We start from the raw sequence: 112,899 nt of genomic DNA, 5'->3' as shown, positions 1-112,899 counted from the left end.
GTGTGCCCCCTGAGCACGAAGTTGCTTTATCATGTGAAAGTCCTCTCGGCTTTGCATGATGCTTTTCCTTTCAGGTTTCGTCACCTTCAAGAAAAGGTCATGCGGGTCGGGGGGACAACCTACGTTGCTGATTTAGAGACTTTTAGCAGTACTGCCGACAATGGCGGTGATCTCATTGGATTTGTCGTCGGTTTTAACCTGTCCCAGCACCACCTGATTGGCGGCGCTGAACGCTGACACCATGTGGATGGCGCCTTGCCGGCGCCCCTTGTCGTAGCTGCGCCGCAGGGTTTTACCGTCGATGGCAATCACTTCGCCTGCGGTGGCCACATGGCATTCTTTCATCCAAGTGGCAAAGCTCTTTTGCAACTGCGTGGCCGAGATCATGCCCATCACCCGGGAGATGGTATCGTGCACCGGCACCCCGTTCTCGAAGTCGCCATACTGGCGCAGCCAGTCGAGGTGATCGACACCGAAATCCTCGATTTCCTCCCATCCTTCGGCGCCGCCGATCACGGCCACGATAGTGAGGAAAAGGATGTCCGAGAGCTTGTGCTCCACTTTCCATTGCTGGCGTGGGTCACTGATGATGGAGAGGTGCTGCAAGAGGCCGAGTCCGTTCATGGCGATCATCTGTCGTTGAAAAGACAGCATAGGATCACAGCTGATATTGATCGTCAAAGCGATCCTTCCCAATCGAGATTTTTCTTCAAAAAGTGTGCGCTCCGCTGTACAACATGGCTGTTAGTGTTTAAATTTTTAACCCGCTGAAAGCCTTGTCCCATAAGGCTTTTTCATGATCTTGCCCTGTCCCAGCGAGCAACAGCGATTTGAACCATTTATTAGGCTACCCAATATTTAAGGTTACCTACTCTGAGCTGCTCACGTAGGGGTAGTGTTTTCTTCCTGTAGGGTTCCTTCACTCGTTAGGTTATAATTTCTGCAGTGCCGCTTGACTCGATACGCGACCCTTAGCGCCGCATACAACGGCAGTTTGTAATTCGTGGTTTTGTGGGTTACTTTTGCGCAGCAAAACCACAAAACCGCGAATTACAAACTGTCCAGCGCACGCAGTGCGCGAGTTGCTACGCTTTGTTAGCCATTTTCATGAAGCCTAGAGCCAACTTTAAGAGAAACAAAATATGGAAACGATATTAAGCTGCCAAGTAAAGTGGATAGCCATAAAGATGATACCAAACCAGCATTTTTGAATATTCCATACCATACACCCAATAAAATAGCAGCTAAAAGACTCTGATAAAGCGCATTTGCTCTGAGTATGGATGGGTATAAGAGCAAGGCCTCTGTTATTTCAGGTGAACTGATTTTCTTGAGATTCTTTTCTGCCAGCAAAGTGAAATAAAGACATTGCACCGCCGTATAAAAATACAAGGCTGATAACCCATATAAAGATACTGAGTTTTTAGTAAGCTCTATTTCTACAAAAGGTATTTTATATGTTTCAGATGGCATTAAACCAAAAACAAAAAAATGAGAGAATAGAGAAACAATTAGCCCTGCGTATAGCGTTCGCTGTGCTGTAGTTATTGATTCTTTGTAATTTGATGCATAAATTTCAAGATGATCCATGATTTGCTCTTGGCTAACGCCGCAGTTAAAGGGCCGAAAAAGCGAAGATTTTGAGGTCCCAGAGAGCGCAGCGAACATTTTTGAACGCTTTGTTAGCGATATACACTCTCGATATAACTTTTCAAGAATGCTGCCACTCTTTCCAAAGCAGATATATTCACTGAAACTGACTCCTTTTCAAATAAATATCGATAGTCAACAAAAGCATTCTGTATGGACTCTAGGTCATTCATTAATGAGGTATTATTTGTGTTTTCATATAACTCAATAAGTAGTTGGTGCAAATCGCTTGGTAATTTATTGAAAATTTCCAATAATGAATGACCTTTTATTCGCGTATTGATCTTCACTTCTTGAAACTCTGCGAATGGATTATCTCCGTGAAATTCTAGCTTAATAGTAACATCAAGAGACTTTATGAACAATTCAATTGAGAATGCCAAGTTAACCACATATGCGGCATAACGCCGCCCCTTTGGGATGTAGTTTGCCGCATCAAAAAACTGACTTGCCACCATATAAATAGAATGATCAAAACCACGATGCTCTATTTCTTTCATATCCATGGTTCTCAGTCCTAAATTTTTCCGCTAACGCCTCAAACACCGGGTTGGTGAAGTTGGCGGATTTTTTGGAACAAAAAAGGTGGCAGCTTTACCAAGTCCGAGTGCTTTGACTTGTTATACCTCACCTGACTCTACTTCTAAATCATCTTCCATTTTGCTAGTAGGTAGATTGTTATAAACAGTAAAATCAAACCCATCTTCAAATTTGTCTTTAGCTATCTTTAGTATCCTCACAGAATCATTTCCATTCCTAGAACGATTCCTCCAGTAACATTGATTATTTTTGTTCGCGCCATCAAGCAGAGTTTCTAATTGCTCTTTTGTGTAGTGATCCAAATCTTTATCCACATATCGATCAAAATACATATCAGCACGTTCAAAATCAGCGCTACTTATAAAACAGGCAATGCCAAAATCACGATATTCCGAATCTAGACCCAACTCTTGGCATACTGCCTTAAGTTTCTCCAAGTGTTTTTGATTCAAGAAATGACCATTATCACCATACTTTTTGTAATAATTATCCGTAATCCATTTTGTTAGTTTTTTAACATGATCTTCTGGTGAGTTCGATATGAAAAATGCGATACCAAAATATGAAAGATTATCCTTCAAGACAGGTTTAATTAATTCTTTAGCGGAATCTTCCAGAGAGTCGTAGACTACTCTCTCCATGGAAATGAACTCGATAAGTGCTTTAATAGCGTCAGAGTCTTTAGATATATTGGAATAGTATGCAGGCTCAGATTTTATGGCATCCACCATAGAATGCTTTTCCTTATCAAAGATTAGCTTCATGGCTCTGATATTGATTTCTCTATTCTCGATAGGCTTTTCATCTTCAGATCTAAAAGAGAATTTCCAAAGACCTTTAAAAATTTTGACCAGAGTGTCTTTATTTAAAGCCCTTAAGTATTTTGACTCTATGTACTTATTAAGTGCTATATCTGAGGGAAATAAATCTTTTACTTTTTCGAGATCTTCTAAGAATGTAGAAAGAATCTTCTGAGACATAAAGGGTGGTTTGCTCAACATAACCTCGATGCTGTTCCTAATATCACTTCGGATCATTTCTTGAGTTGGTTCGAATAATGTATCTTCATCACTAATTACAGGGTGTGCTGATAAATGACGGTGTTCTTGGATCAACATGATTTTATGGTTTGATGCTGTATCTAGGAGTTGGGTTCTCTGAAACACTTTTTTTATAAGCTCTTTCTCCCATTTTGGCGAATAGGGATCGTCTTTTTGTAAAGCTTCAATCTCGATTAGTATCTTTTCAGAAGTCTTATCGCTGTAGAGATCTCGCAACTCTTGGAGTTTGAAAATTATGTCGCAGACAACCACCGACCACAGCATTACAGTAGCTGACCTATAGCAACCGTTAGCGTAACTCTTATATACCTCATCGAAGTACTTCTGAGTCCTACGATCATATATTTTGCCTTTTTGAGACTCTAGTGAGAAAACCTTAACGTCCATTTATTCTCCTTGAGGTATAACGCCTGGGCTCAGCGGCCGATTTGGAGGCGGAACGCGCCGGAAAACCGGTCCGCTGCAGCCCCTGGTTATGCGCTTCATTCAGATCTATTTCGAGTGTTGTTTCTATTCGCGATTTCATTGTTCCATTGCGAAATTCTATAACTGCACTCTTCGTCGAATTCACCAAGAGCATGGCGAGTTTGGTAGATGGTCTCAACAATCTTTCTCAGGGAATCTTCAGAAAACTGGCAAAGCTCATGCTCCAGCCCGGCGTCTCCAACTTTGTACTTTACCTGAGTAAACCCTTCATCATCGGTGTACTCCCAGTTCGCATGAACGACTTTATTGCGCAAAATGCCACATTCTCTAAGTGACGAAATAAGCCCGGGATATTCAGGTATTTCCCAACCAAACCCTCGAATAAAGTCATCGTTGAATTTTTTGAAAAGATCCACTTTGGTTGAGTACATCATGGAATGAAGAACCAATAGACCTTTTTGATCGGATCTGTCTGAAAAAGTCTCGCAAAGTACACTATCCAATGATGCTTCTAGGCCATTGAATGCGACTACAATTTCACCAATCCAGGGGATAAAGTCTTCAATGAAGTCATAGCCATTTTCCGTATCCCCCAAGCCATCAAGGATATGTTGCCCAACCGGGGATTTTTTGACTCTCATTTTCGATCCCTCTGATTCCTATATCCCGCATAACAATTGTATATTGACCTGGCTCGATTTCACTCATCGGTCCAGTTTCCCTAAATAACCCTAATATGTTGATATTGAAATGGATGCATAGGTTATTTATATCCAGTGTGCTGTAAAGATCGGGACGGCTCAATAACTCCATCATCAGGCGCATTTACGTGCAAGGCTAAATTATAAGCTTATGATCTAAAATGGGTTTTATAAATCGTGATGGAGAAAACGAGACATCCGATGAGTGTAATCGAGACTGATACAGTATTTTCTGTCATTAACACTGTATAAGTTGTTAAAATTTTCGACGCTACCGCCCGTCGCTGATCCTGGCATAAGCGCATCCCTGCTTCCCCGTTTGGCTCTTATTGTTAACCGCCCGTGCTGCAAAAGGCAATGCAAAATAGTCCCTTTGCCTTGGGTGGTAGTGGGACTGTGATCAGCGAGACAGTTGCTCGGTATCCACCCTTGCAAGGCGCGCCGGCTGGCACAAACCGGCGCAAGGCAGGGATAAAGTGGGGAACGGGAGGGTGGTGGAGGTTAAGGCGGTGCTCTCTGATATCTAATCTTTAAAAATCAGGGGCGGGCGTCCAGCCCGGCGGCGCAGCCAGTCCACGCCCTGGCGCACGGAGGGGATCATAAAAATCCGGCGCTCCAGCCGGTACTTGCCCGGAAAGTTCAAAAACACCAGGGCGATCAGTATGGTCAGCAAGCCCTGCCCCGGTAATACCAGCATGGCGATGCCCATCAGCAGAAGCACCAGGCCCAGCAGGTTCTTCAGGAGCAGCAGCACCCAGCGGATCACCGGGTGCTGCTCGGCCCATGGCACCCGGTGGCGGTACTCGCCGGAAAAGTAATCCGCCGGGATCCGCAGCACCAGCCAGGGGATCACCAGCAGCGAGCCGATAAAGCACACCAGGCTGACAATGCCCAGTGTCCAGATCAGGGCCGGATTGCTGAAAATCTGAACCAATCTATCCACGGGATAACGCTGCTCGTTGAAGTGAAAGCCAATGCTTAAGTGATGTAATTATGATGGCAAAAGGCCATGCCAAACAACGACCTTGCCGGCGGTTATCCGGGGCGGCTGTTCAGCGGAGCCGCTTTTTGATGTTCCAGCCCTGTCCGGCTCGGGGTAGGATGTCCGGGGTCGGACAGCTTCCGTGCTTTGCGGTGCACCTTGGGGGACAACATGAATCACACCGGGCAGCCATTTCCGGGCGAGCCGGACGCCGGGATCGAACCGTATCCGGGAGGGTTGGAACATGAGCGCTGAACACCCCCTCTGGCACGATATCCAGCAGGGTGAAGGCAAAACCCTGGAGTTCAAGCGGCAGTTGCCCAAGGGCGAGCAGTTGGCCAAACCCTGCTGGTGGTGCAGGTTCACCGGGGCAGCCAGTTGCCTTACTACCTGAAACGCCAGGGGCGCGAAAAGGGCGTTTTTGTGCGGCTGGGCGCCACCAACCGCCAGGCCAGCCAGGAGATGATCCACGAGCTGGAACGCCAGCGCCTGCACCAGAGCTTCGACGAGCAGCCAGCCTGGGATAGCACCCTGGAACAACTGGACCTGGGCCCCTTGCAGCAGGCCTTCCGGCAGGTCGGTAAGCCGCTGGACAGGCAAAAGATGCATGGCCTTAAGCTGATCAAGACCGAGCAGGGCCGGGAGTACCCCACCCACGGGCTGATGATCCTGCTCGGCCGGTACGAACAGGTGGAAATCAAGTGCAGCCGGTTCAAGGGCACCGACATGACGGTGTTTCTGGACAAGAAGGAATACACCGGCGACCTGTTCGGCCAGTTGGCCCAGGCGGAAGGCTTTATCAAGAACCACCTGCACCTGAAAGCGGAAATCCTCGGCCTGCAGCGCACCGAAACCTACGAAATTCCCATTGCCGCCATCCGCGAAGCCCTGGTCAACGCCGTGGTGCACCGGGATTACAGCAATGCCGGCCGGGACATCAAACTGGGCATCTACGACGATGCCGTGAACATCGTGTCTCCCGGCGGCCTGCCCAATGGCCTGACGCTGGATGAAGCCCTGCAGGGCCGCTCGGAGCTCCGCAACAAGGTTATCGCCCGGGTTTTCAAGGAGCTGGGCTACATCGAACAGTGGGGCAGCGGCATCGCCCGTATCCGCGCCTTGTGCACCCAGGCGGGCAACCCGGAGCCCACTTTTGCCGAAACCGGCGATTTTTTTGATATCGAGTTTCACCGAAGCGTTTCACCCAAGCAGGTATCCGGTTCGGAGAAAAGTTCGGAGAACATGCCCCCGATTCTGGAACTGCTTGCGGCCAACCCGCAGAGCAGCGCCAAGGCATTGGCTGAAAAACTGGGCATCACCGCAAGAGCAGTGGAAAAACAGCTCGCCCGGCTCAAGCAGCAAGGCAGACTGGAGCGCATCGGCCCGGCCAAGGGCGGCCACTGGAAGGTGAAGGACTAGAACGCCATAAAGTTTAAAACTTAGGCAGAGACGCTTCTTGGGGCGCGGGCGGCACGCCCGCATGAGGGTTCGCGCTGCGCGCAAAGGCAGGCGGGCCGCCTGCGCTCCACCGGCAAGGTCAGCGCCCAGCCGATGCGGGAAACAGCTTCTTCGGTATCCACCATAAGAAGGCGACCGTGCCCAGCAGCTCGCTCAGGGACGGGAACGCGATGGCGACCACCGCCAGCAACGGCGGGCCATGGGTCAGTTGCCCATGGCCGCCATGGCCCAGCGGGCCGCCAGCCACAGGGCGGCCAGCCACAGCAGGATGATCACGGCCGCCGCCGTGTAGCTGATGGGCTTGTCGGCGGCCTGCCGGGCCCGGGCGCGGGCGGCCTCGAGCACCGCCGGGGGCGTGAGCCGCACCACCAGGGCCACGCCCAGCGGCACCAGCAGCAGGTCGTCGAGGTAGCCGAGCACCGGGATGAAGTCCGGGATCAGATCGATGGGGCTCAGCGCATAGGCGGCCACCAGCAGCGCCAGGGCCCGCACCGCCATCGGCATGCGCGGGTCGCGCGCGGCGAAATACACGGTCAGGGTGTGGGACTTCAGTTGCCTGGCCCGGTGTTTCAGGGAGTCGATCATCTTGCTGCCCCCTTCTTGCTCCGGTACATGGCGTCGTCGGCGTGGGCCATCAGCTCCTGCCCGGTGCCGCCGTGGTCCGGATACAGGGCCACGCCCAGGCTGGGCCGGATGTGCAGCACCGCTTCGGGCAGGCGGTAGGGGGCGGCCAGCGCCCGGCGGATCTTGTCGGCCACTTGTTCCACCGCCGCGGGGGGCGCCATGTCTTCCAGCAGCACCACGAATTCATCGCCGCCCAGCCGGGCCACGGTGTCCGATTCGCGCACGCAGCCGAGCAGCCGGCCCGCCACCTCCTGCAGCAGCCGGTCGCCGGCCAGGTGGCCGTAGTGGTCGTTCACCTGCTTGAACTTGTCGAGATCCAGGTACAGCAGCGCCAGCCGGCCCTGCTCCCGGTGCGCCCTTTTCAGCGCCGTCTGCAGGCGGTCCAGGAACAGGGCGCGGTTGGGCAGGTCGGTCAGCGGATCGAAGCGGGCCATGTGCTCCAGCCGCAGCAGCATGTGCTTGCGTTCCATCGCCGTGGCCAACTGCGCCGCCACAAACTGCAGCAGCTCCCGGTCCTGCTCGCCAAACGGCAGCTGGCCGGCCGGGCGCAGTACCAGCAGGGCGCCGAGGGTGCCCTCCGGCGACTTGATGGGCGCGGCCAGCCCGTTGTCTTCCGGGCCGGCGGCGGTGCCCCGCAGTTCGCCGGCGCCGAGCAGCAGGCTTTCGCCGCGGCGGATCACCGGCTCCGCCAGCAGGCGCGAGATCCGGGCTTGGCTTTCGGGCGACAGGGGTTCGGGCCGGGCCCGGTAGGGAAACTCCAGCCGGCCCGTTTCCGGGTGGCAAACGGCAACGATAAAATCGCTGGCGCCGAGCAGGTCGTCCACCACCTGGTGGATGCGCTTGAACAGCCGGTCCAGGTCCCCCAGGATGTTGGCGGCGTCGGCAATGGCGTAGATGGCGGCCTGGCGCGATTCGGCCAGCTTGCGCTGGGTAATGTCCCGGGCCACGGCAATGCGGAACTGGTGGGGCTCCGACCAGCGGGCGGACCACATGATATGGGCGGTGCTGCCGTCCTTGCGCACATAGCGGTTTTCAAAATGCGGCTTGGGCTGGCCGGCCATGATCTCGGTGACGGCGTTGCGCGTTCGGTCATGGTCGCCGGGATGGATAAAGTTGAACATGTTGCGGCCGATCATTTCCTCGGGCCGGTAGCCGAAGATCCGTTCGCCGGCGGCGCTGATGTAAAGAAAGTTGCCCTGGGTGTCCACGATGCAGATGGCATCGAGCAGCAGATCGGTCACGTTGCCGAGGGCGAGGTCGGGTAGCCTGTCCATATCAAAGGCCATCGCCTGGGGTTGCCGTTCGTGGCATGGAACTCCTCCGTTATTCCGGCAGCGGCGGCGGCGCTGCCGGATGTAGTGTGAACGGATTCCGGCGTTGGCACAAGCCCGCCCGGGCGGGGCTCAGGCCTGGTAGATCACATAGAGCTTTTCGCAGGCTTCCACCGTTTCCCACTCGCCCCGGAAGCCGGCGGGGATGATGAAGTCGTCGCCGGGGGCGAGCGTCAGGCGGTTGCCGGCCAGGTCGTGCAGTATCACCTTGCCCCGGAGCAGCTTGCAGTATTCGTGCTCGGTGTAGTTCACCCGCCAGCGGCCCGGCTCGCTGCCCCAGGTGCCCACGTGAAAGCGGTTGTCGGCGCTGCTGTAGTGGTTGGCCAGGGTCTGCACCGGGTTACCGGCGACCAGGGTATCGGGGTTGGGGGCCATGGTCTCGGCCGGCACCGGGTGGCGGCCCATGACGATCACATCCTCGAGGCTTTTGGACATAACGGCTCCTTGTTGTCGCTGTCGCTAAAGTGTTTAGTAAAATAAACGAGCGAAGGCGCAAAGGAAAGGGCGCCTACATATTGCTCTAGCCCTCGCCCAGGCCGGAGGCGTCCAGCAGCGCCTCGGCGCTCATCACCGGCTGGCCGTGGGCGCTGACCTGGCCGTTTTCCAGCACCAGCTCCGCCTGCAACTGCTCGCCCAGCTGCACCACGAAGGGGGTTTGCAGCAGCAGGGCTTTCATCTGCGGGGCGCTTTCCGCCAGTATTTGCTGTTGCTGCTCGGCGGAAAGGCCCGGGGACTCCTCGGCGATCATAAAGCTCAGCAACTGCTGGAAGGCGGCGTCGCTGGCCTGGGCGTGGGCGGCCAGGCGCAGTTGCCGGGGCAGTTGCTCCGGATCCAGGCTGCCGGTGCCGGTGTAGCGCAGGCTGGCGCGGGCGCTGGTGTCGTGGGGCTCGGCCAGCGACAGGCTGAACTCTTCTATGCCCAGCTCCGGCTGGTAGGCCAGCAGCCGCTCCAGCAGGGGCCGGATCTGCTGCCATTCGGCTTCCGCGTCCTGGCCGGGGTCGAACCGCTCCAGGCGTTGCAGCAGGGCCTGGTAGGGGGCCAGTTCCAGCCGGTTAAGGGCCAGGCGCAGGCGGCTGGGGCCCAGTTGCTGGGCGGGCAGGGTCACGCCGCCCAGGGAGATCTCGGTATGGTGGTTCAGGTGCTGCTGTTCCTGCTCGGTGCGGGTGCTGACAATCGCTTCCTGCAGGCCGAAGCGGGTGTGCTGGCTGCTGAACCTGAGCTGCTGCAGGGCCAGGGCGCTGTCGCCCAGCCAGAGGTAGCGGTCGGCCGCGGTGGCGTCCATGGTCAGGCTAAGCTGTTGCAGGCTCAGGCGCTCGGCCATGGACGGCAGGCCGAGGCTGAACTCGCCTATCCGGCCCTCCAGTTGCAGCCGCTGTTGCCGCGGCTGCCAGCGGGCCTCGAGCTGGCTGTCGGCCAGCGTCAGCTCCAGTCGCTCGTTGCCGCCGGGCTGGGCCATCTGGCCGCGGTAGTCGATGAGCCGCAGCGCAAGCTGGTGGCTGCCGTCCCACTGCTGTACGCCGGTCAGGGTCAGCAGGGGGGCCTGGCCCGGATAATTGGGCAGCCAGGCACGGGCCGCCTCCGGCAGGGGAGACTGGTGTTCCACCCTGGCCAGGCCGAAACCTTCGCTGCCCAGCCAGGGGCCGTGGGTTACCGGCAGGCTGCCCTGCAGGTGCAACTCGGGCGTGGGCTGCCATTCGGCCAGCAGGTCGTGCAGGGGATTGCCGGGCAGGGGGCGGTAGCTCAGGTCGTAGTGCAGGGTGCCGCCGCCAAGGCCCGCCTCGTAGTCCAGCCGGGTTACCCACAGCTCCTCGTGGGCGGCGGCCTGCTGCCGCCATTCGTCCGCCTGGGCCGCGATACGGGTGCCGATGTAATACTGGGTGCCGGCATACAGGCCGGCCGCCGCCACGGCCACGGCCACGGCCGCCACGGAAATCACTGCTCTCTTCATTATTGTCGTCTGCGCCCGGGGGGCGTCAGCTCCTGGTTGTTTTGGCTCCGTTTGGAATTAAGAAGAGTATCAAAAACCGGCAGTAGTGCCAGTACCTGGCCGGCTTTACCTTGGGGGGGAAGGGCTCCCGTTCCATATCTGGAACCCTTTGTTCCTGTTCCTGCGCCTTTGAAGTGTTAACGCAAACCATTATCATTGGCGAATTGGATGCTCGACGCGTCCCCTCTTTTCTCACCCAATTGATGTTGGAGATACCTTATGTCAGGAACCCTTGCCGCGCCCTCTTCCCGCCTGTTCAAGGCGGCCGCCCTGATGCTGGGTGCCCTGCTGTCCGGCCAGGCCCTGGCCGAGGCCCGCACCCTTGACACCCGCTTCGGCGAGCTGCGCATCGACGGCGAGCCGGCGCGGGTGGTGACCCTGTACGAAGGCGCCCTGGATACCAGCATCGCGGTGGGCGTGACTCCCCTGGGTGCGGTGGCCACCCGGGGCGGTGACGGCGTGGCCGGCTACCTGCAGGACAAGGCGGGCGAGGTCGCCATAGTGGGTACCGCCCGCGAGACCAACCTGGAGGCGGTGATCGCCCTGCAACCGGATCTGATCCTGGCTTCGTCCTCCCTGCCGGAAGAGCAGTACCGCCTGCTGTCGGCGGTGGCCCCGACCCTGGTGCCGGACATCGACATGTTCGAGGAGGGCGCCTGGAAGGAGGAAGCCCGCCTGTTCGCCAAAGCCCTGGACAAGGAAGCCGAGCTGGACGGCGTGCTGGCCGGGCTGGACCAGCGCACCGCGGCGCTGGCGGAGAAGTTCGGGCAGGCGGTGCCCGCCGACGGGCGCAAGGCCGCGCTGGCCCGCTGGATGCCCCAGGGCGCCATGATGATGTCTTCCCGGCTGTTTACCCCCGGCCTGCTGCAGGCGGTGGGCTTCGAGGTGCGGGACGGCGGCATCGTCAAGCCGGGCCTGCCCCACAGTTCGCCCCTGAGCCAGGAGAACCTGGCGCTGATGGACGGCGACTGGCTGTTTATGGCCACCCTGAACCACGACGGCCGCGAGGCCCTGGCCGCCGCCGAAACATCCCCCGCCTTTGCCCGCCTGAGCGTGGTGCGGCAGCAGCGGGTGTTCCCGGTCGACGGCCAGGTCTGGACCAGCGCCACCGGCCCCCTGGCGGCCCACGCCATCCTCGACGATGTTGAGCGCGTGCTCGAACACGCGGCGCGCTGACCTCCATGGTGGTTGTCGCCGCGTCCCGGCGCCCGCTGTTTGCGGTGATGCTGGCGGCGGGCCTGTTGTTGTTGCTGGTGTGCCTGGCCAGCCTGCTGCTCGGCGCCGGTCATATCGGCCCGGGCCAGGCCCTGGCCGTGCTGTTCGGGGGCGGCTCGGACGAGGCCCGCTTCGTGGTGGCCGAGCTGCGCGCGCCGCGCACCCTGGTCGGCCTGGTGGTGGGCATGGCGCTGGGCTGTGCCGGCGCCCTGATGCAGACCCTGGCCCGCAATCCCCTGGCCGAGCCCGGCCTGCTGGGGGTGAGCGCCGGCAGCGGCTTTGCCGTGACCCTGGCGCTGATGCTGGGAGCCAGCGCCGCCACCCTGACGGTGCACGTGGCGCAGCTGGGCGCCCTGGCCGGCTGCCTGCTGGTATTAAGCGCCGCCCGGCTGCAGGGGGTGGGCAACGATCCCATCCGCCTGGTGCTGGCCGGTGCCACCCTGTCCAGCCTGCTGCTGGCGCTCACCTCCCTGCTGCTGCTGTTCGACCAGCGCACCGCCGACGAAATCCGCTTCTGGGTCATCGGCAGCGTGGCCGGGCGCAGCCTGGATCATCTGTGGCAGATACTGCCCTCCCTGCTGCTGGCCCTGGTGCTCACCCTGGTGGTGGTGCGCCCGCTGGCGGCGCTGGCCCTGGGGGAGAACGTGGCCCGGGGCCTGGGCCACAAGCCGGGGCGGGTGCGCCTGCTGGCGGTGCTGATCGTGGCGCTGCTGGTGGGGTCGGCCACCGCCGTGGCCGGCCCCATCCTGTTCGTGGGCCTGGTGGTGCCCTTTGTGGCCCGGGCCCTGGCCGGGCCCGATATCCGCCGTACCCTCTGGCTCTGCCTGCCGGTCGGCCCCATTATCGTCATCGCCGCCGACACCCTGTCGCGGCTGCTGGTGGCGCCGGCGGAGCTGCCCATCGGCGTGCTCACCGCGCTGATCGGCGCCCCCGTGCTGCTGGCGGTGGTGCGCGGCCGGCGCCGGCCTTCTTTGTGATCGAGGTGTTCCATGACCCTGCCATCCCGGCCCCTGCCGCTCCATGATCACTGGCCGCTCCGCGGGCGGCTGGGCGGGCGCGAGTTCAGCCTGCTGCTGTCCCGCCGCGGCCTCTGGGTCAACCTGGTGCTGCTGGCGTTGCTGGCCGCCGCCGCCACGGCGGCGCTCGGCCTCGGCAACGTCAGCCTGAGCCCGGCCGAGGTCTGGGCCGCCCTCCGGGGCGAGGCGCCGCCCCTGCACCGGCTGGTGGTGCACGAACTGCGCCTGCAGCGGGTGCTGGCGGGCATGGCCACGGGCGCGGCCTTCGCCCTGGCGGGCTGCCTGATGCAGACCCTGGCGGGCAACCGTCTGGCCACGCCCGGCATTATCGGCATCGACAACGCGGCCACCGCCTTCGCGGTGGCCTCGGTGGTGGGGCTGGTGACTTCGCTGGCGCCGTCCGCCATGTCCTTGGTGGGCGCCGTGACCGCCACCGTGCTGGTGTTCGGCCTGGCGGGCGGCAGCGGCACCCGGGGCTATCGCTTTATCATCGTCGGGTTGGGGGTGGGCGCCATCGCCGGCGCCGTCACCCAGCTGATGCTGAGCCGGGTGGCCATCGACCAGGCCAACGTCGCCTTTCCCTGGACGGTGGGCAGCCTCAACGCCCGTTCCCCCGAGGCCACGGCCCTGCTCGGTGCCGGCCTGCTGCTGGGCCTGGTGCTGGCGCTGCGGCTGGCGCGGGCGCTGCAGGTGTTGCAGCTGTCCGAGCCGGTGGGCATCGGCCTGGGCCTCAATCTCAAACGGGTGCGCGGCCAGTGCCTGGCGCTGTCGGTGGGGCTCACCGGCCTGGCGGTGGCGGTGGCCGGCCCGGTGGGCCTGGTGTCACTGCTTGGCCCTGAAATCGCCCGCATGCTGTGCCGCCACCGGGGCGTGCCCCTGCTGGCCTCGGCCCTGGCCGGGGCGCTGCTGATGCTGCTGGCCGATCTGGCCGGGCGGCTGGTGCTGGCGCCGCTCGAAATCCCGGTCGGCATCGTCACCGCCGTGGTGGGCAGCCCCTATCTGTTGTGGATGTTGTTGAATCCTTCTTTCCGGAGTCGTCCTTGATGAATGCTGCCGTCCCCCTGCAAACCCTGCTTGGCCATGAACAGCAGGCCACCCTGTCGGCCCATGAGCTGGTGGTGGCCCATGATCGCCAGGTGATCATCGACGGCCTGGAGCTGCAACTGGCACCGGGCCAGGTCACCGCCATAGTGGGGCCCAACGGCTGCGGCAAGTCGACCCTGCTCGGCGCCCTGGCCCGGGTGCTGCGCCCGCGCGGCGGCAGCATCTTGCTGGACGGGGCCGACATCCATCGCCGGCCCAGCCGGGAGATCGCCCGCCGGCTGGCGCTGCTGCCCCAGCACACCTCGGCGCCCGAGGGCATGACGGTGCTGGATCTGGTGCGCTTCGGCCGCCAGCCCCACCAGGGCTGGCTCAGCCAGTGGTCGGAGGAAGACCAACACATAGTGGCCGAGGCGCTGGCGGCGGCGGATCTGGCGGGGCTGGAGCAGCGGGTGCTGGATCAGTTGTCCGGCGGCCAGCGGCAGCGGGCCTGGATTGCCATGGCCATCGCCCAGTCCACCCCGCTGCTGTTGCTGGACGAGCCCACCTCGGCGCTGGACCTGGGCCACCAGATAGAGGTGTTCGAGCTGATCCGCGCCCTGGCGGGCCGGGGCAAGACGGTCGCCATGGTGGTGCACGACCTGGCCAGCGCCTGCCGCTACGCGGATCAGCTGGTGGCCATGCGCGACGGCCGCATCATCGCCCACGGCCATCCCCGGGATATCCTCACCCCGGCCCTGGTGCGCGAGCTGTACGGGATAGAGTGCGACATCACCCAGGACCCGGCCAACGGCAGCCCCATGCTGGTCAATGTACGCCGGGCCCGCCGCTGAGCCGTTGCCGGTGGGGCGCAGGCGGCTCGCCTGCGCCCCAATCGTGCCTCAAGGTGGTGTGCACCACCCAAGCCATGACGGCACTACCCGGTAGGCTCTTACCCGAAAGCGCTGTTGGCTATCGCCGGCAAGCTTGCCTAGGCTTTTTGATGCACCCTTGGTGTGGGCATTGTTGAAATAACGAGAAAGGACGGTGGCATATGAAAATCCGATCTTTGATTGCGGGTTCCTGCCTGTTGGCGGCAACAGGAGCCCAGGCGCAGCAACTTTCTTCAACTTCACCTTATCTTTACGCACAGCCCGAGTTCTATGTGGGGCTGAATTACGCACTGGTCCAGTTCGACTTCGAGAACGACTTTATCGGCGAGTCGGCGGACTGGAATTCCGTCGGCATCAACCTGGGCTACCAGCCCTCGCCCTATCTGGCCCTCGAGGCCCGCTACGGCCGGGGCGTGGGAGACGACACCCATTTCGACGGCCTGGTCGAGACGGAGCTGAAACACTACTTCGGCGTTTACGCCCTGCCGCAGATCCCGATCCAGGACTTTATGTCGGTCTACGGGGTTTTGGGATGGACCAAGGCCAAGGCAGAGGCCTCCGCCCCCATCATCAGGGAAAAGGTATCCGACTCGGAAGACGATTTCAGTTATGGCATCGGCATGCGCTTCAAAGATAAACGGCATACCGGTGGTGTTGGTTTCTTTGTTGAATATTCCCGGCTGATCGACAAGAGCGATTTTGATATCGACTCCCTGATGCTGGGGCTGAGCTGGCATTTTTAAACGCCATCAAGCTCTTTCGGAAAATGGGGCCATGTGGCCCCATTTTGTCATTATTCCCCCATCGCCATCCTTATTCCTTGGGCCATTGATAGACCCCCCGGTTAAGGCCGTCGCGGATGGCCGAGATCACCTTGCTGGTGCGCAGGCTGGCGCCGGTGTAGCCGTCGAGGTCGGTCACCACCTGCTCCGGCTGGTAGAGGTCGACGATCTGGTGCAGCGGCTTGCCGGTCAGGTAGTCGGCCACCTGCCGGTACTGGCGGGTCACCGGATAGAGGGGGGCGTCTTCGGCCAGGGTCAGGTAGTCGATGCCGCCGTAGGCCAGGTGGCGGTATTCCAGGGCGGTCAACCGGCCGTCGCGCAGATCGAACTGCATTCCCACCTGCATTTCCCCCCGATCGAGAAAGCTGCCCCGGTAGCGGCCGTCCAGGTAGGTGCCGGGCGCGAGCCCGAGCAGCAGCCGGCCATCCGGTCGACCGGCAGCGGCGGCGGGGCTGGCCCGGGCCGGTGCCGCCGGTGGGGGCGGGGCGGCGTCTTCCAGCTCGCCTATCAGGTAGCCGGAAAGCAGCCGGGAGGCGGCCCCGCTGTGGGCCACCCCGGGCCGCTTGTTGTGCCAGCCTTCGCTGGCGTCCTTGCCGCACCAGGCCAGCACCACTTCCTCCCGGCTGGGATGGTCGGGAATATAGGCGGTGATGTCGTACACCTTGCCGTCGATGGCCTTCCAGCAGCTGTCGCGGCTGTTGTGGCGGGCCAGCTCTTCCCGGCTGATGGGCGCGGCGCGGGGCGGCTCGGTGGCGCCGGCCCGGGTGCCGCTCAGGCCATGGCTGATCACCAGGGTGGCGATGGCGGCGCCAAAGGCGACCAGGGCGGTGTAGGCTATCTTGTTGAGGTTCATAAAAAATCGAAGGCCTCCGTGTGGATGTGGGCGCGTGGCACTCCGGCCCCGGCAAGCAGCCGGAGCAGGTGGTGGATCATGGGCGGCGGGCCGCAAATCAGCAGCTCCCGCTCCCGGAAATCGGGGCACTGTTGCTCCAGAAAGTCGAGCGCGAGCGGGCCCCGCTCGGAAACATAGTGGGGTGCCAGGCGCAGGGACGAATGCCGGGCGGCGATATCGGCCAGCTCCTCCAGGTAGTAGGCACGCTCGGGGCGGTTGGCCAGGTAGCAGAGCACCACCTCTTCCTCTTTGCCGGGGCCGGCGTCCAGTTCCCGGGCGGCGGCCACGAAGGGGGTGATGCCGATGCCGCCTCCCAGCCAGAGCTGTTTCCGTCCGGGGTCGGCCTGCTCGAAAAAGGCGCCGTAGGGGCCTTCCAGCAGCACCCGGCTGCCCAGGGCGACGGACTGCAGCGCTCGGCTGGCATCCCCCAGGGCCTTGATGCCCAGCGTCAGCTCGGGGGCTCCCGGCGCCGAGGACAGGGTATAGGGATGCTCCTCGCCCCGGCCGGCGGCGAGGCCCTTATCCAGGGGGCTGAGGTAGACGAACTGACCGGCCCGGTGGCGGAGCGGGCGGCGCTCGGGGCGGAGGACGAGTTCCACCACGTCGGGCGCCAGGGATCTGACCTCGGTGATCCGGTAGGGTCTTCTCGCCAGCCAAGGCGAGAGTCCCTTGCGCCAGAGCAGGGCCAGGGCCGCCAGGGTGGCGAGCAGCCACCAGGGCCAGGGGCTGGCCAGCGGCGGCAGGGTATGGAGCAAGGCCAGCGCCAGGGTGGGGACGGACAGCAGGTGCAGCCGCTTCCAGTTCTGATAGTGGATGGGGCCGAAAAACTGGAAGGTGGGCGCCAGGAAGACCACCAACAGGAGCAGGGCCAGCCAGCCGGTCCAGGTGAGCCAGTCGGCCGGGGGCGGAAACAACAGGGTCACCGCCATGGCGAGGGACTGGGGCAGGGCGGCGAAGGCGAGCAGCAGCACGTGCAGCAGGATCAGCATAAAGGCGCCGAAGCCCAGCCGGCGGTGTAGCCGCCACAGCCGGGGCAGGCCGCCGAACCAGGCGTCCAGGGCGGGCAGGCGGACGCTGAGGGCGGCGGTCACCAGCATCATGGCCAGCCCCAGCATGCCGCTGAGCCGCCCCAGCAGGGTCAGGGCGCCACCCCAGCCGGGGCCATAACCGAGCCACAGCCGGGGCAGGGCAACGGCCAGGGGCAGCAGGATCAGGGCGAGGGCGAGGAGTTCGCCGGGGGCAAGACGCTGGCGCATGGTCGGGATATCCTGTCCGGTGGTGCCGTGGGGCGCGACAGGCGCCCAGGGGAGCCAGATATAACCATAGCATTTGCAAGGTAAAACAGGCTCAAGCGGGATTTAGGAAGGATGGCGTTTTGCTTGCTCTCTTGTCTCGCCAGGGTTATGTACCGGGGCTGCCAGCAAGCAGGGAGGAGGTTTGTGTATTACATTATGAAAAGTATGATATACAAACTGTATTGTGTATGACCGGTGATAGATAACCACATTTGTGTATCATTATTTTGGTTATATGATACAAAAACGAGTTGGTGTCTAATGTGTCAGACACCATGGGCTGGCCAAATTCATCTTAGGTTTACATATGACTCCTTATCAGCCAGATTCCCTGCCGTTAGAGGGGCTAGACTACGGCAAGCTGATCACCTCGGTGGGCAAGGCCAATGCGGCATTGGCGGAATACAGTGGCCTGTTGCAGGGGATAGTGAACCCTGCCGTTATGTTATCCCCATTGACCAATCAGGAAGCGGTGCTGTCATCCAAAATAGAAGGCACCCAGGCCACCATGGAGGAAGTGCTGGAACATGAGGCCGGGGAAGCGTTTGACGAACACAAAAATGCGGATATTCAAGAGATCCTGAACTATCGGCATGCCCTTATGGTGGCTCAAGGGTATCTGCAGGAAGGGCGCAGTATCACCCTTAATCTGTTACTGCAGCTTCACCAGATTCTGCTGGATAGCGTGCGAGGTCAGAGTAAGGAGCCGGGTAGCTTTCGTAAAGAGCAAAATTGGATTGGCTTTGCAGGTTGCTCCATGGAGCAGGCCAGCTTTGTGCCTCCTTCGCCACTACGATTGGCCGATCACCTGGATGCCTGGCAACACTATGTATCTGGCGATGATTTCGATGTGCTGGCGCAGGCGGCGATTATGCATGCGCAGTTTGAATTGTTACATCCATTCAAAGATGGTAACGGTCGTATTGGTCGCTTGCTCATACCGCTGTTCTTGTATGCCAAGGGCAGGTTGCCCAGCCCGATGTTTTATTTGTCTGGTTATTTGGAGTCGCACCGAGACGAGTATTATGCACGTCTTGGCAGGATATCAGCTGAAGGAGACTGGGATGGATGGATTGCTTTCTTTCTGGATGCGATCATTGAGCAGGCCGGTTCTAATGTAAAGCGGGTTCGCCAGATCATGGCATTATATGAAAGCACCAAAAAACAGGTGCTGGAGCTGACCCATTCTCAGCATACTTCTCGTCTGGTGGATACCCTGTTTGATCGTCCTATTTTCAGGGTTAGCGATTTTTGTGAGCGTTCCGGCATCAATCGTCAAACTCTGCATTACCTGTTGCGTGCGCTGCTACAACCTGCAGGGCCGCTCACTATCTTGCGCGAAGGTGCCGGCAGCCGTCCTTCCATCTATGCGTTTCCTGCACTGCTGAATATCTGTGAAGGCAAGGAAGTGCTACCCATGGTCAAGGAGTAAAAACGCCCGGCACCTTGCGGTGCCGGGCGTGTTCTTGGCGTTAACGGCGGCGTCTTAGCCGTTCAGGGCGGCCAGGTCCTGGTTGAGGGTGGCGCTGGGGCGCATCACCTTCTCCACCGCGGCCGGGTCGGCGTGGTAGTAGCCTTCCAGTCCGGCGGACTTGCCCTGCACCGCGTTCAGCTCTTCCACTATCTTGGCTTCGTGCTCGGCCAGGGCCTTGGCCAGGGGCGCGAAGTGGGCGGCAAGCGCCTCGTCGTCGGTCTGGGCGGCCAGCTGCTGGGCCCAGTACATGGCCAGATAGAAGTGGCTGCCACGGTTGTCCAGCTCGCCGGCGCGGCGGGACGGTGACTTGCCGTTGTCCAGCAGCAGCTCGGTGGCCTTGTCCAGGCACTTGGCCAGGATCTTGGCGCGCGCGTTGCCTTCCTTGATGCCCAGCTCTTCCAGCGACACCGCCAGGGCCAGGAATTCACCCAGGGAGTCCCAGCGCAGGTGGTTTTCTTCCATCAGCTGCTGCACGTGCTTGGGCGCGGAGCCGCCGGCACCGGTCTCGTACATGCCGCCGCCGGCCAGCATGGGCACGATGGACAGCATCTTGGCGGAAGTGCCCAGTTCCATGATCGGGAACAGGTCGGTCAGGTAGTCGCGCAGCACGTTGCCGGTGACGGAAATGGTGTCCTGGCCGCGCTTCATGCGCTCCATGGAGAAGCGGATGGCTTCGTTGTAGGACATGATGTGGATGTCCAGCCCGCTCAGGTCGTGCTCCTGCAGGTAGGCTTCCACCTTCTTGCGCAGCTCGTTGTCGTGGGCGCGCTCGGCGTCCAGCCAGAACACGGCCGGGGTATTGGAGTTGCGGGCGCGGTTGACGGCCAGCTTGACCCAGTCGCGGATGGCGGCGTCCTTGGTCTGGCAGGCGCGCCAGATGTCGCCCTTTTCCACCTGGTGCTGCATCAGCACCTGGCCGTTTTCATCCACCACGCGCATGGTGCCGTCTTCGGCCAGTTCGAAGGTCTTGTCGTGGGAGCCGTATTCCTCGGCCTTCATCGCCATCAGGCCCACGTTGGGCACCGAGCCCATGGTGCGCGGATCGAAGGCGCCGTTGGTCTTGCAGAAGTTGATCACTTCCTGGTAGATGCGGGCGTAGGTGCTCTCGGGCATCACCGCCTTGGTGTCTTTCTGCTTGCCGTCGCGGCCCCACATCTGGCCGGAGTTGCGGATCATGGCGGGCATGGAGGCGTCGACGATCACGTCGCTCGGCACGTGCAGGTTGGTGATGCCCTTGACGGAGTCCACCATCGCCATTTCCGGGCGGTGCTCGTAGCAGTCGTGGATGGCCTGCTCGATCTCGTCCTGGGTGGACTGGGGCAGGGTCTTGATCTTTTCCAGCACGCTGTTCATGCCGTTGTTGGGGTTGACGCCCAGCTCGTCGAACAGCTCGCCGTACTTCTCGAACACCTCGCGGTAGAACACCTTGACCGCGTGGCCGAACACGATGGGGTGGGACACCTTCATCATGGTGGCCTTGACGTGCAGGGACCACATCACGCCGGTTTCCTTGCAGTCCTGCAGGGTCTGCTCGAAGAAGTCGCACAGCTTTCTGCTGCTCATGAACATGCTGTCCAGCACTTCGCCTTCCTGCAGGGCCAGTTCTTTCTTCAGCTCGACCTTGCCGGCCTGGTTGACGAACTCGATGCGCACGGTTTGCGCCTTGTCCATGGTCACGGACTGTTCGCTGGAGAAGAAGTCACCGCCGTTCATGTAGTCGGCGTGGGAGCGGGAGGCCTTGCTCCAGGCGCCCATGGAATGGGGATACTTGCGGGCGAAGGCCTTGACCGCGGCCGGGGCGCGGCGGTCGGAGTTGCCCTGGCGCAGCACCGGGTTGACCGCGCTGCCGAGGATCTTGGAGTAGGCGTCGCGGATGGCTTTTTCTTCGTCGGTCTCGGGGGCCTCGGGGAAGTCGGGCACCGCATAACCCTGGGACTGCAGCTCCTTGATGCAGGCGCGCAGCTGGGGCACGGAGGCGCTGATGTTGGGCAGCTTGATGATGTTGGCGTGCGGATCCTGGGTCAGTTCACCCAGTTCGGCCAGGCCGTCGGCCACGCGTTGTTCCGGGCTCAGGCGCTCGGGAAAGGCGGCCAGGACGCGGCCGGCCAGGGAGATGTCGCTCAGGGTGACCTTGATGCCGGCGGCGCTGGTGAAGGTGCGCACGATCGGCAACAAGGAGTAGGTTGCCAGGGCCGGGGCTTCGTCGGTCAAGGTGTAGACGATGGTCGATTCTTTGGTTGTCATTATTTCGCTATTTCCCTGCTTGATAGGTGGGGGTACAACGGCTCGGCGCGGGCACCCACTTGTGGTGGGCGCCGGTCGCCGGCCAACGCCGCTGGATTGAATTTCCGGCAGGCATTGTATGACGTTCGCGCACAAGACTTAAGGGGGTTGCGCGAATTCTGTCGACTGGTTCGACTAATTGATGGTTGCCTAAGCAATGTCAGGGCATTTTTATGCACTTTTTGTAGGGGCATTATGGCCCTGCGGACCGGCGCCGGTGTCTTCCGTCGTGGCCAGGCAGGCCCGGTCCCGTCCTTCGGCCTTGGCCTGGTAGAGGGCGGCATCCGCCCGCTGCACCAGGGTTTCGATGCAATCCATCGGGCCGGCGGTGCCGATGCCGGCGCTCACCGTTACCCTGCCGGTGGCGGGAAAGGCATGGCGGCGGGTCGCCGCCAGCAGCCGTTCGGCCAGTTCCAGGGCCTGGCCGGCGTCGGTTTCCGGGCAGACGAGCATGAATTCCTCGCCGCCCCAGCGGCACAGTATGTCCGCTTCCCGCAGGTTGTTCCGCAGCAGCCTGGCGAAGTCGACCAGCACCTTGTCGCCGGTCAGGTGACCCTGGAGATCGTTGATGTGCTTGAAATGGTCCAGGTCGAGCATGATCACCGCCAGTGGCCGCCGGTAGCGCTGGGCCAGTTGCAGTTCCTTGTGGAAGATGTTGTTGAGGGCATGGCGGTTGGGCAGCCCGGTGAGCGGATCCGTTTGCGCCAGCACCTTCAGTTGCCGGTTGAGGCGGTTCAGCCGGCGCATCCAGAACAGGCTGGTGGCGAGCACGGCGGTGAGGGTACCGCCCAGGGCATAGACCAGGGTGTAGTCGGTCACCACCTGCGACACCATGTTCATGGCGGTGTGCCGCCCCATGATCTGCTGGCGCGCCTCGGGGGTCAGGGTGGCGATGCCCTTGTCGAGGATATCGCGCAGGGTCTGTTCCGACTTGAGCACCCCCATGCGCAGCCGGTTGTCGTAGCCCGGGATCTGGCCCGACACCTTGAGGTTGAACCAGCCTTCGTTCTTGATGGTATGGGCCGCCATGATCAGCGAGCGCAGGGTCATGTCCGCCTTGCGCTCCGACACCAGGCGCAGGGCCTCCCGCTCCGAGTCGGTGTAGATGATCTCGATATGGGGGAAGTCGCGGGCGAAAAACTCGGCCATGGCGGTGCCGTAGGGCAGGGCGATGGTCTTGCCGGTGAGGCTGGACACGTCCGAGATAAAGGGATGCTCCTCCCGGGTGATCAGCACGTTCGGATCTTCCAGCAGCGGCTCGGTGAAGATCAGCCACTGTTCCCGCTCGGGGGTCTGGTTGAGGAAGCTCAGCGCCAGGCAGTCGCCGGCCCGGGAGGCGATCAGGCTTTCCTCCCAGGTCTGGGTGGGGTGCAGCCGGACCTGCAGGCCGGTGTTGGCCGCGACCATGGCGATCAGGTCGGCGGCGATGCCCACATGCCGGCCGTGCTTGTCGATGGCCTCGAACGGCCACCAGTCCGGATCCACGCACAGGGAAACGCTGGGGTGGGCGTTGAGGTAGGCCCGTTCGGAGGCGCTCAGCTCGGCCGGGTGTTCGTTTGCCGGCGCCGGGAGCGACAGGGTACACAACAGTGCCCAGATAGAGATCCGAAAAAATCTCTTTTGGCGGCATTGCCTTCGTTGGCCGGGGGTGATTGAGGGTGAATCCATTCTTTTCCTCAACAATCAGTGGGTTGCCTCATCATCCTCGTTTCGGTGGCGCAGGGCAATGGCCGTAACCCCGGAAAACGGAGCTGTGACGTGATTTATCTGAGGTGGGACAAGGTTCTGCTTTGGGGTTCGTATTATCATCCCCCGCCTTGTCATGGTGCCGGACGGCAATAGGGCCGGGGGCCATGAAGGGAGGGAGGCAGGATGCGGAACTGGGGATGTTGTTCAGGGTGATCAAGACGGAGCCGATGAAAAGAGCCTGGTGGCCGTTCTGGCTGTGGCTGCTGTGCGTGTTCCTGATCCTGGTGTGGGGCCGGCCGCTGGTGCGGCACGAGTTCGAACGCAGCCTGGGGGAGAGCATGATGGCGCTGGCGGCGGGCACGGCACGCCAGCTGGCGCTCGGCCGGGAGCAGGTGGCGGAGCTGCTGCCCCTGGATTATGCTGCCTTGCGGCAGCATCCGCTGAACCGGGAATTCGAGCGGGATGCCCGCGAGCTGATGGCGCTGGCCGATATCCGTTACATCTATGTGGAAGTGGATCTGGGGCCGGCGGTGCCGTTCCGGGTGGAGCCGGGCGAGGAAAAGGTGTTCAATGCCGCCGCCGGCACCCCGCTCGATATCCTCTATCTGCTCGACGCCGTGACCGAGGAAGAGGCGGCGCGGCAGGAGCGCCCCTTCTCGGAGAAAGAGCGGTACGGCCTGCTCGGCGAGCGGAACCGGGTGCTGTTTGCCGGGCGCCAGCCCGGCTGGCTCGTCAGCGAGGATCGCTGGGGCAAGTACCTCACCGCCTATGCCCCCCTGTACCTGAGTGACGGCGATTTCCTGGGCATGCTGGGGGTGGACTACGACTACGGCAGCTACCGCCGGGCCCTGCTGCTGTACGAGTCGGTGCTGCTGCTGCCCCTGCTGCTGAGCGGTGGCGTGCTGCTGTTCCAGCTGTTCCAGTTGAAAAGCAGCATCAGGGCCGAGAAACAGGCCCGGGGCGAAGCCCTCCAGGCCTACAGGGATACCCTCACCGGCATCTGGAACCGGCGCGGGATCTGGCGGCTGCTGGAGCGGCAGTGGCGGCTGGCGCGGGCGCACCATCACGGCGTGACCCTGCTGCTGGTGGACGTGGATTATTTCAAGGAATACAACGACAACTACGGCCATCCGGCCGGTGACCGCATGTTGCGGGCGGTTGCCGGCATGCTGGCGGAGTTGGCCGGGGAATACCAGGGGGTGGTCGGGCGCTACGGCGGCGACGAGTTCATGCTGTTGTTCGCCAACCTGATCCCGGGGGAAGAGGACAAGCTGGGCCAGGAGATCCTGGTCCGCTGCCACACCCTGGCGATTCCCCACGCCTTTTCCCCCATCTCCGACCGCCAGACCCTGAGCGTGGGCGCCGTCACCCTGGCGCCCGGACAGGAGGTGGCGATGGACACCCTGGTCGAGCTGGTGGACCGGGCGCTTTACCAGGCCAAGCGCCATGGCCGCAACCGGGCCTGCTGCCACCAGGAGCCGAAACGGCGGGCCGGCTGAACGGCCCGCCGGGATCAGCGGTACAGCCAGTGGGCGATGCGCGGTACCAGCCGGGGCATGACCAGGTAAATCACCAGGGCGACGATGACGCCGGCGCTGATGGCGTGGCGGATGCCCCACAGGCCCAGGGGCGGCACCTGCTCGAACAGGGGCGACAGCACCGGCGGCACCACCATGGTCAGCACCCAGATCACCAGGCTGGTGACCAGCCATTGCTTCCAGCGGGTCGGCTGTTTGGGCGGCGGGTTGAGGGGCTGGAACCAGTTGTCGATGCCGGAGGAGATCTCCACCTGGTCCGGCAGCTCCAGATAGTGCTCCGCTTCCTCGATCAGGGCCTGGCGCTCCCGGGACTGCACCCAGGCCTCGGCCTCCGCCTGGCTGGCGAAGCGCACCGCGATATCGTACTGGGTATGGCCGCAGGTCGGCTTGAAGATATTGACGCCCTGGTGGCCGGAAAAGCCGGCGGCCACGTCTATGGTCTTTCTCAGCCAGTGCTCGTAGTCGCCCAGCGCCTGCGGGCGCACCCGGTGGCGGATCAGGACCGACACGCCGGCCGTCATGGTATGGGGTTGTTCCGTCATGCCGTGCTCCTTCATCAGGGTAATTCGGGCGCCTGCAATGGCTCGCCCTTGTACCCCTCGACCTTGCCGAAGCGTTCAGCGCCGGCGTTCCAGTCGGCCAGGGCTTGGGCGATGTCGTCCCTGCTGTGGCCGACGAAGTTCCACCAGATGTAGATGTCCTCGTCCAGCGGCTCGCCGCCCACCAGCAGCACCCGGGCGCCGGGGGCCAGGGTCAGGGTGACCTGTTCCCGGTGCAGGCCCAGGTAGGCCAGCTCGTTCTCCGCAAAGTTTTCTGCGCCAAGCGCCAGCTGGCCTTCCAGCACGAACAGGCCGTATTCGAACTCCGGGCGCAGGGGGAGGCTCAGCTCCGCCCCCCGGGGGCTGTGCAGATCCATGCCCAGCAGGGGCGAAAAGCTGAGGGTGGGGGCCTTGTGGCTCAGGTAGTCGCCCACCAGCAGGGTGAAGTCGACGCCGTCCTGGGACCAGGCGGGCAGCCTGGGGTAGTGATCGAAACGGGGCGGGGTGTCCTTGTCGGCCTCGGGCAGGGCAATCCACAGCTGGGCGGCGTGCAGCCGGCCCTGGCCGGGCACCGACTCCTCGGTGTGGGCGATGCCGTGGCCGGCGGTCATCAGGTTGACCTGGCCGGGGCGGATCACCTGCTGGTGGCCCAGGCTGTCCCGGTGCAGCACCTCGCCTTCCAGCATCCAGGTAAAGGTCTGCAGGCCGATGTGCGGATGGGGCCCCACCCGCATGCCGGGCTCGCCCGGGGCGAAGTCGGCGGGGCCGGCGTGATCGAGAAAACACCAGGCGCCGATCAGCCGCCGCTGTTTGGACGGGACGGCGCGGGCCACGGGGATGCCGCCCACGTCGGCGAGGCGCGGCGCGATGCGCTGTATCTGGCGCTCGCCCTCCACCAGCGGGCAGTCGCGGGAAGAGCCGAAGCTCGCCGACCATTGGATATTGCTCATGGAACCTCCGGAAAAGGGTTGGACAGGGTGCCTTGTCACCGCTCCGATAAGGTTAGCGCCTTATCGGGCCCATGACCGATTATGGCCGTGTCGCCGCGGCTAATACCAGTCGCCGTTGTCCCGGATCTCGCCAATCAGCGCCAGCAGCAGCGTCCGCACCGCCCGGGCCGCCACGCTCAGGGGCTTGTGGCGGGCATGGGCCAGGTAGATGCGGCGTTCTATTTCCGGCTCGGTGATCGGCAGCGAGGGCAGGGGCCGGGGCGCGTCGGCCACCCGCCGGGATAGCACCGAGTAGCCGGCACCGGCTTCGACCAGGGCCTTGATCTGGTCCAGGGCGTCCATTTCCAGCACCACCCGCAGCGGGTGGTGCAGCAGCAGGGCCGCGCTTTCCAGCTCTTCCCGCAGGCGGTGGGGGCGGCCCGGCAGGATCAGCGGCAGCGCCAGCAGCTCGGCCAGGGTCAGGCGGTCGCGCCCGGCGAAGCGGTCGTCGCCGGGCGGGAAGATCAGCCGCAGCCGCTCCCGGGCGACCTCCTCGGCGGCCAGGCCCGGGTGCCCCTCGCAGTCGAACAGCAGGCCGAGATCCAGCTTGTCGTCCTGCAGCCATTCCTGCATGTGGCCCGAGAGCCCTTCGGTCAGCCGCAGCTGTACCTCGGGCAACCGCTGGCGCACCTGCAGCGCCAGCGGCACGCTGAGCAGGGGCCCGAGCGAGGTGGGAATGCCGACCACCACGGGCCCGGAGGGGCTGGCCTCGATGCCGCGCACCTCGTCGCGCAGCCCGGCGGCCTCGGCCAGCAGCGCCTTGGCGCGCCGCACCAGGTGCCGGCCGCTGTCGGTGGGGCAGATGCCCCGGGCCGAGCGGACCAGCAGGGCGCAGCCGAACTCTTCCTCCAGCTCCCGCACATGCCGGCTCAGGGCCGGCTGGGCCACGTACAGCAATTCCGCCGCCCGGGAGAAGGAGCCCGATTCCACTATGGTCACGAAATAACGCAGTTGCCTCAAATCCATGGCGAGCCAGATCAAATTGTTAACTCTCGTATACCAATTATATCTTTTTAGTCTGGCGATAAATGCGACAAGCTGGGCAGAACAGGGACAGACAAGGAGAACGGCAATGCGACCCATGACATGGGAAGACCCCTTTTTACTGGATGAACAACTGACCGACGAGGAGCGGATGATCCGCGACGCGGCCCGGCAGTACTGCGAGGAGCGGCTGGCGCCCCGGGTGATCGCCGGCTACGCCGAGGAGAGTTTCGACCCCGAGATCCTGCGGGAAATGGGCGAGATGGGCCTGCTCGGCGCCACCCTGCCGGTGGAATACGGCTGCGCCGGCGCCAGCCACGTGGCCTACGGCCTGGTGGCCCGGGAAGTGGAGCGGATCGACTCCGGCTACCGCTCCGCCATGAGCGTGCAGTCCTCCCTGGTGATGCACCCCATCTTCACCTTCGGCAGCGAGGAGCAGAAGCAGCGCTTCCTGCCCCGGCTGGCGAGCGGCGAACTCATCGGCTGCTTCGGGCTGACCGAGCCGGACGCGGGCTCGGATCCGGGATCCATGCTGACCCGGGCCCGCCAGGTGGACGGCGGCTACCTGCTGAGCGGCCAGAAGATGTGGATCACCAACAGCCCCATCGCCGATCTGGCGATCGTCTGGGCCCGCTCCGACGCCCACGAGGGCAAAATCAAGGGCTTTATCGTGGAGCGCGGCACCCAGGGCTTCAGCGCGCCCACGATCAAGGGCAAGTTGTCGCTGCGGGCCTCGATCACCGGCGAGCTGGTGCTCGACGACGCCTTTGTGCCGGACGCCAACCTGCTGCCCGGGGCCAGCGGCCTGGGCGGGCCCTTCAGCTGCCTGAACAAGGCCCGCTACGGCATCGCTTGGGGGGTGATGGGCGCCGCCGAGTTCTGCTGGCAGGCGGCGCGCCGCTACACCCTGGACCGCAAGCAGTTCGGCCGCCCCCTGGCCGCGACCCAGCTGGTGCAGTTGAAGCTTGCCAACATGCAGACCGAGATCGCCCTGGGGCTGCAGGCCGCCCTGCGGGTGGGGCGCATGATGGACGAAAACAGCTGGTCGCCCGAGGTGGTGTCCTTAATCAAGCGCAACAACTGCGGCAAGGCGCTGGACATCGCCCGGGTGGCCCGGGACATGCACGGGGGCAACGGCATCTCGGAGGAGTTCCAGGTGATCCGCCACATGATCAACCTGGAAACGGTGAACACCTACGAGGGCACCCACGACATTCACGGCCTGATCCTGGGCCGGGCACAGACCGGACTGGCGGCGTTCTAGCGCCGGCGGCAAGGAGGCGTGATGAGCGCATTGCACGGACTGAAGGTACTGGACTTGAGCCGGGTGCTGGCGGGGCCCCTGGCCGGCCAGCTGCTGGCCGACCTGGGCGCCGAGGTGACCAAGGTGGAACGGCCGGGAGAGGGGGACGACACCCGCCGCTGGGGCCCGCCCTTTCTCGCCGACGAAGACGGCGCCGCCACCCCGGAGAGCGCCTATTACCTGAGCGCCAACCGGGGCAAGGCGTCGGTCACCATCGATCTCACCCGGCCCGAGGGCCAGGCGCTGGTGCGCCGGCTGGCGGCCGGCTCCGACGTGGTCATCGAAAACTTCAAGCGCGGCGGCCTGGCCCGCTACGGCCTGGACTACCCGGCCCTGAAGGCGCTCAACCCCCGGCTCGTTTACTGCTCCATCACCGGCTTCGGCCAGGACGGCCCCTACGCCGACCGGCCCGGCTACGATCTGCTGGTGCAGGGCATGAGCGGCCTGATGAGCATCACCGGCGAGGCGGACGGCGAGCCCATGAAGACGGGGGTGGCGATCACCGATCTGTGCACCGGCCTCTACGCCGCCCTGGCCATACTGGCGGCCCTGGCCCACCGGGAGCACAGTGGCGAGGGCCAGTACATCGACCTGGCGCTGCTCGACGTGGCCACCTCCCTGCTGTCCTACCAGGCCAACAACTACCTGGTCGGGGGCCGGGTGCCGGCGCGCATGGGCAACGCCCACCCGAGCATAGTGCCCTATCAGGTGTTCGCCACCGCCGACGGCCACCTGCTGCTGGCGGTGGGCAACGACGGCCAGTTCCGCGCCTTCTGCGAGGCGGCGGCCTGCCCCGGTCTGGCGAGCGACGAACGCTACGCCGGCAACCGGGGCCGGGTGGCGCACCGGGAGGAACTGATCGCCCGGCTGGCGCCAGTGTTGCGCGGCCGGACCACGGCCGACTGGCTGCACCGGCTGGAGGCGGCGGGCGTGCCCTGCGGCCCCATCAACACCGTCGACCAGGTGTTCGCCGATCCCCAGCTCCGCCACCGGGGCATGGTGCTGGAGCTGGACCACCCCCTCGCCCCGGGCCTGCGGCTGCTGGGCAACCCCATCCGCCTGTCCGGCACCCCGCTGGCCTGCCGGCGAGCGCCGCCCCGGCTCGGGGCCGACACCGGCCGGGTACTGGCGGAGCGGCTCGGCCTGGACGAGGCCGAAATCCGCCGCCTGCGGGCGGAGGCGGTGATTTGAGGCATGGCGCGGGCCGGGCAGGCCGGCCGCTGTTTTTGGGATTGAAACCGAGGTATTGCGATGAAAGTACTGGTAACCGTTAAACGGGTCGTCGATTACAACGTCAGGGTCCGGGTCAGGCCCGATCACAGGGGCGTGGAGCTGGCCAACGTCAAGATGGGCATGAACCCCTTCTGCGAGATCGCGGTGGAAGAGGCGGTGCGGCTCAAGGAGCAGGGCCTGGCCCGGGAAGTGGTGGTGGTGTCGGTGGGCCCGGCCCAGGCCCAGGAGCAGCTGCGCGCGGCCCTGGCGCTGGGCGCCGATCGGGCCCTGCTGGTGGAAACCGACGCCGAGCCCGGCGCCCTCGCCCTGGCCCGGCTGCTCAAGGCGGTGGTCGACCGGGAGCGGCCCGATCTGGTGCTGCTGGGCAAGCAGGCCATCGACTCCGACAACAACCAGACCGGCCAGATGCTCGCCGCCCTGGCCGGCCTGCCCCAGGGCACCTTCGCCTCGGCCCTGGCCTTCGCCGACGGCAAGGTGCGGGTGACCCGGGAGGTGGACGGCGGCCTGCAGACCCTGGAGCTGGCCCTGCCGGCGGTGATCACCACCGACCTGCGGCTCAACCAGCCGCGCTACGCCTCCCTGCCCAACATCATGAAGGCCAGGAGCAAGCCCCTGGAGGTGCTCGCCGCCGCCGGGCTCGGCGTCGAGCCGGCGTCCGGCCTGACCACCCTCAGGGTGGAGCCGCCGGCGCCGCGCCGGGCCGGAGTCCGGGTGGGCAGCGTGGCCGAGCTGGTCGACAAACTCAAACACGAAGCAAAGGTGATCTGATGGCTATTCTGGTTATTGCCGAACACAACCACCGCCGGCTGGGCGAGGCGACCCTCAACACCCTGGCGGCCGCCCGCCAACTGGGCGACGACCTCCAGGTGCTGGTGGCCGGGGCCGACTGCCGGGAGGCGGCCGCGGCCGCCGCCGGGATCCCGGGGGTGACCCGGGTGCTGCTGGCGGACGCCCCCTGGCACCGGCATCCGCTGCCCGAAAACCTGGCGCCGCTCGTCGCCGGGCTGGCCGGGGACTATTCCCACCTGCTGGCGCCGGCCAGCGCCAACGGCAAGAACCTGATGCCGCGGGTGGCGGCGCTGCTGGGGGTGGATCCCGTGTCCGACATCACCGCCGTGCTCGACGCCGACACCTATCAGAGACCCATCTATGCGGGCAACGCCATCGCCACCGTGCGCTCTAATGCCGCCGTCAAGGTGATCACGGTGCGCGCCTCGGCCTTCGAGCCGGTGGCGGCAGAGGGAGGCAAGGCCCCCATCACGGCCATCGACAGCCCCGCCGACAGCGGCCTGTCGCGGGTGATCGGCGAGGCGCTGAGCCGGTCCGAACGGCCGGAGCTGGGCGCGGCCCGGGTGGTGGTGGCGGGCGGGCGCGGCCTGCAGAGCCGCGACCATTTCGAGCTGCTGTATCGCCTGGCCGACAAGCTGGGGGCCGCGGTCGGCGCCTCCCGCGCGGCGGTGGACGCGGGCATGGTGGCCAACGATCTGCAGGTGGGCCAGACCGGCAAGATAGTGGCGCCCCGGCTGTATATCGCCGTGGGCATTTCCGGTGCCATCCAGCACCTGGCGGGCATGAAGGACTCGGGCGTGATCGTCGCCATCAACAAGGACGAGGAGGCGCCTATCTTCCAGGTGGCGGACTACGGCCTGGTGGGCGATCTGTTCGAGATCCTGCCCGAGCTGGAGCGGCTGCTGTAGGGGGCGGGTCAGGGAGAGCGGTATGCAACGGGAGTTTATGGAATTCGATGTGGTCGTGGTGGGGGCCGGGCCGGCGGGGCTGGCGGCGGCCTGCCGGCTGGCGCTGGACGCCAGGGCCGAGGGCCGCGCCATCAGCGTCTGCGTGGTGGAGAAGGGGGCCGAGGTGGGCGCCCATATCCTGTCGGGGGCGGTATTCGACAGCCGGGCGCTGGACGAGCTGTTCCCGGACTGGCGCGAGCGGGGGGCGCCGCTGCACACCCGGGTGGCGGAAGACGAGCTCTACCTGCTGCGCGACGCGCACCGGGCGCGGCGGCTGCCCGCCGCCCTGGTGCCGGAGTCCATGCACAACAGCGGGCACTATATCGTCAGCCTGGGCAACCTCTGCCGCTGGCTGGCGGAGCAGGCCCGGGCGCTGGGGGTGGAAGTCTATCCCGGCTTTGCCGCTGCCGAGGTGCTCTACCGGGAGGACGGCGCCGTGGCCGGCATCGTCACCGGCGACATGGGCCGGGGCCGGGACGGCGAGCCCGGGCCCGGCTTTATGCCGGGCATGGAGCTGCGCGCCCGCTATACCCTGTTCGCCGAGGGCTGCCGGGGCCATCTGGGCAAGCAGCTGATTGCCCGCTTCGGCCTGGACCGGGGCCGGGATCCCCAGCACTACGGCCTGGGGCTGAAGGAGCTGTGGGATCTGGACCCGGCCAAATACCGGCCCGGCCGGGTGATCCACGGCGCGGGCTGGCCGCTCGGCGGCGAGGCCGGCGGCGGCTTTTTCCTCTACCACGGCGAGGGCGGGCAGGCGGTGGTGGGCCTGATCGTCGACCTCGACTACCGCAATCCCTGGATGAGTCCCTTCGAGGAATTCCAGCGGCTCAAGACCCACCCGCTGCTGGCGGCGCAGCTGGAGGGCGGCCGGCGGGTGGCCTACGGCGCCCGGGCCATCGCCAAGGGCGGCTTCAATGCACTGGTGCAGATGACGATGCCGGGGGCCCTGCTGATCGGCTGCGACGCGGGCACCCTGGACGTGGCCCGCATCAAGGGCAGCCACACGGCGATGAAGTCGGGCCTGCTGGCGGCGGAAACGGTGGGGCGGGCGCTGGCGGAAGGTGACGAGGGTGGCCGGGAGCTGGTCGATTTCGAGCGCCGCTACCGGGACTCCTGGCTGTTCGACGAGCTGTACCGGGGCCGCAACGCCGGTCCGGCGCTGCGTCGGCTGGGGCCCTGGGCGGGCGGGGCCTTCAACTGGGCGGAGCAGAGGCTGTTCGGCGGTCGGCTGCCCTTTACCCTGCACTGCCGCCGGCACGACGCCGAGGGGCTGCAGCCGGCCGCCGCCAGCCGCAAAATCGACTATCCCAGACCGGACGGGGTGCTGTCCTTCGACAGGCTGTCGTCCGTCCACCTGGCCAACGTCGGTCACCGGGAGGATCAGCCCTGCCACCTGCGGTTGGCGGATCCCTCCCTGCCGGTGCGCGACAACCTGCCCCGGTACGCCGAGCCGGCCCAGCGCTACTGCCCCGCCGGCGTCTATGAAATCGTCGCCGGGCCCGCCGGCGAGCGGCTGCAGATCAACGGCCAGAACTGCCTGCACTGCAAGAGCTGCGACATCAAGGATCCGGCCGGCAACATCCACTGGACGGCGCCGGAAGGGGGCGGCGGCCCCCGTTATCCCAATATGTAGGGAGTTGGCACCGGCTTACTTGCCCGAGGTCAGGGTGCTGTAGCTGGTGATCAGGTTGCGGTAGTCGGGGATGTGGTTGGAGAACAGGGTGCCCAGCCCCTCGATGTCGTTGCGCCAGTCCCGGTGCAGCTCGCAGGCCACGCCGAACCAGGTCATCAGCTGGGCGCCGGCGGCGGTCATCCGATCCCAGGCGGCGTCGCGGGTCAGCGCGTTGAAGGTGCCCGAGGCGTCGGTCACCACGAACACTTCAAAGCCTTCCTCCAGCGCCGACAGGGCGGGGAAGGCCACGCACACCTCGGTAACCACACCGGCGATGATCAGTTGCTTCTTGCCGGTGGCCTTGACCGCGGCCACGAAGTCCTCGTTGTCCCAGGCGTTGATCTGCCCCGGGCGGGCGATATAGGGCGCGTCGGGGAAGGCTTCCTTCAGCTCGGGCACCAGGGGGCCGTTCGGACCCTGCTCGAAGCTGGTGGTGAGTATGGTCGGCAGCCCGAAGTACTTGGCCAGGTCGGCCAGGGCCAGCACGTTGTTCTTGAACCTGTCCGGCTCTATATCACGTACCAGGGACAGCAGGCCGGCCTGGTGATCGACCAGCAGCACGGCGGCGTTGTTTTTGTCCAGACGAACGTAGGGCTTGCTCATGGTTTTGCTCCTCGATGGTGGTGTGCCTGATGGCACTGTGGTCCGGCGGCGGCCCTTGCCGCCGCCGGGCGGGTTCAGCTCATGGCGCCGAAGCGGCCGCTGTTGAAGTCGTCGATGGCCTGGCGGATCTCGGCCTCGCTGGTCATCACGAAGGGGCCGTAGCCGACCACGGGGTCGCCCAGGGGTTCGCCGCTGAGCAGCAGCAGGGTCGCCTCGTCGTTGGCCTCCAGGCTGATCTGCTCGCCGTCGGGCTCGAACAGCACCAGTTGCGCCTCCCGGGCCAGGCTCTGGCCGTTGACCAGCACGGCGCCCTTCAGCACCACCAGGGCCGTGGTCCAGCCGGCGGGCAGGCTGAATTCCTGGTAGCCGTCCCGGTTCAGGCGCAGATCCCACACCTGCATGGGGCTGAAGGTCCGGGCGGGCCCCTGGCGGCCGGCGAAGTCACCGGCGATCAGCCGCAGCCGGCCGGCGCCGTCGTCCAGATCGATATCGGGAATGGCGGCGCTCGCGATGGCCTGATAGCCGGGTGGCGTCATCTTGTCCCTGGCGGGCAGGTTGACCCACAGCTGCACCATCTCCAGATCGCCGCCACTGCGGGTGAAGGCCTCGGAGTGGAACTCCTCGTGCAGTATGCCGGCCCCCGCCGTCATCCACTGCACGTCGCCGGGGCCGATGACGCCGCCCTTGCCGGTGGAGTCCCGGTGGGCGACCTCGCCTTGATAGACGATGGTGACGGTCTCGAAGCCCCGGTGCGGGTGTTCGCCCACCCCCCTGGGCCGCTCGGCCGCGGGAAAGTGGGCCGGCCCGGCGTAGTCCAGCAGCAGGAAGGGGCTCAGTTCGGCGCCATGGCTGTGGTAGGAAAACAGCGAGCGGACGGGGAAACCGTCGCCCACCCAGTGGGCGCGCGGCGCGCTGTAGATGCCGGCGATTCGTTTCATGGTGCTCTCCCGCAAATGGATGATGTAGGAAATTCTAGTCGTGGGACGAAAAAGCGGTAGAGGGTGGATTTGAGAATCAGTGTTCTATATAAGGAACGATAGGGCAGCGAAAGGAGGGAGAGGCCCATGCAGGATCTCAACGATCTTTATTACTTCGCCGCCGTGGTCGATCACGGCGGCTTCTCTCCGGCGGGGCGGGCCCTGGGGATCCCCAAGTCCAAGCTGAGCCGGCGCATCGCCCTGCTGGAAGAGCGGCTGGGGGCGCGGCTGCTGCAGCGCTCCACCCGCCACTTCTCGGTGACCGAGGTGGGGCAGCGCTTTTACGGGCACTGCAAGGCCATGCTGGTGGAGGCGGAAGCGGCCCGGGATCTGGTGGCCTCGACCCAGGCGGAGCCGAGGGGGGTGGTGCGCCTGAGCTGCCCCATCGCCCTGCTTCATGCCCATGTGGGCCAGATGCTGGCCGGTTTCATGGGGCGCTACCCCCAGGTGACCCTGCACCTGGACGCCACCAACCGGCGGGTCGATCTGGTGGGCGAGGCCATCGACGTGGCCATCCGGGTGCGGCCGCCGCCGCTGGAAGACTCCGAGCTGGTGCTGCGTACCCTGGCCGACCGGGCCCAGTGCCTGGTGGCCAGCCCGACGCTGCTGGCGGAGCGGGGCGAGCCGCGGGTACCGGCGGAGCTGGGCCGCTTGCCGAGCCTGGCCCTGGGCGCACCCCAGGAGCTGTACAGCTGGGAGCTGTACGGCCCGGACGAGGTCCAGGCCCAGATCCTGCACCGGCCCCGCTTCGTGACCACCGACATGCTCGCCCTGCGCGCGGCGGCCCTGGCCGGGGTGGGGGTGGTGCAGCTGCCGGTGATGATGGTGCGCGAGCCCCTGGCCGCCGGCGCCCTGGTCCGGCTGCTGCCGGCCTGGCAGCCGCGGCGGGAGATCATCCACGCGGTCTACCCTTCCCGCCGCTGCCTGCTGCCCTCGGTGCGGGCCCTGCTCGACCACCTGGCCGAGGGCTTCGCCGCCATGGACGAGGAGTGAGCCGGCCTGAAGCCGCCGGCGCTTTTTGCTGTTCTTCTGACAAAAATTCCCTTAGTGTCTGTTTTTATTGAATATGCTGAGTGCCGGCGGCACTATGCCGGTATCGAAACACAGTGGTGGTAAGGTGCAAGAAGCTCACTCGACTCAGGGACAAGTCAGGATCGCCATCGTGGAGGATGATGCCGATCAGCTCGATTACCTGCGCCTGTGCCTGGGCGCGGACTATCTGTGCAGCGGTTACCGGGATGCCTCCGCCTTTATCCGCTCGTTGGCCCAGTCGGTGCCGGATGTGCTGCTGCTGGACTGGAACCTGCCGGATATCAGCGGTATCGAGCTGTTGAGGCAGTTGCGTCGCCAGGGTCACCAGATACTGGCCATGGTGATCACGGCCAGGAACGACGAAACCAGCCTGGTGTCGGCCTTCGAGGCAGGGGCCAATGACTTTATCGGCAAGCCGGTGCGCCCTGGTGAGCTGAAGGCCCGGGTGCAGGCCCTGGCCCGGCGGGTGGTGCCGCCGGCAACCTCGGATCATTACCGGGTGGGAGCCTACCGGGTGGATTTGCAGGCCCGCAGCCTCTTTATCAACGACGAGGCCGTCCGCCTGACCAACCGGGAGTTCGATCTGGCCGTGCTCCTGCTGCAACGCATCGGGGAATTGCTGCATAGGGACGTGCTGCTGCGGTCGGTATGGGGGCTGGACGAGAGCATCGGCACCCGTACCCTGGACACTCATGTCTCCCGCCTGCGCAAGAAACTGGGCCTGAATGGCGATTTCGGCTTTCAGCTGCGCTCCGTCTATCAACTGGGCTACCGCCTGGAAAAGCAAAGCTGAGTTGCCTGCGTCCGGGCGCCGGCAACATTTGTTCACAGTCTTTTATGGTGCACTGCTCTACACTGCCGGCACATGTTGCCGGTTCAGTGGCAGGGAAGGGCATGAATAGCAAGAAAATCAGGGTCGCCATTGTCGAGGACGACCCCAATCAAATGGATTACATCATCCGCTGTCTGACCGATGACTACGAGGCCCTTCCCTTTGAGGATGCCGGTTCCTTTATGCGGTTGTATGCCCGACAGGCGCCGGATCTGCTGCTTCTGGACTGGATACTGCCCGGGATCAGCGGTATCGAACTGGTGACCCGCCTGCGCCTGCTGGGTAACCCCATCCCGATTATCATGCTGAGTGCCCGATGCGATGAAGACAGCCTGGTGGACGCCCTGGAAGCAGGGGCGAACGATTTTATGGTCAAACCGGTACGGCGCCGGGAGTTGAACGCAAGGCTGGGGGCCCTGTACCGAGCCGCGCTGGCCCTCAGCTCTGGCCGTTATCCTGAGCCGCGGGTCGGCAAAGGGCCAGGACACATTTGTTGACATTCTTTTTTCGAACTTGCTTATATAATCCCGGCTCCATCCTGCCTTAACGGAGCCATTCCCATGCTGAAAACCCTTGCCGCCGGCCTGATGCTGCTGGTTACCTCTATTCCCGCCCTGGCCCTGGAGCCGGCCCGGGGGCCGGTGTTGCTCAGGGTCTCCGGCGCCATTACCGAAACCAATACCACCGCGGGTGTCGCCGAATTCGATCGGACCATGCTGCTGGCGCTGGCCCAACGCGATACCCTCACCAAGACGCCCTGGTACGACGACGCGTCGACCTTCTCCGGCCCTCTGGTACGGGCGCTGCTGGAGGCGGTGGGGGCAGAAGGCAGCACCCTGCGGGTGATCGCCCTGAACGACTATCAGGCCGAGGTGCCGGTGCGGGATGTTCTCGACTACGAGGTCATACTGGCGATGAGCCGCGATGGCAAGACCCTGAGCGTGCGGGAGCATGGCCCCCTGTTTATCATTTATCCCTTCGATGAGCACCCGGCCTTGATGAACGAAAATATCCTGTCCCGCTCGGTGTGGCAGATCAAAGAGATCGTCGTCGAATAAATGCGCACCCTGCCCCTGCGAATCAAAGTTTCCGCCCTGGCGGCGCTGATCTGTTTCGTCACAGTCATGGTGATCGGCGGCGTGCTGGTGTGGAACCAGAACCAGTTCAAGTCCCGCTTGATCGAGGACGGCGTCTGGGCGGCCTATCAGCTGGATCGGGAACTTGCCAAGTTCAAGCTGGCGTTGACCGATCGGGAAAACCTGCCCGCCGACGATCTGGTGCTGCAATTCGACATCCTCTACAGCCGGATTGCTCTCTTCAGGCAGGGGCAGGTGGCGCGGTTGATGGAGCGGGTCGATGGTGGCCAGGCGCTGGCGGCCGGGATCATTGCGGCCATAGAGGCGATCGATCAGGACTTCCAGCGGTGGCAGGATTCGGGCTTCGAGGAAGACGACGCCCTGATCGGGCGCATACAGCAGCACCTGGGCCAGGTACAGAAAGACAGCGAGATGCTGCTGCTCAAGGCCAACAGCTTTGTCTACCAGCTGAAAAGCGGGGAATACGAGACCAGCATCCGGCTGTATGGCTATATCTTCGCCCTGCTGCTGTTTATGAGCCTGTCCATCGTGATGGTGTTGCGCAACCTGTTCAAGGAGCACCGACTCAGCAGCGAGAAACGGGATGCGCTGGAGCGGCTGACCGGCCAACTGAGTGTGGCGGTTGAACAGGCCAACTCGGCCAACAAGGCAAAGTCCGAATTCCTGGCCACCATGAGCCATGAAATCCGAACCCCGATGAACGCCATCATCGGCCTGTCGAGCCTGCTGCTCGAACAACCGCTGGATGAGCGCAGCCGCCACTATGGCTCCACCATCAAGAGCAGCGGCGAATTGCTGCTGCATCTGATCAACGACATCCTCGATTACTCCAAGGTGGAAGCGGGCAAACTGGTGATTAACCCGAATCCGGTATCCCTGCGTGCCGAGGTGGCCGGCCTGGCCGCCCTGTTCGACGCCCGGGACAATGCGGAGCGGGTCGACTTTATCTACGACGTTGAGGACGGAGTGCCGGACAGCTTGCTGTTCGATGTCGATCGGGTCCGTCAGGTGTTGATCAATCTGCTCTCCAATGCGTTCAAGTTCACCGAGACAGGGCGGGTTACCCTGCGGATCGAAAGTTCCTCCGCCGGCTTGCTGCGCTTTTCGGTCTATGACACCGGTTGCGGCATTGCGCACGGCCAGCAGCAACGGCTGTTCCACCCCTTTATGCAGGCCGATTCATCCTCTTCGCGCCGGCATGGCGGCACCGGCCTGGGGCTGGCCATCTGCAAGCGGCTGGTGGAGTCGATGGGCGGGGAGATCGGCTTGTTCAGCGAGCCCCGCCTGGGCAGCCATTTCTGGTTCGAGTTGCCGTTGGCGGTGGCTCCGGACGGCGTAGTGGCGCGGGCGACGAGTACGGAGGAGCCGGCGGCGCCACCGGCCAGGGTGCTGCTGGTGGAGGACAACCCGATCAACCAGGAAGTGGCCAAAGCCATTCTCGGCAAGCAGGGGCACCAGGTCACGGTGGCCGATGGTGGCGAACAGGCCCTTGCCCTGTGCCGGCAACGGCATTTTGACCTGGTACTGATGGACATGCAGATGCCCGGCATGGACGGTCTGGAAACCACGCGCCGGTTGCGCCTTCAGCTCGGCGGCCAGCCGTTGCCGATCATCGCCATCACCGCCAACGTCATGGCCGGGGAACGGGAGCGCTGCCTGGCGGCGGGAATGGACGACTATCTGAGCAAGCCGGTCAATCCCCAGGTATTGAACCGCACACTGGCTCGCCATCTCACCGCGGTGCCATCAGACAGGGTTCTCGAAGAGGAGGCGGTGCCTTCCGCGTCCCGGCCGACGCCGGCAAGGCCGAATGTACCGGGCATGGCGCCCTTGCTGGACGGCGACATGCTGCAGAGTTTGTCCGGGGAGCTGGGAGAAGAAAGTGCCCATGCGCTTATCGCCATGTTCTTCGAGCGGCTGGAGGAACGCCGGCAACTGCTGACCCGGGCTGCCGGGGAGGAGGACTTCCCTCTGTTGTCCCGCGAGCTGCACTCGCTGAAAGGCGCCGCCGGTACCCTGGGACTGAGCGGGATCAGCCGGCTGGCGCAGCGTTACGAGGAGGAACTCGGCCACCGGCAGGTGTTTTCTCTGGAGCGGCTGCTTGAGGAGCTGGATGAGCTTTTGCTGCAGACGGAAAAGTCGCTGGCGCTGTGGTTTGACGGCTCGGCGGAACGGGCCGGAAACGGCTGAGCGCCGGCCGCCCCGGCCAGGCTCTTCTTTATTATCAAGTCATACAGGTTTTCCCCATGGCACTGAATATCGTAGTGATCGACGACGACGTTGAAATCAGAACCCTGACCCGGATGTTGCTGGAGAAAAAGGGGCACAGGGTCGAGCTGTTCCCCTCATTGGGCGAGGCCAGCCTGCACCTGGCGAGCGAAAAGGTGGAACTGGTGATCCTGGACCTCAATTTAGGCCGGCGGGACGGGCTGGAGGTGCTGCAATACCTGCACCGCATCAAGCTGACCGCCCCCGTACTGATCATCAGCAGCTGCGATGTCCGCACCGCCAACAGCGTGATCACCGTGGGGCAGGCCAGTGACCTCAACATGATCGGCTTTCTGCCCAAGCCGCTCAAGCTGACGGATCTGACCACCCTGGTTGCGCAACTGGATCGGGTTTCCAACCCGGTCAGCAACGACTCCCTCAATTCGGCACTCGAGAATGATCACTTTTTCCTGATGTACCAGCCGAAGATCGACCTGTCTTCCGCCACCCCGGTCTCGGTGGAAGCCCTGCTGCGCTGGAAAGATCCGGATCTGGGCATCATCCCGCCGGACAAGTTCATCCGCTTTGCCGAGATGAACGGTCACATCGCCCCCATCACCTGGCGGGTGATGGAAATGGCGATGTCGCAGCTGGCCCGCTGGCAGTCGGCGGGCATCAGGGTAACCATGGCGATCAACATGTCGGCGGTGCTGTTTTCCCGCACCGATGTGTGCGACATCACCAGCCGGCTGCTGGCCGAGCACCAACTCGATCCCAGCCTGCTGACCCTGGAGCTGACGGAAACGGCCGAGGTGGGCAACCTGATGCTGGGGCTGGAAACCATGACCCGGCTGCGGATCATGGGGGTGGATCTCTCGCTCGACGATTTTGGCACCGGCCACGCGTCCTTCACCCAGCTTTACCAGATCCCTTTCAGTGAACTCAAGGTCGACCGCATGTTCGTCGGCAAGATGCACCAGGATCCCAATGCCTACGCCATCGTCAGGAACATCATCAGCCTGGGGCAGTCGCTCGGCATGAGGGTGGTGGCCGAGGGGATAGAAACCGAGCAGCACCAGCAGATGCTGCTCGAGATGGGCTGCAACCTGGGCCAGGGCTACTTTATCGGCAAGCCGATGACGGCCGAAGACTTCGAAACCTGGTTTGCCAAACGTTGCTCCCCGCACGAGGTGGTGCCCTTTCGCCCGGAAAAGCGCTTGGGCTGACACGGGCACAGACATGGGCCCGCCTGAGGCGGTGTCCGGATATGAATAGCCGCTGTTGAGGCGAGTGATGCCGCTCAACGGCGGAGAGGTTGCCGTCATCCCACGCCAACAGACGGTGTTTGACCCAGGACAATACGATGCGAATGAATCTCCCCATAAGCTCCCGCGAGCGCCTGTTCCCCGAGCATGAACGCCTGGTTTCCGTTACCGACGCGCAGGGCAACATAGTGGCGTGCAACGATGCCTTCGTGGCCGTCAGTGGCTTCAGCCGCGATGAGTTGCTAGGCCAGCCACATAGTATTGTGCGCCACCCGGATATGCCGGCTCAGGCCTTCCGGGTGATGTGGGACCACCTGAGGGCGGGAACCCCCTGGATGGGCATGGTGAAGAACCGCTGCAAGAACGGTGACTATTACTGGGTGGATGCTTATGTGTCCCCCATTACCGAGCAGGGCAGGGTCGTCGGTTATGAATCGGTACGCTCCAGCCCTTGCCGGGAAGACGTTCTTCGTGCCGAGCGGCTCTATGCCCGGCTGGCCAACGGGCCGCTGTCTCGCCGGGCCAATGTACTTGGCCACCCCTGGCTGGTGTTGGCCGTGGGGCTGGTGCTGGCGGCGGGCCTGTTCCTGAGCGGCAAGCCGCCGGCCGCCCTGGCACTGCTGATCCTGTCGTTGACGGTCTTCGGGGGCAGGGTGAGCTACCGGCACCACCAGGCCATGCAGGGGTTGGACGAGTTGCTGGGCGGCGCCTTTCGCCATGAACTGGCCGTTCGCACCCATAGTCGGGAGCAGGGCATGCTGGGCCGGCTGAAAGTCGGCATCCGCAGCGAAAAGGCCCGCCTCAACACCATCATCACCCGTATCGAGGACGCCGCGAAACAGGTGGCGGGACACTCTCAAACCGGGTTGTCATTGTCGCAGCAGGCGCGTGAGGGCATGGAGCATCTGCGCCGGGAAACCGGGCAGGTAGCGACGGCCATGCACGAGATGACCGCGACCATCAAGGATGTTGCTTCCCATGTGCAGGAAACGGCAGTTCAGGCCGATAATGCCAACCAGCTGGCCACCCAGGGGAGGGCGGTGGCCGGGGTTACCCGGGAGGCGATTGCCGAACTCAAGCAGATAGTGGACGAGATCGGCGGCTCGGTACGGCAGTTGTCGGAACAGACCACGCAAATTGCGCGGGTGGCGCAGATGATCGAGGTTATTTCCGAGCAGACCAACCTGCTGGCGCTGAATGCCGCCATCGAAGCCGCCCGGGCCGGCGAACAGGGGAGAGGCTTTGCCGTGGTGGCGGACGAGGTCCGTCAACTGGCGAGCCGTACCCGGGATTCCACCGGCGAGATCCACCAGATAGTGGCGGCGCTGGCGCAGCGGGCCGGTGCGTCCGTGCAGGTGGCTGAGCGGGGCAAGGCCAGTGCCGAAGCGGGGCTGGAGCGAGTGATGGAAACCGAAAAGATGTTGGCCGGTATCTCTTCCTCGGTCGGACACATTGCCGACATGTCGTTGCAGATGGCTGCCGCCGTGGAGCAACAAGCCCATGTGGCGGAAGACATCAACCGCCAGGTGGTCAGCATTTCTGCCCTGACCGATTCAAGCCTGGCGCTGGCGGGGCAAGCCGCAACCAGCATCAAGGGGCTGAGAGCGGTGGCCGACGAACTCTACGAGCTGGTCGTGCGTCTCAAGCATTGATGCCCATAAATAAAACCGGCGCCCTGGGGCGCCGGTGTTGTACGGGGAGGTCGATCAGGCCTTGCTGGCCGAGGCCTCGCTGGCGGTGTCGCTGCCGCGACGGGGGAAGCGGATTTCCTCTTCCTTCTCGCCGGAGTGGGGGTCGTTGAAGCGGGCCAGGTCCATGGCGCCTTCGCTCTTGCCCACGATGCAGGTCACCACCGAGTCGCCGGTGATGTTGACTGCGGTGCGGAGCATGTCGAGCAGGCGGTCGACCCCGATGATCAGGGCGATGCCTTCCACCGGCAGGCCGACCTGGTTCAGCACCATGGCCAGCATGATCAGGCCCACGCCGGGTACGCCGGCGGTGCCGACGGAAGCCAGGGTGGCGGTCAGGATCACCATCAGGTAGTCGCTGAAGCTCAGGTCGATGTTGAAGGCCTGGGCGATAAAGGCGGTGGCCACCCCCTGCATGATGGCGGTGCCGTCCATGTTGATGGTGGCGCCCAGCGGCACGGTGAAGGAGGCGACCCGGTTTTCCACGCCCATGCGGCGGGTGGTGGTCTCCATGGTCACCGGTATGGTGGCGTTGGACGAGGCGGTGGAAAAGGCGAACATGATGGCGTCTTCCATCTTCTTCAGGAAGGTGAGCGGGCTCAGGCCGGTAAAGGTCTTGAGCATCAGGCCGTAGGTCACCAGGGCGTGCAGCACCAGGGTGCCGGCCACCACCAGGAAGTACTCGCCCAGGTTGACGATGGCGTCCAGCCCCAGGGTGGTGAACAGCTGGGCCATCAGGCAGAACACGCCGTAGGGGGCGATGTTCATCAGCAGGGTCACCAGCTTCATGATCACTTCGCTCACGTCGCCGAAGAAGGCGGCGATACGCTCGCCCGGCTTGCCCGCCAGGCTGACGGCGATGCCGAACAGCACCGCGAACACGATGATCTGCAGGGTGTTGCCCTGGGCCATGGAGTTGATGGGGTTGGTGGGGAACATGCCGATGAACACCTCACCCAGGGACGGGGCTTCCTTGGCGGCGAAGGTGCTGGCGGTGGTCAGATCCACGCCCTGGCCGGGCTGGAACAGGGTGCCCATCAGCAGCGCCAGGGAGATGGCGATGGCGGTGGTGGCCAGGTAGAAGGCCAGGGTCTTGCCGCCCAGGCGGCCCAGGGTGGACAGATCCTTCAGCGAGCTGGTGCCGCACACCAGGGATACGAAGATCAGGGGCACCACCAGCATGCTCAGGCTGGCGATAAAGATCTTGCCGCCCACATGGAGCAGGCCGTTGACCAGGTAGTCGTGCACCAGGGCGACATCCGCCAGCAGGGTGCGGAAGATAAAGCCGGCCAGTATACCCAGGCCCATGCCCAGCAGGACACGGCCGGTGAGGGACAGTCTTTTCTTGTCGGTTGTCATCAGGTGGATTCTCCATATCCGATGTGGAAAAGCAAAACGGCATCGGCGTCGATGCCCGAACTGGGGCCGCCAGAGCCGGAAGATCCGGAGGCGGGCGGACAGTACCGCGTACCAGGTATCAGCAAGGAGAATGCCAAGTTTTTAATTTCTACTTAACTTGTTGTTTTAAAAGAGTTAAATGACAAAGTGCCGACGCGGGAGCAGGGTGGGAAGGGGTATAACCAGGGTTATGGATTTGGTGGTTGTTGTATCCAACTTTTTTATTATCAAAGGGTTATTTGTTATTCCGTGGTTATAGCCTTAACCCTGGTTATAGGGGTTTGGGGAGGGACTCAGTCCTCCCCGGTGTTTTTCTTCAGCCGCTTGCTCAGGGCCGGCTGGGAGATGCCGAGCAGGCGGGCGGCCAGCGACTGGTTGCCCTGGGCCCGGCGCATGGCTTCGGCCACCAGCAGCTCGCCGGCCTGTTGCAGGGTGGGCAGGGTGTCGAGCTGGCTGAACAGGGGCTGCTCCGGCTCGTCCTGCGGCACGAGCGTGGGGTTGTCCTGGCCCAAGGCCTGGCGGAACACCTCCATCGACAGCATATGGCTGCGGTGCCGGCTCATGGCGTCGAACACCAGGGCGCGCAGCTCGCGCACGTTGCCGGGAAACTCGTAGTTGGCGAGCAGCACCGGCAGCTCCCTGGGCAGGGTCGGCACGCTCTTGCCCAGCTCCTCGGCCGCCTCGGCCAGGAAGTGGGCCAGCAGCAGGGGCAGGTCGCCCTTGCGCCGGCGCAGGGGCGGTATCTCCACCTGGTGGATGCGCAGCCGGTAGTAGAGATCCTTGCGGAAGCCGCCGTCCTGCTGCTTTCTGGCCAGATCCTGGTGGGTGGCCACCACGATGCGGGCCCGCAGCCGCTTGGGCCTGTCGCTGCCGAGGGGATAGTACTCGCCCTCCTGCAGCAGGCGCAGCAGCTTGACCTGGGAGGCCTGGCTGAGATCGCCGATCTCGTCCAGGAACAGGGTGCCGCCGGCGGCCTGCTCTATCATGCCGGCCCGGGCCCGGTCGGCACCGGTAAAGGCGCCGCGGTGGTGGCCGAACAGGGTGTCGGCGAAGACGTTGTCATCCAGCCCGGCGACGTTGACGCTGACCATGGGGCCCTGTGCATCGCCGAGGCGGTGGATGGCCCGGGCGATCAGCTCCTTGCCGACCCCGCTCTCGCCGCAGATCAGCACCGGCTGGCGGCTGACGGCGATCGCTTCCAGGTACTGGAACACGGATCTCATGGTCTTGTCCTGGGTGACGATATCGGCGAAGGCCTCGGGCTTTTCCAGGGTGTCGGTGAGGAAGCGGCGGCGCATCTCCTGGTTTTCCTGGCGCATTTCCTGGGCCTGGATGGCGCGGCGGATGCCGCCGATCAGCCGGTCTTCCTCCATGGTCTTGACGAAGTAGTCGTAGGCGCCGAGGCGGATGCAGTTGACCGCCGTTTCCAGCTGGTTCAGGCCGCTGATGATGATGGCGCCGATATCGGGATGCTCTTCCTTGATGCGCGCCAGCAGCTCCTCGCCGGACAGGTGCGGCATGGTCAGGTCGAGCAGCACCAGGCCGATGGGCTCCCGTGCTATGGTGGCCATCACCTCGCGGCTGTCGGTGCAGCGGTAGAGGTGGTTGATGCCCTGGCGCTCCAGGGCGATGCTCAGGCTGCGCAGAAAGGGGGCTTCGTCGTCCACCAGCAGCACCCCGAAGCCGGGATAGCGGTTATTGGTGATCACTCTGGTTTCCTTTGAGGGCGGGCAGGGTGAGGGTGGCGGTGGTGCCCTGGCCGGGGGTGGAGTCGTATTCCAGCCGGCCGCCGTGCTCCTGCACTATGCCGCTGGACACCGCCAGGCCCAGGCCGATGCCGCCCTGCTCGCGTTTGGTGGTGAAAAAGGGATCCCGCAGCCGGGACAGGTGCTCCGGGGCGATGCCCCGGCCCTGGTCGCGGACTTCCAGGCACAGCTCCCGGCTGCCGGCCAGGTAGCGGGTGCTCACCCGGATGCCTTGTTCCGGGCCGGTGAGCGCCTGGCAGGCGTTGACGATCAGGTTGATCACCACCTGCTCGATGCGCTGGCCGTTGCCGCGAAAGGGCGGCAGCCCCTCGCCGTAGCTCACCTCGAAGTGGTGGCTGGCCTTGCGGATGCTGGTGTCGACCAGGCGGATGGCGGTGGCCACCACAGCGTTGAGATCCACCGTCTCGTTGAGCTCGCCCGGGCCCTGGCGGGCGAAGTCGCGCAGGTCGTCGACGATGCGGCGGATGCGGTCGGCGCTGGTGAGCATGTCGTCCAGCATGGCCGGGATCTCGTCGCGCATGCGGCTGTAGGGCAGGCCGCCCAGGTAGAAATCGCCGTGGCTGTGGTAGTGCGCTTCCAGGATCTCCTCGGCATCCTGATAGGCCTCTTTGAGTACCGGCAGGTTGAGCAGCAGCAGGCCGCTGGGGTTGTTGATCTCGTGGGCCACCCCCGACACCAGTATGCCGAGGGAGGCCATCTTGTCGGCCTGCAGCAACTGCTGCTGCTGGCGTTCCAGCTCTCGGCTGCGGCGGTCCACTTCCCGGCGCAGGGTCCGGTTCCAGATCATGATGGCGGCCAGCCCCAGCAGCAGCAGCAGGGAAACCAGGGCGGCGGCCAGGCCGATTTTCTTCCAGGGCAGGCCCGGGCTTTCCAGCGGGCCCAGCCACTTGTCATACAGGGCCTGCTGGCGGCCGGTGTTCTTGAGAATGGCCAGCCCCTCGCTGAAGCGGGCCAGCAGCGCCTCGTTGCCTTTGGTCACCATGTAGCCGTAGCGGTGGGGCGGGAAGGGATGGCCCACCGGCGCCAGGTTGGACAGCTCCAGCTCCCGGCCGAGATAGAGGCCGGGCAGGTTGGCCACCAGGGCGAAGTCGTGCCGGCCGGAAGCCAGCAGCCGCAGGGCGTCGGAGTGGGTGTCGACCGGCACGGCCAGGGCATCGGGGGCGAGCCGGCTGAGTTGTTCGTGCATGATGCTGTCGCGCTGCACTATCACCTCCCGTCCGGCCAGATCGGCCAGGCTGACATTGGCCGCCTCGCCCTTGCGGGCGAACAGGGAGTGGTTGATCAGCGCATGGGGCGGGGAAAAGGCAAACCAGCGGGCCCGCTCCGGGGAGAAGACGGCGCCCTGCAGCACGTCCAGCTCGCCGTCGAGCAGGCGCCGGCGCATCTGCTGCCAGTGGCCGAGCTCGATCTCCACCTGCATGCCCATCACCTCGGCGATGGCCAGGGTCAGCTCGGTATTGTAGCCGTCGGGCTCCCCCTGTTCGTTGATGAACTCGTAGGGCGGGTAGTTGAGGTCGCCCCCCACCCGGATCACGCCACCCTGGGCGGCGGCCGGCCCGGCCAGGCCCAGCCAGAGCAGGGCCGCCCACAGCACGGCCAGCCGGCCAGGCCGGGTTGCGCTTGTCCGCTTGCCGTGTTCAGGAGCCCTCTCGTTCATGCCGTCCGCCCGCTGCTGCAAAGGCGACAGTATACCATCACTCGGGCGGGGCGTACCCGGGCGGCGCTCAGTCGTTGCTGGTGGCGGCAATCTTGTGGATGCTGAGATCGGCGCCGTTGAACTCCTGCTCGTCGCTGAGGCGCAGGCCCACCACCATCTTGATACCGCCGTACACCAGCAGGGCGCCGAGCACGGCCACGGCGATGCCGGCCAGGGTGCCGATCAACTGGGACACCAGGCTGACCCCGCCCAGGCCGCCGAGGGACGACTGACCGAAGATGCCGGCGGCGATGCCGCCCCAGGCGCCGCACAGGCCGTGCAGCGGCCAGACCCCGAGCACGTCATCGATCTTCCAGCGGTTCTGCTGCAGGGTGAACAGCCACACGAACAGGGCGCCGGCCACGGCGCCCACCGCCAGGGCACCGATGGGGTGCATGATGTCGGAGCCGGCGCACACCGCCACCAGCCCGGCCAGGGGACCGTTATGGATAAAGCCCGGGTCGTTCCTGCCGAGGATCAGGGCGGCGATGATGCCGCCGACCATGGCCATCAGCGAGTTGATCGCCACCAGGCCGGAAATGCCGTCCAGGGTCTGGGCCGACATCACGTTGAAGCCGAACCAGCCGATGGACAGTATCCAGGCGCCCAGGGCCAGGAAGGGGATGTTGGAGGGCGGAAAGGCCACCAGCTTGCCGCCCTTGTAGCGGCCCTGCCGCACGCCCAGCAGCAGCACCGCCACCAGGCCGATCCAGCCGCCCACCCCGTGCACCACCACCGAACCGGCGAAGTCGTGGAAGGCGGCGCCGAAGGTGGCCTCCAGCCAGGCCTGGAAGCCGAAGTTGCCGTTCCAGATCAGCCCCTCGAAGAAGGGATAGACGAAGGCCACGCTCAGCGCCGAGGCGGTGAGCAGGGGCCAGAACCGGGCGCGTTCGGCGATGCCGCCGGAGACGATGGCCGGGATGGCGGCGGCGAAGGTCATCAGGAAGAAGAACTTCACCAGCTCGTAGCCCTGGCCGGCGGACAGGGTGTCGGCGTCCTGGAAGAAGGTGACGCCGTAGGCGACCCAGTAGCCGACGAAGAAGTAGGCCACGGCGGAAAAGCCGAAGTCGGTCATGATCTTGGCCAGGGCGTTGACCTGGTTCTTGTGGCGCACCGTGCCCACTTCGAGAAAGGCGAAGCCGGCGTGCATGGCGAACACCATCACGGCCCCCATCAGGATGAAGAGGGTGTTGGCGCTCTGCGCCAGGCTGTCGATGGCGCTGCTGATATTGTCCATGGATTGATCTCCTCGGGCCCGCCGGCGGCGGGCCATCACTGCACGATGATGGTGCATTTGCCAAACAACTTGTCCAAAGTGGTGCGCGCACTGTCGTGCCGGGGCGGTCATGGACCCGGACGGATTTTTGGTCTTATTGTCAAGCTATTGATTAATAAGTTAAAAATATCCCTCTGGCACCACCTTGGTGCGCGGGCCCTGTTTTTGGGCCCAACATCGAACAGGATTTAGCAGGAAGCATGCCAAGGACGGAGCGCCAGCCGGCCGAAGGGCCGTGACAACGGGAGCGGGGTCTGGCCGGCGGGGCGGTCGTCAGCCGCCGTCCTTGCCCGGCTGGGGGATCTCTTCCACTTCCACTATCTTGGAGCGGCTCATCACCACCTTCCAGCGCTGGAGCACCGGCGGTTTCTGCCCCTGTACCTCGCGGGTGACCAGGTTGATGAGGTAGCGTTTTTCCACCGGCTGGCGGGTGACCTGATTGTCCTTGAGCTGGTAGACGTGATGGGAGCCCTTTTCCATCAGCCGGGCCAGCAGGGCCAGGTCGAGCTGCAGCACTTCCCGGGTCTGCTCGTAACCGCTCAGGAAGCGGGTCGGCAACATGCGCGAGTGGCTGCCGTAGTGCATGATCACTTCCTCGCGCTGGCTGACGTTGGCCCGGCGGGCGGCCCTGATGGCGCCGTCCAGGCGGGAGGGCGACTGGTAGTCGAACCACTCCAGCTGGCGTCCGACCAGCTGGTTGCTGTGCACGTCGAAGTACTGCCGCCGCCACTTGGGCCGGCCCTTGCGCAGCCAGCGCCACAGGGTGGCGCGCAGATCCTCCTTGAAGATCTCCCGCATGGCGTAGAGCAGGGCCAGGGCGAAGATCACCATCAGCGAGATGCCGCCCAGGGTTTCGCGCACCTCGAAGGCGGCGAGCGACACCGAGGTCATCACCACGGCGGTGACCCCGGCCTTGAGCAGCTTCTGCTCGCCGCCGCCCAGCTCCCGGGTTTTCTCCTTGAGGGTGACCGGGTATTCGATCAGCCGGCGCAGCAGCCGCATCTTGTTGGACAGGCGCGAGGGGGAGTCGTCGGTGTGGGGGGAGTTGTACTGCTGGGCTTCTCGGTGCCGCCGCTCGGCGCCGCAGGCATCCAGCAGCCGGGGCTTGAGCAGCTTGTAGTCGTCGTTGCGGGGCAGGTGGGCCACCAGCGACAGCAGCCGTTGCTCGGTGAACCAGGACAGGTAGTTGTCGATATTGGCGTAGTACTTGAGCAGGGTCTCGTCCGCCGGCACGTTGCGCCGCAGCCGCTTGAGGATATCCTCGGCCAGGGCGATGACCTCTTCCACCTCTTCCCGGCCGGCCGCGTCCTTGCTGTTGCGCAGCTCGTGGCAGGACTGCTCCAGCCCCGCCACGTACTGGTAGGCGTAGAGGCTGAGGCTGAGCCGGTACTGCTCGGTGCCGAGCTTGCCCCGGCGGGCCAGGCGGCTGTGCACCAGGGGCAGGTGCTGGCGGTCGCTGAAGTAGGTGCGCTTGACGTGGATGGCGCTATGGTAGAACTCCTCCTCCGGCACCACATGGCTGTTGAGCCCCAGCTCGCCGGGAATGAACAGGTAGAGATCCAGCCGGTGCTCGGTGGCCTCCCGCAGGATGCGGGAAATCTTCAGGGAAAAGCCGTCTTTGCGCTCAACGGTGATCACGGGGTTACCAGAAAGGCGAGTGATGACAGTATGTTAACTCATTTTGAAGCAGCTTGCCCGGGCCGGGGCGGCCCGGGCGGGGGGCTCAGTCCAGCCGGGTGCCGCAGCCGCGGAACTGCTGGTCGTCGAGGGTGACCAGCACCCGGTAGGGGAATTCCTCGCCGCTCATGTCGTCCTGGCAGCGTTCCTGGCTGACGCTGACCTCGAGCCGGTGGTCGGCGCTGGCCGCCCGGTAGCCGGCGTCGTCCGGCAGGGCTTCGGGCGTCGGCAGCAGCAGCTCGTTGGCGCCGTAGTTGTAGTTGAAGCGGATCTGCTGGCCGGCGGTCACCTCCAGCACCCAGCCGGGTTCGTTGCCGGTGGCCCTCAGGGTCACGCCGCGCAGGCGGGCGTCTTCCCGCAGGCCCGCGGCCCTGTCTTCCACGCATTCGCCGTAGTCCTGGCCGGCCACTTCCAGCAGGGCGGTATCGCCCTTGCTCCAGACCTGGGCCTGCTCGTTCTCGAAGCGGGCGCCGCTGGCGGAGATCACCTGGGGCAGTTCCTGGTAGGGTAGCTCGAAGCTGTCCGGCAGCCAGAGGCCGAGCCGGCCATCATGATACTGGACCACGAACTCGAAGGGCTCGCCGTCTTGCGGGGTGCAGCGGTACACCAGGGTGGAGGGGCCGGCCGGCGCCGACTCGACCTGCTCCAGGCGGATCTCGATGTCGTCGCCGGGCTGGCCCTGGGTCAGCACGCCGTGGTGTTCGGTGGTGGTCCACAGCAGGGTGCCGGCGGCATCGCGGATCTCGCCGCGCACCGCGTAGCGGTGGCTGGGCTCGATGGCGGCGGTATCGTATTCCAGGCTGAAGGGCAGCGGTACCTGCCGGCCTTCGGTGGCGAAGTTCTGTTCCGCCAGGGTCTCGGCGGGGGCGTCGGCCAGGCTGACGTCTTCCAGGCGCACGCTGGCCCGGGCGTCCTCCGGCAGGGCGATGCGCGGCAGATAGACGAGGTTGCCGGAGAGGGTGGCCGTGCCGGCCTGCTCGTTGGCGGCCTGCTCTTCCGAGCAGCCGGCCAGGGTAAAGGCAAACAGCAGCGCCAGGGGCGCCAGGCGTAAGGTGTGCATATGATGTTCCCGTGTTGAAAAAGGACGCTCCTGCCGTGCCTTGGCGGCGGGCGGGCTCCTTCCCTGGGCGTCGCGGATCTGCTTGACCGTTAAAATCTAGTCCCAAACCGGCCCCTTTGTCCATGGGGGCGGAGGCCGCCTTCCCCGGGAAGAGGCCGGGGGAGGATCACCACCGCCAGCTTCTGACCCGCAACGCCTACAGCCGCTGGCGCCACTCGCTCAGGTAGCGCATCCGGTACAGCCGCCAGTCGCCGTCGGCCCGGTGGCACAGGCCGTAGCGAAAGCTGGCCGGCAGGGCGGGCCAGTCGTAGCGCAGATCGCTGAACCAGACACAGCGCTCGTCCTCACGCTGCTCCACCCGGTACAGGTAGGGATAGCGGGCGAAGTCGCGAAAGGGCCGCAACGCCGGGTGCCGCCAGGCCTGATCCACCTCCGTTTGCCAGTCCGGATCGGCGCTGCTCGGGCCATAGGGCTGCCAACGGGCCCCGGCTCCGGTCTGGTAGCCCTGCCGCCAGCCGGGGTAGCCGAGCCAGGAGGAGACCCGGGCGGCGACGGGATCCGGCGCCAGCCGCAGGTAGAGCGACTGCTGGCGGTGGGGGTCGATCACCTGCCAATGCAGCGGCGAAAAGGGCTGGGGAATGGCCACGGCAGCGCCGCCCTGGTACAGGGCCAGTTGCTTGAGCCCGAGCAGCAGGCCCAGGTAGAGGAGCGGCGGCAGCAGGACGAGCCGTCGCCCCGGCCGCCGGTACAGCACCGCCAGGCAGAGGCCCAGCAGCAGGGTGAAGTAGGCGTCGATCACGAACAGCAGATCGGCGCTGAAGCGGGCCCGGCTCAGGGGATAGAACAGCTGGGTGCCGTAGCCGGTGAGGGCGTCGAGCAGGTCGTGGGACAGGATGCCGACAAGGAGGAGCAGGAACAACCAGCGGCCCTGGGCGCGCAGGGCCGGGTGCAGCCGCAGCACCAGGGCCAGCAGGCCGGCCCAGAGCGGCGCCAGCAGCAGGGAATGGGTCGGCCCCTGGTGCCAGTAGGCGAGGAATTCCAGCGGCGACCAGGGGAAGAGGGCGTAGTCGATGTCGGGGAAGAGGCCGCCCAGGGCGCCCAGCCACAGCCGTTGGTTGCGGCCCAGGGGGCAGCGGCGCGGTGAGGGCAGTTGCGCCAGGGTGGCGCCGAGCAGGGCGTGGCTCAGGCCGTCCATGGCCGCTCAGCACCGGGGGCAGCGCCGGGTGGCCCGCTCCAGCAGGCCGCGCAGCAGGGTGCGGGTGGTGTTGAGGTTGTCGCTGCCGTCCACCAGGAAGCTGGCGACGGCGGTGAGGTAGATGGAGGTGAGGGTGAGCTCCCCCAGGATGCGGCCGAGGCCGGTCGGCCGCCACCGGGCGGCCTCGATAAACCACTGTACGGTGCGGCTGATCCGGGTGATGCCGTGGGCCTGCAGGTGGAAGTGGCCCGGTTCCAGCTTGTAGGCCAGCATGTCCCGCACCAGCGGCTTGTAGGGCGCCAGGTAGTCCAGCCAGGCCATGATGCGGATCAGCAGCCGCTCCGCCAGGGCTTCGTCCTCTTCCGGGGGCAGGCCCAGCATGGCGGCGTCGGCCCGGTCGAACAGGGCCTCGGCCATGTCGTCCTTGGAGCGGAAATGGCGGGCGATCTCGGCCAGGCTCAGTTCCCTGGCGTCGGCCAGCTCCTGCAGGCTGAAGGCTTCCCAGGAGCTGTGCAGGGCGAGGTGGAGGGCGGCGTCGAGAATGGCGTCGTGCTCGGCGGAAAAGGTCGACATGGGCAGGTCCGCGTTCGGGTGGCAACTGCCTACAGTATAGCCGCCCGGCACGCCCTCTTTCGGAGGGCCAGGTCCTCAGGGCAGGACGGCCTGCGGAGCCAGGCTCAGCTCCCGCACCTCGGCGGTGGCCAGGGGCTTGAGCTCCCGGTGGCGGCCGAGGGGCAGCCCCAGGGCCAGGGCCAGCAGGATTTGCAGGGTATCGCCGTGGCTCACCAGCAGCAGGGTCTGGTCCCGGTGCCGTTGCTCCAGCTGTTCGATCAGCCGCCAGCCGCGTTCGGCCACCTGGTTCAGGCTTTCGACCCCGGCGTAATGGTGATCCGGGTTCAGCTCGTCCTGCTGCCATACGTCCGGGTAGCGCAGGTCCGGGCCGCCGTCCAGCTCGCCGAAGAAGCGCTCGCGCAGGGCGATGTCCTCGTTCAGGGGGCAGAGGAAGCGGGCGGCGGCCAGCTCGGCGGTATCCCGGGCCCGCCGGAACGGCGAGCTGACGATGCGATCCGGCCGGGGACAGGGCCAGTTCGCCAGGGTGCAGGCCACCTGTTGCCGACCCTGGGGGGAGAGGCCGTAGCCGGCCTCGCCCTGCCTGGGATGGCTGATGATGAGGTGGGCCTGGTTGGCCAGGCTGTGGCCATGGCGCAGCACCAGATAACGATTGTTCAGGGTCATTACAGCAACCTCTTGCGCACCTGCACCACCAGCCACTCGGCCAGCAGCACCACCACCAGTATGCTCATCAGTACCGTTGCCACCCGTTCCCACATGAACAGGTTCATGGCGTCGCTCAGCACCACGCCGATGCCGCCGGCGCCCACCAGCCCCAGCACCGCCGACTCGCGCACGTTAATGTCCCAGCGGAACAGCACTATGCTGAAGAAGGCCGGCATCACCTGGGGCCAGTACCCCTTGATCAGCACGCTGGCGGTGGAGGCGCCGGTGGCGCGCAGCGCCTCGATGGAGCCCATGTTGATCTCCTCGATGGCCTCGGCCAGCAGCTTGCCTACGAAGCCCACCGAGCGCAGCGCCACCGCCAGCGCCCCGGCGATCACCCCGGGGCCGAACACCGCCACGAACAGCAGGGCCCACACCAGGGAGTTGACCGAGCGGGAAGAGACCAGGAAGAAGCGGGCCAGCCAGTTCAGCCAGGGCGAGGCCACCACGTTGCCGGCGTTGAGCAGCGCCAGGGGCACCGCCAGCAGCAGGCACAGCAGGGTGCCCAGGGTGGCGATGTGCAGGGTTTCCATCAGGGCGCCGTGGATGGTGGTCGGGTAGGAGGCCCATTCCAGCGGCCACATGCGGGCGAACATGTCCGCCATTTGCTGGGGGGCGTCGAACAGGAACTCGGGGATCACCTCCACGGTGCGCACCGAGATCACGAAGGCGGCGACGATCACCAGGTAGACCAGGTAGCGGCTCAGGCGTTGCAGCGGGGTGAAGCGCTGCCATTGGCGTTGGGGCTGGGACATGGGCGCTTGCTCCATCGACTGGGTGTGACTGCTCATTGGAAAACTCTCCGTACCGCGTTGGACAGGGCCTCGCCCACCAGGATCAGGGCGATGATGGTGATCAGGATGGCGGTGACGAAGTCGTAGTCGAAACGCTGGAAGGCGGCGAACAGGGTGCCGCCCAGTCCGCCGGCGCCGACCAGGCCGACCATGGTGGAGTTGCGCAGGTTGGAGTCGAGCTGGTAGGTGGAAAAGCCGATAAAGCGGGAGAACACCTGGGGCAGCACCGCGAACAGGATGACGCTGACAAAGCCGGCGCCGGTGGCGCGGATGGCCTCTACCTGCTTGAGCGAGATCTCCTCGATGGCCTCGGCGAACAGCTTGGCGATAAAGCCCACCGAGGCCACCACCAGGGTGAGGATGCCGGCCAGGGCGCCGAAGCCCACCGCCTTGACGAAGAGGATGGCGATGATCACCGGGTGGAAGGTGCGGCACACGGCGATCAGCACCCGCGCCGGCGAGGTGACCAGGGTGGGCATCAGGTTGCGGGCGGCGAGCAGGCCCACGAACAGGGAAATGAAAATGCCGGCCACGCTGGCGATCACCGCGATCTGCAGGCTTTCGATCAGGTCGTGCAGCAGGATCTCCCAGCGATCGAAGTTGGGCGGGAACATGCGATCCAGCAGGCGGGCGCCGTGGCCCAGGCCGTCGACGAAGCGGGCCCAGTTGAGATCCATGGCGCCGAAGCCGTACACCACATAGGCGGCCAGGACCAGCCAGCCCAGGCGGGCCGCCGGGCTCTGGCGGAAGGGGTTGGAGCGGGTTACACCAGCCATGATTCACCTCCGTAGATCTGCTTGAGGTGGGCGTCGGTGATGCCGGCGGGATCGCCGTCGTATACCACCTGGCCGCCGCTCATGCCGATCATGCGCCGGGCAAAGCGCTGGGCCAGCTTGACGTCGTGGATATTGACCAGGGTGGGGATGCCCTGGCTGGCGGCCAGGGTGTCCATCAGTTCCATGATCTCCACCGCCGTCTTGGGATCGAGCGACGAGGTGGGCTCGTCCGCCAGCAGGATATAGGGCTGCTGCATCAGGGCGCGGGCGATGCCCACCCGCTGGCGCTGGCCGCCGGACAGGCTGTCGGCCCGCTGCATGGCGAAGTCGGCCAGGCCCACTTTTTCCAGCAGCTCGAAGGCCCGATCCAGATCCTCCCGGGCGAAGTTGCGTCGCCAGGCCTGCCAGGCGCTCATGTAGCCGAGCCGGCCGGTGAGCACGTTTTCCAGCACCGTCAGCCGCTCCACCAGGTTGTATTCCTGGAACACCATGCCGATGTGGCGGCGCAGCCGGCGCAGCTCCTTGCCCCTGGCCGCCGCCAGATCCGCCTGCCGGAACAGGATCTGACCCTGGCTGGGGGTGATCAGCCGGTTGATGCAGCGCAGCAGGGTGCTCTTGCCGGTGCCGGAAGGGCCTATGATGGCGATGATGCCGGGTTCGGTGATGTCGATGTCGATCTGGCGCAGTATCGGCTTGCCCGGGGTGTAGGCGTGGCTGAGCTGCTTGATCTGCAGATAGGAGCTGGTCATCTCGTTCTTCCTTGCGGTTAATCGGAAAAAGGGGGCGCCTCTGTACGAAAAGGCGTCCGGTCACAGGCTGTCATTCCTGAGGTCGTTTACGATCTCCACGGGGCTTGTCGGTTGTGGCCAGAGGAAAGGCAACAGGGCTACCTCCACCGACACGCTGCAAGCACATCCCTGTGACGCTCGGCACATGCCGTCCCTGGCATGTGACGGTTGGCGGAGGCAATCCCTGTCGCCTCTTTCAACCCCGACGTCGTCTGTTGATGTAGCCAGCAGGCGACACTAGAGTTCCAAGCAGCACCCTTTGGCCGAATGCTGCAGAGCGTAAACAGGCCCCGGGTCTTTACTGTTGGGCCTGTTGCGCCAGGGCTTCGGCCCGTTGCTTGGCGGCGTCGGCGGCTTCCTTCTCCGCCAGTTGCTGCAGGCCGTTCTTGGTGTAGGCGGTGCCGGTGGCGTGGGCGATGTCGCGGATGATCTGCCAGTCTTCCTTGTAGGTGATGGGGTAGAAGCGATCGGCACCGCCGAAGGTCTCCTGCATTTCTGCCGGGAAGCGATAGCTGTCGAAGGCGTCCTTGATCCTGGCCACCAGATCCGGGTGCAGGTCGTGGGCATAGCCGAAGGAGGAGGTGGGGAAACGGGCGCTGGTGTAGATGGTGCGGAAGTCCTCGCCCTTGACCCGGCCGGCCTCGACCATGCGGTCGTAGACATCGGAGGCCACGGGAGCGGCGTCGTAGTCGCCGGACAGCACGCCCATCACCGACTGGTCGTGCTTGCCGGAATAGACCACCTTGTAGTCTTCGTCCGGGGTCAGGCCGATCAGCGGAAACAGGGCACGGGGCGCCAGGTTGCCGGAGTTGGAGGACACGGCGGTGTGGGCCACCGTCTTGCCCTTCACGTCCTCCATGGTCTGGATGTCGCTGTCGGCGCGCACCAGCATGATCAGGTTGTAGCCCTGGAAGGCCTCTTCGGTGCCTTTGACGGCGATGGGCACATAGCCGGCCAGGTTGACCGCGTAGCCGGTGGGGCCGGTGGAGAAGCCGGCGATATGCAGCCGGCCGGAGCGCATGGCCTCGACCTGGGCCGAGTTGGAGTGTACCGAGTAGTAGATCACCTTCTTGCCGGTTTTTTCCGCCAGATAGTTCTGGAAGTCGGCGAAGGCGTCGCGGTAGACGGCGGGATCTTCCACCGGGGTATAGGTGAACACCAGGGTGCCCGGATCCTTCCACTGCTTGGGATCGGCGGGGGTGTCGGCCACCATGTCGCCGTTGCTGTCGCAGTACATGTCGTCGAGCACGCCGCGGGGGCAGTCCTGGGCCTGGGCGGCGACGCCGAAGCCGAGCAGGGCGGAGGCCAGCAGGCCGGTGATCAGGTTTTTGGTCATGGTTTTCGTCCTTATCTTGTCGATTATTCCGTATGGGCGGTGCCCGGTGTTGCCCTTTCCCTATGGCAATATGGGTGCCAATATTTTTAATCTTTTATTTTCAATGTGTTAACTTTTTTCGTCTGGTTTGATAACCGGCTTTGGGACAGTCCTGTCCCGCCGGTTTTGTTAAAAAGGGACAGGGTTGTCCCTTGTGGACTGACCGCTTATCCCTGCGACTCTCGTCGGTGGCAAACGACGTTTGCAGATTGGCACCTGACTGGTGGAGCGCAGGCGGCCCGCCTGCTTTCCCGCGCAGCGGGAACCCCCGGGCTGGCCCGCCACACCACAGGTTCAAAGAGGCTCGAGGCAGAACAGGCATTGCGGGCTGGGCTGTGCCTTCGCCCACCTCGGCGCCATCTTCATGCGGGCGGGCCGCCCGCGCCCCAAGAATCATCCCTGCCTGATTTTTAAACTACATGGCGCTCTGGGTTGGTGTCTTACTCCGCCTGCCGTTCCAAAAAGGCGACGGCCCTGTCGGGGAAGTCGGTAAAGACCCCGTCCACCCTGGCCTGGTTGTAGAAGACGTCGAGCAACTGCTCGAAGTTTTCGGCGTAGGCGGGCAGCCGGCCTTCGTCCAGGCGCAGGGTGTAGGGGTGCACCTCCAGGCCGGCGGCCTGGGCCCGGGCCGCCAGGCCGGTCAGCTCGATGTTGCCGGGGGTGGAGCCGTCGGCCACCACCATCGGCATCCAGGGGCCGACGCCGTCCGCGTGCCGGGCCAGGGTGGCCATGGCGTCGGGCTCGAACATCCAGTCGTAGTCATAGGGGATCCACTGGCCCTGGGCATCCTGCTCGAAGGTTTCGCCCCAGTCGGTATGGGCCAGCAGCATCACCAGCTTGATGTCCATGCCGTATTCCGGCAGCAACTGCTCCTTGATGCGCTTGAGCTCGTTGTAGTCGAAGGTCTGCAGGTAGACCTTGCTGTCCCGCCCGGTGTAGCCGTAGCGCTTGAGCACCTCCAGGGTGGCGCGGGCAATGTCCTTGCCGTGCTGGTGGTGCAGCCAGGGCGCCTTGATCTCCGGGTAGATGCCGATGTCGTAGCCCAGGCTCTTGTTCAGGCCCTGGATCAGCTCGATTTCCTCCTCGAAGGTGGGAATGCGAAAGCTGGACTGCCACAGGGGGAAACGCCCGGGATAGACGGCGCTCTGTTTGCCGGCTTCGTCCTGGTTGAACACTTCGGTGGCCCGCAACTGGCGGATCTCGTCCAGGGTGAAGTCGATGGCGTAGTAGCGGCCGTCTTCCCGGGCGCGGCCGGGGAAGCGTTCGGCCACGTCGCTGACCCGGTCCAGGTAGTGATCGTGCAGTACCACCAGGCGATCATCCTTGGTCATCACCAGGTCCTGCTCCAGGTAATGGGGCTTCATGGCGTAGGCCAGGGCCTTGGCCGCCAGGGTGTGTTCCGGCAGGTAGCCGGAGGCACCCCGGTGGGCCACGACTATCTGTTCGGCCTGCAGCCAGGGGGAGCACAGCAGGGTGGTGGCCAGCAGGCCGCTCAGCAGGGGTTTGGTCATGATGTCAGTCCTTCATCGTTGAAAAGTCCATAGGGTGAATGCCCGTTTGGGCCAACTCCCTATGGCAAAATCGATGCCACGATTTTTTCTTTTTATATTTCATGTTGTTATGAAATCGTGATGACAGGCGAAGAGGACTTTGGGACAGGGTTGTCCCAAAGCCCGGGGGGCTCAGCCGCGGTAGTCCCATTTGTCCAGCTGGTACTTCTTCATTTTGCGGTAGAGGGTCTTGCGGGTCAGGTTGAGGTGCTCGGCGGCCTTGTTGATCTGGCCCTGGTGGCGGCGCAGGCTGTCCATGATAAGCCTCCGTTCGTAGCCTTCGAGCTGCTGTTCGAAGTCGGCGTCGCCGTCGCCGTCGGCGGTCGGTTCGGGCTGGTCCAGGTTCAGCCCTTCGCCGGCCACCCCCAGCACGAAGCGCTCGGCCACGTTGCGCAGCTCGCGCACGTTGCCGGGCCAATCGTGTTGCTCCAGGCGGGCGAGCTGGCTGGGCCTGAGGCCGGGCAGGGGGCGCTGGTATCTGTCCGCCGCCTGCCGGGCGTGGAAGCGGAACAGCTCGGCCAGATCCTCCTTGCGTTCGCGCAGCGGCGGCAGGTGCAGGCAGGCCACGTTGAGCCGGTAGTAGAGGTCGGCGCGAAAGCGGCCCTGCTCGCTGAGTTCGGCCAGATCCGCCTTGCTGGCGGCGATCACCGTGATCCGCACCGGTATGGGGTCGGTGCCGCCGACCCGCTCTATGGTCCGTTCCTGCAGCACCCGCAGCAGGCGGATCTGCGCCGCCAGGGGCATGCTCTCGATCTCGTCCAGGAACAGGGTGCCGCCGTGGGCCACCTCAATTTTGCCGATGTGGCGGCGCTGGGCGCCGGTGAAGGCGCCGGCCTCATGGCCGAACAGCTCGCTCTCCAGCAGGTGTTCGGGCATGGCGCCGCAGTTGATGGCCACGAAGCGCTTGTCCCGCCGCGGGCCGGCGTCGTGCAGGGCACGGGCCGACACGTCCTTGCCGGTACCGGTCTCGCCGTAGATCAGGGTGTCCACCTGGGCGGCGGCCAGCACCCGGAGCTGCTCCCGCAGCCGCTGCATGGGGGCCGACTGGCCGAGCAGGGTGCGGGCCAGGGGATCCTCGCCTTCGGGCTGCGACTGCGGCTGCAGGCTCAGGCGGCGCTGTGCCATGGCGCTGTGCAACCGTTCTAGCAGCGCCTCGGGCTGCAGGGGTTTTTCCAGGAAGTCGTAGGCGCCCTCCTTCATCGCCTGGATCGCCATGGGAATGTCGCCGTGGCCGCTCATCAGGATCACCGGCAGTTCCCTGTCCCTGGCCTGCACCCGTTGCAGCAGCTCGAGGCCGTCCAGCCCCGGCATGCGCACGTCGGTGAGCAGCACCGCCTCGCGCCCCGGGCTCAGCTCGGCCAGGGCCCGGCGGGGATCGGCGAAGGCCCGCACCCGGAAGCCCTCGAGTTCCAGCATTTCGGTCAGGCTGTCCCTGACCATGGCTTCGTCGTCGATCAGCAGTATTTCCATGTTATGCCCTGTTGAAACGCAGGTTGAAGGTGGTGCCCCGGCCGGGAGTGGAGCTCAGGCGGATCTGGCCGCCCAGGTCCTGCATGATGTTGTAGCTGATGGCCAGGCCCAGCCCCAGGCCCTTGCTCGGGGCCTTGGTGGTGTAGTAGGGGTCGAAGATCTGCTCCAGCCGTTCGGGAGGAATGCCGCAGCCGTTGTCCTCCAGGCAGAGCTGCACCTGATCCCGGTACTGCCGCCAGTGGATGCGCACCTCGGGAGACGGCCGCTCCTCCAGCGCGTCGAGGGCGTTGCCGAGCAGGTTGACCAGCACCTGCTCCAGGCGGATGGCCTCGGCCTGCACCAGGGTGTCGGCATCCCCCGCGATGCTCAGGGTCACCCCGCGCCATCTGGGCTGCAGCAGTTCGACCGCCGCTTCCACCACCGCCCCCAGGGCCACCGGCGACAGCCGGCTGTCGGCCTTGCGGGCGAAGCTGCGCAGGTGGCGGGTGATGGTGCCGGCCTTGTCCAGCAACTGGCGCAGCTTGCCGAGGCCCTGCTCGGCCTTGTCCGCTTCATTGCGGGCCAGGTAGCGGCCCACCGAATGCAACTGGGTGCTCATGGCGTTGAGCGGCTGGTTGATCTCGTGGGTGATGGCCACGCTGAGCTGGCCCAGGGCGGCGAGCTTGCCGGCCTGGATCAGCTCTTCCTGGGTCAGGCGCAGCTGGCGCTCGGCATGGAGCCGGTCCTCGATTTCCCGGGCCAGGCGGTGGCGGGCCCGCTCCGCCCGCAGGGCGGTCTGCTGGAAGTGGCGCAGATCCCTGGCCATGTCGGCCACTTCATCCCGGCCCCGGATGCTGACGGGCGTGTCCAGCCGGCCGCTGGCAATGGCCCTCATGTCGCGCTGCAACCGGACGATGCGCGCCAGCACGTTGCGGCTGACATAGAGCCAGGAGATGCCGGCCACCAGCAGCAGGCTGAGCAGGGACAGCAGCAGGGTGGCATGGCTGGTGCGGGCCAGGGTATGGGCCGACTGGGCGATGTCGGCATCGACCTGATGGTTGGCGGCCTCGCTGTAGTGGGCTATCTGGGTGGCGAGCTGGCGCACGTGGCGCTGGCTGTTGGCCACCAGGAACTGCTCCTGGTAGCGCAGATCCAGCTCTTCGTTTTTCAGCCGGAACAGCGGTCCATCCCGGGACACCAGGGTCAGCAGCAGGGCCAGGGACCGGCGTTCGTCGTCGGGCAGAGCCCGATCCAGGCCGTCGAGTTCGCCGGCCATCTGCTCCAGCCGCAGGAAGGTATAGTCCAGCTCGTTGAAGCTGGTGTCGTTGGCGACCTTTTCCGCCAGGGCGGCGAGATAGTTGATGATCTGTAGCATGGTGGCCCGCTCCGGCGAGGGCGAGGCCGCCTGGCGGGCGAGCAGGCTGTCGTTGAGCCGGCGATAGAGCGGATGGATCAGCTGGCGTTGTTGCTGGCTTTCCCAAGCGAGCTGTTCACGGCGGACGACCGTGGTGTCGAGCAGTTCGACGCTGTTGCGGATCTGATCGGTGATCTCGATAAAGTAGCGGTTGTAGTCCGGCAGGTGGCGCATCCAGTCCTCCATGCCGTTCAGCGCCTGATCCAGCCCCTGGCGGGCCCGCTCCCGTTCGGCGCGGGACTCGGCGCTGACCAGTTGCGGCACCATGGCCACCACCTGCCGGCTCTGATCGTTGAGGCGGGAGGCGGCATAGAGCACCCCTATGCTGGTTTCCCGCAGCTGTTGCAGCCGGGTCTCCAGCTCACCGCTGCTGCGCCAGGAGAGCCCCGCCGCCAGCAGGGTGATGGCCGCCAGCAGCAGAAACGCCAGCAGCAGTCGTCCACCGATGCCAAGCCTGAATGAGTGCACAGCCCACCTTTCCCTGGAAAAATGATTGTTCGATGTTGAATGATTGTTATAGCGTCTGGGCGATGGTCGGACCAATAGCGGGGAGGGCAAAGCGGGAGCTTGCTCACGTCACCATAAAAAACCCCGCCTTGCGGCGGGGCGGAAAAGGCTAACGGAGCCTGAAAAGGATTATTGCTGGGTGCTGCTCAGGGTCTTGCCCTGCTCGGTCCAGAACTTCTTGGCGCCCTCGTGCAGCGGGGTCACGATGCCCAGGATACCGTCTTCCACCGTCATGGCCTCGGCGGCCTGGGTCACGGAGTGCATGAACTTGAGGCCATCTTCGGAGTAGATCTCCTTCAGGCTGTCGTACACCTTGTCTTCGGACAGGTGACGGCCGGCCACCCAGAGGGCGGAGTCCTGGATGGTGACCACGTCGTAGTCCACGCCCGGGTAGGTACCGGCGGGAATGGTCACGGTGGCGTAGTAGGGGTGATCGTTGAACAGGGTGCCCTTCTCGGCGGCCTCGTTCACCTGCAGCAGCCGTACCTTGTTGCTGGAGGCGGCCTGGATCACCGAGGCGTTGGGGAAGCCGGCGAATACCCAGAGGGCGTCGATCTGGCGATCCCCCAGGGCGGAGGCGCCCTGGTTGTAACCGATGTACTGGGGCGTGATCTTGTCCCACAGGCCCACGCCCTCGAAGAAGCGCTGGGCGGAGGCGGCGGCGCCGGAGCCGGCCGGGCCCACGGCCACGTTCTTGCCGGCCAGTTGGGCCACGTCGGTGATGCCGGAGCCGTCCAGCACGATCAGGTGGGCCGGGGCGCCGTACAGGTAGGAGATGGCCTGGGCGTTGCGGTACTGGCGGGTGTCGTTGGTCAGCTTGCCCTGCAGGCCCAGGTACATGTCGCCGGAATAGACGATGCCGAAGTCGGCGTCACGGGAGTTGACCCGACGCAGGTTTTCCACCGAACCGGCGGACGCCATGTTGGACACCTCCACCCCTTCCATGGTGCGCGACAGCCGGGTGGCGATGCCGTTGGAAAAGTACTGGAAGGTGCCGCCGTCGGGGCCGCCGGAGAACGCCAGGCGTTCGGTCTGGGCCTGGGCGGTGGCGCTCAGGCCGAAGGCCGCCACGGCGGCGATGGTCAGGGAGGCCAGCGCCTTGGAGGGTTTGAACAGTTGCTTCAACATCATGGTTGTTTCCTCTTTGTTATGGTTTCTCGGGGTCTTCCTTCGAGAAGGGGGAGCGGGCCTCTCAGCCGCGCTCGGGTACGGTTAATACAGGGATCATGGACTTGCGGATCAGCCGCTCGGTGGTGGAACCGACCAGCAGCTGCTCCACCCCGCTGCGGCCATGGGTGCCCATCACGATAAGGTCGGCACCGAGGGCCGAAGCCTGGACCAGGATCTCCTCGGCGGCCGGGCCCATCACCACGTCCGTGGTCAGTTCGCCCTCGAAATCGCCGAAGAAGCGCTGGGCAAAGTCATGCATGTCGGCCACCGCCTGGGTCTTGACCTCCCGGGCAAACTCCTCCATCAGGCCGACGGGAATGCCGCGCCAGTGCCGGTCGTGCAGCTCGGTGATCACGTGCAGCAGGTGCAGGCGGGCACCGTGCAGTCCGGTCAGTTGCCTGGCCAGCTCGGCGGCGTGGGCCGAGCCTGCGGAGAAGTCGGTGGCATATACGATCAGGTTAATCTGGGCCATGCTGGTCTCCTCAACTGGCATTGGAGTGGTTGATCTTGACCGCCGGGGCGGTGCTGCCTTCCCGCTGCAGCCACCACACCAGGGCGATAACGGCCAGGCCGACGGCGTCGGACCACAGGGTGGGCCAGTACAGCAGCAGGGTGCCCACGCCCAGCAGCAGCCATTCATGCAGCCTGGTCCTGCGGCGCAGGTAGCCCATGGAGAAGGCGCCGAAGGCGATGGTGCCCAGGGTGGCGGAGACGAAGGCCACGATGATCTCCATGATGGTGCCGTCGAGCAGTATGGCCGGCACGTAGGCGAACAGCAGCGGCATCACGTACAGCATCTTGGCGAACTTGAACGAGGTCCAGCCGGTCTTCCAGGGATCCGAACCGGCGATGGCGGCGCCCGCGTAGGCGGCCACGCATACCGGCGGGGTGATGTTGGAGTCCTGGGACAGCCAGTAGACGATCATGTGGGCGGCGATGGCGGCCACGCCGAACTCGCCCAGGGCGGGAACCGCCAGCACGGCCACGATCAGGTAGGCGGCGGTCACCGGCACGCCCATGCCCAGCACCAGGGAGGCGATGGCCACCAGCACCAGGGCCAGGAACAGGCTGTCGCCGGCCATGGAGATGATGAGGTCGGAGAACTTGAGGCCCATGCCGGTGAGCGAGATGGTGCCGACGATGACGCCGATCACGCCGATGGTGGCGCCCACAATCAGGGTGTTGCGCGCGCCCACCTGGATGGCTTCCCAGATCTCCCTCGGCCCCATGCGGGTTTCCTTGTTGACCCAGCTTACCGCGATGCAGGACAGGGTGGCCCAGAAGGCGGAGTTGCCGGCGGAGCGGCCGCTCAGCAGCAGCACCGTGATGATCACCAGGGGCAGGGCGTAGTACCAGCCGGCCTTGAACACCGTTTTCCAGTGCGGGATCTCCTCGCCCTGGATGCCCACCAGGCCGTGTTTCTTGGCCTCGAAGTGCACCATGCAGTACACCGCCAGGAAGTAGAGGATGGCGGGCCCGATGGACAGGATCATGATGGTGGAGTAGGGGGTGCCGGTGAGTTCGGCCATCAGGAAGCCGCCCGCGCCCATGATGGGGGGCAGGAACATGCCGCCGATGGAGGCGGCGGGCTCGATGGCGCCGGCCACGTGGGGCTTGAAGCCGGCCCGCTTCATCATGGGGATGGTGAAGGCGCCGGAGGACACGGTGTTGGCGATGGCGGAGCCGGACACCGAGCCGAACAGGGCGGAGGAGATCACCGCCACCTTGGCCGGGCCGCCGGTGGAGCGGCCGGCCAGGGCCAGGGGCAGGTCGATAAAGAACTTGCCGGCGCCGGACTTCTGCAGGAAGGAGCCGAAGAAGATGAACAGGATCACGTAGGTGGCCAGTACGCTGGCCATGACCCCGAACACCCCGTTGGTGGTGAGGAACAGGGCGGTGGCCAGGCGCTCGAAGCGGAAGCCCCGGTGGGCGAACAGCTCCGGCAGGTAGGGCCCGAACAGGGCGAAGGCGATCATGCCCACCCCGATCAGGGTGATGGACCAGCCCAGCACCCGACGGCAGATCTCGAGCGACAGCAGCAGGCCGACGATGCTGATCAGCATGTCCACCTCGTTCTCGGCGCCGGCCCGGTAGTTGAGCGCCTCGAACTGGCTGATCCAGTAGATGACGGTGCCGGCCACCATCAGCGCCAGTATCACATCGCTGGCGGTGGGGCTGTTGTGGTTACGCTTGTTCAGCCACTGATCCAGCGGCAGCAGCACGGCGGCGAAGGGCAGCACCAGCCACAGGCTGTAGTGCAGCTTGTCCAGATCCTGGGAGATGGCCATGGCGAGGCCGTCGTACTCCCAGGTTTCCCGGAACAGGGTGATCTGCTGGTAGAAGGCGGTGGGCGAGTCGTAGATAAAGAAGCAACTGACCAGCACCGACAGCAGCGCCGCGCTGATCAGCGACAGGCCACCGTGGGCGGTGCGGCTGCCGGCGGGGTAGAGCAGGAACACCAGGACGAAGGTGATCAACACATACACGCCCAGGTGGTACTGGGTGCTGAGGGCGGCCACCCCGGCACCGTAGAAATAGATGGCGACCATGGCCGCGGCCAGGCCGGCCACCAGCCAGGCCCAGGGCCCGGTCAGCTTGCGCTCGGTCTTGGCGTCTTTTTCCATCAGCTCCTTGAGCTTCTTGCGCTCTTCGGGGCTGAGGCTGTCGAGCTGTTGTTCGGCGTTTGACATCGTTTACCTCTGTTTTTGCTCCGGCCCTGGCGGACCGGTCGGCTTTCCCTGCCACTGTTCACCTTCTGTAACCGGAAGGTGATCAGGCTGGCGTTGCTGTTAACATGTGGTTTGCAAAAAAGAGACCAACTTTATGTAATTGCCCCGGAATGGTGCTATGGCGTTACATTTTCACTACAAGAGAGGAGGGGGTGATTAACTTTTGTTCTTTTTTAGAATGAAAATGGGTGGGAATCCGCCATTTATCAAATAGCAGTGGATGGTTTTCCCCCCATGGGGTCGCTCCGGGCAAACTCAGGCCTGGAAAATATTGCCCGGCTCACCAGCAGCGAAAGCCATCAGGTCGAAACATCACGCCTTGGCGTACAGGGAGAGGGCAGGCGCAAGCCGGCATGGGATTGTTTCGGGGGGATATATCCTGGCGGCTGGCATTGTTGTTCCCGCCGGAAGAAAGGGGGGACATCCATGGGTGGAAATCCACCCATGGGGTCGGTATCAGCCGAGGCGGTGCTCGATCAGGCAGGGATGACAGAGGTTATGGTGCACCGGGCAGCGCCGGCAGACCAGCTCGAGGAAAGCAAGCTTTTGCTCGTCGTCCAGGTCGGCGTCGATGTCGGCCCGGATGTCGATGCGCTTGAAGCCCACCGGATCCTCGCTGGGCTTGCCGGCCAGGGCCGCCGGGTTGAGCACCCCTTCCACCGCTACCTTGATGCCCCTGAAGGCGATGCCCTGCTCCCGGGCCACCATCTTGGCGATGGTGGACACGCAGCCGGCCAGGGAAAACAGGAAGGTATCGAGGGGGTTGGGGCCGGTGTCGCCGGCGGTGGCCTGGTCTATCACCATCTGGTGGTTGCCCACCTGGGCGCTGACCCTCCAGCCGGCAGTCATTTCGGTTTGTACCCGGTAGATTTTGTCCGTCATGGTCACCTCTTTTTATTTTAGTGATTGCTTATATTTAACGGTTCCATGGGTAAAAGCAAGGCCGATCAGCCCTGATCGGCCTTGTAGTCGTTCTTGTCCAGGCCGTGCTTCTTCATCTTGTCGTACAGGGTCTTGCGCGGCAGCTGCAGGCTCTCCAGGGTGTCCTTGATGGAGCCGCCATGGCGGGCCAGTTCGGCCTGGATCAGGGTTTTTTCGAAATGGTCGACCCGGGCCGCCAGCCCCAGGGCGGTGGGCTCCTGGTCGAGGATGGGCCTGTCGTCGAAGTCGAAGGTGCAGGCTTCGCCCAGCAGCACGTAGCGCTCCGCCAGGTTACGCAGCTCGCGTACGTTGCCCGGCCAGTCGTGGCTCATCAGGCGGTGGATCCGCTCCGCCGACAGGGGCGGTATCTCCCGTTCGTACAGGGCGGAGGCGAGCAGGGCGAAGTGCTGGAACAGCATGGGGATGTCCTGGGCCCGGGCGCGCAGGGGCGGGATGTCGATGCGCACCACATTCAGCCGGTAATAAAGATCCTCCCGGAATTCCCCGGCCTCCGCCTGGGCCTTGAGATCCGCCTTGGTGGCGGCGATGATGCGCAGATCCAAGGGGATCAGCTTGTTGGAGCCGAGCCGCTCTATGGCCCGTTCTTCCAGTACCCGCAGCAGCTTGACCTGCAGGCTCATGGGCATGCTTTCGATCTCGTCGAGGAAGAGGGTGCCGCCATGGGCGTGCTCGAACTTGCCGATACGCCTTTCCTTGGCGTCGGTAAAGGCGCCCTTCTCATGGCCGAACAGCTCGGACTCGATCAGGGTCTCGGGCATGCCGCCGCAGTTGATGGCCACGAAGTTGCGCTCCCGGCGCGGGCTGTGTTCATGGATATAGCGGGCCAGCAAATCCTTGCCGGTGCCGGTTTCGCCCATCAGCAGCACGTCGGCCGGGGTTTCCGCCACCGCCTGCACCAGCCGGCGCAGTTGCTGGACCGCGGGAGTGTTGCCGATGATGCGCGGGCCGGGCGCGCTCTGGGCCTGCAGCTCCTGGCGCAGCTGGCGGTTCTCCAGGGTCAGGGCGCGCTTTTCCAGGGCCCGGTGCACCACGTCCAGCAGCAGGTCGGCGGAGAAGGGCTTTTCGATAAAGTCGTAGGCGCCGTTGCGGATGGCGCCCACCGCCATGGAGATGTCGCCGAAGCCGGTGATCAGGATCACCGGAATGTCCGCATCCACCGCCTTGACCTGCTGCAGCAGCTCGAGCCCGGTCATGCCCGGCATGTTGATGTCGGTGACCAGCACCCCGGTAAAATCCTGGTCGATCAGGGCCAGCGCCCGTTCGGCACTGGCCAGGGGGACGACCTGGTAGTCTTCCAGCTCCAGGGTCTGGCCGGCGGACAGCCGGACATGGGGATCGTCGTCCACCAGGATGACGGTGTGATCGCTGTTCATCGGGGCTCCTGTTCGTGCGCTCGGGTCCGTTTCAGGGTCAGGGTGAAGAGGGCGCCGCCACCGGGGTGGTTGCGCGCCTCCAGCCGGCCGTCCAGGCTCTGGACGATGCGGTGGGAGATGGACAGCCCCAGCCCCAGGCCGGCGGACTTGGTGGTATAGAAAGGCTCGAAGATGTGCTCCAGGGCGTGCTCCGCCAGGCCGGGGCCATGATCCCGCAGGGTCAGCTGCACCTCCTCGTCGGTGGTGCAGAGGCCCACCTCGATGCGGGGTTCCGCCTGCCCGGCCATGGCCTGCAGGGCGTTGCTGATCAGGTTCACCAGCACCTGCTCCAGCCGGCCGATGTCGCCGCGCACCCAGACTCCGCCGAGATCGTCGGGCCAGTCGATGCGGGCGCCCTGCTGCTCCAGCTGGCTACCCATGATCACCATGACCCCCTGGCGCAGGTGCTGCAGGTTGACGCTCTGCCCGAGATCGCCGTTCTGGCGGGCGAATTCCCGCAGCGGCTGCAGTATGGTGGCCATGCGCCCGGCCAGGCCGGCGATTTCCTCCAGGTTGGTGGCCACCGACCCGGCCTTGCCCCGCTCCAGCAGCTTGCGGCCGTTGTCCGCATAGTGGCGGATGGCGGTGAGCGGCTGGCTCAGCTCGTGGTTGATGCCGGCGGAAAGCTGGCCCAGCACCGCCAGCTTGGCGGTCTGGATCAGCTGGTTCTGGGTCTGGTGGTGTTGCTCCATCTCCTGCTGCAGCCGCCGGTTGGCTTCGGTCAGCTCGCGGGTGCGCTGCTCGACCCGCAGTTCCAGGGCCTCGTGGGCCCGTTGCAGTTCGGCCTCGTAGCGTTTCTTCAAGCGGTGCCGGGCCACCAGGAACAGCGCCAGGGCGGCGACCACCAGGTAGAAGGTAAGCCCGACCGCCAGGGTACGGAAAACGCTGGTCTCCAGCGGGCGCAGGCTGGCCAGCACCGCCACCCTCATGCCCGCCTCGGGCAGCAGCCGGCTGACCAGCAGGTAGTGGCCGGTCGGCTGTGGATCCAGGCCATCGGAGCTGGGCGGTTGGTCGATCAGGGTAAGCAGCAGGTCACCCTGGGCGGTGGCCTCCCGCCGTACTATGTCGAGGGGCAGCAACGGCGCGCTGCCGTAGCGCTGGCTGGCGCGGATGCGGGCGACGTCCGCCTCGGACAGCAGGCCGGCCAGCGCCGGTGGCCGGCCTGCCGCCAGCGCCTGCAACTGGCGCAATTCGTGGTTGCCATACTGGCGGCTGGCCAGGATATGCTCGTATCCCGGCAACTGGCCCAGGGTGCGGAAACGCCAGTGGGCGCGGGTGGAGATAAAGATGACCCCGTCCTCGTCCATGACCAGTATGTCCTGCAGCGGGTCGCTCCAGTCTTCTTCCACGTCTTCCAGGTCCACCTTGACCACGGTGACCCCGATGATCTCTTCGCCCTGCATCACCGGGTGGGAGAAGAAGTAGCCCCGCACCCGGGAGGTATTGCCCAGGGCGAAATAGCGGCCGGGGCCCCCTTCCATCGCCTGCTGGAAATAGGGCCGGAAGCTGTAGTCGTTGCCGGTGAAGGGGCGGGGCTGATCCCAGTTGCTGGCGGCCAGGGTGATGCCGTTGGTGGCGATCAGGTAACTGTCGGTGGCGCCCATGGTGTCGTTGACCCAGGCCAGGTAACGGTTGGCCTGGTCGGTTTTGTGCGGGTTGTCCGGATCCTGCAGCAGGGCGATCAACTGCTGCTGGTTGGCCAGCAGCCGGGGCAGGTCCTTGTGGCGGTCGAGCTGGTGCTGCAGGCTCAGGATATAGCGGTTGAGGTTGGCGTCGGCCTGCTCGCGGATCTGGGCCATGGCCTGCAGGCGGGCGGTGCCGTACAGCAGGTAGGCGAGCAGGGCCATGCCCAGCAAGAGCAGCAGTAGCAACAGGTTTCGCCTGCCGGTGCCGGCAGCGGAAAGGGCGGCATAGGTTCGTTTCATTCCCGCCCATTATGCGCCCATGGCGGGCGGATGGGAATCCGTCCCCTGTCCGGGCTTGAGTCGGGGCCGCCATTGAGGCGACAATGGCCTTTTCCCCGGGAACCGCATCCATGGCATTTCGCATCCGTTACCACTACCGCAAGCAACAGAAAGAAATCGGCTACGCCAACGACAAGCACCACAGCCTCTACGACGCCATCGCCGCGGCCGAAGGGGTGGATCTGGCCGAGTTTCGTCGCATGGAAACCCAGTTGGCCAACGTCAGCCGCAACGACAGAAAAACATTGAAGGAATTCCGCGAGGAATACTTCCGCAAGCTCGGCTTCAGCCAGATCACCATTTTCCGCGAAGAATAGGGCCCGCGGGCTTCGGGGGCACAACATCAAACAAAACAAGCTGTTATTAAATAGCCGGAGGGAGTCCTGTTTTTGTGCCGGGACGGAATGCGCGTGGACAGTGCCGAATGGCTTTGCCATTATAGGCGGGGATAAAAACAGTTAACGGACTATCTGTGGATCAAATTCAGACCTTTTTCGGCTATCACCAGGCGCTGATGCAGCTGCAGCATAGCCGGGATTTCAGCGGGCGGGACAAGCGTGGCAAGCTGGAGGCCCTGAGCGCCCTCTGCGGCGAGCTGCTCGGCGTGGACAAGGTCAGCGTCTGGACCACCTGCATCAGCGGCAACAGCCTGAACCGGGTTTTGTCCTACCGCCGAGAAAGCGGGCTCGACAACAGCCCCCGCAACCTGGGCCGGGAGCAACTGGGCGACTATTTCTCCGCCCTGTCCGCCGCCGAAATCATCAGTGTCGAGGACGTCTCCTCGGATCCGCGCACCCTCACCCTGAGCCACTGTGACGGCGATGGCGGTGGCGTCGCCTCCCTGCTGGACGCGCCCATTTTCGACGGTTGCCGGCTCGGGGGCGTGATCTCCCTGGCCGCCGGGCAGCGGCGCCGCTGGACCCTGGCCGACATCGCCTTCGTGACCGCCATCGCCGGCTGCGTCAGCCTGATCAATTCCCACGAAGCCTGGCTGAACAGTCGCAAAGAGCTCGACTACGTGACCCACCACGATGATTTTACCGGCCTGTTCAACCAGCGCGCCCTGCGCAACCATATCAAGCGGCTGATCGAGCAGAGCAGCAGGGCCCTGCCCGAGCCTTTCGCCCTGCTGTGGATCGACATCGACCGGCTCAATGCCATCAACAACGGCATGGGGCTGCACGTGGGCAACGAAGTGGTCAGCGAGGTGGCGGCCCGGCTGCGGGGCATGCTGCTGCCGGGCAAGGAACTGGTGGCGCGGGTGGGCGGCGACGAGTTCGCCATGATCTACCGCTTTCCCAAGGAAGTGGGCACCATGCACGGGGCGGTGGACGCCATTCTGGAAGCCATTGGCCATCCCATCATGGTGGGCGAACAGAAAGTGCAGGTGAGTGTGAGCATCGGCATCTCCTTCTTCCCCTACGACGGCGACGACATCTCCACCCTGATCCGCCACAGCGAATCCGCCATGTACCACGCCAAGGCCAGCGGCCGGCGCCAGGCCCAGTATTTCAACCAGGACATTTCCGCCTCGGCCAAGGCCCGTTTCCTGCTGGAAAGCCAGTTGGCGGACGCCATCGCCAACAACGGGCTGAGCGTGCTCTACCAGCCGATAGTGGCCAACGACGGCCAGCGCCTGGTGGGGGCCGAAGCCCTGGTCCGCTGGCATCACGAGACCCTGGGCTTTATGTCGCCGGCGGAGTTCTTGCCCCTGGCCTACGAGGCGGGCCTGATCGCCGCCCTGGATCAGTGGATGCTGGAGCGGGTATGCCGGGATATCCGGGAGTCCTGCCGGCTGGAGGTGGCGTTGCCGCCGGTGGCGGTCAACCTGTCGGCCGATGCCATCATGGATCCCCAACTGTCCGACAAGGTCTGGGGGATGCTCCATCGCTACCAGGTGAAGGGGGAACAGCTGGAGCTGGAAGTGATCGAAGACGCCATCAAGGGGGATTCCAGGGCCTTGCGCCAGACCCTGGAGGAGCTGGTGCGCATGGGCATCAAGCTGTCCATCGACGACTTCGGCACCGGCTATTCCTCGCTGCTGCGGCTCAAGAACCTGCCTTTCACCAAGCTCAAAATCGACCGTTCCTTCACCCGGGATCTGCCCCAGGACGTGGACGACTGCGCCATTACCCTCTCGATCCTCGGCCTGGCCAGGGGCCTGGGGCTGGAAGTGGTGGCCGAGGGGGTGGAAAACCAGGAGCAGGAAGCCTGGCTGCAGGAGCAGGGCTGCGATTACCTGCAGGGGTTCAAGTATCACCAACCGATGAGTATCGAACGGCTCCGTGAGCTGCTGATTCCGGCCTGATAATTTGGTGTGATATCGGCTTGCCTGGGGCTCTTGTGATGCTTTCGCCTGGGCTGTTTGTTTTTTGTGGTTGGTTTTTCTTTTGTTTAACCATTGCGCAGCATTCAATGCGGCCTCTCTCGTCGGGAGGCGGCGTTCACTTTCCCGTCTTTTTGATATTACTCCTTGATTTTGGCCGGCTTTTTGCCTTTGCTAAGGGCTCTGGCCGGCATTCCTGCCCGGCCTGGAGCAACCATAACAACAATAACATTGCATTATTCTGACGGGAGAATGGTGATATGAATGCAATATTCCTGATGCTGGCCGGGCTTGGCGCCATGGCGCTCGGCTACTTCGTCTATTCCAAGTTTATTGCCGAAAAAATCTTCAGGCTGGATCCGGCTTTCCGCACCCCGGCCCACGAGTTCGAGGACGGGGTGGACTATGTGCCCACCAACAAGTTCGTGCTCTGGGGCCACCACTTCACCTCGGTGGCCGGGGCCGCGCCCATTGTCGGCCCGGCCATCGCGGTGATCTGGGGCTGGGTGCCGGCCTTCTTGTGGGTGACGCTCGGCACCATCTTCTTCGCCGGGGTGCACGACGCCGGCGCCATCTGGGCCAGTAACCGCAACAAGGCCAGGTCGGTGGGGGCCCTCACCGGCGACGTGGTGGGCGCCCGCGCCCGCAGCATCTTTATGATCGTCATCTTTCTGGTGTTGCTGATGGTGAACGCCGTGTTCGCGGTGGTCATCGCCGGCCTGCTGACCCAGTTCCAGACCGCGGTGATCCCGGTGTGGGGCGCCATCGTGGTGGCGCTGATCATCGGCCAGTTGATCTACCGTCGCATCATCGGCCTGCTCACGGTGTCGGTGGTGGGGGTGATCGCCCTCTACGCCCTGATCTGGGTCGGGCCTGCCATGCCCCTGGCGCTGCCGGAGCTGTTCCTCGGCCTGACCGACAGGGCCCAGTGGATCATCCTGCTGTTCGTCTATGCCGCCATCGCCTCGTTGCTGCCGGTATGGATGCTGCTGCAGCCCCGGGACTACATCAACGGCCTGCAGCTGTTCGTGGGCCTGGCCCTGCTCTACGGCGCCGTCATCATCTCCGCCCCCGAGGTGGTGGCCCCGGCCTTCAACACCGATGTGCCGGAAGGCACGCCGTCGCTGATCCCGCTGTTGTTCGTCACCATCGCCTGCGGCGCCATCTCCGGTTTTCACGGTCTGGTGTCGTCCGGTACCACCTCCAAGCAGCTCAACAAGGAGCCGGATCTGCGCTTCGTGGGTTACTTCGGCGCCATCGGCGAGGGCTCCCTGGCGCTGGCCGCCATCATCGCCGCCACCGCCGGCTTCGCCACCCTGGCCGACTGGCAGGGCGTGTACGACGCCTTCGGCAAGGGCGGGGTGGCCGCCTTCGTGCAGGGCGGTGCCAATATCCTGAGCAACGGCCTCGGCTTCAATATCGAGCTGTCCCAGACCATCCTCACCGTGATGGCGGTGCTGTTCGCCGGCACCACCATGGACACCGGCCTGCGGCTGCAGCGCTACATCTTCCAGGAGTGGGGCAGCATCTATAACCTCGGCTGGATGCAGAAGGCGGCGCCGGCCACCCTGCTGGCGGTGGGCTCCTGCCTGCTGCTGGCCTTCGGCGCCGGCGGCGACGGCTCCGGCGGCCTGCTGATCTGGCCCCTGTTCGGTACCACCAACCAGTTGCTGGCCGGCCTGACCCTGCTGGTGATCACCGTGATGCTGGCGCGGCTCAAGCGGCCGGTGTACTACACCCTGCTGCCGCTGGTGTTCGTGCTGGTGATGACGGTGCTGGCGCTGCTGATCCAGCTCAAGGGCTTCTACGATCAGGGCAACTGGTTCCTGTTCGGCCTGGATCTGGTGGTGCTGGTGGCGGCCATACTGGTGGCGCTGGAGTGCGGCTCGACCCTGGCCAGGCTGCGCCAGGGCGCGACCGAACGGGTCGAGGACGAGGGGTGAAGGTAAAGCGCATACTGGCCTGGGTCGCCCAGGCCAGCCGGTTTGCGGAAGAGGTCTACAACGCCCCCTACCGGGCGGCCATCGCCCGGGCCAAGCGGGAGGAGGACGATCTCTTCATGCTGCTGGTGTTTTCGGAAATGATGGGAGTACCGAACCCGGCCTCCTATTACACCCTGGAGCTTCAGCCCCTGCTGCTGGAGCGTTTTCACGACTGGCATAAGCGGATGGGGATGGAGCATTCCCCGCTCGATCATTTTCGCTGTTGCTGAGGGAGCAAGCTGCCGACGTCGAGGTCGTCGGCCAAGGGGAGCCGTTCCGCCGACACGCCATAAACCCATCCCTGGGGGCTCGGACATGCCATCCCTGGCATGTCACGGTCGGCGGAGCGGCTCCCATTGTCCTCCCTTATACCATGGGCGTTGCCTGCTTGGACATAACAGCCAAGTCGCGTGCAACAGCCTGGAGTTCCCGGAGAACACTATGCCATTAACCGATAAAAGAGTGCTGCTGGTGGGCGGCAAAGGCGGCGTGGGCAAGACCACGGTGTCGTCCGCCCTGGCGCTGCTGGCCGCCAGCAGGGGCAAGCGCTGCCTGCTGGTGTCCACCGATCCGGCCCACAGCCTGGCCGACGCCTTCGGCCGGGAGATAGGCGACAATATCACCCGGCTGGCGCCCAACCTGGACGGCCTGGAGCTGGATCCGGACCGGGAGGTGGAGCAGCACCTGCAAAAGGTGCTGACCCAGCTCAAGCGCTTTACCCGACCCGAGATGTACGGTGAGGTGGAGCGCCAGATCCGGCTGACCCGCCAGTCCCCCGGCGCCCAGGAGGCGGCGCTGCTGGAGCGCATCGCCCGGGTGATCGAAGAGGGCATGCAGAGCCACGATCTCATCGTGTTCGATACCGCCCCCACCGGCCATACCCTGCGCCTGCTCAGCCTGCCCGAGGCCATGGCCGCCTGGACCCAGGGGCTGCTGCGCAGCAACAAGCGCTCGGAAAAGCTGGGGGAGGTGCTGGGGCACCTGACACCGAAGGCGGGCCGGGATATCGACAATCCCTTCGAGGATCCGCGCGAGCACGAAACCGCCGGCCTGGACGACAGGAGCAAGGCCATCACCGAGACCCTGCTGGCGCGCCAACGGCTGTTCCAGCGTACCCGCCGGGTGCTGACGGATGCGGAGCAGAGCGCGCTGCTGTTCGTGCTGACTCCGGAGAAGCTGCCGATACTGGAAACCGGGCGGGCGGTGGCGGCGCTCAAGGCGGAAAAGCTGCCCCTGGCCGGGCTGGTGGTCAACCGCATACTGCCGGACGACGCCGACGGCGACTTCCTGGCCCGGCGGCGCGAGCTGGAGCAGACCCACCTGGCGGAGATCGCGCGCCTGTTCGCCGATCTGCCCCGTTATCCGCTTTATCTGCAGCCCACCGATATCCAGGGGCTGGCAGGGCTGGGCGAGATGGCGGCACGCCTGGAGCGGGCGGGACTGTAAGGATCCCGCCGTGAAATTTATTCGGCGGGACGGGCAGTTGGAATCGTTTTACAGCCTCTTCCGGCTTCCTGTAGAATCCGGCTCGCACAATTTTTCCTCTTCTTGCGTGGTGATATGACGACAGCGGATCAAGGTTCAGACGACGCCAACGATGTGGGTGCCCGGCTCAAGGCGGTGCGCCTGCTGCGCAACATCTCCCAGCGGGAGCTGGCCAAACGCACCGGCGTGACCCATTCCAGCCTGTCGTTGATCGAGCAGGGCAAGGTCAGCCCCTCGGTCAGTTCGCTGAAGAAGATCCTCGACGGCATTCCCATCACCGTGGGCGAGTTCTTCACCCTGGACTTGCAGAACACCGATCAGATCTTCTATACCGCCGACGAGCTGCAGGACGTGGGCACCGGCAGCCTGTCGCTCAAGCTGGTGGGCTACAACCGCAAGAACAGGGCCATGTCCTTTATCATCGAAACCTATCCGCCCGGGGTGGATACCGGCCACGACATGATGGCCTACCGGGGCGAGGAAGCCGGGGTGGTGATCGAGGGAGAAATCGAGCTGATCGTCGGCGCCCAGTGCCGGGTGCTGAAGGAAGGGGACAGCTACTATTTCTCCACCACCCAGCCCCACCGCTTCCGCAATGTCAGCGACCAGCCCTGCCGGATCGTCAGCTGCTCCACCCCCGCCAAGCATTTCTGACTGCCGATGAGGGCGCTTAAGACACCGCTTTCTGCTCCTTTACCGTCCTGGCCGCACCGGGCAAGGGCCCCCGGTAGAGCACCAGGCCGACGCCGAGCAGGAAGGCGCTGCACGATACCCACTGGGCGACGGACAGCCGCTCGCCGTAGATGAGGTAGCCGCTGGCCAGGGCGAACACCGACACCAGCAGGGTAAGCGGCGCCATCTGGCTCATGGGGTATTTGAGCAGCATCTTGTTCCACACCCAGTAGCCGAACAGGGTGGTGGGGTAGGCCTGGAACAGCACCGAGAGCCAGGCCTCGGCGTTCCACTGCCGGTAGGTGATCTCAAGCACCTCCACCCCGTTGAACAGCACACTCAGGCCGATCAGCGGCAGCGGCGCGAACAGCATGCCCCAGATGTTGAAGGCGAAGGGCGAGCGGGTGCCCGACTGACGCACCATGACCCCGGCCAGCGGCCAGCAAATCGCGGAGATCAGGATAAAGGCCACGCCCGCCGGGGTCACGTTGCCGTTGGTGTAGAGGATGGACACCACCAGGCCCACCAGCGCCATCCCCATGCCGAACCACATGCGCGGGGAGATGATCTCCTTGTAGAGCAGCACCCCCACCAGCACCGTGGTCAGCACGTCGAGCTGCAGCAGCACCGACGCCATGCCCGACGACAGGCCGAAGGTGATGGCGCACGAGGCCATGCCCCAGATGCCGGTGCCGAACAGCAGGCCGTAGCCCATCAGGTAGCGCCAGGGCACCTTGGGCCGGCGAATAAAGAAAATGATGGGAAAGGTGGCGCAGGCGAAGCGCGCCGCCGCGATCAACAACGGATCCATCCCGGTGACCCCGAGCTTGATCATCGAAAAGTTGAATCCCCAAATCGCCATCACCGATACGATAAGCAATAAATCCCGACCCTGCATAGCTCCCGTTCCCCCCTGTTGATATGTGACGGAGCCAGTGTCGCTTGCGGGCAAAAATCGGTACAGATACAATTTTTGGAAATTTAATGGGTACAGATGAGGTGGGCATGGCGAAATACCGGGAGCTGGCGCAGAAATTCATCGGCGATATCCGGGCGGGCAGGCTCGCCGCCGGCGATCGCCTGCTGTCGCTGCGGCAGTTCGCCCGGCAGCAGGGGGTCAGTCTGTCCACCGCCGTCAGCTGTTACGCCGAGCTGGAATCCCTCGGCTGGCTGGAGGCAAGGCCCAAGGCGGGCTTTTTCGTCGCGCCGCGCCGCGCCACCACCCAAGGGCCCGAATGGGCGCCTTTCGAAAGCCGGCTCGCCACCCCCGTGGTGCCCTATCGCCACCCCGCCACCCTGAGCGGCCCCCTGGGCACCTCGCGCCTGTCCCTGGAAGAGGCCAGCCGGGCCGCCCTGGAGCGCAGCTTCCGCCGGGCCCTGCGGGCGGCCGGCGAACGCCTCGACCGCTATCCGGCGCCGCAGGGGGAGGCGGCGCTGCGCGAGGCCCTGGCCGGCCACTTCGGCCAGTGCGGCTTTGCGATGGATGCGGACGAGCTGGTGATCGGCCATGGCTGCATGGACGCGGTGAAGACCGCGCTCGAGGTCTGTACCCGGCCCGGCGACGCCGTCGCCATCAGCTCGCCCTGTTACAACGGCCTGCTGGAGGTGCTGGCGCAGCTGTCACTGCGCATCGTGGAAATTCCGTCGCTGGACGACGGCATCGACCTGGCGCAGCTGGAGCACCACCTGCGGCTCGGCACCGTGCAGGCGGGGCTGTTCTGTACCACCCACATGAACCCCCAGGGCATCACCATGTCGGTGGCGCAGAAGCGGCGGCTGGCGCAACTGGCCAACCGCTACCGGGTGCCGGTGATCGAGGACGATGTCTACCTCGAGCTGGCGCATCACCCGCATGTACCGCTGCCGGCCGCCTACCATGACGAGGGCGGCTTCGTGATCTGGTGCGGCTCCCTGTCCAAGACATTGTCGCCCAGCTATCGCCTGGGCTGGTGCCGGCCGGGCCGCTACTTCCGGCCCTATGTGCAGCGGGCGCTGGGGGTGCCGACCCTGATGCAGCTGGCGCTGGCCGATTTTATCGACAGCGGCGCCTACGCCCGCCATCTCAGGCGCACTCGTGACCGGCTGGCCCGGCACAAGCCGCTGTATCTCGACTACCTGGTCCGCCACCTGCCCGAAGGGTGCCGCATCAGCCAGCCCGACGGCGGCCTGGTGTTGTGGCTCCAGGTGCCGGGGCTGGACGGTGACGCCCTCGGCCGGGCGGCGGAACGGGCGGGGCTGGATATCCGCACCGGCGCGCTGTTCACCGCCTCCGACCGCTATCGGGACTGCCTGCGCATCAATATCGGTTTTCCCTTCGAGGAGCCGGTGCAGCGGGAGCTGCAGGCGCTCTGCGGGTTAATCGGCAAGATGAGCGCTCCCGCATAGTGCCTCCGGAGCTTGGCCATTAATCACATCGGGCCGTCTGTTGTGAGCGTAGATAAGAGGCAACAGGGCCACCTCCGCCACCATGGGGCGCGGGCGGCCCGCCCGCTTTCCCGCGCAGCGGGACCCTTCGGATTGGCCCGCCACACCACAGGTTTAAAAAGACTCGAGGCGGAACAGGCAGCGCGGGTTGGACAGTGCCTTCGCCCAACTTCGGTGCCGCCCTCATGCGGGCGAGTCGCCCGCGCCCCAATAAGCATCATGCCGGTCAACGTTTACACGGCCCGGGCCCTGGCTAACCTGCGCTCAGGGCTATCCAGGTGGTCTTCAACTGGCTGTATTCCGCCAGGGAATGCAGCGACTTGTCCCGGCCGTTGCCCGACTGCTTGACCCCGCCGAAGGGCACCGTCATGTCGCCGCCGGCGTAGTTGTTGACGAACACCTGGCCCGACTCCAGCCGCCGCGCCGTGGTCAGCGCCAGGTCCAGGTTCTGGGTCCACACCGCCGCCGCCAGGCCGTAGGGGGAGTCGTTGGCGATGGCCACCGCCTCGTCCGCGCCGTCGAAGCCGATCACCGCCAGCACCGGGCCGAACACTTCCTCCCGTGCCAGGGCCATGCCGTTGTGCACCTGGTCGAACACAGTGGGCGGAAAATAACAGCCGCCGCCGTCGGTAAGCACCGGCTCGCCGCCCAGGCGCAGCCGGGCGCCCTGGGCCAGGGCCTTGTGCACATGGCCGCAGATGCCGTCGAGCTGGGCGGCATCCACGATGGCGCCCATGGGGCTTTGGGGATCCAGCGGGTGGCCTGGTTGCCAGGCCCGGGCGTGGTGCAGGATGCGTTCGACCAGCTCCTCCTTGATGGTGTTTTCCACCAGCAGCCGGGAGCCGGCGATGCACACCTCGCCCTGGTTGTAGAAGATGGCCTGGGCCGCCTCCCGCGCCACCCGGTCCAGATCGCCGGCGTCGGCGAAGACGATATTGGCGCTCTTGCCGCCGCATTCCATAAAGGTGCGCTTGAGGTTGGACTCGCCTGCATACCGGGTGAGCAGCTTGCCCACCCGGGTGGAACCGGTAAAGGCCAGGGCGTCCACCTCCGGGTGCAGGGCCAGGGCCTTGCCCACGGTGTGGCCGTAGCCCGGCAGCACCTGCAGGATGCCGTCGGGCAGGCCCGCCTCCCGGGCCAGGGCCGCCAGCCGGATGGCACTGAGCGGCGACTTCTCCGAGGGCTTGAGGATCACCGCGTTGCCGGCGGCCAGCGCCGGGGCGATTTTCCAGCAGGCCATCATCAGCGGAAAGTTCCAGGGCACCAGGGCCGCCACCACCCCGAGCGGCTCCCGGGTGACCAGCCCCAGGCTGTCGGGGCCGGTGGGGGCCACCTCGCCGTAGACCTTGTCGATGGCCTCGGCGTTCCAGCGCAGGCAGCGCACGGCGGCGGGCAGATCCACGTTAAGGCTGTTCGAGATGGGTTTGCCCATATCCAGGCTGTCGAGCAGGGCCAGCTCCTCGGCGTGCCGCTCCATCAGCCCGGCCAGCCGCAGCAGCACGGCCTTGCGCCCGGCCGGAGCCAGGGCGGACCAGTCGCCCCGGCGGAAGGCGGCGCGGGCATGGCCCACCGCCAGCTCCGCGTCCTGCTCGTCGCAGCTGGCCACCAGGGCCAGGGGCAGGCCGTTGGCCGGGTTGAGGGTGGCGAAGCGAGCGCCGCTTGCCGCCTCGCAGTAGCGGCCGCGGATAAAGGCCCGGCCCTCGGGTTGCAGGCCCTCGCTCAGGGCGCGCCAGTCGGCAAAGGTGTGTTCGCTCATGGGGTCACCTCAGTCCATCAGGCCCAGCTGGCGGGCGGTCAGATCCAGGCTCTGGCGGGCCAGGCGCACCAGCTCGTCTATCTGGGCCTCGGTGATCACCAGGGGCGGGGACACCACCATGGTCTCGCCCACCGAGCGCATGACGATGCCGGTCGCGAAGCAGTTGTCCCGGCACTGGGCGCCGATGCCCGGCTCGAAGCGGGCCAGGGTGGTTTTGTCGGCCACCAGCTCCAGGGCGCCGAGCAATCCCAGGCTGCGCACCTCGCCCACCAGGGGGTGATCGGCCAGGGTGGCCCACTGTTTGGCAAAGTAGGGGCCGGTGAGCTCGCGCACCCGCTCGAGGATGCCTTCTTCTTCCATCAGCTCCAGGTTGCGCAGGGCCACGGCGGCGCAGGCCGGGTGGCCGGAGTAGGTGAAGCCGTGGTAGAACTCGCCGCCCTGCTCGATCAGCACCTCGGCCACCCGGTCGCCCACCAGTACGCCGCCGATGGGCAGGTAGCCGGAGGACAGCCCCTTGGCGATGGGCATAAGATCGGGCTTGATGTTGAAGTGCTGGCTGCCGAACCACTGGCCCAGCCGGCCGAAGCCGCAGATCACCTCGTCGGCCACCAGCAGGATGCCGTAGTGGTCGCAGATGCGCTGGATCTCGGGCCAGTAGCTGTCGGGGGGGATGATGACGCCGCCCGCGCCCTGCACCGGCTCGGCAATAAAGGCGGCCACCCGCTCCACTCCCAGCTCCTTGATTTTCTGCTCAAGAGACTGAGCCGCCAGCAGGCCGAATTCCTGCGGGCTCATTTCCCGGCCCTCGCCGAACCAGTAGGGCTGGGCGATGTGCGCCACGTCCGGCAGCATGGGGCCGCCCTGCTCGTGCATGGGCGCCATGCCGCCCAGGCTGGCGCCGGCCAGGGTGGAGCCGTGGTAGCCGTTGCGCCGGCCGATGATCACGGTTTTTTGCGGCTGGCCCTTGAGCTGCCAGTAGCGGCGCACCATGCGCACCACGGTGTCGTTGGACTCGGAGCCGGAGCCGGTGAAGAACACGTGGTTGATGTGCCCGGGGGCCAGCTCGGTCAGTTTTTTGGCAAGTTTGATCGCCGGCGGGTGGGCGGTCTTGAAGAAGTTGTTGTAGTAGGGCAGCTCGGTCATCTGGGCGGCGGCGGCCTCCACCAGCTCCCGGCGGCCGTAGCCCAGGTTGACGCACCAGAGCCCGGCCATGCCATCGAGGATGCGGTTGCCTTCGGAGTCGTGGATGTAGATGCCGTCGGCGCCGGTGATGATGCGGCTGCCGCTGCCCAGCGCCTTGGTGTCGGTGAAGGGGTGCAGGTGGTGGCGGCTGTCGTCCTGGCGCAGGGTATGGGTGTCGTGTTGTTGCATGATGATGTCCTTGTCGTCCGGGCCTGTTCAGGCGTGTTCTGGGTTGTTCGAGTGCTAGCGGGGCGGGCAGTAGCCTGTCCCTCTTGCGGAATAAGAGGCCTTTTTCAGGCGAGGATACGTTGCCGGTACCGGGCGCAGGCAGCGCCGAAGGCAGTAAAGATGGCCCGATAGAGCGGATGCTCGTCGCTGTGCCATTCCGGGTGCCACTGCACGCCCAGGGCGAAGGGATGGGCCGGATCGCTGATGGCCTCGATCAGGCCGTCCGGGGCCAGGGCCTCGGCGATCAGGCCCTCGCCCAGCCGGTCGATGCCCTGCTGGTGCAGGGAATTGACCTCGAATTCCGGCTCGCCGCCGAGCCGGGCGAGCAGGCCGTCCGGATTGAGGCGGATGCCGTGGGCGGGCCGGTAGTGTTCGTCCATGTGGTCGGCGGCCGGCTCCCGGTGATCGAGCAGGCCGGGCAGTTCCTGCAGCGGCTGGCGCAGGCTGCCGCCGTAGGCCACGTTCATTTCCTGCAGCCCCCGGCAGATGCCGAGCAGGGGCAGTTGCAGGCGGCGGGCGGCGCGGACGAGCGACAGGGCCGAGCCGTCCCGGGCCGGATCGTAGCGGCAGTCGCCGGGCCAGGGGGCCTGGCCGAAATGGCGGGGCTCCACATTGCTGTAGCTGCCGGTGAGGCAGAGGCCGTCGAGCCGGGCCAGGATGGCCGGATCCAGGCCCTCGTCCAGGGCCGGCAGCAGTACCACCTCCACCCCGGCCGAGCGGCGCAGGGCCTCGACGTACTTGTTGACCACCATATGGCAGCCATGCCCCTCAATCTGGCGTTGGCAGGCGCTGACGCTCACCACAGGTTTGTTCATTTTTGTTTCCATTATTTCACCTGATAAAATCTGTTGGTTTATATATTCAACGTATCGCGATATCTTGCATAAATGAAATAAGAGCATGACTCCATCGTTTGATCCAGATCTTAGAGCATGTTTTAAGCGGGTTGCCTGCATTATTTGTGATGCGCTTAACTATTTTTCACAAAATATTAACCTTGGGCTAGGCGGCCGTCTTGCTCTGGTGTGTTCAGTATTCTATAACGAATTATCCTTTGATGTGGTTATTAAAAAGTAACATGGAGTTCACTATGGGTGACAGGGGCATGCAAGAAGCCCGGGCGTTTCTGGAGCAGAACCCGGATATCAATTCCATCGACCTGATGATCGGCGACATCAACGGGGTGGTGCGCGGCAAACGCATCCCCCGGGACAGCCTGCTCAAGGCCTACGAAGAGGGGGTCTGCCTGCCGGCGTCCCTGTTCGCGCTGGACATCAACGGCAACACCATCGAAGAAACCGGGCTGGGCCTGGATCAGGGGGAGGGGGATCGGCTGTGCTTTCCGGTGCCGGGCACCCTGAGCCGGGTGCCCTGGCAGGACAGGCCCTGCGCCCAGGTGCTGATGAGCATGTTTGAAAACGATGGCCGTCCCTTCGTCTACGATCCCCGCCATGTGCTGCGGCGGGTGCTGGACCGTTTTGCCGAGCTGGGGCTGACGCCGGTGGTGGCGGTGGAAACCGAGTTCTACGTGGTGGACCGCGAGCGGGACGGCCAGCACCAGTTGCAGCCGCCCTTGTCGCCGGTGACCGGCAAGCGGGACAAGCAGTGCCAGGTGTATTCCCTGTCGGATCTGGACGACTACTGCGACTTTATCGAAAGCATCCACCAGTCGGCCCTGACCCAGCAACTGCCGGTGGATACCGCCATCGCCGAATGCGCCCCGGGCCAGTTCGAGATCAACCTCAAGCACAGGGCCGACGCCATGCAGGCCTGCGACGAGGCGGTGCTGCTCAAGCGCTTGATCAAGGGGGTGGCGGCCCGCCACGGCATGGAGGCCACCTTTATGGCCAAGCCCTACAACCAGGAGGCGGGCAGCGGCACTCATATCCATGTGAGCCTTATCGACCAGCAGGGGCGCAACCTGTTCGCCAGCGAGAATGACCAGGGCCTGAGCAGCGCGCTGCTGCGCCAGGCGGTGGCCGGGGTACTGGCGCTGATGCCCGAGTCCATGGTGGTGTTCGCCCCCAACGCCAACAGCTACCGCCGTTTCCAGCCCGGCTTCTACGTGCCCATGAGCCAGACCTGGGGCGCCGACAACCGCACCGTGGCGGTGCGCATTCCAGGCGGAAGCGCCGAGGCGCGCCGGCTGGAGCACCGGGTGGCCGGTGCCGACGCCAACCCCTACCTGCTGGTGGCCAGCATACTGGCGGGCATCCACCTCGGCATCAGCCAGCGGCTGAGCCCGCCGGCGCCGGTGACCGGCAACGCCTACGCCAGCCATCCGCCCAGCCTGCCCAACAGCTGGATCCAGGCGCTGGATCAGTGGCAGCGCAACGAGGTGCTGCCCTCCTACCTGGGGGCGGAGTTCTGCCGGGTCTACCACGCCAACCGCTACGGCGAGCGGCAGCTGTTTATGCGCCATGTCAGCTCCCAGGAGTACGACTGGTATCTGCGTTCGGTGTAAGCACCTGCGTACGCGCTTTGCGACGCTCGTCGGTAACGACTCCGCGAAGAGTCAACAGGGCCAGCTCCGCCGACACGCCGCAATAGATGACACTCGCCTTTTCCGTCTGCTGCGAACATTCAGTGAATGTTTGCAGCAGGCCGAAATGGCGAGTATCAGGTCCCACGGCGTGCCGGAGGAGTAGTGCCCTTTGGCCGAGTGCAACAGATTTCAAACTGGTTCTAAACGAGGAACAACCATGGAAGGATATCAAAAGTCATTCGGGCCGCTGCTGACCGCCCTGCTGGCCCTGGTGTTGTTGTGGCCGGGCAGCCTTAGGGCCGGGGAGACGGAACCGGCGCTGGCGCTGAGTCCGCCGGCCCTGGTGCTGAAGGGGATCCCCTTCGAGGTGACGGTGAGCGGCACCCCGGCACAGCCCCTGTGGCTGGTGCTGGACGGCCGGCGCCACGCCCTGGTGTTCGACGGCGGCGAGGCGCTGGTGGAGGGCCTGGTCACCGGCGCCGACCACGCCGCCCTGGCCCTGGTGGACGCCACCGGCCGGGTGCTGGCCGAGGCACAAAGTCCGGCCATCGCCGCCTGGCTGTCGGTGCTGCCGGCCCTGCTCGCCATCGTGCTGGCGCTGGTGTTCCGCCAGGTGATACTGGCGCTGTTCGTCGCCATCTGCGTCGGCGGCTGGCTGGGTTACGGCCTGGCCGGGGAACGGCTGCTGACCAGCGTGCTCGACTCGGTCAATGTGCATGTGCTGACCGCCGCTAGCGACTCGGAGCACATGTCGGTGGTGCTGTTCTGCCTGCTGATCGGCGGCATGGTGGGCATCATCTCCCGCAACGGCGGCACCGTCGGCATCGCCCGCCACATCACCCGCTTCGTGCGCGGCCGGCGCAGCGCCCAGACCACCACCGGCCTGCTGGGCACCGCCATTTTCTTCGACGACTACGCCAACGCCCTGATCGTTGGCAACACCATGCGCAACATCACCGACAAGCTGCGCATCTCCCGGGAAAAGCTGGCCTATATCGTCGACTCCACCGCCGCGCCGGTGTCGGCCATCCTGCTGGTGACCACCTGGATAGGCTTTCAGGTGGGGCTGATCGACGAGGCGCTGCGTCCGCTGGCCGGGTTCGAGGGCTCCGCCTACGGCGTCTTCCTGGCTGCCATCGGCTACAGCTTCTATCCGATACTGGCGCTGCTGTTTGTGTTTATGATAAGCCTCAGCGGCCGCGACTTCGGGCCCATGCTGAAGGCGGAAATCCGGGCGGTGCAGCGGTGCGGCGGACAGGACGAGGCGCTGACCGACCGGGAAGCCATCGCCGAGGAAGCCAGCATCGACGCCAAGCCGGGCATTCCCCACCGGGCCCTGAACGCCATCATCCCGATGACGGTGCTGGTGCTGACCACCCTGGGCGGCATCTGGTATACCGGCATGAGCGAGCTGGGCTTTCCCGCCGGGGCCAGCCTGCGCGATGTGTTCGGCAACGGCGACTCCTTCACCGCCATGATGTGGGGCTCGTTGCTCAGCACCCTGGTGGCGCTGGTGATGACCCGGGCCCAGGGCCTGCTCAGCATGGACGAGACCGCCCATTACTGGTTCGAGGGAGTCAAGTCCATGCTGCTGCCCATCACCATACTGATGATGGCCTGGGCGCTGTCGTCGGTGAACGAGGCGCTCAATACCAGCGACTACCTGGTGAGTGTGCTGAGCGACAGCCTGAGTCCGGAGCTGATCCCGGTGAGCGTCTTCCTGCTGTCGGCCTTTACCGCCTTCGCCACCGGCTCCTCCTGGGGGGTGATGGGCATCATGATGCCGCTGGTGGTGCCCCTGGCCTGGGCGGTGCTGCAGCACCACGGCCTGGCGGGGGATCCGGCGGCCATGCACCTGTTCTACGCCGCGGTGGCGGCGGTGCTGGCCGGCGCGGTGTGGGGGGATCATTGCTCGCCCCTGGCCGAGACCACCCTGCTGGCGGCCATGGCGTCGGGCTGTGGCCTGGTGGAGCATGTGCGCACCCAGTTGCCCTACGCCCTGTTCGTGGGGGTGATCAGCACCCTCTGTGCCGTACTGCCGGTGGCCTACGGCCTGCCCTGGTGGCTGGGGCTGGCGATCAGCGCCGGCATCATGGCCCTGGGTCTGCGGCTGCTGGGCCGGCGGGCGGAAGCGCCGGAGCAGGAAACGGACGTGCCCACCAGGGCGGAGGCGGACGCCCGATAAAAGAAAAAGCAGACTGCTGGCAAACCTTCAGGCTTACCTGGACAGGCAACGTCTATGTCAGAACAGGCGGACAAAGGGAACGGCTTATGCGGTCATGACAACGACGTTGCCATCAAGCTGAAAGGGGCCTATGGCCCCTTTTGACTCAGATTATCCCAGCAACTGCTGGTGTACCTGCTTGATACAGAGATCTTCCACGTATTCCAGCTCGGCCTCGGCGGCGGCTTCGGCGGCCTGCAGGCTGGTGATGCCCTGTTGCAGCCAGAGGCAGAGTGCCTCGTGCTCGATGGCGTCGAGGGCGATGTCGGAGGCGAACTCGCCGCGGCGGAACACGTTGACCAGCTGCACCGGCTGATCCAGATCCTCCAGGCCGGCCACGCAGGTCTGGCCGAGGATGATGGCGCCCGCCAGCTGGTCATTGACCGGATAGACCTGATAGCCCTGTTGCAGCAGATACTCCATCACCTGATAGCTGGCGCGATCCGGGCGGTTCGAGGCACCGACCAGGGCGATGCTGCGGGTGTTGGAAAGAATACGTTTTAAGCGATCTTGCTCAAGCGCGTCCATGGGGCATACCTAGTGGAATAAAAACCTCTTTATACCAGCTTGCCCGCCCGATAATCCATGGCTGCCTGCGCAATTTCGGCAATGGAATGGCTGGCCGGGCGCCGGCCGGTACCTGCCCCCGGCCGGCCTCCCTGCGATGTGCCATCCGGCAACGGCCGGCTACGCCTGCCCGGCCCCGTCAGCCGGCCCGCGTCCGTGGGGCGTCGTCCAGTCCTGTAACGGCCCCACCGACACCACGCCATGGGGGTTGATGGTTGGATGGCTGCGGAAATAGTGGTGGCGGATGTGCGCCATGTCGGTGGTGCCTGCGATATTCGCGGTCTGGTAGAGGTCGCGCAGGTAGCCGTAGAGCGCCGGGTATTCCGCTATCTTGCGCCGGTCGCACTTGAAGTGGGTGTGATAGACGGCGTCGAAGCGGACCAGGGTGGTCCACAGCCGGATATCCGCCTCGGTCAGGCGCTCGCCCAGCAGGTAGCGCCGGCCGGACAGCCGTTGCTCGAGCCGCTCCAGCCCCTCGAACAGGGTGGTCACCGCCTCGTCGTAGGCGGCCTGGCGGGTGGCGAAGCCGGCCTTGTAGACGCCGTTGTTGATCTGGTCGTAGACCCAGGCGTTGAGCTCGTCGATGTCCTTGCGCAGATCCTGCGGATAGTAGTCGCCCGGGATGGCGCCGAGGCCGTCGAAGGCGCTGTTCAGCATGCGGATGATGTCGGCGGACTCGTTGCTGACGATGGTCTGCCGCTGCTTGTCCCACAGCACCGGCACCGTGACCCGGCCGGAGTATCGGGCGTCGGCCTTGAGGTAGAGCTGGTACAGATAGTCGAGGCCGTAGAGGCTGTCGCCGGTGGCGCCCTCGAAGTCGGTGGCGAAGGTCCAGCCGTGCGCCAGCATCACCGGATGCACCACGGACACCGAGATCATCTTCTCCAGCCCTTTCAGGCTGCGCATGATCAGGGTGCGGTGGGCCCAGGGGCAGGCCAGGGACACATAGAGGTGGTAGCGGCCCGCCTCGGCCTGGAAGCCCGCCTGGCCGCCGGGACCCGCCTCGCCGGTGGGCGTGATCCAGTGGCGGAACTGACTCTGGCTGCGTTCGAAGCGCCCTTCGGTGGCCTTGGTGTCGTACCAGACGTCGTGCCATACCCCCTCTACCAGCTTGCCCATGATCCTGCTCCTCTTTGAATGGTGACAGCCCTATTGTGGCCGAGCGGGCGAGGATAACCAGCGGGGATATTAGAGTCTTTTATTCAAAAAAATTGATGCTTTTTGAGGAGCTGGCAACCGGATTCCCTTCCCGATGCCATCTTCGGCTTGACTCAATAAAACTGAGCCAGCCATTGGCGCAACTGACCGGCGGGCAGGGCGCCGGACTGGCGCGCCAGTTCCTTGCCGCCGGAGAAGACAATCAGGGTGGGGATGGAACGGATACCGAAGCGCGCCGCCGCCTGCGGGTGGGCTTCGGTATCCAGCTTGGCCAGGCGCAGCCTGCCCTGCAGCTCGCCGGCGGCGGCCTCGAACACCGGCGCCATCATCTTGCAGGGGCCGCACCAGGGCGCCCAGAAGTCCACCACCAGGGGCAGGGTCTCGTGGGCCAGCAGGCGCTCCAGCCGGGGACCGTCGAGGGTAAGCGGGCCGGCGGGGAGCAGGGCGGTTTTGCATTTGCCGCACTGGGGCCCCTGTTGCAGCCGGGTTGCCGGCACCCGGTTCTTGGCCCCGCAGGCCGGACAGATCAGGAAGTGCTCGCTCATGGCTTCAGTCCTCGTCGGCCAGGCGATAGCCCAGGACGTAGTCGCCGCCGGTCAGGGTGAGTTGCCGGCCCTCGTGGCGGACTTCGGCGCCCTGGGTGAGGGTGGCCAGCACCGCGGTTTCAACCTGCTGGATACTGTCGGACAGGCAGGCCATCTTGGTGCTGGCCAGGGGATCGGCCCTGAGCCGGCCCTGCTCCAGCTTGGCACTGCCGAAGAAGCGGTTGCAGCCGGCCAGGCCGCTGATGGCCATGTGCTCGCCGATGGCCAGCTCGGAGCCGATGCCGGCATCGACCGGCTCGCCGTTGACGCTGGCCAGGGCCCAGCGATGATGCTGCAGGCTGGACTCGGTGGTGGCCAGGCCGCCGCCGGCGCAGGCGGCGAGCAGCAGGCTGGCGGTGGTGGCGACGAGAAGGTGTTTCATGCGGTGCTCCTTAGTTGATTTTATTGTCGCAGGGCTCACCGCGGGAGAGCCGCCGCAGGTTGTCGAGGGTGGTACCGGCGATGGCGGCCAGGGCCTCCCGGGTGAGGAAGGCCTGGTGCCCGGTCATGATGACGTTGGGGTAGGCGGAGAGCAGGTGGAAGGTGTCGTCCCGGATGATCTCGCCGGACTTGTCGGTGAAGAACAGGTTCTCCTCTTCCTCGTACACGTCCAGACCCAGGCTGCCTATCTTGCCGTTGTTGATGGCCTCGATGGCGTCGTTTGCGTCGAGCAGGCCGCCCCGGCTGGTGTTGATGATCATCACCCCGTCCTTCATGCGGGCGAAGCTGTCCCGGTTGAGCAGGTGGTGGTTTTCCTGGAACAGGGGGCAGTGCAGGCTGATGACGTCGGACTCGGCGAACAGCCGTTCCAGGGGCACGTAGCGCACTCCCAGGGCCAGGGCCTCCGGGCTCTCGGTCGGATCGTGCGCCAGCAGCGCCATGCCCAGGCCCTTGAGGATGCGCAGGGTGGCGATCCCTATCTTGCCGGTGCCGATGATGCCGGCGGTTTTGCCGTGCATGTTGAAGCCGACCAGGCCGTTGAGGGAGAAGTTGGCGTCCCGGGTGCGCTGGTAGGCCTTGTGGATATGGCGGTTGAGGGTCAGCATCAGCCCCACCGTGTGCTCGGCCACCGCCTCCGGCGAATAGGCGGGCACCCGCACCACCGTTATGCCCGCCGCCCGGGCCGCGTCCAGGTCCACGTTGTTGTAGCCGGCACAGCGCAGGGCGATATGGCGTACCCCGGCGGCGGCCAGCACCTGGATGACATCGGCGTCGACCTTGTCGTTGACGAAGACGCAGACGGCGTCGAAGCCCTGGCCGAGGGCGGCGGTGCTGGCCTCGAGCCTGGCCTCGAACCAGGTGATGTCGAAGCCGTAGCCGGCGTTCTGCTCGGCGAAGGGGTGCTGCATATAGGGCTGGCTGCTGAAAAAGGCGATCTTCACCGGATCGTGCTCCTCGCTGCGGGTTGATATAGGGATACTGTGCGGTCGCCGCCGTTTTTTCAAGGCCGGGCGCCGGGGTGCCAGTAATGGTCCGGCAGCCGGCGGGTCGCCTCGGTCAGATCCGGGTTGGCCAGCTCCAGGCGCAGGCGCTGCTCCGCCTGCAGTTGCCGCAGGCTGTCGCGGATCAGCGGATGGCGTTCGAACAGGGCCATAAAGCTGCCGTCGCTGTAGGCCCGCTCCAGCCCCCGCGTGAGCGCCTCGGCCAGCCGGGGCGCTTCGGGGCTGACGAAGAAATAGACCGCGAAGGGGTAGTGCAGCAGCAACCGGGGCTCCACCATCAGCTGCGGGTAGTCCTGTCCCTGGGCGGCCAGCTCGCCGAAGGCCTCCACCGGGCTGCGCGGATAGTAGTCCACGTGCTGATCCCGGTTGAGCATGTCGAGGATGGTGGTGCGGCGGGCGGCGCTGATATTGAGGCCGGCGCCCTTGAGCACCTCGATGTCGCTCCAGCCGATGCCCTGCACCCCGGTGAAGGCGGCCAGGTCCGCCAGGCTCTGTACCTGGCTGAACTCGGGCTGGCGCGAGCGGTTGATGATCAGCACCCGGAAGCCGGACAGGCCGCGCATCAGAGGCACCCGCACCGGCAGCAGCTTTTGCTCGTATTCGGAGGAGGTGCCCATCCAGGCCAGGTTGACCGGGTTGCCCCGGAACAGCATCTGGGCGATGCGAAACTGGGATTCGTTCAAGGGCACCGGGTTGAGGGTGAAGGGCTCGCCGCTCTTCTCCAGGGCCAGTTCCAGCACCTGGCGGTAGTAGTGGTGGTGGGGCGGTGCCGGGTCCGCTTGCGGAAAGTTGACCACCAGTTTAGCCTGAGTGGGCAGGCCGACGAGGGCCAGCAGCAAGAGCAGCAGTTTGTACATGATGCCCGGTTCCTTGATAAGCATGACGGGGATTAAGGCTATAGACTCAATGTACCCTGATTGCCGGGCTTTGTCTTACCGGCAATGCCTTTTTCGACGCCAGGGAGGCTTTGATGCAAGTGACTATTCTGGCCGGCCGGCCGAAGATGCTGAACGCGCGGATCGAAAGCGCCATCGACAAACAGCCGGTCGAGCGCCCCCAGCACTGCGGTTTTTCCGGCCTGAGCGACGATGCCCAGGTCTCCACCCGCTATCACGGCGGGCCCGAACGGGCGCTGCACTACTACCCCCGGGAGCACTACGACTTCTGGCGAAGCTGGTTCCAGGGCATGGGCCTGACCCAGGCCCTGCCCCTGCTGGGGCAGGGCGCCTTCGGCGAGAATCTGTCCGGCGTGGGCCTGCTGGAGAGCGAAGCCTGCATCGGCGACATCTGCCGGTTGGGAGACGCCCTGGTGCAGATCAGCCAGCCCCGCTCGCCCTGCTACAAGCTCAATGCCCGCTTCGGCTACGATTTCTTCTCGGTGCTGGTGCAGGCCAACGGCCGGGCCGGCTGGTTGCTGCGGGTACTGGAGGAAGGGGAGGTGATGCCCGAGTCGGCATTGACCCTGGTGGAGCGTCCCTGCCCGCGGATGCCGGTGAAGCGGGCCGGTGACATAGTGTTCAATCATGCCTTCGACGAGGCCGGTTTACGGGAGTTGGCAGAATTGGATTATTTATCAGCCAGTTGGCGAAAAAAAGCAGCGGGTTACCTGGCCGCGGGGCGGGTAGATGACTGGACCGGGCGATTGTTGGGCCCCAAATAAGGTTTTTGCACAAAAAGAGCTTGCAAGGCCTTCGCCGTTTATGTACATTCACGCCCCGTTGACGGCATGTAGCGCAGCCTGGTAGCGCACTTCGTTCGGGACGAAGGGGTCGGAGGTTCGAATCCTCTCATGCCGACCAGATTCCGAAAAAGCCCCGCAGTGATGCGGGGCTTTTTCTATTCCGTCACCACCACTTCCTGGCCGTTGAAGCTGACGCTCTGCCCGGCCGTGACCTTGCAGCGCTTGCGCACTTCCACCTCACCGTTCACCCGTACCAGGCCGTCGTCGATCACGGCTTTCGCCATGGCGCCGGTATCGCACCAGCCCAGCACCTTGAGCAGGTTGTGCAAGGGAATGAAGGGATGACCTTCCAGGCTGAATTGTTCGCTCATTGCTCGGCTTACCTCGTTGAAAACAGGGCGTCTATGGTAGCACCGGCGGCGGCCGTGCGGGCAATGGGCGGATAAACGGATTTTTGTGTACCAGAGCTTTGTTATTTGTGAACAGATTGGGCAGTATTGAGAGGCTTGCTGCGAATAGCTGTTTACCGGCGGCCGTGATCGCCGTGTTTTATCTCGCCGTCTTTCCATTCGTTATCTGAATCATAGAGGTGCCTATGTCCGGACTGTTGCCCCATGTCGACCCCGATGGCCTGCTGGAGTATTCGGTGGTGTACACCGACCGCTCCCTCAACCACATGTCCCAGCGCTTCCAGCAGGTGATGCGTGACATCTCCGCTTCCCTCAAGGGGCTGTACCGGGCCGAGTCGGTGGTGGTGGTGCCGGGCAGCGGCACCTTCGGCATGGAGGCGGTGGCCCGCCAGTTTGCCACCGGCAAGCGCTGCCTGGTGATCCGCAACGGCTGGTTCAGCTATCGCTGGAGCCAGATCTTCGAGGCCGGCGCCATTGTCGCCGACGAGAAGGTGCTCAAGGCCCGGCCGGTGGCGCCCGGTTTCCAGGCGGCCTTCACCCCCGCGCCCATCGAGGAGGTGGTGGCCGCCATCCGGGCGGACAAGCCGGACCTGGTGTTCGCCGCCCATGTGGAAACCGCCGCCGGCATGCTGCTGCCGGATAATTACATCAAGGCCATGGCCGAGGCCGTGCACGAGGTGGGTGGTCTGTTGGTGCTTGACTGCATCGCCTCCGGTACCCTCTGGGTGGACATGGATGCCTGCGGGGTGGATGTGCTGCTGAGTGCTCCCCAGAAAGGTTGGAGCAGTTCGCCCTGCTGCGGCCTGGTGATGCTGAGCAAGCTTGCCCGGGAACGTATCGAACATACTCAAAGCACCAGCTTCGCCTGCGATCTGAAGAAATGGCTGCAGATCATGGAGGCCTATGAGCAGGGCGGCCACGCCTACCACGCCACCATGCCCACCGACGCCCTGACCCGCTTCCGGGACACCATCCGGGAGACAGAGGCGCTGGGCTTTGACCTGCTCAAGGCACGCCAGCAGCAACTGGGTGAACGGGTACGCAGCATGCTGGCGGCCCGGGGAATAAAAAGCGTGGCCGCCGACGGCTTCGCCGCCCCCGGGGTGGTGGTGTGCTACACCGAGGACGCCGGCATCAAAAGCGGCAGCAAGTTCGCCGCCGAGGGCCTGCAGATCGCCGCCGGGGTGCCGCTGCAGTGCGACGAGCCGGCGGACTTCCAGACCTTCCGCCTCGGCCTGTTCGGGCTGGACAAGCTGCAGGATGTGGACCGCACCGTCGCTACCCTCGAGCGGGCCCTGGACCAGGTGCTGCGGGGCTGAGGGCCACCGCCGACAATAAAGCCGCCCGTGGGCGGCTTGTTGGGTTCAGGCGGCCTGGGCCGTCGAGGAGGTGGGGGCGTACTCCGGACTGGGCTTTTTGGCCGCTTCCCCGCTCAGGGTGAAGTGGGCGATCTGCTGACTCAACTCCTGTGAGGCGGAATACACCGTCTGGCTGGTCAGGGAAATCAGCTCCGTCACCTGCAGCGCCTCGAGGGCCCCTTCGTTGATGTGCAGCAGGTTCTTGTTGATCTCCTCGGCCACGGCGGACTGCTCCTCGGAAGCGGTGGCGATCTGGGCGTTCATGTCGTTGATCCGCTGTACCTCCTGCAGAATATGCTCCAGATCCTGGCCGGCGGCCCGCACCACCTCCATGCTGAGGGAGGCCTGCTCCTGACTGTGGTTCATATGATCCACCACGCTCCCGGCGTGGCTCTGTAACTGCTGGATCATCTGCTGGATTTCGCCGGTCGATTCCTGGGTGCGCTGGGCCAGGGAGCGCACCTCGTCGGCCACCACCGCAAAGCCCCGGCCGGATTCCCCGGCCCGGGCCGCCTCGATGGCGGCGTTGAGGGCCAGCAGGTTGGTCTGTTCGGAGATGGTGCGGATCACCTCCACCACCGAGCCGATCTGCTGGGTCTGGGCCTCCAGCTCGCGCATGGCGGTGTGGGCCTGGTCGACGGAGGCCGCCAACTGGCCCATGGCGTCGATACTGCGCGCCACATCGTCGTGGCCCATGCGGGCCTGGCTGTTGGCGTGGTCGGCGGCACCGGAGGCGTCGTTGGCGTAACGGGCCACCTCGTGCACGGTGGCGTTCATCTCGTTCATGGCGGTGGCCACTTGATCCACCTCTGCAAACTGGGCCTCCATGCCGGCCCGGGTCTGCTGGCTTTTTACGCTCAGGCCCTGGGCCTCGCCATCCAGGGTATGGGCGGCGCTGCGTACTTGCGCCAGCAACCGGCAGAGCTGCTCGCCCATGGCGTCGACCCCGCGGGACAGCTGACCAATCTCGTCCCGGCGGGTGGCGCCGGTACGCACCGCCAGGTTGCCGGCACCGAACTGCCGCACCACCTCCAGCACCCGCTCCACCGAAAAGGTGAGCGAACGGCTGATGACCAGACTGATCGCCAGGGCCAGCACCATCACCAGCACCATCAGCAGCAGGGACTTGCCGGCCTGTTGCCAGAACAGGGCATTGATGTCGCTCAGGTAGACGCCGCTGCCGACCACCCAGCCCCAGGGGGCGAAGCCCTGCACATAGGATACCTTCTGCTGGGGGCGGTCGAACTGGGGACCGATGTAGCTGTATTCCACGAAGCCCGCCTGTTGCTCGCGCACCCGACGTACCATGGCCTGCCAGTGATACTGGCCGTCGGCGTCGGTCACCTGGGTCATGTCCCGGCCTTCTTCCTCGGGCTTCATCGGGTGCAGCACCAGGCGCTGCTGCATATCGTTGATCCACATGTAGCCTTCGTCGCCATAGCGCAGGCTGCCCACCGCCTCCTTGGCCAGGCGGCGGCTTTCCGCCTCGCCCAGCTCCTGGCGGCGTTCATAGTAGTGATTGATCAGTGAAACGGCGGTTTCCACCTGCTCCCGTACTTTTTCCTTGCGGGCATCCAGCAGTTCCTGGCGCAGGCCGGCCATGGCCGAGGCCTGCACCAGCAGTATGCCGATAAAGAGGCTGGCTACCATGGCCAGCAGTTTGTAACGTAGCCGGAGATGATTGAAAAATTGCATGTCTGTCCTCCCAATAGCGGCAGCCCCGGCCATCCGAGGCGTCGGATCCGGACAGGGGCTTTGACCATGGACGATGCCACCCCGGCACCGGAGCCTTGCAGCGGAGCCCATGGCGGACGGAAGCGTCCCGTGCTTGTGTTGTTTGTAATGAGTTTTGGTGTCGGTTGAAACACTTAGGTTAACAACGAGTCCCATGCTATCAGCCTTATCGCTAAAGAGGTATTGCTAAAGTGGTGGTTTTATTGACGCTTATCATGGCAAGGGCGCCGGGCCGCCCGCTTCTGTCGCCGGGCTCTCAAATCCCGGCTTGGGGGGATGGCGCGCTTCGTCGGCCTTGGCTAAGATGCGCCGTCTGATTTTTCGGAGAGTACCCATGCCAAGGGCAAATGAAGTCAAAAAGGGAATGGTGGTCGAGCTGGACGGCAAGCTGCTGATGGTGCGCGACATCGAGGTGCAGAGCCCGAGCGCCCGGGGTGCCACCACCCTGTACAAGATGCGCTTTACCGATCTCAAGAGCGGCCTCAAGGTGGAGGAGCGCTTCAAGGGTGACGACCTGCTCACCACCGTGGAGCTGCAGCGGCGCACCGTGGTGCTGTCCTACGTGGACGGCGACGACCATATCTTTATGGACACCGAGGATTACAGCCAGTACCCGATCCGCTCCGCCGACATCGCCGAGGAGCTGCAGTTCCTCGACGAAAGCACCCAGGGCATCCAGGTGATGCTGGTGGACGGTCAGGTGATCGGTCTGGAACCGCCTCAGGTGGTGGAGATGGAAATCGTGGACACCACGCCCGAAATCAAGGGTGCCTCGGCTTCGGCCCGTACCAAGCCGGCTACCTTTGCCACCGGCCTCACCATACAGGTGCCGGAATACCTGAAGATAGGCGACAAGGTGCGGATCCATACCACCGAGCGGCGCTACATGGGTCGGGCCGACTGAGGTCCTCGGGTGCTATGCTTGCAACTGAGTTCACCATCGGAGATGAAGGGATGAAAGCTGCAAGCATACTGGCGGCGGCGGCCGTGCTGGCCGCCGCCAGCGTCAGCGCCACCCCGGCGCCGGAAGGCGCCCGGGTCTATTTCATTACGCCGGCCGACGGCGAGGTGCTGGGGCCGGAATTCACGGTTCGCTTCGGGCTGGAAGGCATGGGCGTGGCCCCGGCCGGGGTGGAGATGGCCAACACCGGCCACCATCACCTGCTGATCAACGCCGATCCCATGCCGGATCTGGCCGCGCCGCTGCCGGCCAGCGATCAGGTGCGGCACTTCGGCGGCGGCCAGACCGAGACCCGGCTCAGCCTGCCGCCGGGGGATTACCGGCTGCAGCTGGTGCTGGGGGATCATTTGCACGCTCCCCACCAGCCGCCGGTGATGTCCGAGCCCATCCATATCCGGGTGGAAGAGTAGGGCCGGCCCGACCCTGTTGTTGCCTGGCGCCGCTGCGGCGCCATTTTTTATCGAAGGAGCCCGTCGATGGCGAAGATAGTGCTGCTGGCCAACCTGAACTGCGACCATGTGCTGCTGCTGGACGAGCCGCTGCGCGCCGGCGGCCGGCTGCTGTACCGGGATCAGGGCCGGCGCCTGGGCGGCGGCGCCGCCAACACCGGGGTGGGGCTGCTGTGGGCCGGGCATCAGGTGGCCATCGCCTCCCGGGTCGGACGGGACGACACCGGGGACTGGCTCTGCCAGCAGGCCCGGGAGCTGGGGCTCGACGTCGGGCATGTGGAGCGCTTCGACGGCGAGACCGGCGAACTGCTGGTGCTGGTGGACAGTCAGGGCGAGCGCACCATACTGCGCCAGGCCCGCCGTCCCGCCCTGCCTGGCCAGTTGCCCGACACGCCGGTGGACTGCCTTTACGTCAACCTGGACGGGGCTGAGGTGGCCGGCTACATGGCGCGGATGGCCGAACACAGCCTGGTGGTCGGCCAGTATCCCAAGGGTGGGCGCTGGCCCAGGCCCTGCCAGGTGCTGATCGCCTCTGCCGCCGACCTGGCCCGGCACAGGGATCTCTGGGCCCATGCCCGCGAGCTGGCCGGGGAGCGGCTGCAGTGGCTGGTGGTAACCCACGGCGAGCAGGGTGCCGAGGCCTTCTCGGCCGAACGGCACCTCCGGGTACCGGCCCGGCCGGTGTCGGTGGTGGACGCCACCGGCGCGGGGGATGCCTTCGCCGGCGGCCTGATCCACGGACTGGTGTCGGGGCTGGAGATGTCGGCGGCCCTGGCCCAGGCCGGCCAGTGGGCGGCCTATACCCTGTCGTCCAGCACTTCCATTCCCTCCGAGCAACTGAAGGCTTATCTGCGCCGTGCCGGCTGAATTCGGGGCCGGTCGCTGGTAAGCTCTGGGTTCCGTCCCGGTTTTTGGAATCAAGGCATTGGATAACGGCCTCTTTATTTCCTTTCTCAACCTGTGCTGGCGTTGGTCGGTGTTCCTGATGTTTCCACTGCTGGTGCTGCTGTACAGCCAGTTGCTGGGTTTGCCCCTGGCCGAGTTCGACAACGGCGTCAATCACCACAAGTGGCTGATCACCCTGCTTTATCTGCTCTATGTGTTGCTCTGGCTGCGTTTCGACCGGCGGGTCACCGCCCTGCTCGAGCAACGGAGGCGCTGATGGAGGGATGGATCGCGGCTGGCTGGCCCTGGTTGCTCGCCCTGGCGGGCATCGTCGCCGGCTGGGGCCTGACCCGGCTCGGCCTGCATTCCCGGTTGCTGCTGCTGGCCCAGCGCAACGAACAGTTGCAGGCCCGGCTGGACGAGCGCGACCGGGAGCTGCAGGACAGCCGACAGCGGCTGGAGCAGCAGCAGCAACTGGTGCTGAAGATGAACGGCCGGCTCAAGGAATACGAGACCCTGTTGCGCCAGGAGCGCCAGTGGGCGGCGGAGAAGCAGGCCCAGTTCGAAGCCAGCGAGCAGCGTCTGGCCCAGCAGTTCGAAAACCTGGCCCAGCGCATCTTCGAGCAGAAGACCCATAACTTCCGCGAACTGAACCAGCACAGCCTGGACGGCCTGCTCGGCCCCCTGCGCGAGCAGCTGGAGGGCTTTCGCCGCACCATGCAGGAAAGCCACGCCGACGAGAGCCGCCAGCGCCACAGCCTGAAATTCGAAATCGAGCGGCTGGCCGAGCTCAACCGGCAGATGAGCGCCGACACCGCCGCCCTGACCCGGGCCCTGAAGGGGGACAGCAAGCAGCAGGGCAACTGGGGCGAGGTGGTGCTGGCCCGGGTGCTGTCCGAGTCGGGGCTGCGCGAGGGCCATGAGTACAGTACCCAGCAGAGCCTCACCAACACCGACGGCAAGCGCTACCAGCCGGACGTGGTGGTGCACCTGCCCCAGAACAAGGACATCATCATCGACGCCAAGGTGTCGCTCACCGCCTACGAGCGCTACTTTAACGGCGAGGACGAGGCCGGGCGGGAGCAGGCCCTGCGCGAGCATGTGGCCTCGGTGCGCGGCCATATCCGCGAGCTGGGGCGCAAGGACTACCAGCAGCTGCAGGGAGTGCGCACCCTCGACTATGTGCTGATGTTCGTGGCGGTGGAGCCGGCCTTCCTGGTGGCGGTGGAGGCGGAGCCGGGGCTGGTGAAGTACGCTCTGGACCACAATATCCTGCTGGTCAGCCCCACCAACCTGCTGGTGGCCCTGCGCACCATAGAGAACCTGTGGCGGGTGGAGCGGCAGAACCAGAACGCGCGCAAGATCGCCGAATCGGCGGGCAAGATCTACGAAAAGCTGCGCCTGTTCACGGAAGACATGGAGGCGGTGGGCCAGTCGCTGCAGCGGGCCGACGACAGCTACCAGAAGGCGATGAAGAAGCTGACCACGGGCCGGGGCAACCTGATCCGCCAGGCCGAGGCGTTCCGCGAGCTGGGGGTGGAGGTGGCCAAGCCCCTGCCCGAGCACCTGCGGGAGGCGGCGGCGGAGGAGACGCCGCCGCCCCTGCTCAACCGCGCCAGAAGCTAGGGAAGAACAGCACCGCCACCGTCAGTATCTCCAGCCGGCCCATCAGCATGCCGACCGCCATCAGCCACTTGGCGGTATCCGGCAGGGTGGCGAAGTTGCCGCTCGGGCCTATCGTTTCGCCGATGCCCGGCCCCACGTTGGCCACGGCGGTCATGGCGGCGGTAATGGCGATCATCGGCTCCAGCCCCATCAGGGCGAGCACCAGCGCCAGCAGCGCCATGGTGGCGAAGTAGCCCATGATAAAGGTGACCAGGGAGCGGATGATGTCGTCGTTCACCGGACGGCCGTTGTATTTCTGGGGGAATACCGCCCGGGGGTGCATCAATTGGTGCAGCTGTTTGCGGAACAGGGCCATGGCCACCTGGAAACGGAACACCTTGAAGCCGCCGGCGGTCGAGCCGGAGCAGGCGCCCGAAACCATCAGGATGGCGAACAGCACCAGGGAGAAGGGCCCCCAGGTACCGAAGTCGTCCAGCCCGTAGCCGGTGGTGGTCACGATGGAGATCAGGTTGAACAGGCTGAGGCGAATGGCATCGGCCAGCGGGAAGCGGCCCTGCCACCAGAGATAGAGGCTGAGTGCCAGGGTGGTCGCCAGCACCAGTATCAGGAAGCCCCTCACCTGGGCGTCGCGCAGCAGGGCCAGGTTGCGGTGCTGCAGGCTGGACACCATCAGCAGGAAGGGCAGGCCGCCGATGAACATGAAGACGATGGCCACCCAGTGGGCGGTGGCGGAGAAGTGCCCCATGGAGCCGTCCGAGGTGGAATAACCGCCGGTGCTCAGGGTGGTCATGGCGTGGTTGATGGCCTCGAACAGGGTCATCTCGGTGAGCAGATAGTAGCTCAGCATGCACAGCAGGCTGAGCAGCAGGTACAGCTGGACGATGTGTTTGGCCACGGTGGCGGCGCGGGGGGCGGCCTTGTCGGACCAGTCGGAGGATTCGGTCTGGAACAGCCGCATCCCGCCCACGTTGAGGTAAGGCAATATCGCCACCGCCGCCACGATAAAGCCAAGGCCGCCGAGCCACTGCAGCACGGAGCGCCACAGCAGTATGGGTTTGGACATCCCGTCCAGGCCGCTGAGCACGGTGGAGCCGGTGGTGGTTACGCCGGACATGGCCTCGAAGAAGGCGTCGGTAAAGCTGATATGGGTGATGAACACGAAGGGCAGGGCGGAAAAGACGCAGACGGTGGACCACACCAGGGTGGTCAGCAGAAACATCTCCCGGACCCGAAGACGGATTTCCGCCTTCTGGCCATAAGCCAGCAGGCCGAAGGCGGTGCCATGGGTCAGCAGGGTGGCCAGCAGGAACTCCTGGAAGCCTCCGCCCCTGCTGAACAGGGCCAGCAGGGTAGGCAGCCACATGAACAACGCCAGCTTCGACAACGCCATGCTCAGTACGAAGGCGATGGGGCGAAGGTTGAACATGGACGCTCCTTACAGGAAGAAGGGACTGGGCTGGAACAGCCGCTCCACTTCCGGGATGAATTTCTTGTCCACCAGGAACAGCACCACGTGGTCGTTCTGCTCGATCACCGTCTTGTCGTGGGCGATCAGCACCTCGTCGCCACGTACGATGGCGCCGATGGTGGTGCCCGGCGGCAGCTTGAGTTCGCCCACCTGGCGGCCCACCACCTTGGAGGTGCTGCTGTCGCCATGGGCGATGGCCTCGATGGCCTCGGCCGCCCCCCGGCGCAGGGAGTAGACGTTGACGATGTCGGCCCGGCGCACATGGGTGAGCAGGGCCGAGATGGTGGCCTGCTGGGGCGAGATGGCCACGTCGATGGTGCCGCCCTGCACCAGATCCACGTAGGCGCCGCGCTGGATCAGCACCATCACCTTCTTGGCGCCCATCTTCTTGGCGAGCATGGCCGACATGATGTTGGCCTCGTCCTTGTTGGTGACGGCGATGAAGACGTCCACCTGATCGATATGCTCCTCCACCAGCAGCTCCTGATCGGCGGCATCGCCGCAGAAGACGATGGTGTGCTCCAGTATCTCGGACAGCTGTTCCGCGCGCCTGGGGTTGTGCTCGATAAGCTTCACCGAGTAGCGCTTTTCCAGCCGCCGGGCCAGGCCGGCACCGATGTTGCCGCCGCCCACTATCATGATGCGCTTGTAGTCGCTTTCCAGCCGCTGCAGCTCGGACATCACCGCCCGGATATGGCCGCTGGCGGCGACGAAGAACACCTCGTCGTCCGCTTCTATGATGGTGGTGCCCTGGGGCCGGATCGGCCTGTCCTGGCGGAAGATGGCCGCCACCCGGGTGTCGATGTTGGGCATGTGATCGCGCAGGGTGGACAGGGCGTTGCCCACCAGGGGGCCGCCGTAATAGGCCTTGATCGCCACCAGGCCGACCTTGCCCTCGGCGAAGTCCACCACCTGCAGGGCGCCGGGGTACTGGATCAGCCGGTAGATGTACTCGGTCACCAGTTGCTCGGGGGCGATCAGGTTGTCCACCGGCACCGCCTCGTTGAGGAACAGCCGTTCCCGCTCCACCAGGAACTCGGGGGAACGGATCCGCGCCACCTTGTTGGGGGTGTTGAACAGGGAGTAGGCCACCTGGCAGGCGATCATGTTGGTCTCGTCGCTGTTGGTCACCGCCACCAGCATGTCCGCGTCCTGGGCGCCGGCTTCGCGCAGCACCCGGGGATGGGCACCGTGGCCGTTGACCACCCGCAGGTCGTACTTGTCCTGCAGCTCGCGCAGCCGCTCGCCGTCGGTGTCCACTATGGTGATGTCGTTGTTCTCGCCCACCAGGTTTTCCGCCAGGGTACCGCCCACCTGGCCGGCGCCCAGGATAATGATCTTCATGCTTTTTTACTCAGTTTGGCGTAATAGAAGCCGTCCCGGCCCGCTTCGCCCGGCAGCAGCTGCCAGCCCGGCTGCGCCGGGCTGTCGTGCTCGTGCAGCGGCCGATGGAGCGCATCCGGGGTGCGTTGCAGGAAGGCCCGGATCTGCTCGCCGTTCTCGTCCGGCAGTATGGAGCAGGTGGCGTACAGCAGGGTGCCGCCCGGCTTGAGCCGGGCCCAGAGGGCATCGAGGATGCGTCCCTGCAGGGCCGCCAGCTGGGCGATGTCCTCCGGCCGGCGCAGCCACTTGATGTCCGGGTGGCGGCGGATGACGCCGGTGGCGGAGCAGGGCGCGTCCAGCAGGATGCGATCGAACTGTGGCCCCTGCCACCAGTCTTCCGGCCGGGCGGCGTCCCCCTGCAGCACGGTGGCCGCAAGATCGATGCGCTCCAGGTTCTGCCGTACCCGCTGCAGGCGCTCCGCATCCAGGTCCACCGCGACCAGTTGGCCGAGTTCGGGCTGGCGCTCGAGAATATGGGCCGTCTTGCCGCCCGGGGCGGCGCAGGCGTCGAGCACCAGCTCGCCGGGCGCCGCTTCGAGCAGTTGGGCCGCCATCTGGGCGGCGGCATCCTGTACCGAGCAGTGGCCCAGTTCGAAGCCGGGCAGGCTGGTGACGTCCACCGGCCGGGCCAGGCGCAGGGCCGCCTCGGCCAGGGCGTCGGGCTCGGCCTCCAGCCCTGCCTGCAGCAGCAGGCTCAGGTAGTGGCTACGGTCGTGGTGGCGGGCGTTGACCCGGATCCACATGGGCGGGTGCTGGTTGTTGGCTTCGAGGATCTGCTCCCACCGTTCCGGGTAGGCTTGCTGCAGCCGCTTCACCAGCCAGTTGGGGTGGGCCAGGCGCAGCTGGGGCAGGGCATCGACCCTGGCGATCAGCTCGTCCTGCCGGCGCTGCACGTTGCGCAGCACGCCGTTGACCATGCCCCTGAAGGGCTCGGCCTTGAGCAGCTTGCAGGCGTTGACGGTCTCGGCCAGGGCGGCGTGGGCCGGGATCCGGGTGTAGAGCAACTGGTAGATGCCCACCAGCAACAGGGCGTGCACCGGCTGGTATTTGCCCTTGAGCGGCTTTTCCAGCAGTTGCTTGGCGATGGCATCGAGCCGGCTGTACCAGCGCAGGCTGCCGAAGCAGAGCTCCTGCAGCAGCGCCCTGTCCTTGGCGGCGACTTCCTGCTGGAAACGGGGCAGCAGGGTGGACACCGACTGACCCTGGTTGATCACTTGGTGGAGGAGTTGGGCCGCGGCGGCACGGGTTTTCATAAGGATACCGATAAGTTGGGTGGGATCAGGCCAGCGTCGTGCCGGGTTCGAACCAGTCCTTGCGGGCGTTGAGCAGGTCCTGACAGGACATGGCCTTCTTGCCCGGCGGTTGCAGGCTGAGCAGGCGCAGCACGCCGTCGCCGGTGGCCACGTCGATGCCGGCCTTGCCGGCCCTGAGCAGGGTACCGGGCGGCTGCCCTGAGGCATCATCCAGCGCCTGGGCCTGCCAGACCTTGATATTGTGCCCGTCCAGCATGAAATAGCTGACCGGCCAGGGATTGAAGGCGCGCACACAGCGTTCCAGGTGGGCGGCGGGCTGGCGCCAGTCGATCAGTGCCTCTTCCTTGCTGAGCTTGTCCGCGTAGTTGGCCTGGGCGTCGTCCTGGGGCTCGGCCACCGCCTTGCCCGTGGCCAGCAGGGCCAGGGTGTGCAGCAGGGCTTGGGGGCCGATGGCCGCCAGCTTGTCATAGAGGCTGGCGGAGGTGTCGTCCGGGGCGATGGGCAGGCTGGCCTTGTGCAGCATGGCGCCGGTATCCAGTCCCTTGTCCATCTGCATGATGGTGACGCCGGTCTCGGCGTCGCCGGCCCAGATGGCCCGCTGGATGGGGGCGGCGCCCCGCCAGCGCGGCAGCAGGGAGCCGTGCACATTGATGCAGCCCAGGCGCGGGGTATCCAGCACCGCCTGGGGCAGGATCAGCCCGTAGGCCACCACCACCATGATGTCGGCGCCCAGGGCGGCCAGCTCGGCCTGGGCCTGCTCGTTGCGCAGGCTTTCGGGCTGGTGGACGGGGACGCCGGCCTGTTCGGCGAGCACCTTGACCGGGCTGGGGGTCAGCTTCTTGCCCCGCCCGGCGGGCCGGTCCGGCTGGGTGTAGACGGCGATGACATTGTGCTCCGAGCCGAGCAGGGCCTGCAGGTGGCGGGCGGCGAAGTCCGGGGTGCCGGCGAAGATGATGTTGAGCTTGCTCAAGGGGTGTCCTTTGTCGGGATTAGCGTTGTTCTTGCTTGGCGAGTTTTTCCAGCTTCTGGCGGATGCGCTGGCGCTTGAGCGGCGACAGGTAATCGACGAACAGCTTGCCGATGAGGTGATCCATCTCGTGCTGGATGCAGATAGCCAGCAGATCGTCCGCCTCCAGCTCGAAGGGCTGGCCGCTGACGTCCTGGGCGCGCACCTTCACCCGCTCGGCCCGGGGCACCAGGGCGCGGGCGCCGGGCACCGACAGGCAGCCTTCCTCGATGCCGGTGCTGCCGGACTGCTCGAGGATTTCCGGGTTGATCAGCACCAGCCGTTCATCCCGCTCTTCGGACACGTCGATCACGATCAGCCGCTGGTGGATGTCGACCTGGGTCGCCGCCAGGCCGATGCCTTCCTCGGCATACATGGTCTCGAACATATCATCTACAATTTGCTGCAGGGCGGGGGTGAACTCGGTGACGGGCTTGGCGACGGTTCGCAGCCGCTCGTCGGGAAAACGCAATACTTCCAATACTTTTGCCATGGTTATCAAGCTTATTCCAGGATGGATACTGTCAGTATTTTAGCCGCGTAACCACACAAAAAACAGCAGGACTTGGCCGGGGGGCAGGGATGTGATGAAACCGCAAGGAAGGCGATGGCCCGGATTGCTGCTGGCATGCTGCCTCGGCGTGCAGGCCCAGCCGCTCGAACTGAACGAGGCCCATCCCGGTCGCTACACCGTCCGCCAGGGCGATACCCTGTGGGACATCTCCGCCCGTTTCCTGAAATCCCCCTGGCTGTGGCCCAGGCTGTGGCAGGCCAATCCGCAGCTTGCCAATCCGCACCTTATCTACCCGGGGGACGAACTGGTCCTGATCTGGGTGGACGGTCAGCCCCGGCTGGTGCGCGCCGAGCCGTTTGGTGTGGTCCGGCTGTCGCCCCGGGTGCGGGAGGAGCCGGCGGTGGCCACCATTCCCCTGGCCGCCATCGCGAATTTTACCGGCAGCCACCGCATCCTGGCACCGGAGCAGATGGCGCAGGCGCCCTATATCCTGGGGGATCAGCAGGGCAGGATGCTGATGAGCAAAGATGAAAACCTCTATGTTCGCGGCCACTTGAATCCCAATGAAACCTATGGCGTCTATCGTTCGCAGGGGGAGCTGACCGACCGGTCCGGCCGTGCCGGGTTCGGGCAGAAGGCGGCACTGGTGGGAACCGTGCAGGCCCTGGATCAACCCGGGGAGCGACTGGCCCGGGTGAGGGTGAGCAGCCTGCGGCAGGAGATGCGCCAGGGCGACCGCCTGTTGCCGCTGGCCGCCGATGGCGCCATTGCCGCCTTCTATTATCCCCGCCCCGGGCCGGCGATCGATAACGCCCATGTGCTGGCCATGGGCCGGGAGGCGGCCATGGCCGGGCGTCACGACGTGGTTTTCATCAACAAGGGAGGAGACGACGGACTCAGGGCCGGCGATCTTTACGGGGTACTGAAACCCGGGCCCGGGGTGTACGACTATGGAGACAGCGCCCTCAACCGGCTGAGCTATGCGGACACGGCGGGCCGTTACCTGCGCAATACCGGGCCGGCCACCACCTTGCCGGCCGCGCCCATCGCCCGGCTGATGGTGTTCCGGGTGTACCCGCATGTCAGCGCCGCCCTGGTGCTGGACAGCGAGGAGCCGGTGCGTTCCCACTACCCTCTGGCGGCGGTGCAGCATGCCGGCCTGCGACCTTGAACGGCACCCGCTGCTGCCCTGGCTGGCGCTGCGCCACACCACCGGCATAGGCCCGGTCGGCGCCGTCAGGCTCTACCAGAAGCTGGGAGCCGCCTGGTTCAATTCGCCGGCGCTCGCCGGCTGTGACCTGAGCGAAGGGCAACGGCGGCAACTGCTCAGTCCCCAATGGCCGGTGTTGGAGCGGCTGCTGGCCTGGCAGGAGGCTGGCCGCCAACGCCATATCCTGGCATGGGACCACCCCGACTACCCCGCGCAGCTCAAGTCGGCGACCGGTGCGCCTATCCTGCTGTTCGTTGACGGCGAACTGGCGGCGTTGCGACGGGAGCAACTGGCGGTGGTGGGCAGCCGCCACCCCTCCTATGTCGGCCGGGAAAACACCAGGACCCTGGTGCCCCTGCTGGTGGAGGCCGGTCTGGCCATCACCTCGGGGCTGGCCATCGGCATCGACGGTCTGAGCCACCAGGCGGCGCTGGACAAGGGGGGCATCACCCTGGCGGTACTGGGGTCGGGGCTGGAGCAATGCTATCCCAGGCGCCATCGCCGCCTGGCCACGGACATCATGGCGCGGGGCGGTGCCCTGCTGTCCGAGTGCTATCCCTGGGAAGGGCCGCTGGCCCATCACTTCCCCCGCCGCAATCGCATCATCAGCGGGCTGAGCCTGGGGGTGCTGGTGATGGAGGCGGCGGAGCGCAGCGGCTCGCTGATCACCGCCCGCTTTGCACTGGAGCAGGGGCGGGAAGTGTTCGCCATTCCCGGCGCCTGGCAGAATCCCCAGGCCGGGGGCTGCAACCGGCTGATCCAGCAGGGAGCCAAGCTGGTCTGTGATGTCCGGGATATCCTCGAGGAACTGGCGGCCTTTTCCGAGGCGGCGATAAAAATTCATCCGCCGGTCACGGAGGAATTATTGCCTTATCCGGACTTGTTGGATAACGTAGGTTTAGAGGCAACGGCAGTGGACTTGATCGCGTCCCGTTGTCAACAGCCGGTGCAGGAGGTACTTACCCGGTTGGTCGAGCTGGAATTGGCTGGCTGGGTGGAATCCGTACCCGGGGGTTATGTCAGAGCGAGGAGGGGCTGATCATGTTCGATGTACTGATGTACTTGTTCGAAACCTACATCCATGCGGATGTGGACACCATGGTGGATCAGGACGAACTCGCCGACGAGTTGACCCAGGCGGGTTTTCACAAGGAAGAGATCCTCAAGGCCCTGGCCTGGCTGGAGCGCCTGGCCGAGCTGCAGGAGGCGGAAGAAACACCGATCTGGGCCCGCTCGGCGCCCGATTCATTCCGCATCTATACCCCGGAAGAGCTCTACAAGATCGACGCCGAAGGCCGCGGTTTCCTGCTGTTCCTCGAGCAGATCAAGGTGCTCAACGCGGAAACCCGCGAGATTGTCATCGACAGGCTGATGGAGCTGGACTCCCCGGTGATCGAACTCGACGATCTCAAGTGGGTGGTGCTGATGGTGCTGTTCAACGTGCCTGGCAGCGAGTCCGCCTACCACCAGCTGGAGGAGCTCATCTTCGAACAGCCCGAGGGGGCGGTTCACTGAGGGCGGCCGCGCTGGTAGAATTCGACCACTGAATTCGGAGGCGCGGCATGTCGAAAATCGATCCCAGTCTGTTCCATACCCACGAGCATGCCCCGCGCTGGGCCGAGGAGCCCTGTCCCCAGTGCGGGGCCAGGCTGGAGCTGCGTCACGGCAAGCACGGCGCCTTTATCGGTTGCACCGCCTACCCCCATTGCGATTACCGGCGTCCTTTCAAGGTGGTCGAACACGACGAGGACGTGGAAAGGGTGCTCGAGGGCAGTCAATGCCCGCTCTGCGACCATCCACTGGCCATCAAGAAGGGACGCTACGGCCTCTTTATCGGCTGCACCCACTACCCGCACTGCCATCATGTGGCCGATCTCAACGATCAGGGTGACGAGGAGCCGCCTTGCCCCGCCTGCGGCGAGGGCCATCTGCAGGCCAGAACCTCCCGTTACGGCAAGCGGTTCTACGGTTGCTCCCGTTATCCGGCCTGCCGTTACGTCATCAACGACAAGCCCAGGGCCGAGGCCTGTCCCGAATGCGGTTTCGGTATCCTGGCCGAACGCAAGGGACAGCTGTATTGCCCCAATAAGGGCTGTAATTATCACCGCTGACCCTTACCAAGGAAGTTTTATTGCCAATGAACCCGCAAGACTTGCTCACCGCCGTTGAGCACCTCAACAAGGGCGCCGTTATCGGCTATGCCACCGAAGCCGTGTTCGGCCTGGGCTGTGATCCGGACAATGGCGAAGCCGTGCGCCGCCTGCTCGAGATCAAGCAACGACCGGAGGAGAAGGGACTGGTGTTGATCGCCGCCGACTTCAGCCAGTTGCGTCCCTACCTGGATCTGGCGGCCCTGCCTCCCGGGCGGCTCGAGGTTATCCTGGACAGCTGGCCCGGTCCCTACACCTGGGTGATCCCGGCCAGGCCGGAGGTGCCGCTGTGGCTGCGTGGCCGGTTCGATTCCCTGGCGGTGCGGGTAACCTCCCACCGGCAGGCCCATGATCTCTGCCTGGCCTTCGGCAAACCGCTGGTGTCCACCAGCGCCAACAAGACGGGTGACGAGCCGGCAAGAACGGTGGAAGCCCTGTCAAGCCGACTGGGTGGGGAACTGGATTTTATTCTGCCCGGTGTCACCGACGGCCTGGCCAATCCCTCCCTGATCCGGGACGGCATCACGGGCGAGACCCTGCGACCGGCCTGAACCTCAACGAATTAAGGAAGAAAAATGAGCGGTAAACCGGATACTTCGGCCGTCAAGGCGTTTTTGCTGCAACTGCAGGACGAGATCTGTGCGGCGCTGGAGCAGGCGGACGGCAGTGGCCGTTTTGTGGAGGACAGCTGGACCCGGGAAGAGGGCGGCGGTGGCCGCAGCCGGGTGCTGCGCAATGGCGCTGTGTTTGAGCAGGGCGGGGTCAACTTTTCCCATGTGCACGGGGCCGCCATGCCGGCCTCGGCCACCGCCCACCGGCCCGAACTGGCCGGTCGCTCCTTCGAGGCCATGGGGGTCTCCCTGGTGATCCACCCCCACAATCCCCATGTGCCCACCAGCCATGCCAATGTGCGTTTCTTTATCGCCGAGAAGGAAGGAGCGGATCCGGTGTGGTGGTTCGGCGGCGGCTTTGATCTCACGCCCTTCTACCCGGTGGAGGAAGACTGCCTGCACTGGCACCGGGTGGCCCATGAGCTTTGCGTCCCCTTCGGCGAACAGGTCTATCCGGAGTACAAGGCCTGGTGCGATCGCTACTTCTACCTCAAGCACCGCAATGAAACCCGGGGCGTGGGCGGGCTCTTCTTCGACGATCTGAACCACTGGCCCTTCGAGCAGTGTTTCGCCTTTATGCAGGCGGTGGGACGGGGCTACCTCGACGCCTACCTGCCGATAGTGGCCAGGCGCAAGGATACGCCTTATGGCGAACAGGAGCGGCAGTTCCAGTTATATCGGCGTGGTCGCTACGTGGAATTCAACCTGGTGTACGACAGGGGCACCCTGTTCGGCCTGCAGACCGGCGGGCGCACCGAGTCCATCCTGATGTCGATGCCGCCTCTGGCGCGCTGGGAATACAACTGGCAGCCAGCACCCGGCTCGGCCGAAGCCCGGCTGCAGGCGTTCCTGATTCCCCGGGACTGGTTTTAACTGACCGGCTCCGCCTTGGGGCCGAACAGCTCGATGACCCTGTCGATCAGCCCCTGGCGTTCGCTGCCGGGCAGGTAGGCGGCGTAGACTTCCCGGTTGATGGATGGGGCATCGGCCACCACGAACAATTGTTCCTGCTCCTGATAGATCTTGATCATCGAGCTGGGCAGGAAGGCGCTGCCACCGTGGTGCAGCAGGTATTCCAGGGCGATGCGCACCGAGCCGGTGTGCAGCAGCGGCGGCGTGGCGGTGTTGAACAGCTTGGCGTGCTGGGTATTGAAGGCGGTGCCCCAATCGATGCGGATATAGTCCTGGGCCATGGCCCTGGTGGCGTCGAGGTTGGGATAGGTGGACACCAGTTGCAGCTCCATGGTGTGCATGGCAATGTGACGCACGCCCTCGATACGGGCCGGATCGGTCAGAAAGGCCAGATCCAGGGTCCGGCCCAGCAAGGCCCGGGTCATCTGCTCGGGTGTGCGGATATCGGCCCGTAGCGACAGAGCCGGCAGTTCGCAGTAAAGCCGATGCAGTCCCGCCTGCAGGTAGGCATCCCACAGGTTGGCGGTGCCGGCCACCGCCAGTTGCTGGGTCTGGCGTTCGCTCAGGGCGACCTCGTGCTGGGCCCGGGCCCAGGCCAGCAGCATCGACTCGGCATGGGGGATCAGCGCTTCGCCGGAGGAGGTCAGCTGGATGTTGTTGCGCAGCCGGGTGAAGAGGGTGACGCCCAGCTGACTTTCGAGCTGGCGGATCCTGAAGCTGACCGCCGATGGCGTCAGGTAGAGATGTTCTGCCGCCTTGCCGAAATGGCGGGTGCGGGACACTTCCAGGAAGGTCTTTAAGAGTTCAGTATCCAAGGTCAACCATAAAGATTTTGTTCGTTAGCGCAAAATCTATTCATTTTATCGGCCAATGCAACAAAAAAAGCGTCGAGGCTGGCAATATAATGATTTGCGCGCCCCGATACGGGCGGATTTGGCCCCCGTACAGTACCGGCATTATGCCCAAGCATGAGAAGAATTCATGGACAGATACGCAGTAATCGGAAATCCCATCAGCCACAGCCAGTCGCCCTTTATCCACGGCCGCTTCGCCGAGCAGACGGGACAGGATATCAGTTACGAGCGCCTGCTCGCCCCTCTCGATGACTTTGCCGGCACCCTGGACAGTTTCAGGCAGGAAGGGGGCAAAGGCTGCAACATCACGGTTCCGTTCAAGACGGAGGCGTTGGCACTGGCCGGGCAATTGACCGAACGGGCCGAACTGGCCGGGGCGGTGAACACCCTGCAGCTGCTGCCCGATGGCCGCTGGCTGGGAGACAACACCGACGGCGCCGGGCTGGTGCTCGATCTCAAGCGCCTGGCGGTTCCCCTGAGTGGTGCCAGGATACTGCTGCTGGGCGCCGGTGGCGCGGCCCGCGGCGCCCTGGGGCCCCTGTTGGCCGAAGGGCCCGCCGAGCTGGTGGTGGCGAACCGGACCCGGGCCCGGGCCGATGAACTGGCGGCGCGCTTTTCCTCGCTCGGCAATATCGTCAGCGCCCCCCTGGACGCGCCGGGCCGCGCTTTCGATGTGATCATCAACAGC

At 64.8% G+C, this 112,899-nt stretch carries 103 protein-coding genes, 1 tRNA gene and 1 pseudogene (2 of these 105 only partly in view); 45 read left to right on the top strand and 60 right to left on the bottom strand.

The window, feature by feature from the left end; genetic code table 11:
* The 7 genes and pseudogenes from istA to AN401_RS17390 all read right to left on the bottom strand — a co-directional run.
* A protein-coding gene (gene istA, locus AN401_RS17410) for an IS21 family transposase (protein ID WP_096778973.1) crosses the window boundary here: on the bottom strand, positions 1-57 show its 5' portion. It extends 1,128 nt beyond the left edge of the window; only the first 57 of its 1,185 coding nucleotides appear in the window; its start codon is at positions 55-57; its stop codon lies off the left edge, out of view.
* A gap of 102 nt (positions 58-159) precedes the next feature.
* Positions 160-624 (bottom strand): annotated as a pseudogene (locus tag AN401_RS17405) (ISAs1 family transposase); the annotation flags it as partial.
* A gap of 471 nt (positions 625-1,095) precedes the next feature.
* Positions 1,096-1,590 (bottom strand): hypothetical protein, encoded by a 495-nt coding sequence (locus AN401_RS19885; RefSeq protein ID WP_157772313.1) that lies wholly within the window; start codon positions 1,588-1,590, stop codon positions 1,096-1,098.
* 92 nt (positions 1,591-1,682) lie between these two features.
* Positions 1,683-2,156, bottom strand: coding sequence for a hypothetical protein (locus AN401_RS19880; protein ID WP_157772311.1), 474 nt, complete (start codon positions 2,154-2,156; stop codon positions 1,683-1,685).
* Between the two features lie 114 nt (positions 2,157-2,270).
* Positions 2,271-3,638 carry a hypothetical protein gene (locus tag AN401_RS17400; RefSeq protein WP_096780043.1) on the bottom strand — a complete coding sequence of 456 codons (1,368 nt, stop codon included), beginning with the start codon at positions 3,636-3,638 and terminating at the stop codon, positions 2,271-2,273.
* Between the two features lie 95 nt (positions 3,639-3,733).
* Positions 3,734-4,318, bottom strand: coding sequence for a hypothetical protein (locus tag AN401_RS19875; protein ID WP_157772309.1), 585 nt, complete (start codon positions 4,316-4,318; stop codon positions 3,734-3,736).
* Between the two features lie 583 nt (positions 4,319-4,901).
* Positions 4,902-5,321 carry a PGPGW domain-containing protein gene (locus AN401_RS17390; RefSeq protein WP_096780041.1) on the bottom strand — a complete coding sequence of 140 codons (420 nt, stop codon included), beginning with the start codon at positions 5,319-5,321 and terminating at the stop codon, positions 4,902-4,904.
* A 283-nt stretch (positions 5,322-5,604) separates the two neighbouring features.
* Here AN401_RS17390 and AN401_RS20035 point away from each other — a divergent pair, with 283 nt between their 5' ends.
* Complete coding sequence (locus AN401_RS20035) at positions 5,605-5,754, top strand: hypothetical protein (protein WP_198401766.1); 150 nt, start codon at positions 5,605-5,607, stop codon at positions 5,752-5,754.
* Positions 5,739-6,779 (top strand): ATP-binding protein, encoded by a 1,041-nt coding sequence (locus AN401_RS17385; protein WP_198401765.1) that lies wholly within the window; start codon positions 5,739-5,741, stop codon positions 6,777-6,779. Before AN401_RS20035 ends, AN401_RS17385 begins: the two co-directional genes overlap by 16 nt.
* Positions 6,780-7,022: 243 nt before the next feature.
* Here AN401_RS17385 and AN401_RS17380 read toward each other — a convergent pair whose 3' ends face one another.
* The 4 genes from AN401_RS17380 to AN401_RS17365 form a co-directional block, all read right to left on the bottom strand.
* Complete coding sequence (locus AN401_RS17380; RefSeq protein WP_096780040.1) at positions 7,023-7,403, bottom strand: YkvA family protein; 381 nt, start codon at positions 7,401-7,403, stop codon at positions 7,023-7,025.
* The gene (locus AN401_RS17375; protein WP_096780402.1) at positions 7,400-8,716 is read right to left on the bottom strand and encodes a diguanylate cyclase domain-containing protein; all 1,317 of its coding nucleotides are present in this window, start codon (positions 8,714-8,716) and stop codon (positions 7,400-7,402) included. Before AN401_RS17375 ends, AN401_RS17380 begins: the two co-directional genes overlap by 4 nt.
* Positions 8,717-8,845: 129 nt before the next feature.
* Complete coding sequence (locus tag AN401_RS17370) at positions 8,846-9,208, bottom strand: cupin domain-containing protein (RefSeq protein WP_096780039.1); 363 nt, start codon at positions 9,206-9,208, stop codon at positions 8,846-8,848.
* A gap of 85 nt (positions 9,209-9,293) precedes the next feature.
* A complete protein-coding gene (locus tag AN401_RS17365) occupies positions 9,294-10,721 on the bottom strand; it encodes a YdgA family protein (RefSeq protein WP_096780038.1) in 1,428 nt (475 codons plus the stop codon).
* 258 nt (positions 10,722-10,979) lie between these two features.
* Here AN401_RS17365 and AN401_RS17360 point away from each other — a divergent pair, with 258 nt between their 5' ends.
* The 5 genes from AN401_RS17360 (at position 10,980) to AN401_RS17340 (ending at position 15,647) form a co-directional block, all read left to right on the top strand.
* Positions 10,980-11,936, top strand: coding sequence for an ABC transporter substrate-binding protein (locus AN401_RS17360; RefSeq protein ID WP_096780037.1), 957 nt, complete (start codon positions 10,980-10,982; stop codon positions 11,934-11,936).
* A gap of 5 nt (positions 11,937-11,941) precedes the next feature.
* Positions 11,942-12,952 carry a FecCD family ABC transporter permease gene (locus tag AN401_RS17355; RefSeq protein ID WP_096780036.1) on the top strand — a complete coding sequence of 337 codons (1,011 nt, stop codon included), beginning with the start codon at positions 11,942-11,944 and terminating at the stop codon, positions 12,950-12,952.
* A gap of 12 nt (positions 12,953-12,964) precedes the next feature.
* Entirely contained in the window at positions 12,965-14,035 is a 1,071-nt protein-coding gene (locus tag AN401_RS17350) for a FecCD family ABC transporter permease (protein WP_096780035.1), read from the top strand.
* Entirely contained in the window at positions 14,035-14,865 is an 831-nt protein-coding gene (locus tag AN401_RS17345) for an ABC transporter ATP-binding protein (RefSeq protein WP_096780034.1), read from the top strand. Before AN401_RS17350 ends, AN401_RS17345 begins: the two co-directional genes overlap by 1 nt.
* A 200-nt stretch (positions 14,866-15,065) precedes the next feature.
* Positions 15,066-15,647, top strand: coding sequence for a porin family protein (locus tag AN401_RS17340; RefSeq protein ID WP_096780033.1), 582 nt, complete (start codon positions 15,066-15,068; stop codon positions 15,645-15,647).
* Positions 15,648-15,717: 70 nt separating this feature from the next.
* Here AN401_RS17340 and AN401_RS17335 read toward each other — a convergent pair whose 3' ends face one another.
* Both AN401_RS17335 and AN401_RS17330 read right to left on the bottom strand, forming a co-directional pair.
* Positions 15,718-16,539 carry a cytochrome b5 domain-containing protein gene (locus AN401_RS17335; protein ID WP_096780032.1) on the bottom strand — a complete coding sequence of 274 codons (822 nt, stop codon included), beginning with the start codon at positions 16,537-16,539 and terminating at the stop codon, positions 15,718-15,720.
* On the bottom strand, positions 16,536-17,834 hold the full coding sequence (locus tag AN401_RS17330) for a ferredoxin reductase family protein (RefSeq protein ID WP_096780031.1): 1,299 nt from the start codon (positions 17,832-17,834) through the stop codon (positions 16,536-16,538). The genes AN401_RS17335 and AN401_RS17330 overlap by 4 nt, the downstream gene beginning before the upstream one ends.
* Positions 17,835-18,180: 346 nt before the next feature.
* Here AN401_RS17330 and AN401_RS17325 point away from each other — a divergent pair, with 346 nt between their 5' ends.
* On the top strand, positions 18,181-19,305 hold the full coding sequence (locus tag AN401_RS17325; protein WP_094041112.1) for a Fic family protein: 1,125 nt from the start codon (positions 18,181-18,183) through the stop codon (positions 19,303-19,305).
* 54 nt (positions 19,306-19,359) lie between these two features.
* Here the strand turns inward: AN401_RS17325 and AN401_RS17320 are convergent, their stop codons facing one another.
* Together AN401_RS17320 and AN401_RS17315 are read right to left on the bottom strand one after the other, a co-directional pair.
* Positions 19,360-21,591, bottom strand: a complete 2,232-nt coding sequence (locus tag AN401_RS17320; protein WP_096780030.1) for an NADP-dependent isocitrate dehydrogenase — start codon at positions 21,589-21,591, stop codon at positions 19,360-19,362.
* 210 nt (positions 21,592-21,801) lie between these two features.
* Entirely contained in the window at positions 21,802-23,217 is a 1,416-nt protein-coding gene (locus AN401_RS17315) for a diguanylate cyclase (protein ID WP_198401764.1), read from the bottom strand.
* A 329-nt stretch (positions 23,218-23,546) separates the two neighbouring features.
* Between AN401_RS17315 and AN401_RS17310 the strand changes: the two genes are divergently transcribed.
* A complete protein-coding gene (locus tag AN401_RS17310) occupies positions 23,547-24,818 on the top strand; it encodes a GGDEF domain-containing protein (RefSeq protein ID WP_157772307.1) in 1,272 nt (423 codons plus the stop codon).
* A 14-nt stretch (positions 24,819-24,832) separates the two neighbouring features.
* On the opposite strand, the gene AN401_RS17305 is transcribed toward AN401_RS17310, so the two are convergent.
* The 3 genes from AN401_RS17305 to AN401_RS17295 form a co-directional block, all read right to left on the bottom strand.
* Entirely contained in the window at positions 24,833-25,399 is a 567-nt protein-coding gene (locus AN401_RS17305) for an antibiotic biosynthesis monooxygenase (RefSeq protein ID WP_094041108.1), read from the bottom strand.
* Between the two features lie 14 nt (positions 25,400-25,413).
* Positions 25,414-26,346, bottom strand: a complete 933-nt coding sequence (locus AN401_RS17300; protein ID WP_096780027.1) for a pirin family protein — start codon at positions 26,344-26,346, stop codon at positions 25,414-25,416.
* A gap of 99 nt (positions 26,347-26,445) precedes the next feature.
* On the bottom strand, positions 26,446-27,351 hold the full coding sequence (locus AN401_RS17295) for a LysR family transcriptional regulator (protein ID WP_096780401.1): 906 nt from the start codon (positions 27,349-27,351) through the stop codon (positions 26,446-26,448).
* Between the two features lie 106 nt (positions 27,352-27,457).
* Between AN401_RS17295 and AN401_RS17290 the strand changes: the two genes are divergently transcribed.
* Genes AN401_RS17290 through AN401_RS17270 form a run of 5 tightly spaced genes read left to right on the top strand, consistent with a single transcriptional unit; the run spans position 27,458 to position 33,274 of the window.
* Entirely contained in the window at positions 27,458-28,633 is a 1,176-nt protein-coding gene (locus AN401_RS17290) for an acyl-CoA dehydrogenase (RefSeq protein ID WP_096780026.1), read from the top strand.
* Positions 28,634-28,654: 21 nt separating this feature from the next.
* Positions 28,655-29,863: a CaiB/BaiF CoA transferase family protein gene (locus tag AN401_RS17285; RefSeq protein WP_198401763.1), complete on the top strand. Its 1,209-nt coding sequence runs from the start codon at positions 28,655-28,657 to the stop codon at positions 29,861-29,863.
* A 60-nt stretch (positions 29,864-29,923) separates the two neighbouring features.
* On the top strand, positions 29,924-30,673 hold the full coding sequence (locus AN401_RS17280; RefSeq protein WP_096780024.1) for an electron transfer flavoprotein subunit beta/FixA family protein: 750 nt from the start codon (positions 29,924-29,926) through the stop codon (positions 30,671-30,673).
* Positions 30,673-31,602, top strand: coding sequence for an electron transfer flavoprotein subunit alpha/FixB family protein (locus AN401_RS17275; RefSeq protein ID WP_096780023.1), 930 nt, complete (start codon positions 30,673-30,675; stop codon positions 31,600-31,602). The genes AN401_RS17280 and AN401_RS17275 overlap by 1 nt, the downstream gene beginning before the upstream one ends.
* A 22-nt stretch (positions 31,603-31,624) precedes the next feature.
* A complete protein-coding gene (locus tag AN401_RS17270; RefSeq protein WP_096780022.1) occupies positions 31,625-33,274 on the top strand; it encodes an electron transfer flavoprotein-ubiquinone oxidoreductase in 1,650 nt (549 codons plus the stop codon).
* A gap of 15 nt (positions 33,275-33,289) precedes the next feature.
* On the opposite strand, the gene ycaC is transcribed toward AN401_RS17270, so the two are convergent.
* Positions 33,290-33,916 (bottom strand): isochorismate family cysteine hydrolase YcaC, encoded by a 627-nt coding sequence (gene ycaC, locus AN401_RS17265; RefSeq protein WP_094038439.1) that lies wholly within the window; start codon positions 33,914-33,916, stop codon positions 33,290-33,292.
* Between the two features lie 74 nt (positions 33,917-33,990).
* Positions 33,991-34,854: a pirin family protein gene (locus AN401_RS17260; protein ID WP_094038438.1), complete on the bottom strand. Its 864-nt coding sequence runs from the start codon at positions 34,852-34,854 to the stop codon at positions 33,991-33,993.
* A gap of 126 nt (positions 34,855-34,980) precedes the next feature.
* On the opposite strand from AN401_RS17260, the gene AN401_RS17255 reads away from it, so the two are divergent.
* The 7 genes from AN401_RS17255 to AN401_RS17225 all read left to right on the top strand — a co-directional run bounded on the left by AN401_RS17255 (position 34,981) and on the right by AN401_RS17225 (position 42,979).
* A complete protein-coding gene (locus AN401_RS17255) occupies positions 34,981-35,886 on the top strand; it encodes a LysR family transcriptional regulator (protein ID WP_096780021.1) in 906 nt (301 codons plus the stop codon).
* Between the two features lie 169 nt (positions 35,887-36,055).
* On the top strand, positions 36,056-36,718 hold the full coding sequence (locus AN401_RS17250) for a response regulator transcription factor (RefSeq protein ID WP_198401762.1): 663 nt from the start codon (positions 36,056-36,058) through the stop codon (positions 36,716-36,718).
* Between the two features lie 101 nt (positions 36,719-36,819).
* Positions 36,820-37,254: a response regulator transcription factor gene (locus tag AN401_RS17245; protein WP_157772302.1), complete on the top strand. Its 435-nt coding sequence runs from the start codon at positions 36,820-36,822 to the stop codon at positions 37,252-37,254.
* Positions 37,255-37,317: 63 nt separating this feature from the next.
* The gene (locus tag AN401_RS17240) at positions 37,318-37,815 is read left to right on the top strand and encodes a hypothetical protein (protein WP_096780018.1); all 498 of its coding nucleotides are present in this window, start codon (positions 37,318-37,320) and stop codon (positions 37,813-37,815) included.
* The gene (locus AN401_RS17235; RefSeq protein ID WP_096780017.1) at positions 37,816-40,044 is read left to right on the top strand and encodes a response regulator; all 2,229 of its coding nucleotides are present in this window, start codon (positions 37,816-37,818) and stop codon (positions 40,042-40,044) included.
* Positions 40,045-40,100: 56 nt separating this feature from the next.
* On the top strand, positions 40,101-41,288 hold the full coding sequence (locus tag AN401_RS17230; RefSeq protein WP_096780016.1) for an EAL domain-containing response regulator: 1,188 nt from the start codon (positions 40,101-40,103) through the stop codon (positions 41,286-41,288).
* Between the two features lie 143 nt (positions 41,289-41,431).
* Positions 41,432-42,979, top strand: a complete 1,548-nt coding sequence (locus AN401_RS17225; protein ID WP_232513343.1) for a methyl-accepting chemotaxis protein — start codon at positions 41,432-41,434, stop codon at positions 42,977-42,979.
* A gap of 54 nt (positions 42,980-43,033) precedes the next feature.
* Here AN401_RS17225 and AN401_RS17220 read toward each other — a convergent pair whose 3' ends face one another.
* From AN401_RS17220 to AN401_RS17115, 22 genes are all read right to left on the bottom strand, one after another.
* On the bottom strand, positions 43,034-44,374 hold the full coding sequence (locus AN401_RS17220; protein WP_096780014.1) for a dicarboxylate/amino acid:cation symporter: 1,341 nt from the start codon (positions 44,372-44,374) through the stop codon (positions 43,034-43,036).
* A gap of 332 nt (positions 44,375-44,706) precedes the next feature.
* Positions 44,707-46,122, bottom strand: coding sequence for a sigma-54-dependent transcriptional regulator (locus AN401_RS17215; protein ID WP_198401761.1), 1,416 nt, complete (start codon positions 46,120-46,122; stop codon positions 44,707-44,709).
* On the bottom strand, positions 46,109-47,836 hold the full coding sequence (locus tag AN401_RS17210; RefSeq protein WP_096780400.1) for a transporter substrate-binding domain-containing protein: 1,728 nt from the start codon (positions 47,834-47,836) through the stop codon (positions 46,109-46,111). The genes AN401_RS17215 and AN401_RS17210 overlap by 14 nt, the downstream gene beginning before the upstream one ends.
* Positions 47,837-47,903: 67 nt before the next feature.
* The gene (locus tag AN401_RS17205; protein WP_094038434.1) at positions 47,904-49,112 is read right to left on the bottom strand and encodes an ammonium transporter; all 1,209 of its coding nucleotides are present in this window, start codon (positions 49,110-49,112) and stop codon (positions 47,904-47,906) included.
* Between the two features lie 312 nt (positions 49,113-49,424).
* A complete protein-coding gene (locus tag AN401_RS17200; RefSeq protein ID WP_096780013.1) occupies positions 49,425-50,789 on the bottom strand; it encodes a hypothetical protein in 1,365 nt (454 codons plus the stop codon).
* Between the two features lie 85 nt (positions 50,790-50,874).
* Positions 50,875-51,888 carry a YbaY family lipoprotein gene (locus AN401_RS19870; protein ID WP_157772300.1) on the bottom strand — a complete coding sequence of 338 codons (1,014 nt, stop codon included), beginning with the start codon at positions 51,886-51,888 and terminating at the stop codon, positions 50,875-50,877.
* Positions 51,889-52,084: 196 nt separating this feature from the next.
* Complete coding sequence (locus AN401_RS17190) at positions 52,085-53,083, bottom strand: metal-dependent hydrolase (protein ID WP_096780012.1); 999 nt, start codon at positions 53,081-53,083, stop codon at positions 52,085-52,087.
* A gap of 6 nt (positions 53,084-53,089) precedes the next feature.
* Positions 53,090-53,656 carry a TetR/AcrR family transcriptional regulator gene (locus tag AN401_RS17185; protein ID WP_096780011.1) on the bottom strand — a complete coding sequence of 189 codons (567 nt, stop codon included), beginning with the start codon at positions 53,654-53,656 and terminating at the stop codon, positions 53,090-53,092.
* 75 nt (positions 53,657-53,731) lie between these two features.
* Entirely contained in the window at positions 53,732-54,319 is a 588-nt protein-coding gene (locus tag AN401_RS17180) for a histidine phosphatase family protein (protein WP_096780010.1), read from the bottom strand.
* Positions 54,319-55,152 (bottom strand): phosphonate ABC transporter, permease protein PhnE, encoded by an 834-nt coding sequence (phnE, locus tag AN401_RS17175; RefSeq protein WP_096780009.1) that lies wholly within the window; start codon positions 55,150-55,152, stop codon positions 54,319-54,321. The genes AN401_RS17180 and phnE (AN401_RS17175) overlap by 1 nt, the downstream gene beginning before the upstream one ends.
* Positions 55,149-55,931: a phosphonate ABC transporter, permease protein PhnE gene (phnE, locus tag AN401_RS17170; RefSeq protein WP_096780008.1), complete on the bottom strand. Its 783-nt coding sequence runs from the start codon at positions 55,929-55,931 to the stop codon at positions 55,149-55,151. Before phnE (AN401_RS17170) ends, phnE (AN401_RS17175) begins: the two co-directional genes overlap by 4 nt.
* A complete protein-coding gene (gene phnC, locus AN401_RS17165) occupies positions 55,919-56,680 on the bottom strand; it encodes a phosphonate ABC transporter ATP-binding protein (RefSeq protein WP_096780007.1) in 762 nt (253 codons plus the stop codon). Before phnC ends, phnE (AN401_RS17170) begins: the two co-directional genes overlap by 13 nt.
* 337 nt (positions 56,681-57,017) lie before the next feature.
* Positions 57,018-58,055, bottom strand: a complete 1,038-nt coding sequence (gene phnD, locus AN401_RS17160) for a phosphate/phosphite/phosphonate ABC transporter substrate-binding protein (protein WP_096780006.1) — start codon at positions 58,053-58,055, stop codon at positions 57,018-57,020.
* 479 nt (positions 58,056-58,534) lie between these two features.
* Positions 58,535-59,605, bottom strand: coding sequence for a glycerophosphodiester phosphodiesterase (glpQ, locus tag AN401_RS17155; protein WP_094038426.1), 1,071 nt, complete (start codon positions 59,603-59,605; stop codon positions 58,535-58,537).
* A 171-nt stretch (positions 59,606-59,776) separates the two neighbouring features.
* Positions 59,777-61,114: a sigma-54-dependent transcriptional regulator gene (locus AN401_RS17150; RefSeq protein WP_096780005.1), complete on the bottom strand. Its 1,338-nt coding sequence runs from the start codon at positions 61,112-61,114 to the stop codon at positions 59,777-59,779.
* A 1-nt stretch (position 61,115) separates the two neighbouring features.
* Positions 61,116-62,975 carry an ATP-binding protein gene (locus AN401_RS17145; protein ID WP_096780004.1) on the bottom strand — a complete coding sequence of 620 codons (1,860 nt, stop codon included), beginning with the start codon at positions 62,973-62,975 and terminating at the stop codon, positions 61,116-61,118.
* A 168-nt stretch (positions 62,976-63,143) separates the two neighbouring features.
* Positions 63,144-64,145: a TAXI family TRAP transporter solute-binding subunit gene (locus AN401_RS17140; RefSeq protein ID WP_232513342.1), complete on the bottom strand. Its 1,002-nt coding sequence runs from the start codon at positions 64,143-64,145 to the stop codon at positions 63,144-63,146.
* A 61-nt stretch (positions 64,146-64,206) separates the two neighbouring features.
* On the bottom strand, positions 64,207-64,656 hold the full coding sequence (locus tag AN401_RS17135) for a universal stress protein (RefSeq protein WP_094038423.1): 450 nt from the start codon (positions 64,654-64,656) through the stop codon (positions 64,207-64,209).
* A 10-nt stretch (positions 64,657-64,666) separates the two neighbouring features.
* Positions 64,667-66,874, bottom strand: a complete 2,208-nt coding sequence (locus tag AN401_RS17130; protein ID WP_094038422.1) for a TRAP transporter permease — start codon at positions 66,872-66,874, stop codon at positions 64,667-64,669.
* A 495-nt stretch (positions 66,875-67,369) separates the two neighbouring features.
* Entirely contained in the window at positions 67,370-67,795 is a 426-nt protein-coding gene (locus tag AN401_RS17125) for an OsmC family protein (protein ID WP_094038421.1), read from the bottom strand.
* A gap of 65 nt (positions 67,796-67,860) precedes the next feature.
* Complete coding sequence (locus tag AN401_RS17120; protein WP_096780003.1) at positions 67,861-69,228, bottom strand: sigma-54-dependent transcriptional regulator; 1,368 nt, start codon at positions 69,226-69,228, stop codon at positions 67,861-67,863.
* Entirely contained in the window at positions 69,225-71,192 is a 1,968-nt protein-coding gene (locus AN401_RS17115; protein ID WP_232513341.1) for a sensor histidine kinase, read from the bottom strand. The genes AN401_RS17120 and AN401_RS17115 overlap by 4 nt, the downstream gene beginning before the upstream one ends.
* Positions 71,193-71,302: 110 nt before the next feature.
* Here AN401_RS17115 and AN401_RS17110 point away from each other — a divergent pair, with 110 nt between their 5' ends.
* From AN401_RS17110 to AN401_RS17085, 6 genes are all read left to right on the top strand, one after another.
* Positions 71,303-71,548, top strand: coding sequence for a DUF2960 domain-containing protein (locus tag AN401_RS17110; protein WP_094038419.1), 246 nt, complete (start codon positions 71,303-71,305; stop codon positions 71,546-71,548).
* A 155-nt stretch (positions 71,549-71,703) separates the two neighbouring features.
* Positions 71,704-73,539 (top strand): sensor domain-containing phosphodiesterase, encoded by a 1,836-nt coding sequence (locus AN401_RS17105; RefSeq protein ID WP_096780002.1) that lies wholly within the window; start codon positions 71,704-71,706, stop codon positions 73,537-73,539.
* 278 nt (positions 73,540-73,817) lie between these two features.
* Positions 73,818-75,500, top strand: a complete 1,683-nt coding sequence (locus AN401_RS17100; protein ID WP_094038417.1) for a carbon starvation CstA family protein — start codon at positions 73,818-73,820, stop codon at positions 75,498-75,500.
* The gene (locus AN401_RS17095) at positions 75,497-75,769 is read left to right on the top strand and encodes a cory-CC-star protein (RefSeq protein WP_096780001.1); all 273 of its coding nucleotides are present in this window, start codon (positions 75,497-75,499) and stop codon (positions 75,767-75,769) included. Before AN401_RS17100 ends, AN401_RS17095 begins: the two co-directional genes overlap by 4 nt.
* A 211-nt stretch (positions 75,770-75,980) precedes the next feature.
* Positions 75,981-76,985, top strand: coding sequence for an ArsA family ATPase (locus tag AN401_RS17090; RefSeq protein WP_096780000.1), 1,005 nt, complete (start codon positions 75,981-75,983; stop codon positions 76,983-76,985).
* 114 nt (positions 76,986-77,099) lie between these two features.
* The gene (locus AN401_RS17085; RefSeq protein WP_094038414.1) at positions 77,100-77,678 is read left to right on the top strand and encodes a cupin domain-containing protein; all 579 of its coding nucleotides are present in this window, start codon (positions 77,100-77,102) and stop codon (positions 77,676-77,678) included.
* 16 nt (positions 77,679-77,694) lie between these two features.
* Here AN401_RS17085 and AN401_RS17080 read toward each other — a convergent pair whose 3' ends face one another.
* Positions 77,695-78,594: an EamA family transporter gene (locus AN401_RS17080; protein ID WP_096779999.1), complete on the bottom strand. Its 900-nt coding sequence runs from the start codon at positions 78,592-78,594 to the stop codon at positions 77,695-77,697.
* Between the two features lie 86 nt (positions 78,595-78,680).
* Here AN401_RS17080 and AN401_RS17075 point away from each other — a divergent pair, with 86 nt between their 5' ends.
* The gene (locus AN401_RS17075; RefSeq protein WP_198401760.1) at positions 78,681-80,081 is read left to right on the top strand and encodes an aminotransferase-like domain-containing protein; all 1,401 of its coding nucleotides are present in this window, start codon (positions 78,681-78,683) and stop codon (positions 80,079-80,081) included.
* A gap of 292 nt (positions 80,082-80,373) precedes the next feature.
* Here the strand turns inward: AN401_RS17075 and AN401_RS17070 are convergent, their stop codons facing one another.
* From AN401_RS17070 to AN401_RS17060, 3 genes are all read right to left on the bottom strand, one after another.
* Positions 80,374-81,876 carry an aldehyde dehydrogenase gene (locus tag AN401_RS17070; protein WP_096779997.1) on the bottom strand — a complete coding sequence of 501 codons (1,503 nt, stop codon included), beginning with the start codon at positions 81,874-81,876 and terminating at the stop codon, positions 80,374-80,376.
* Between the two features lie 9 nt (positions 81,877-81,885).
* Positions 81,886-83,247 (bottom strand): aspartate aminotransferase family protein, encoded by a 1,362-nt coding sequence (locus AN401_RS17065; protein ID WP_096779996.1) that lies wholly within the window; start codon positions 83,245-83,247, stop codon positions 81,886-81,888.
* A 104-nt stretch (positions 83,248-83,351) separates the two neighbouring features.
* Positions 83,352-84,101, bottom strand: coding sequence for a gamma-glutamyl-gamma-aminobutyrate hydrolase family protein (locus tag AN401_RS17060; RefSeq protein WP_096779995.1), 750 nt, complete (start codon positions 84,099-84,101; stop codon positions 83,352-83,354).
* A 275-nt stretch (positions 84,102-84,376) separates the two neighbouring features.
* On the opposite strand from AN401_RS17060, the gene AN401_RS17055 reads away from it, so the two are divergent.
* On the top strand, positions 84,377-85,750 hold the full coding sequence (locus AN401_RS17055; protein ID WP_096779994.1) for a glutamine synthetase family protein: 1,374 nt from the start codon (positions 84,377-84,379) through the stop codon (positions 85,748-85,750).
* Between the two features lie 238 nt (positions 85,751-85,988).
* On the top strand, positions 85,989-87,956 hold the full coding sequence (locus AN401_RS17050) for a Na+/H+ antiporter NhaC family protein (protein WP_096779993.1): 1,968 nt from the start codon (positions 85,989-85,991) through the stop codon (positions 87,954-87,956).
* Between the two features lie 150 nt (positions 87,957-88,106).
* Here AN401_RS17050 and AN401_RS17045 read toward each other — a convergent pair whose 3' ends face one another.
* The 6 genes from AN401_RS17045 to AN401_RS17020 form a co-directional block, all read right to left on the bottom strand.
* Positions 88,107-88,523 (bottom strand): CoA-binding protein, encoded by a 417-nt coding sequence (locus AN401_RS17045; RefSeq protein ID WP_094038406.1) that lies wholly within the window; start codon positions 88,521-88,523, stop codon positions 88,107-88,109.
* Between the two features lie 159 nt (positions 88,524-88,682).
* The gene (locus tag AN401_RS17040) at positions 88,683-89,681 is read right to left on the bottom strand and encodes a glutathione S-transferase family protein (RefSeq protein WP_094038405.1); all 999 of its coding nucleotides are present in this window, start codon (positions 89,679-89,681) and stop codon (positions 88,683-88,685) included.
* Positions 89,682-89,833: 152 nt separating this feature from the next.
* The gene (trxC, locus tag AN401_RS17035) at positions 89,834-90,265 is read right to left on the bottom strand and encodes a thioredoxin TrxC (protein WP_096779992.1); all 432 of its coding nucleotides are present in this window, start codon (positions 90,263-90,265) and stop codon (positions 89,834-89,836) included.
* A 4-nt stretch (positions 90,266-90,269) separates the two neighbouring features.
* Positions 90,270-90,686, bottom strand: a complete 417-nt coding sequence (locus AN401_RS17030) for an META domain-containing protein (protein WP_096779991.1) — start codon at positions 90,684-90,686, stop codon at positions 90,270-90,272.
* Between the two features lie 10 nt (positions 90,687-90,696).
* The gene (locus AN401_RS17025) at positions 90,697-91,686 is read right to left on the bottom strand and encodes a 2-hydroxyacid dehydrogenase (protein WP_096779990.1); all 990 of its coding nucleotides are present in this window, start codon (positions 91,684-91,686) and stop codon (positions 90,697-90,699) included.
* 59 nt (positions 91,687-91,745) lie between these two features.
* Positions 91,746-92,603, bottom strand: coding sequence for a type 2 periplasmic-binding domain-containing protein (locus tag AN401_RS17020; protein WP_142995566.1), 858 nt, complete (start codon positions 92,601-92,603; stop codon positions 91,746-91,748).
* A gap of 113 nt (positions 92,604-92,716) precedes the next feature.
* On the opposite strand from AN401_RS17020, the gene AN401_RS17015 reads away from it, so the two are divergent.
* Together AN401_RS17015 and AN401_RS17010 are read left to right on the top strand one after the other, a co-directional pair.
* The gene (locus tag AN401_RS17015) at positions 92,717-93,406 is read left to right on the top strand and encodes an MOSC domain-containing protein (protein ID WP_096779989.1); all 690 of its coding nucleotides are present in this window, start codon (positions 92,717-92,719) and stop codon (positions 93,404-93,406) included.
* 62 nt (positions 93,407-93,468) lie between these two features.
* Positions 93,469-93,545, top strand: a tRNA-Pro gene (locus tag AN401_RS17010).
* A 37-nt stretch (positions 93,546-93,582) separates the two neighbouring features.
* On the opposite strand, the gene AN401_RS17005 is transcribed toward AN401_RS17010, so the two are convergent.
* The gene (locus AN401_RS17005) at positions 93,583-93,798 is read right to left on the bottom strand and encodes an RNA-binding S4 domain-containing protein (RefSeq protein ID WP_094038399.1); all 216 of its coding nucleotides are present in this window, start codon (positions 93,796-93,798) and stop codon (positions 93,583-93,585) included.
* Between the two features lie 224 nt (positions 93,799-94,022).
* Here AN401_RS17005 and AN401_RS17000 point away from each other — a divergent pair, with 224 nt between their 5' ends.
* Positions 94,023-95,156, top strand: a complete 1,134-nt coding sequence (locus AN401_RS17000; RefSeq protein WP_096779988.1) for an aminotransferase class V-fold PLP-dependent enzyme — start codon at positions 94,023-94,025, stop codon at positions 95,154-95,156.
* 45 nt (positions 95,157-95,201) lie between these two features.
* Here the strand turns inward: AN401_RS17000 and AN401_RS16995 are convergent, their stop codons facing one another.
* Entirely contained in the window at positions 95,202-96,890 is a 1,689-nt protein-coding gene (locus AN401_RS16995; RefSeq protein WP_096779987.1) for a methyl-accepting chemotaxis protein, read from the bottom strand.
* A gap of 373 nt (positions 96,891-97,263) precedes the next feature.
* Here AN401_RS16995 and efpL point away from each other — a divergent pair, with 373 nt between their 5' ends.
* The 5 genes from efpL to rmuC all read left to right on the top strand — a co-directional run bounded on the left by efpL (position 97,264) and on the right by rmuC (position 100,850).
* On the top strand, positions 97,264-97,833 hold the full coding sequence (gene efpL, locus AN401_RS16990; protein ID WP_094038396.1) for an elongation factor P-like protein EfpL: 570 nt from the start codon (positions 97,264-97,266) through the stop codon (positions 97,831-97,833).
* Between the two features lie 50 nt (positions 97,834-97,883).
* The gene (locus AN401_RS16985) at positions 97,884-98,300 is read left to right on the top strand and encodes a DUF4399 domain-containing protein (RefSeq protein WP_096779986.1); all 417 of its coding nucleotides are present in this window, start codon (positions 97,884-97,886) and stop codon (positions 98,298-98,300) included.
* Between the two features lie 66 nt (positions 98,301-98,366).
* Positions 98,367-99,206, top strand: coding sequence for a PfkB family carbohydrate kinase (locus tag AN401_RS16980; RefSeq protein WP_094038394.1), 840 nt, complete (start codon positions 98,367-98,369; stop codon positions 99,204-99,206).
* A gap of 58 nt (positions 99,207-99,264) precedes the next feature.
* Positions 99,265-99,501, top strand: coding sequence for a hypothetical protein (locus AN401_RS16975; protein WP_094038393.1), 237 nt, complete (start codon positions 99,265-99,267; stop codon positions 99,499-99,501).
* Positions 99,501-100,850, top strand: coding sequence for a DNA recombination protein RmuC (gene rmuC, locus AN401_RS16970; protein ID WP_096779985.1), 1,350 nt, complete (start codon positions 99,501-99,503; stop codon positions 100,848-100,850). The genes AN401_RS16975 and rmuC overlap by 1 nt, the downstream gene beginning before the upstream one ends.
* Here rmuC and AN401_RS16965 read toward each other — a convergent pair.
* The 5 genes from AN401_RS16965 to def are packed head-to-tail and all read right to left on the bottom strand — an operon-like array spanning position 100,831 to position 106,453.
* Complete coding sequence (locus AN401_RS16965) at positions 100,831-102,276, bottom strand: TrkH family potassium uptake protein (protein WP_094038391.1); 1,446 nt, start codon at positions 102,274-102,276, stop codon at positions 100,831-100,833. The genes rmuC and AN401_RS16965 overlap by 20 nt on opposite strands.
* 9 nt (positions 102,277-102,285) lie before the next feature.
* On the bottom strand, positions 102,286-103,662 hold the full coding sequence (trkA, locus tag AN401_RS16960) for a Trk system potassium transporter TrkA (protein ID WP_094038390.1): 1,377 nt from the start codon (positions 103,660-103,662) through the stop codon (positions 102,286-102,288).
* Positions 103,659-104,954, bottom strand: coding sequence for a 16S rRNA (cytosine(967)-C(5))-methyltransferase RsmB (rsmB, locus tag AN401_RS16955; protein WP_096779984.1), 1,296 nt, complete (start codon positions 104,952-104,954; stop codon positions 103,659-103,661). The genes trkA and rsmB overlap by 4 nt, the downstream gene beginning before the upstream one ends.
* Positions 104,955-104,979: 25 nt before the next feature.
* Positions 104,980-105,924 (bottom strand): methionyl-tRNA formyltransferase, encoded by a 945-nt coding sequence (gene fmt, locus AN401_RS16950; protein WP_096779983.1) that lies wholly within the window; start codon positions 105,922-105,924, stop codon positions 104,980-104,982.
* A 19-nt stretch (positions 105,925-105,943) separates the two neighbouring features.
* Positions 105,944-106,453, bottom strand: coding sequence for a peptide deformylase (gene def / locus AN401_RS16945; RefSeq protein ID WP_094038442.1), 510 nt, complete (start codon positions 106,451-106,453; stop codon positions 105,944-105,946).
* Between the two features lie 124 nt (positions 106,454-106,577).
* Here def and AN401_RS16940 point away from each other — a divergent pair, with 124 nt between their 5' ends.
* Genes AN401_RS16940 through hemF form a run of 6 tightly spaced genes read left to right on the top strand, consistent with a single transcriptional unit; the run spans position 106,578 to position 111,318 of the window.
* Positions 106,578-107,645: a LysM peptidoglycan-binding domain-containing protein gene (locus AN401_RS16940; RefSeq protein ID WP_198401758.1), complete on the top strand. Its 1,068-nt coding sequence runs from the start codon at positions 106,578-106,580 to the stop codon at positions 107,643-107,645.
* The gene (gene dprA, locus AN401_RS16935; protein ID WP_094038386.1) at positions 107,626-108,723 is read left to right on the top strand and encodes a DNA-processing protein DprA; all 1,098 of its coding nucleotides are present in this window, start codon (positions 107,626-107,628) and stop codon (positions 108,721-108,723) included. Before AN401_RS16940 ends, dprA begins: the two co-directional genes overlap by 20 nt.
* A 2-nt stretch (positions 108,724-108,725) precedes the next feature.
* The gene (locus AN401_RS16930) at positions 108,726-109,199 is read left to right on the top strand and encodes a DUF494 family protein (protein WP_094038385.1); all 474 of its coding nucleotides are present in this window, start codon (positions 108,726-108,728) and stop codon (positions 109,197-109,199) included.
* 47 nt (positions 109,200-109,246) lie between these two features.
* Positions 109,247-109,795, top strand: a complete 549-nt coding sequence (locus AN401_RS16925) for a DNA topoisomerase family protein (protein WP_094038384.1) — start codon at positions 109,247-109,249, stop codon at positions 109,793-109,795.
* Between the two features lie 26 nt (positions 109,796-109,821).
* Positions 109,822-110,385 carry a Sua5/YciO/YrdC/YwlC family protein gene (locus AN401_RS16920; protein ID WP_096779981.1) on the top strand — a complete coding sequence of 188 codons (564 nt, stop codon included), beginning with the start codon at positions 109,822-109,824 and terminating at the stop codon, positions 110,383-110,385.
* Positions 110,386-110,409: 24 nt separating this feature from the next.
* On the top strand, positions 110,410-111,318 hold the full coding sequence (gene hemF, locus AN401_RS16915) for an oxygen-dependent coproporphyrinogen oxidase (protein ID WP_096779980.1): 909 nt from the start codon (positions 110,410-110,412) through the stop codon (positions 111,316-111,318).
* On the opposite strand, the gene hdfR is transcribed toward hemF, so the two are convergent.
* Positions 111,315-112,172, bottom strand: a complete 858-nt coding sequence (gene hdfR, locus AN401_RS16910; protein ID WP_094038441.1) for an HTH-type transcriptional regulator HdfR — start codon at positions 112,170-112,172, stop codon at positions 111,315-111,317. The genes hemF and hdfR overlap by 4 nt on opposite strands.
* A 166-nt stretch (positions 112,173-112,338) precedes the next feature.
* Between hdfR and aroE the strand changes: the two genes are divergently transcribed.
* Positions 112,339-112,899, top strand: the 5' portion of a protein-coding gene (gene aroE, locus AN401_RS16905; protein ID WP_094038381.1) for a shikimate dehydrogenase. It continues 264 nt past the right edge of the window; the window shows 561 of its 825 coding nt (coding positions 1-561); its start codon is at positions 112,339-112,341; its stop codon lies off the right edge, out of view.

The organism is Zobellella denitrificans (genome assembly GCF_002407485.1).
GTDB classification, from domain to species: Bacteria; Pseudomonadota; Gammaproteobacteria; order Enterobacterales; family Aeromonadaceae; genus Oceanimonas; species Oceanimonas denitrificans.
Note: the sequence above shows the minus strand (reverse complement) of the source record. Positions and strands in the feature narration are given on the sequence as shown.

What these genes read in the sequence shown, in the direction of transcription:
- AN401_RS17270 (WP_096780022.1), top strand. Translation starts at nt 31,625, where the DNA reads ATGCAACGGGAGTTTATGGAATTCGATGTGGTCGTGGTGGGGGCCGGG.
- AN401_RS17275 (WP_096780023.1), top strand. Translation starts at nt 30,673, where the DNA reads ATGGCTATTCTGGTTATTGCCGAACACAACCACCGCCGGCTGGGCGAG.
- AN401_RS17320 (WP_096780030.1), bottom strand. Translation starts at nt 21,591, where the DNA reads ATGACAACCAAAGAATCGACCATCGTCTACACCTTGACCGACGAAGCC.
- AN401_RS17085 (WP_094038414.1), top strand. Translation starts at nt 77,100, where the DNA reads ATGACGACAGCGGATCAAGGTTCAGACGACGCCAACGATGTGGGTGCC.
- AN401_RS17255 (WP_096780021.1), top strand. Translation starts at nt 34,981, where the DNA reads ATGCAGGATCTCAACGATCTTTATTACTTCGCCGCCGTGGTCGATCAC.
- AN401_RS17330 (WP_096780031.1), bottom strand. Translation starts at nt 17,834, where the DNA reads ATGCGCCAGCGTCTTGCCCCCGGCGAACTCCTCGCCCTCGCCCTGATC.
- AN401_RS16985 (WP_096779986.1), top strand. Translation starts at nt 97,884, where the DNA reads ATGAAAGCTGCAAGCATACTGGCGGCGGCGGCCGTGCTGGCCGCCGCC.
- AN401_RS16980 (WP_094038394.1), top strand. Translation starts at nt 98,367, where the DNA reads ATGGCGAAGATAGTGCTGCTGGCCAACCTGAACTGCGACCATGTGCTG.
- AN401_RS17040 (WP_094038405.1), bottom strand. Translation starts at nt 89,681, where the DNA reads ATGGGCAAGCTGGTAGAGGGGGTATGGCACGACGTCTGGTACGACACC.
- AN401_RS17015 (WP_096779989.1), top strand. Translation starts at nt 92,717, where the DNA reads ATGCAAGTGACTATTCTGGCCGGCCGGCCGAAGATGCTGAACGCGCGG.
- phnE (WP_096780008.1), bottom strand. Translation starts at nt 55,931, where the DNA reads ATGGCTGGTGTAACCCGCTCCAACCCCTTCCGCCAGAGCCCGGCGGCC.
- trxC (WP_096779992.1), bottom strand. Translation starts at nt 90,265, where the DNA reads ATGAGCGAGCACTTCCTGATCTGTCCGGCCTGCGGGGCCAAGAACCGG.
- AN401_RS17260 (WP_094038438.1), bottom strand. Translation starts at nt 34,854, where the DNA reads ATGAAACGAATCGCCGGCATCTACAGCGCGCCGCGCGCCCACTGGGTG.
- AN401_RS17355 (WP_096780036.1), top strand. Translation starts at nt 11,942, where the DNA reads ATGGTGGTTGTCGCCGCGTCCCGGCGCCCGCTGTTTGCGGTGATGCTG.
- AN401_RS17225 (WP_232513343.1), top strand. Translation starts at nt 41,432, where the DNA reads ATGAATCTCCCCATAAGCTCCCGCGAGCGCCTGTTCCCCGAGCATGAA.
- AN401_RS19875 (WP_157772309.1), bottom strand. Translation starts at nt 4,318, where the DNA reads ATGAGAGTCAAAAAATCCCCGGTTGGGCAACATATCCTTGATGGCTTG.
- AN401_RS17115 (WP_232513341.1), bottom strand. Translation starts at nt 71,192, where the DNA reads ATGAAACGAACCTATGCCGCCCTTTCCGCTGCCGGCACCGGCAGGCGA.
- AN401_RS17090 (WP_096780000.1), top strand. Translation starts at nt 75,981, where the DNA reads ATGCCATTAACCGATAAAAGAGTGCTGCTGGTGGGCGGCAAAGGCGGC.
- AN401_RS17325 (WP_094041112.1), top strand. Translation starts at nt 18,181, where the DNA reads ATGACTCCTTATCAGCCAGATTCCCTGCCGTTAGAGGGGCTAGACTAC.
- AN401_RS17020 (WP_142995566.1), bottom strand. Translation starts at nt 92,603, where the DNA reads ATGTACAAACTGCTGCTCTTGCTGCTGGCCCTCGTCGGCCTGCCCACT.
- AN401_RS16995 (WP_096779987.1), bottom strand. Translation starts at nt 96,890, where the DNA reads ATGCAATTTTTCAATCATCTCCGGCTACGTTACAAACTGCTGGCCATG.
- AN401_RS17130 (WP_094038422.1), bottom strand. Translation starts at nt 66,874, where the DNA reads ATGTCAAACGCCGAACAACAGCTCGACAGCCTCAGCCCCGAAGAGCGC.
- AN401_RS16925 (WP_094038384.1), top strand. Translation starts at nt 109,247, where the DNA reads ATGTCGAAAATCGATCCCAGTCTGTTCCATACCCACGAGCATGCCCCG.
- AN401_RS17290 (WP_096780026.1), top strand. Translation starts at nt 27,458, where the DNA reads ATGCGACCCATGACATGGGAAGACCCCTTTTTACTGGATGAACAACTG.
- AN401_RS17190 (WP_096780012.1), bottom strand. Translation starts at nt 53,083, where the DNA reads ATGGACGGCCTGAGCCACGCCCTGCTCGGCGCCACCCTGGCGCAACTG.
- AN401_RS17140 (WP_232513342.1), bottom strand. Translation starts at nt 64,145, where the DNA reads ATGATGTTGAAGCAACTGTTCAAACCCTCCAAGGCGCTGGCCTCCCTG.
- phnE (WP_096780009.1), bottom strand. Translation starts at nt 55,152, where the DNA reads ATGAGCAGTCACACCCAGTCGATGGAGCAAGCGCCCATGTCCCAGCCC.
- AN401_RS17300 (WP_096780027.1), bottom strand. Translation starts at nt 26,346, where the DNA reads ATGAGCAATATCCAATGGTCGGCGAGCTTCGGCTCTTCCCGCGACTGC.
- AN401_RS17380 (WP_096780040.1), bottom strand. Translation starts at nt 7,403, where the DNA reads ATGATCGACTCCCTGAAACACCGGGCCAGGCAACTGAAGTCCCACACC.
- AN401_RS17310 (WP_157772307.1), top strand. Translation starts at nt 23,547, where the DNA reads ATGAAAAGAGCCTGGTGGCCGTTCTGGCTGTGGCTGCTGTGCGTGTTC.
- AN401_RS17100 (WP_094038417.1), top strand. Translation starts at nt 73,818, where the DNA reads ATGAATGCAATATTCCTGATGCTGGCCGGGCTTGGCGCCATGGCGCTC.
- AN401_RS17370 (WP_096780039.1), bottom strand. Translation starts at nt 9,208, where the DNA reads ATGTCCAAAAGCCTCGAGGATGTGATCGTCATGGGCCGCCACCCGGTG.
- AN401_RS17030 (WP_096779991.1), bottom strand. Translation starts at nt 90,686, where the DNA reads ATGAAACACCTTCTCGTCGCCACCACCGCCAGCCTGCTGCTCGCCGCC.
- AN401_RS17350 (WP_096780035.1), top strand. Translation starts at nt 12,965, where the DNA reads ATGACCCTGCCATCCCGGCCCCTGCCGCTCCATGATCACTGGCCGCTC.
- AN401_RS17120 (WP_096780003.1), bottom strand. Translation starts at nt 69,228, where the DNA reads ATGAACAGCGATCACACCGTCATCCTGGTGGACGACGATCCCCATGTC.
- AN401_RS17000 (WP_096779988.1), top strand. Translation starts at nt 94,023, where the DNA reads ATGTCCGGACTGTTGCCCCATGTCGACCCCGATGGCCTGCTGGAGTAT.
- AN401_RS17135 (WP_094038423.1), bottom strand. Translation starts at nt 64,656, where the DNA reads ATGGCCCAGATTAACCTGATCGTATATGCCACCGACTTCTCCGCAGGC.
- AN401_RS17210 (WP_096780400.1), bottom strand. Translation starts at nt 47,836, where the DNA reads ATGAACGAGAGGGCTCCTGAACACGGCAAGCGGACAAGCGCAACCCGG.
- AN401_RS17245 (WP_157772302.1), top strand. Translation starts at nt 36,820, where the DNA reads ATGAATAGCAAGAAAATCAGGGTCGCCATTGTCGAGGACGACCCCAAT.
- AN401_RS17185 (WP_096780011.1), bottom strand. Translation starts at nt 53,656, where the DNA reads ATGTCGACCTTTTCCGCCGAGCACGACGCCATTCTCGACGCCGCCCTC.
- AN401_RS16930 (WP_094038385.1), top strand. Translation starts at nt 108,726, where the DNA reads ATGTTCGATGTACTGATGTACTTGTTCGAAACCTACATCCATGCGGAT.
- AN401_RS17045 (WP_094038406.1), bottom strand. Translation starts at nt 88,523, where the DNA reads ATGGACGCGCTTGAGCAAGATCGCTTAAAACGTATTCTTTCCAACACC.
- AN401_RS17125 (WP_094038421.1), bottom strand. Translation starts at nt 67,795, where the DNA reads ATGACGGACAAAATCTACCGGGTACAAACCGAAATGACTGCCGGCTGG.
- AN401_RS17005 (WP_094038399.1), bottom strand. Translation starts at nt 93,798, where the DNA reads ATGAGCGAACAATTCAGCCTGGAAGGTCATCCCTTCATTCCCTTGCAC.
- glpQ (WP_094038426.1), bottom strand. Translation starts at nt 59,605, where the DNA reads ATGACCAAACCCCTGCTGAGCGGCCTGCTGGCCACCACCCTGCTGTGC.
- AN401_RS17235 (WP_096780017.1), top strand. Translation starts at nt 37,816, where the DNA reads ATGCGCACCCTGCCCCTGCGAATCAAAGTTTCCGCCCTGGCGGCGCTG.
- AN401_RS17110 (WP_094038419.1), top strand. Translation starts at nt 71,303, where the DNA reads ATGGCATTTCGCATCCGTTACCACTACCGCAAGCAACAGAAAGAAATC.
- AN401_RS17360 (WP_096780037.1), top strand. Translation starts at nt 10,980, where the DNA reads ATGTCAGGAACCCTTGCCGCGCCCTCTTCCCGCCTGTTCAAGGCGGCC.
- phnC (WP_096780007.1), bottom strand. Translation starts at nt 56,680, where the DNA reads ATGACCAGCTCCTATCTGCAGATCAAGCAGCTCAGCCACGCCTACACC.
- AN401_RS17305 (WP_094041108.1), bottom strand. Translation starts at nt 25,399, where the DNA reads ATGACGGAACAACCCCATACCATGACGGCCGGCGTGTCGGTCCTGATC.
- dprA (WP_094038386.1), top strand. Translation starts at nt 107,626, where the DNA reads ATGCCGGCCTGCGACCTTGAACGGCACCCGCTGCTGCCCTGGCTGGCG.
- hemF (WP_096779980.1), top strand. Translation starts at nt 110,410, where the DNA reads ATGAGCGGTAAACCGGATACTTCGGCCGTCAAGGCGTTTTTGCTGCAA.
- AN401_RS17295 (WP_096780401.1), bottom strand. Translation starts at nt 27,351, where the DNA reads ATGGATTTGAGGCAACTGCGTTATTTCGTGACCATAGTGGAATCGGGC.
- rsmB (WP_096779984.1), bottom strand. Translation starts at nt 104,954, where the DNA reads ATGAAAACCCGTGCCGCCGCGGCCCAACTCCTCCACCAAGTGATCAAC.
- AN401_RS17075 (WP_198401760.1), top strand. Translation starts at nt 78,681, where the DNA reads ATGGGTACAGATGAGGTGGGCATGGCGAAATACCGGGAGCTGGCGCAG.
- AN401_RS17335 (WP_096780032.1), bottom strand. Translation starts at nt 16,539, where the DNA reads ATGAACCTCAACAAGATAGCCTACACCGCCCTGGTCGCCTTTGGCGCC.
- AN401_RS17150 (WP_096780005.1), bottom strand. Translation starts at nt 61,114, where the DNA reads ATGGAAATACTGCTGATCGACGACGAAGCCATGGTCAGGGACAGCCTG.
- AN401_RS17065 (WP_096779996.1), bottom strand. Translation starts at nt 83,247, where the DNA reads ATGCAACAACACGACACCCATACCCTGCGCCAGGACGACAGCCGCCAC.
- AN401_RS19870 (WP_157772300.1), bottom strand. Translation starts at nt 51,888, where the DNA reads ATGCACACCTTACGCCTGGCGCCCCTGGCGCTGCTGTTTGCCTTTACC.
- AN401_RS17080 (WP_096779999.1), bottom strand. Translation starts at nt 78,594, where the DNA reads ATGCAGGGTCGGGATTTATTGCTTATCGTATCGGTGATGGCGATTTGG.
- AN401_RS17375 (WP_096780402.1), bottom strand. Translation starts at nt 8,716, where the DNA reads ATGGACAGGCTACCCGACCTCGCCCTCGGCAACGTGACCGATCTGCTG.
- AN401_RS17070 (WP_096779997.1), bottom strand. Translation starts at nt 81,876, where the DNA reads ATGAGCGAACACACCTTTGCCGACTGGCGCGCCCTGAGCGAGGGCCTG.
- AN401_RS16920 (WP_096779981.1), top strand. Translation starts at nt 109,822, where the DNA reads ATGAACCCGCAAGACTTGCTCACCGCCGTTGAGCACCTCAACAAGGGC.
- AN401_RS17050 (WP_096779993.1), top strand. Translation starts at nt 85,989, where the DNA reads ATGGAAGGATATCAAAAGTCATTCGGGCCGCTGCTGACCGCCCTGCTG.
- efpL (WP_094038396.1), top strand. Translation starts at nt 97,264, where the DNA reads ATGCCAAGGGCAAATGAAGTCAAAAAGGGAATGGTGGTCGAGCTGGAC.
- AN401_RS17400 (WP_096780043.1), bottom strand. Translation starts at nt 3,638, where the DNA reads ATGGACGTTAAGGTTTTCTCACTAGAGTCTCAAAAAGGCAAAATATAT.
- def (WP_094038442.1), bottom strand. Translation starts at nt 106,453, where the DNA reads ATGGCAAAAGTATTGGAAGTATTGCGTTTTCCCGACGAGCGGCTGCGA.
- AN401_RS17285 (WP_198401763.1), top strand. Translation starts at nt 28,655, where the DNA reads ATGAGCGCATTGCACGGACTGAAGGTACTGGACTTGAGCCGGGTGCTG.
- rmuC (WP_096779985.1), top strand. Translation starts at nt 99,501, where the DNA reads ATGGAGGGATGGATCGCGGCTGGCTGGCCCTGGTTGCTCGCCCTGGCG.
- trkA (WP_094038390.1), bottom strand. Translation starts at nt 103,662, where the DNA reads ATGAAGATCATTATCCTGGGCGCCGGCCAGGTGGGCGGTACCCTGGCG.
- AN401_RS17345 (WP_096780034.1), top strand. Translation starts at nt 14,035, where the DNA reads ATGAATGCTGCCGTCCCCCTGCAAACCCTGCTTGGCCATGAACAGCAG.
- AN401_RS19880 (WP_157772311.1), bottom strand. Translation starts at nt 2,156, where the DNA reads ATGGATATGAAAGAAATAGAGCATCGTGGTTTTGATCATTCTATTTAT.
- AN401_RS19885 (WP_157772313.1), bottom strand. Translation starts at nt 1,590, where the DNA reads ATGGATCATCTTGAAATTTATGCATCAAATTACAAAGAATCAATAACT.
- AN401_RS17180 (WP_096780010.1), bottom strand. Translation starts at nt 54,319, where the DNA reads ATGACCCTGAACAATCGTTATCTGGTGCTGCGCCATGGCCACAGCCTG.
- AN401_RS17055 (WP_096779994.1), top strand. Translation starts at nt 84,377, where the DNA reads ATGGGTGACAGGGGCATGCAAGAAGCCCGGGCGTTTCTGGAGCAGAAC.
- phnD (WP_096780006.1), bottom strand. Translation starts at nt 58,055, where the DNA reads ATGACCAAAAACCTGATCACCGGCCTGCTGGCCTCCGCCCTGCTCGGC.
- AN401_RS17060 (WP_096779995.1), bottom strand. Translation starts at nt 84,101, where the DNA reads ATGAACAAACCTGTGGTGAGCGTCAGCGCCTGCCAACGCCAGATTGAG.
- AN401_RS17230 (WP_096780016.1), top strand. Translation starts at nt 40,101, where the DNA reads ATGGCACTGAATATCGTAGTGATCGACGACGACGTTGAAATCAGAACC.
- AN401_RS20035 (WP_198401766.1), top strand. Translation starts at nt 5,605, where the DNA reads ATGAGCGCTGAACACCCCCTCTGGCACGATATCCAGCAGGGTGAAGGC.
- AN401_RS17205 (WP_094038434.1), bottom strand. Translation starts at nt 49,112, where the DNA reads ATGGACAATATCAGCAGCGCCATCGACAGCCTGGCGCAGAGCGCCAAC.
- AN401_RS17340 (WP_096780033.1), top strand. Translation starts at nt 15,066, where the DNA reads ATGAAAATCCGATCTTTGATTGCGGGTTCCTGCCTGTTGGCGGCAACA.
- AN401_RS16965 (WP_094038391.1), bottom strand. Translation starts at nt 102,276, where the DNA reads ATGTTCAACCTTCGCCCCATCGCCTTCGTACTGAGCATGGCGTTGTCG.
- ycaC (WP_094038439.1), bottom strand. Translation starts at nt 33,916, where the DNA reads ATGAGCAAGCCCTACGTTCGTCTGGACAAAAACAACGCCGCCGTGCTG.
- AN401_RS17240 (WP_096780018.1), top strand. Translation starts at nt 37,318, where the DNA reads ATGCTGAAAACCCTTGCCGCCGGCCTGATGCTGCTGGTTACCTCTATT.
- AN401_RS17220 (WP_096780014.1), bottom strand. Translation starts at nt 44,374, where the DNA reads ATGACAACCGACAAGAAAAGACTGTCCCTCACCGGCCGTGTCCTGCTG.
- AN401_RS17280 (WP_096780024.1), top strand. Translation starts at nt 29,924, where the DNA reads ATGAAAGTACTGGTAACCGTTAAACGGGTCGTCGATTACAACGTCAGG.
- AN401_RS17365 (WP_096780038.1), bottom strand. Translation starts at nt 10,721, where the DNA reads ATGAAGAGAGCAGTGATTTCCGTGGCGGCCGTGGCCGTGGCCGTGGCG.